The 115,343-nt window shown below is 69.0% G+C and carries 99 protein-coding genes and 2 tRNA genes (1 of these 101 running past the window's edge); 41 read left to right on the forward strand and 60 right to left on the reverse strand.

Annotated elements, in window-relative coordinates; translation table 11 throughout:
• Positions 1–151: 151 nt before the first annotated feature.
• Both RHM57_RS16690 and RHM57_RS16695 read left to right on the forward strand, forming a co-directional pair.
• The gene (locus RHM57_RS16690; protein WP_322188854.1) at positions 152–460 is read left to right on the forward strand and encodes a helix-turn-helix domain-containing protein; all 309 of its coding nucleotides are present in this window, start codon (positions 152–154) and stop codon (positions 458–460) included.
• Positions 460–1,110 (forward strand): hypothetical protein, encoded by a 651-nt coding sequence (locus RHM57_RS16695; RefSeq protein WP_322188856.1) that lies wholly within the window; start codon positions 460–462, stop codon positions 1,108–1,110. The genes RHM57_RS16690 and RHM57_RS16695 overlap by 1 nt, the downstream gene beginning before the upstream one ends.
• On the opposite strand, the gene RHM57_RS16700 is transcribed toward RHM57_RS16695, so the two are convergent.
• The 3 genes from RHM57_RS16700 to RHM57_RS16710 form a co-directional block, all read right to left on the reverse strand.
• Complete coding sequence (locus tag RHM57_RS16700) at positions 1,091–2,245, reverse strand: hypothetical protein (protein WP_322188858.1); 1,155 nt, start codon at positions 2,243–2,245, stop codon at positions 1,091–1,093. The two genes, RHM57_RS16695 and RHM57_RS16700, sit on opposite strands and share 20 nt — an antisense overlap.
• Positions 2,235–3,272: an ImmA/IrrE family metallo-endopeptidase gene (locus RHM57_RS16705; RefSeq protein ID WP_322188860.1), complete on the reverse strand. Its 1,038-nt coding sequence runs from the start codon at positions 3,270–3,272 to the stop codon at positions 2,235–2,237. Before RHM57_RS16705 ends, RHM57_RS16700 begins: the two co-directional genes overlap by 11 nt.
• Before the next feature lie 292 nt (positions 3,273–3,564).
• Positions 3,565–4,527 (reverse strand): hypothetical protein, encoded by a 963-nt coding sequence (locus RHM57_RS16710; protein WP_322188862.1) that lies wholly within the window; start codon positions 4,525–4,527, stop codon positions 3,565–3,567.
• Positions 4,528–6,003: 1,476 nt separating this feature from the next.
• Here RHM57_RS16710 and RHM57_RS16715 point away from each other — a divergent pair.
• The gene (locus RHM57_RS16715; protein ID WP_322188863.1) at positions 6,004–7,119 is read left to right on the forward strand and encodes a tyrosine-type recombinase/integrase; all 1,116 of its coding nucleotides are present in this window, start codon (positions 6,004–6,006) and stop codon (positions 7,117–7,119) included.
• A 53-nt stretch (positions 7,120–7,172) separates the two neighbouring features.
• Here the strand turns inward: RHM57_RS16715 and RHM57_RS16720 are convergent.
• From RHM57_RS16720 to serS, 5 genes are all read right to left on the reverse strand, one after another.
• Positions 7,173–7,263, reverse strand: a tRNA-Ser gene (locus tag RHM57_RS16720).
• Positions 7,264–7,357: 94 nt separating this feature from the next.
• Positions 7,358–8,641 (reverse strand): LCP family protein, encoded by a 1,284-nt coding sequence (locus RHM57_RS16725; RefSeq protein ID WP_241975523.1) that lies wholly within the window; start codon positions 8,639–8,641, stop codon positions 7,358–7,360.
• A gap of 41 nt (positions 8,642–8,682) precedes the next feature.
• Positions 8,683–8,767 (reverse strand) — tRNA-Ser (locus RHM57_RS16730).
• A gap of 141 nt (positions 8,768–8,908) precedes the next feature.
• Entirely contained in the window at positions 8,909–9,718 is an 810-nt protein-coding gene (locus RHM57_RS16735) for an HAD family hydrolase (RefSeq protein ID WP_134449151.1), read from the reverse strand.
• Entirely contained in the window at positions 9,715–10,980 is a 1,266-nt protein-coding gene (serS, locus tag RHM57_RS16740) for a serine--tRNA ligase (RefSeq protein ID WP_134449152.1), read from the reverse strand. Before serS ends, RHM57_RS16735 begins: the two co-directional genes overlap by 4 nt.
• A gap of 48 nt (positions 10,981–11,028) precedes the next feature.
• Here serS and RHM57_RS16745 point away from each other — a divergent pair, with 48 nt between their 5' ends.
• Positions 11,029–12,030, forward strand: coding sequence for a diacylglycerol/lipid kinase family protein (locus tag RHM57_RS16745; protein ID WP_322188864.1), 1,002 nt, complete (start codon positions 11,029–11,031; stop codon positions 12,028–12,030).
• Between the two features lie 155 nt (positions 12,031–12,185).
• Here the strand turns inward: RHM57_RS16745 and pheA are convergent, their stop codons facing one another.
• The gene (pheA, locus tag RHM57_RS16750; RefSeq protein ID WP_134449154.1) at positions 12,186–13,121 is read right to left on the reverse strand and encodes a prephenate dehydratase; all 936 of its coding nucleotides are present in this window, start codon (positions 13,119–13,121) and stop codon (positions 12,186–12,188) included.
• A 35-nt stretch (positions 13,122–13,156) separates the two neighbouring features.
• Here pheA and pgm point away from each other — a divergent pair, with 35 nt between their 5' ends.
• Positions 13,157–14,773 carry a phosphoglucomutase (alpha-D-glucose-1,6-bisphosphate-dependent) gene (pgm, locus tag RHM57_RS16755; RefSeq protein ID WP_134562115.1) on the forward strand — a complete coding sequence of 539 codons (1,617 nt, stop codon included), beginning with the start codon at positions 13,157–13,159 and terminating at the stop codon, positions 14,771–14,773.
• 85 nt (positions 14,774–14,858) lie between these two features.
• On the opposite strand, the gene RHM57_RS16760 is transcribed toward pgm, so the two are convergent.
• From RHM57_RS16760 to RHM57_RS16770, 3 genes are all read right to left on the reverse strand, one after another.
• Positions 14,859–15,623, reverse strand: a complete 765-nt coding sequence (locus RHM57_RS16760) for an amidase domain-containing protein (RefSeq protein ID WP_134449156.1) — start codon at positions 15,621–15,623, stop codon at positions 14,859–14,861.
• Between the two features lie 98 nt (positions 15,624–15,721).
• Positions 15,722–17,092, reverse strand: coding sequence for an amidase domain-containing protein (locus tag RHM57_RS16765; RefSeq protein ID WP_322188866.1), 1,371 nt, complete (start codon positions 17,090–17,092; stop codon positions 15,722–15,724).
• Between the two features lie 98 nt (positions 17,093–17,190).
• Positions 17,191–18,036, reverse strand: coding sequence for a M15 family metallopeptidase (locus RHM57_RS16770; RefSeq protein ID WP_134562113.1), 846 nt, complete (start codon positions 18,034–18,036; stop codon positions 17,191–17,193).
• Positions 18,037–18,191: 155 nt separating this feature from the next.
• Here RHM57_RS16770 and RHM57_RS16775 point away from each other — a divergent pair, with 155 nt between their 5' ends.
• Both RHM57_RS16775 and RHM57_RS16780 read left to right on the forward strand, forming a co-directional pair.
• Entirely contained in the window at positions 18,192–19,976 is a 1,785-nt protein-coding gene (locus RHM57_RS16775; RefSeq protein ID WP_322188868.1) for an MDR family MFS transporter, read from the forward strand.
• A gap of 80 nt (positions 19,977–20,056) precedes the next feature.
• On the forward strand, positions 20,057–20,737 hold the full coding sequence (locus tag RHM57_RS16780; RefSeq protein ID WP_134562112.1) for an NAD(P)-binding oxidoreductase: 681 nt from the start codon (positions 20,057–20,059) through the stop codon (positions 20,735–20,737).
• A 93-nt stretch (positions 20,738–20,830) separates the two neighbouring features.
• Here the strand turns inward: RHM57_RS16780 and RHM57_RS16785 are convergent, their stop codons facing one another.
• The 3 genes from RHM57_RS16785 to RHM57_RS16795 form a co-directional block, all read right to left on the reverse strand.
• The gene (locus RHM57_RS16785; RefSeq protein ID WP_174774658.1) at positions 20,831–21,760 is read right to left on the reverse strand and encodes a carbohydrate ABC transporter permease; all 930 of its coding nucleotides are present in this window, start codon (positions 21,758–21,760) and stop codon (positions 20,831–20,833) included.
• A complete protein-coding gene (locus RHM57_RS16790; protein WP_134449160.1) occupies positions 21,757–22,884 on the reverse strand; it encodes a carbohydrate ABC transporter permease in 1,128 nt (375 codons plus the stop codon). Before RHM57_RS16790 ends, RHM57_RS16785 begins: the two co-directional genes overlap by 4 nt.
• A gap of 84 nt (positions 22,885–22,968) precedes the next feature.
• Positions 22,969–24,300, reverse strand: a complete 1,332-nt coding sequence (locus tag RHM57_RS16795; protein ID WP_134560671.1) for an ABC transporter substrate-binding protein — start codon at positions 24,298–24,300, stop codon at positions 22,969–22,971.
• A gap of 306 nt (positions 24,301–24,606) precedes the next feature.
• Between RHM57_RS16795 and RHM57_RS16800 the strand changes: the two genes are divergently transcribed.
• Entirely contained in the window at positions 24,607–25,635 is a 1,029-nt protein-coding gene (locus RHM57_RS16800; RefSeq protein WP_134449162.1) for a LacI family DNA-binding transcriptional regulator, read from the forward strand.
• A 133-nt stretch (positions 25,636–25,768) separates the two neighbouring features.
• Here the strand turns inward: RHM57_RS16800 and RHM57_RS16805 are convergent, their stop codons facing one another.
• Positions 25,769–26,692, reverse strand: coding sequence for an LLM class F420-dependent oxidoreductase (locus RHM57_RS16805; protein WP_134449163.1), 924 nt, complete (start codon positions 26,690–26,692; stop codon positions 25,769–25,771).
• 27 nt (positions 26,693–26,719) lie between these two features.
• Positions 26,720–27,676, reverse strand: a complete 957-nt coding sequence (locus RHM57_RS16810; RefSeq protein WP_134562110.1) for a DNA-methyltransferase — start codon at positions 27,674–27,676, stop codon at positions 26,720–26,722.
• 34 nt (positions 27,677–27,710) lie between these two features.
• On the opposite strand from RHM57_RS16810, the gene RHM57_RS16815 reads away from it, so the two are divergent.
• Positions 27,711–28,064 (forward strand): GNAT family N-acetyltransferase, encoded by a 354-nt coding sequence (locus tag RHM57_RS16815; protein WP_134449165.1) that lies wholly within the window; start codon positions 27,711–27,713, stop codon positions 28,062–28,064.
• A 37-nt stretch (positions 28,065–28,101) separates the two neighbouring features.
• Here the strand turns inward: RHM57_RS16815 and RHM57_RS16820 are convergent, their stop codons facing one another.
• Entirely contained in the window at positions 28,102–29,151 is a 1,050-nt protein-coding gene (locus RHM57_RS16820; RefSeq protein ID WP_322188871.1) for a biotin/lipoate A/B protein ligase family protein, read from the reverse strand.
• 9 nt (positions 29,152–29,160) lie between these two features.
• A complete protein-coding gene (locus RHM57_RS16825; protein WP_322188873.1) occupies positions 29,161–30,024 on the reverse strand; it encodes an alpha/beta fold hydrolase in 864 nt (287 codons plus the stop codon).
• Positions 30,025–30,114: 90 nt separating this feature from the next.
• On the opposite strand from RHM57_RS16825, the gene RHM57_RS16830 reads away from it, so the two are divergent.
• Together RHM57_RS16830 and RHM57_RS16835 are read left to right on the forward strand one after the other, a co-directional pair.
• A complete protein-coding gene (locus RHM57_RS16830; RefSeq protein WP_322188875.1) occupies positions 30,115–30,591 on the forward strand; it encodes a MarR family winged helix-turn-helix transcriptional regulator in 477 nt (158 codons plus the stop codon).
• A complete protein-coding gene (locus tag RHM57_RS16835; RefSeq protein ID WP_322136938.1) occupies positions 30,588–31,919 on the forward strand; it encodes an MFS transporter in 1,332 nt (443 codons plus the stop codon). The genes RHM57_RS16830 and RHM57_RS16835 overlap by 4 nt, the downstream gene beginning before the upstream one ends.
• Positions 31,920–32,073: 154 nt before the next feature.
• Here the strand turns inward: RHM57_RS16835 and RHM57_RS16840 are convergent, their stop codons facing one another.
• Complete coding sequence (locus tag RHM57_RS16840; protein ID WP_322188877.1) at positions 32,074–33,540, reverse strand: peptide MFS transporter; 1,467 nt, start codon at positions 33,538–33,540, stop codon at positions 32,074–32,076.
• A 127-nt stretch (positions 33,541–33,667) separates the two neighbouring features.
• On the opposite strand from RHM57_RS16840, the gene RHM57_RS16845 reads away from it, so the two are divergent.
• Positions 33,668–34,063 carry a sortase gene (locus RHM57_RS16845; RefSeq protein WP_134449169.1) on the forward strand — a complete coding sequence of 132 codons (396 nt, stop codon included), beginning with the start codon at positions 33,668–33,670 and terminating at the stop codon, positions 34,061–34,063.
• Between the two features lie 153 nt (positions 34,064–34,216).
• Entirely contained in the window at positions 34,217–34,807 is a 591-nt protein-coding gene (locus RHM57_RS16850; protein ID WP_134562109.1) for a DJ-1/PfpI family protein, read from the forward strand.
• 6 nt (positions 34,808–34,813) lie between these two features.
• On the opposite strand, the gene RHM57_RS16855 is transcribed toward RHM57_RS16850, so the two are convergent.
• The gene (locus RHM57_RS16855; RefSeq protein WP_322188880.1) at positions 34,814–35,581 is read right to left on the reverse strand and encodes a dienelactone hydrolase family protein; all 768 of its coding nucleotides are present in this window, start codon (positions 35,579–35,581) and stop codon (positions 34,814–34,816) included.
• 262 nt (positions 35,582–35,843) lie between these two features.
• Between RHM57_RS16855 and RHM57_RS16860 the strand changes: the two genes are divergently transcribed.
• Together RHM57_RS16860 and RHM57_RS16865 are read left to right on the forward strand one after the other, a co-directional pair.
• The gene (locus tag RHM57_RS16860; protein WP_241985118.1) at positions 35,844–36,653 is read left to right on the forward strand and encodes a FadR/GntR family transcriptional regulator; all 810 of its coding nucleotides are present in this window, start codon (positions 35,844–35,846) and stop codon (positions 36,651–36,653) included.
• Positions 36,654–36,734: 81 nt separating this feature from the next.
• Positions 36,735–37,997, forward strand: a complete 1,263-nt coding sequence (locus RHM57_RS16865; RefSeq protein WP_134449173.1) for an alpha-hydroxy acid oxidase — start codon at positions 36,735–36,737, stop codon at positions 37,995–37,997.
• 66 nt (positions 37,998–38,063) lie between these two features.
• Here the strand turns inward: RHM57_RS16865 and rocD are convergent, their stop codons facing one another.
• Both rocD and ddaH read right to left on the reverse strand, forming a co-directional pair.
• A complete protein-coding gene (gene rocD, locus RHM57_RS16870; protein WP_322188882.1) occupies positions 38,064–39,362 on the reverse strand; it encodes an ornithine--oxo-acid transaminase in 1,299 nt (432 codons plus the stop codon).
• The gene (ddaH, locus tag RHM57_RS16875; RefSeq protein ID WP_134449175.1) at positions 39,359–40,216 is read right to left on the reverse strand and encodes a dimethylargininase; all 858 of its coding nucleotides are present in this window, start codon (positions 40,214–40,216) and stop codon (positions 39,359–39,361) included. The genes rocD and ddaH overlap by 4 nt, the downstream gene beginning before the upstream one ends.
• 275 nt (positions 40,217–40,491) lie before the next feature.
• On the opposite strand from ddaH, the gene RHM57_RS16880 reads away from it, so the two are divergent.
• Positions 40,492–40,929 (forward strand): Lrp/AsnC family transcriptional regulator, encoded by a 438-nt coding sequence (locus tag RHM57_RS16880; protein WP_134449176.1) that lies wholly within the window; start codon positions 40,492–40,494, stop codon positions 40,927–40,929.
• A gap of 40 nt (positions 40,930–40,969) precedes the next feature.
• On the opposite strand, the gene RHM57_RS16885 is transcribed toward RHM57_RS16880, so the two are convergent.
• Entirely contained in the window at positions 40,970–41,743 is a 774-nt protein-coding gene (locus RHM57_RS16885; RefSeq protein ID WP_198413731.1) for an ABC transporter permease, read from the reverse strand.
• Between the two features lie 108 nt (positions 41,744–41,851).
• Complete coding sequence (locus RHM57_RS16890) at positions 41,852–42,304, reverse strand: YdeI/OmpD-associated family protein (protein WP_134449177.1); 453 nt, start codon at positions 42,302–42,304, stop codon at positions 41,852–41,854.
• A 93-nt stretch (positions 42,305–42,397) separates the two neighbouring features.
• Between RHM57_RS16890 and RHM57_RS16895 the strand changes: the two genes are divergently transcribed.
• Complete coding sequence (locus RHM57_RS16895) at positions 42,398–42,760, forward strand: GntR family transcriptional regulator (RefSeq protein WP_322188884.1); 363 nt, start codon at positions 42,398–42,400, stop codon at positions 42,758–42,760.
• Between the two features lie 45 nt (positions 42,761–42,805).
• Here RHM57_RS16895 and RHM57_RS16900 read toward each other — a convergent pair whose 3' ends face one another.
• The 4 genes from RHM57_RS16900 to RHM57_RS16915 all read right to left on the reverse strand — a co-directional run bounded on the left by RHM57_RS16900 (position 42,806) and on the right by RHM57_RS16915 (position 51,512).
• A complete protein-coding gene (locus tag RHM57_RS16900; RefSeq protein ID WP_134449270.1) occupies positions 42,806–43,771 on the reverse strand; it encodes an NAD-dependent epimerase/dehydratase family protein in 966 nt (321 codons plus the stop codon).
• Positions 43,772–43,776: 5 nt separating this feature from the next.
• Positions 43,777–46,632, reverse strand: a complete 2,856-nt coding sequence (locus RHM57_RS16905) for an alpha/beta fold hydrolase (RefSeq protein WP_322189887.1) — start codon at positions 46,630–46,632, stop codon at positions 43,777–43,779.
• A gap of 11 nt (positions 46,633–46,643) precedes the next feature.
• Positions 46,644–47,666, reverse strand: coding sequence for a 3-oxoacyl-ACP synthase III (locus tag RHM57_RS16910; protein ID WP_134449179.1), 1,023 nt, complete (start codon positions 47,664–47,666; stop codon positions 46,644–46,646).
• A 219-nt stretch (positions 47,667–47,885) separates the two neighbouring features.
• Positions 47,886–51,512 carry a bifunctional proline dehydrogenase/L-glutamate gamma-semialdehyde dehydrogenase gene (locus tag RHM57_RS16915; RefSeq protein WP_322188886.1) on the reverse strand — a complete coding sequence of 1,209 codons (3,627 nt, stop codon included), beginning with the start codon at positions 51,510–51,512 and terminating at the stop codon, positions 47,886–47,888.
• 163 nt (positions 51,513–51,675) lie between these two features.
• Between RHM57_RS16915 and RHM57_RS16920 the strand changes: the two genes are divergently transcribed.
• From RHM57_RS16920 to RHM57_RS16940, 5 genes are all read left to right on the forward strand, one after another.
• Positions 51,676–52,557 (forward strand): LysR family transcriptional regulator, encoded by an 882-nt coding sequence (locus RHM57_RS16920; RefSeq protein WP_134449181.1) that lies wholly within the window; start codon positions 51,676–51,678, stop codon positions 52,555–52,557.
• 106 nt (positions 52,558–52,663) lie between these two features.
• Positions 52,664–53,068 (forward strand): META domain-containing protein, encoded by a 405-nt coding sequence (locus tag RHM57_RS16925; RefSeq protein ID WP_134562105.1) that lies wholly within the window; start codon positions 52,664–52,666, stop codon positions 53,066–53,068.
• A gap of 147 nt (positions 53,069–53,215) precedes the next feature.
• Positions 53,216–54,151 (forward strand): aldo/keto reductase, encoded by a 936-nt coding sequence (locus tag RHM57_RS16930; protein WP_322188888.1) that lies wholly within the window; start codon positions 53,216–53,218, stop codon positions 54,149–54,151.
• Positions 54,152–54,217: 66 nt separating this feature from the next.
• The gene (locus RHM57_RS16935) at positions 54,218–55,834 is read left to right on the forward strand and encodes an NAD(P)/FAD-dependent oxidoreductase (RefSeq protein ID WP_322188890.1); all 1,617 of its coding nucleotides are present in this window, start codon (positions 54,218–54,220) and stop codon (positions 55,832–55,834) included.
• A gap of 125 nt (positions 55,835–55,959) precedes the next feature.
• Entirely contained in the window at positions 55,960–56,493 is a 534-nt protein-coding gene (locus tag RHM57_RS16940) for an SRPBCC domain-containing protein (RefSeq protein ID WP_134560684.1), read from the forward strand.
• Between the two features lie 91 nt (positions 56,494–56,584).
• Here RHM57_RS16940 and RHM57_RS16945 read toward each other — a convergent pair whose 3' ends face one another.
• Positions 56,585–57,148 carry an acyl-CoA thioesterase gene (locus RHM57_RS16945; protein WP_134562101.1) on the reverse strand — a complete coding sequence of 188 codons (564 nt, stop codon included), beginning with the start codon at positions 57,146–57,148 and terminating at the stop codon, positions 56,585–56,587.
• A 42-nt stretch (positions 57,149–57,190) separates the two neighbouring features.
• On the opposite strand from RHM57_RS16945, the gene RHM57_RS16950 reads away from it, so the two are divergent.
• Positions 57,191–57,829, forward strand: coding sequence for a LysE family translocator (locus tag RHM57_RS16950; protein ID WP_134449187.1), 639 nt, complete (start codon positions 57,191–57,193; stop codon positions 57,827–57,829).
• Positions 57,830–57,839: 10 nt separating this feature from the next.
• Here RHM57_RS16950 and RHM57_RS16955 read toward each other — a convergent pair whose 3' ends face one another.
• Positions 57,840–58,820 (reverse strand): alpha/beta hydrolase, encoded by a 981-nt coding sequence (locus RHM57_RS16955; protein ID WP_241975507.1) that lies wholly within the window; start codon positions 58,818–58,820, stop codon positions 57,840–57,842.
• A gap of 96 nt (positions 58,821–58,916) precedes the next feature.
• Positions 58,917–59,462, reverse strand: a complete 546-nt coding sequence (locus RHM57_RS16960) for a YbhB/YbcL family Raf kinase inhibitor-like protein (RefSeq protein ID WP_134449188.1) — start codon at positions 59,460–59,462, stop codon at positions 58,917–58,919.
• 135 nt (positions 59,463–59,597) lie between these two features.
• Here RHM57_RS16960 and RHM57_RS16965 point away from each other — a divergent pair, with 135 nt between their 5' ends.
• Positions 59,598–61,298 (forward strand): sodium:proton antiporter, encoded by a 1,701-nt coding sequence (locus RHM57_RS16965; RefSeq protein WP_322188892.1) that lies wholly within the window; start codon positions 59,598–59,600, stop codon positions 61,296–61,298.
• A gap of 112 nt (positions 61,299–61,410) precedes the next feature.
• Positions 61,411–62,304 (forward strand): rhodanese-related sulfurtransferase, encoded by an 894-nt coding sequence (locus RHM57_RS16970; protein ID WP_322188894.1) that lies wholly within the window; start codon positions 61,411–61,413, stop codon positions 62,302–62,304.
• On the opposite strand, the gene RHM57_RS16975 is transcribed toward RHM57_RS16970, so the two are convergent.
• On the reverse strand, positions 62,273–63,709 hold the full coding sequence (locus RHM57_RS16975) for an LssY C-terminal domain-containing protein (RefSeq protein WP_322188896.1): 1,437 nt from the start codon (positions 63,707–63,709) through the stop codon (positions 62,273–62,275). The genes RHM57_RS16970 and RHM57_RS16975 overlap by 32 nt on opposite strands.
• Positions 63,710–63,768: 59 nt before the next feature.
• Between RHM57_RS16975 and RHM57_RS16980 the strand changes: the two genes are divergently transcribed.
• Both RHM57_RS16980 and RHM57_RS16985 read left to right on the forward strand, forming a co-directional pair.
• Positions 63,769–64,785: an MDR family oxidoreductase gene (locus tag RHM57_RS16980; protein ID WP_134449191.1), complete on the forward strand. Its 1,017-nt coding sequence runs from the start codon at positions 63,769–63,771 to the stop codon at positions 64,783–64,785.
• 366 nt (positions 64,786–65,151) lie between these two features.
• Positions 65,152–67,845, forward strand: coding sequence for a helix-turn-helix transcriptional regulator (locus tag RHM57_RS16985; RefSeq protein ID WP_134562097.1), 2,694 nt, complete (start codon positions 65,152–65,154; stop codon positions 67,843–67,845).
• Between the two features lie 41 nt (positions 67,846–67,886).
• Here RHM57_RS16985 and RHM57_RS16990 read toward each other — a convergent pair whose 3' ends face one another.
• Positions 67,887–69,224 carry a glycosyltransferase family 2 protein gene (locus RHM57_RS16990; protein WP_134449193.1) on the reverse strand — a complete coding sequence of 446 codons (1,338 nt, stop codon included), beginning with the start codon at positions 69,222–69,224 and terminating at the stop codon, positions 67,887–67,889.
• A 310-nt stretch (positions 69,225–69,534) separates the two neighbouring features.
• On the opposite strand from RHM57_RS16990, the gene RHM57_RS16995 reads away from it, so the two are divergent.
• From RHM57_RS16995 to RHM57_RS17010, 4 genes are all read left to right on the forward strand, one after another.
• Entirely contained in the window at positions 69,535–70,896 is a 1,362-nt protein-coding gene (locus RHM57_RS16995) for a nucleotide sugar dehydrogenase (RefSeq protein WP_134449194.1), read from the forward strand.
• An 84-nt stretch (positions 70,897–70,980) separates the two neighbouring features.
• Entirely contained in the window at positions 70,981–72,039 is a 1,059-nt protein-coding gene (locus RHM57_RS17000) for an NAD-dependent epimerase/dehydratase family protein (RefSeq protein ID WP_134562096.1), read from the forward strand.
• Positions 72,039–73,823, forward strand: coding sequence for a glutamine--fructose-6-phosphate transaminase (isomerizing) (gene glmS / locus RHM57_RS17005; RefSeq protein WP_134449196.1), 1,785 nt, complete (start codon positions 72,039–72,041; stop codon positions 73,821–73,823). The genes RHM57_RS17000 and glmS overlap by 1 nt, the downstream gene beginning before the upstream one ends.
• 155 nt (positions 73,824–73,978) lie before the next feature.
• Positions 73,979–74,881, forward strand: coding sequence for a hypothetical protein (locus RHM57_RS17010; RefSeq protein WP_322188898.1), 903 nt, complete (start codon positions 73,979–73,981; stop codon positions 74,879–74,881).
• Between the two features lie 32 nt (positions 74,882–74,913).
• Here the strand turns inward: RHM57_RS17010 and RHM57_RS17015 are convergent, their stop codons facing one another.
• From RHM57_RS17015 to hemE, 12 genes are all read right to left on the reverse strand, one after another.
• A complete protein-coding gene (locus RHM57_RS17015; protein ID WP_134449197.1) occupies positions 74,914–75,258 on the reverse strand; it encodes a hypothetical protein in 345 nt (114 codons plus the stop codon).
• A gap of 78 nt (positions 75,259–75,336) precedes the next feature.
• Positions 75,337–76,668 carry a glutamate-1-semialdehyde 2,1-aminomutase gene (gene hemL, locus RHM57_RS17020; protein ID WP_134562148.1) on the reverse strand — a complete coding sequence of 444 codons (1,332 nt, stop codon included), beginning with the start codon at positions 76,666–76,668 and terminating at the stop codon, positions 75,337–75,339.
• Complete coding sequence (gene hemB, locus RHM57_RS17025; protein ID WP_416173117.1) at positions 76,668–77,651, reverse strand: porphobilinogen synthase; 984 nt, start codon at positions 77,649–77,651, stop codon at positions 76,668–76,670. Before hemB ends, hemL begins: the two co-directional genes overlap by 1 nt.
• Before the next feature lie 129 nt (positions 77,652–77,780).
• Positions 77,781–78,572: a uroporphyrinogen-III synthase gene (locus RHM57_RS17030; RefSeq protein WP_134449199.1), complete on the reverse strand. Its 792-nt coding sequence runs from the start codon at positions 78,570–78,572 to the stop codon at positions 77,781–77,783.
• Positions 78,573–78,575: 3 nt separating this feature from the next.
• On the reverse strand, positions 78,576–79,529 hold the full coding sequence (hemC, locus tag RHM57_RS17035; protein WP_134449200.1) for a hydroxymethylbilane synthase: 954 nt from the start codon (positions 79,527–79,529) through the stop codon (positions 78,576–78,578).
• Positions 79,526–80,644 (reverse strand): ferrochelatase, encoded by a 1,119-nt coding sequence (locus RHM57_RS17040; RefSeq protein WP_134560691.1) that lies wholly within the window; start codon positions 80,642–80,644, stop codon positions 79,526–79,528. Before RHM57_RS17040 ends, hemC begins: the two co-directional genes overlap by 4 nt.
• Positions 80,644–81,408, reverse strand: coding sequence for a hydrogen peroxide-dependent heme synthase (gene hemQ, locus RHM57_RS17045; protein WP_134449202.1), 765 nt, complete (start codon positions 81,406–81,408; stop codon positions 80,644–80,646). The genes RHM57_RS17040 and hemQ overlap by 1 nt, the downstream gene beginning before the upstream one ends.
• Positions 81,409–81,487: 79 nt before the next feature.
• Complete coding sequence (locus RHM57_RS17050; protein ID WP_134449203.1) at positions 81,488–81,781, reverse strand: DUF3618 domain-containing protein; 294 nt, start codon at positions 81,779–81,781, stop codon at positions 81,488–81,490.
• Positions 81,771–82,229: a phage holin family protein gene (locus tag RHM57_RS17055; RefSeq protein WP_322136922.1), complete on the reverse strand. Its 459-nt coding sequence runs from the start codon at positions 82,227–82,229 to the stop codon at positions 81,771–81,773. The genes RHM57_RS17050 and RHM57_RS17055 overlap by 11 nt, the downstream gene beginning before the upstream one ends.
• Complete coding sequence (locus tag RHM57_RS17060) at positions 82,226–82,621, reverse strand: YtxH domain-containing protein (RefSeq protein WP_134449205.1); 396 nt, start codon at positions 82,619–82,621, stop codon at positions 82,226–82,228. The genes RHM57_RS17055 and RHM57_RS17060 overlap by 4 nt, the downstream gene beginning before the upstream one ends.
• Positions 82,622–82,716: 95 nt before the next feature.
• Complete coding sequence (locus RHM57_RS17065; RefSeq protein ID WP_322188903.1) at positions 82,717–84,294, reverse strand: protoporphyrinogen/coproporphyrinogen oxidase; 1,578 nt, start codon at positions 84,292–84,294, stop codon at positions 82,717–82,719.
• An 11-nt stretch (positions 84,295–84,305) separates the two neighbouring features.
• Positions 84,306–85,502 carry a uroporphyrinogen decarboxylase gene (gene hemE, locus RHM57_RS17070; RefSeq protein WP_322188905.1) on the reverse strand — a complete coding sequence of 399 codons (1,197 nt, stop codon included), beginning with the start codon at positions 85,500–85,502 and terminating at the stop codon, positions 84,306–84,308.
• A gap of 83 nt (positions 85,503–85,585) precedes the next feature.
• On the opposite strand from hemE, the gene RHM57_RS17075 reads away from it, so the two are divergent.
• Positions 85,586–86,938 (forward strand): glutamyl-tRNA reductase, encoded by a 1,353-nt coding sequence (locus RHM57_RS17075; RefSeq protein ID WP_322188907.1) that lies wholly within the window; start codon positions 85,586–85,588, stop codon positions 86,936–86,938.
• 103 nt (positions 86,939–87,041) lie between these two features.
• Here the strand turns inward: RHM57_RS17075 and RHM57_RS17080 are convergent, their stop codons facing one another.
• Complete coding sequence (locus RHM57_RS17080) at positions 87,042–88,427, reverse strand: glycine--tRNA ligase (RefSeq protein WP_134449209.1); 1,386 nt, start codon at positions 88,425–88,427, stop codon at positions 87,042–87,044.
• Positions 88,428–88,637: 210 nt separating this feature from the next.
• Between RHM57_RS17080 and RHM57_RS17085 the strand changes: the two genes are divergently transcribed.
• The 5 genes from RHM57_RS17085 to RHM57_RS17105 all read left to right on the forward strand — a co-directional run bounded on the left by RHM57_RS17085 (position 88,638) and on the right by RHM57_RS17105 (position 94,443).
• A complete protein-coding gene (locus RHM57_RS17085) occupies positions 88,638–90,947 on the forward strand; it encodes a carbon starvation CstA family protein (RefSeq protein ID WP_134449210.1) in 2,310 nt (769 codons plus the stop codon).
• 10 nt (positions 90,948–90,957) lie between these two features.
• Complete coding sequence (locus RHM57_RS17090) at positions 90,958–91,236, forward strand: YbdD/YjiX family protein (protein WP_416172962.1); 279 nt, start codon at positions 90,958–90,960, stop codon at positions 91,234–91,236.
• Between the two features lie 178 nt (positions 91,237–91,414).
• Entirely contained in the window at positions 91,415–92,422 is a 1,008-nt protein-coding gene (locus RHM57_RS17095; RefSeq protein WP_134560694.1) for an alpha/beta hydrolase, read from the forward strand.
• 2 nt (positions 92,423–92,424) lie between these two features.
• Positions 92,425–93,780 (forward strand): alpha/beta hydrolase, encoded by a 1,356-nt coding sequence (locus RHM57_RS17100; protein ID WP_134560695.1) that lies wholly within the window; start codon positions 92,425–92,427, stop codon positions 93,778–93,780.
• A 30-nt stretch (positions 93,781–93,810) separates the two neighbouring features.
• A complete protein-coding gene (locus RHM57_RS17105) occupies positions 93,811–94,443 on the forward strand; it encodes a YdeI/OmpD-associated family protein (RefSeq protein ID WP_322188910.1) in 633 nt (210 codons plus the stop codon).
• A gap of 51 nt (positions 94,444–94,494) precedes the next feature.
• Here RHM57_RS17105 and RHM57_RS17110 read toward each other — a convergent pair whose 3' ends face one another.
• The 3 genes from RHM57_RS17110 to RHM57_RS17120 form a co-directional block, all read right to left on the reverse strand.
• Entirely contained in the window at positions 94,495–95,994 is a 1,500-nt protein-coding gene (locus RHM57_RS17110; RefSeq protein WP_322188912.1) for a purine-cytosine permease family protein, read from the reverse strand.
• Between the two features lie 91 nt (positions 95,995–96,085).
• On the reverse strand, positions 96,086–96,994 hold the full coding sequence (locus RHM57_RS17115) for a serine hydrolase (RefSeq protein ID WP_134449215.1): 909 nt from the start codon (positions 96,992–96,994) through the stop codon (positions 96,086–96,088).
• 104 nt (positions 96,995–97,098) lie between these two features.
• The gene (locus RHM57_RS17120; RefSeq protein WP_322141063.1) at positions 97,099–99,063 is read right to left on the reverse strand and encodes a M13 family metallopeptidase; all 1,965 of its coding nucleotides are present in this window, start codon (positions 99,061–99,063) and stop codon (positions 97,099–97,101) included.
• 80 nt (positions 99,064–99,143) lie between these two features.
• Between RHM57_RS17120 and RHM57_RS17125 the strand changes: the two genes are divergently transcribed.
• Positions 99,144–100,505 (forward strand): MATE family efflux transporter, encoded by a 1,362-nt coding sequence (locus RHM57_RS17125; protein ID WP_322188914.1) that lies wholly within the window; start codon positions 99,144–99,146, stop codon positions 100,503–100,505.
• Positions 100,506–100,630: 125 nt separating this feature from the next.
• On the opposite strand, the gene RHM57_RS17130 is transcribed toward RHM57_RS17125, so the two are convergent.
• The 9 genes from RHM57_RS17130 to RHM57_RS17170 form a co-directional block, all read right to left on the reverse strand.
• Positions 100,631–102,190, reverse strand: a complete 1,560-nt coding sequence (locus RHM57_RS17130; protein WP_134449218.1) for an aldehyde dehydrogenase family protein — start codon at positions 102,188–102,190, stop codon at positions 100,631–100,633.
• Positions 102,190–102,834: an HD domain-containing protein gene (locus RHM57_RS17135; protein ID WP_322136912.1), complete on the reverse strand. Its 645-nt coding sequence runs from the start codon at positions 102,832–102,834 to the stop codon at positions 102,190–102,192. The genes RHM57_RS17130 and RHM57_RS17135 overlap by 1 nt, the downstream gene beginning before the upstream one ends.
• A 46-nt stretch (positions 102,835–102,880) precedes the next feature.
• Positions 102,881–104,257 carry an NAD(P)/FAD-dependent oxidoreductase gene (locus tag RHM57_RS17140; protein ID WP_134560510.1) on the reverse strand — a complete coding sequence of 459 codons (1,377 nt, stop codon included), beginning with the start codon at positions 104,255–104,257 and terminating at the stop codon, positions 102,881–102,883.
• A 5-nt stretch (positions 104,258–104,262) separates the two neighbouring features.
• Complete coding sequence (locus tag RHM57_RS17145; protein WP_134449221.1) at positions 104,263–104,583, reverse strand: 2Fe-2S iron-sulfur cluster-binding protein; 321 nt, start codon at positions 104,581–104,583, stop codon at positions 104,263–104,265.
• A 40-nt stretch (positions 104,584–104,623) separates the two neighbouring features.
• Positions 104,624–105,442 carry an SDR family NAD(P)-dependent oxidoreductase gene (locus RHM57_RS17150; protein ID WP_322188916.1) on the reverse strand — a complete coding sequence of 273 codons (819 nt, stop codon included), beginning with the start codon at positions 105,440–105,442 and terminating at the stop codon, positions 104,624–104,626.
• Positions 105,435–107,357 carry a PEP-utilizing enzyme gene (locus RHM57_RS17155; protein ID WP_134560506.1) on the reverse strand — a complete coding sequence of 641 codons (1,923 nt, stop codon included), beginning with the start codon at positions 107,355–107,357 and terminating at the stop codon, positions 105,435–105,437. The genes RHM57_RS17150 and RHM57_RS17155 overlap by 8 nt, the downstream gene beginning before the upstream one ends.
• A gap of 78 nt (positions 107,358–107,435) precedes the next feature.
• Positions 107,436–108,551, reverse strand: a complete 1,116-nt coding sequence (locus tag RHM57_RS17160) for a PEP/pyruvate-binding domain-containing protein (protein ID WP_134449224.1) — start codon at positions 108,549–108,551, stop codon at positions 107,436–107,438.
• Positions 108,551–109,942 carry a cytochrome P450 gene (locus RHM57_RS17165; protein ID WP_322188918.1) on the reverse strand — a complete coding sequence of 464 codons (1,392 nt, stop codon included), beginning with the start codon at positions 109,940–109,942 and terminating at the stop codon, positions 108,551–108,553. The genes RHM57_RS17160 and RHM57_RS17165 overlap by 1 nt, the downstream gene beginning before the upstream one ends.
• Positions 109,943–110,083: 141 nt before the next feature.
• On the reverse strand, positions 110,084–110,890 hold the full coding sequence (locus tag RHM57_RS17170) for an IclR family transcriptional regulator (protein ID WP_134449226.1): 807 nt from the start codon (positions 110,888–110,890) through the stop codon (positions 110,084–110,086).
• A 110-nt stretch (positions 110,891–111,000) separates the two neighbouring features.
• On the opposite strand from RHM57_RS17170, the gene RHM57_RS17175 reads away from it, so the two are divergent.
• The 3 genes from RHM57_RS17175 (at position 111,001) to RHM57_RS17185 (ending at position 113,804) form a co-directional block, all read left to right on the forward strand.
• Positions 111,001–112,251: an MFS transporter gene (locus RHM57_RS17175; RefSeq protein ID WP_322141065.1), complete on the forward strand. Its 1,251-nt coding sequence runs from the start codon at positions 111,001–111,003 to the stop codon at positions 112,249–112,251.
• Positions 112,252–112,295: 44 nt separating this feature from the next.
• A complete protein-coding gene (gene nucS, locus RHM57_RS17180) occupies positions 112,296–112,991 on the forward strand; it encodes an endonuclease NucS (RefSeq protein ID WP_134449228.1) in 696 nt (231 codons plus the stop codon).
• Positions 112,992–113,135: 144 nt separating this feature from the next.
• Positions 113,136–113,804, forward strand: a complete 669-nt coding sequence (locus tag RHM57_RS17185; RefSeq protein WP_241975487.1) for an HAD hydrolase-like protein — start codon at positions 113,136–113,138, stop codon at positions 113,802–113,804.
• Between the two features lie 221 nt (positions 113,805–114,025).
• On the opposite strand, the gene RHM57_RS17190 is transcribed toward RHM57_RS17185, so the two are convergent.
• On the reverse strand, positions 114,026–115,343 hold the 3' portion of the coding sequence (locus tag RHM57_RS17190) for a glycosyltransferase family 39 protein (protein WP_322188920.1). The gene runs 830 nt beyond the window's last position; 1,318 of the gene's 2,148 nt are visible here — the last part of the coding sequence; the start codon falls outside the window, past its right edge; the stop codon is at positions 114,026–114,028.

Below are 115,343 nucleotides of genomic sequence, written 5' to 3' on the forward strand. Positions count from 1 at the left end.
CGCCCACTGTCAGTTCGAGCTTCGTCAAAGGCACGAGCCCCAGTGTCCGACCCGTAATGTCGACACACGTCTCCAGCGGGTCAGTAGCCCGACGCGTGGAAAGCTTCAGGACTCAAAATACGTAAATCGTATTCTGTATTAGGGTAATGAGGTGAATAGTCTGGGTGCGACGGTGAGATGGTCAAAGACGCTCTTTAACGACGTTCATTTCCTGACCGTCGCCAATGCGATAGCAAAAGGACCCAATGAGACGAGCTCGACGGAGTTGCAGAAGCTACTCATGCTGAGTCAGCCCGCTGTCCACCGGGTGCTGCGGGACCTGGAAGACGTGCAATTATTGACGCGCTTGGACCGACAGGGCAGAACTGCCCCACAGCAGTATCGGAAAGCAGATCATCCGTTCTGGTCATCAGCGGAGATGCTGTTCTCCACCGCCAGGACAATGGAGGGATCAGCCTGATGCGTCTTGAGACCATTAGCCTGCAGTACGCAGGATCCCGAGTTCCGGGTGAGGACCTGTTCAGTCATTCCGGGAGAATCCGGTCGACCAACGTGACAATCACCTACGCGTTGGTGCGCGACGAACACGAACGACGGCTGCGCAGCGACTTCGTTTCGCTGACGGACGAGGCCTCGCTCGCTGGCCTTATGGAACTCCCGACAGACGACCTCGGTCCTGTCCCGCGGCGGTTCCGTCGAATGGTCGGACGAACGTGGATTGACGACGTGGTCGCTGTCGTAGTCGAAGACGTCGATGGGACGCCGTGGGCTACGCGTCTACTTGCCGTCCCGACCAGGCCGGTCGAAGTGGAAATCCACGCGAAACGATGGCGGGAGGGCGTAAATGCCGCCCACCATTGGAACGGTTTCGCCTCACGCGTATTGCAGTTCGACGCGCTCAGTGACGGCGAGCTGGCGATCGCAATGACGGAAGTTGGCTACTACGGGATCGGACTCAAAGTTGGTCCTGCCGGTGCGTCCCGCACGTTGGTCGGCCCCTCTCCGTTCCAGCCGAGACTATTCACCGCAGCGCGATGGAGTTTCGCCGAGACGGTGTACGACCAGTTCCGGCAGTTGACTGCCGGCTGGCTCAGTCCTCGTTCCAGATGACGACATCGGCCGGGACGGAGATAGGGCGATTGATGTACGTCTCCAGTTGCGGGTACGCGCCCAGAACTCCATTGATGAATTCGTGCCACCAGGCGTGGAGTTCGACTTGGGTCATCCCTACTGTGGCTGCGTGCATGCGCTCGAGCTCGTAGACGTTGTGCAGGTGCCCTTCGGCGCGGTCCTCGTCCATTTCGAAGAGCCTGTCGATCGAACGCCCATGGCACGCAGCACAAGAACAGGTAATTCCGGGGCGGTCGATGAACCAGACGTTGCGCATCATCTTCGACTTTGCAAAACGGCCGAGATCCGCAACGAGCATGTGAGGGGCCAAGTCGGTGGGATCCGACGCTCGTCCGCCTTTGCCTTTTGGGGTGACTCTACGGGCGCTGGGAAGGGCTCCGATCGCGGCCGCGATCGCTCCGTGGGCTCGCGCATCGAAGCCGGCCATGTCCGTGCGGTATGCAATCACGTCGTTGGTGCTTTCGATGAAGATGCTCCGGTACGCACGGAGACGTTTCCCGCTTTCAATCGGGTTCTTGCGGTCGATGAAAGCGAGCGCAACCGGGTGGCGGCTGCGGTTTATTACGGCCACGATCTGCTTGCGGAGGAAATCGTCGCTGAGCCATCCTGCGGACAAGTTCAGCAGGAAGACGACATCGTTCCGGTCGATCTCATTCGCTAGGGCCAGGGCCGCTTTAAGGGTGGCTGAGTCGCCTTTGTCAATCTGTCCGGTCGGGGTCATCGCGACGACGCTGCCATGGGCAATCGCGCTGTCTAGGATGGAGTCCAACGTCGGCGGGAACAGCTCATTCTCTTCCGCTTCGGGGATCTGAAACGGTGCGGCCACCGTAGCGACGTAGCCGCCGATTGAAGTCGGTTCGATGATCAGTGGAAGCCCGGGGTGCGTGTCGCGCAGAATCTTGGCCCGCCTGTGTCCATAGGCGCCAGAAACAACAACCGCAGACGTGTTCGGGTCGATATTCCCCGCGACCTCGAACACGTTTCCACCGGCGACATGGAATAGTCGGTCCTTGACGAACGCGCGGGCGTTTCCCCGTTCGATCGTTCGAGTCGCACGGACGAGGCCAAGACCCGTCAGGCTCGGGTTGACAATTGAACTGTAGTTATTCATCATGCACATCCAAAAAGGTTGTCGTGAATTCGGGTTCGAGCATGATGGCGCGTGTTGCAAGGGCGTCGATTGATGTGCCGGCCGCCATGAACTGGGCGATCGTCTTGCGTAGGAGCTGCGGCTGTTCGGGTTCGCGGGAGTCCGGCTCGCGGCGATGCATGCCGGATGTCGTGAGCTGGATGTTCATTGCGCGGTAGTCGTAGTCGGTCATTAGTCCCAAATCCCAGCCGCGGCGGATTAGCGCGGACAGCGAGATACCCCAACGCTTTTTGACCTCAATCAGCTCCGGGAGGGCATTGCCTTTCCACTCCGAGCGGAGGCGCTCCCCAGGGACAAGGAACTCGCTTGCGAATGCATCGGCCTGCTTCTCATGTTCGGCAGCTGCATCGCCATCGTGCATGGTGGCGTGGCCGAGCTCGTGTGCCATTGTGAATCGCTGGCGCTCGGCGGGCGCGTGGTCGGCGAGGAGGATCACCGGCGTGCCCCCGTCCGGCCATCCAGCGATTGCGTCGACTTGGAGGGATTCCAGTGGCTGGCGGATTACTACGACGCCGGCCTCTTCGAGCACTCGAGTCAGATCGGCGATCGGCTCATGCCCCAGTCCGAGGTCGGCGCGGACCAGCGCCGCGATTTCTCCAGGGGTAGTGAATCCGTCGTCGGGCAGCGGGCGCCGCTTGAGCCGCAAAGCCGGAGCGACGTCACCCAAAATTGATTCGACGCGAACATGAGAGAGCTCGAGCTCGGCGCGAACCCGGCTTAGGGCCGACTTGCTCGCGGATTTCTGACGTCGATGGAAGATACGCGCGGAAGGCACCCAAGCCGTGTCGCCGTTGAATGTGCCGATCGGCACCTGCAGGAGCGCTGCCACTGCTTCGCGGCGGTCGCGCGAAAGTTCAGCCTTGCCGCTCTCCACCTTGGAGAGAAGTGCTTGAGACATACCGGCGGCGTCCGCGAGCTCCACCTGCGTCAGCCCTCGGGCGAGGCGTAGTGTCTCCAGCAAGCTGGCGGCGGATGTATCTGCGGCGTTCATCCACCAAGAATATATCGAGATGCGGAATATGTGCAAGTACTAAATTATTCCGATCATTTTTTGGGCGGGCACGCTCGAGGATCGAGTCCAAGTCTCTGACTGTTCCGAGCTGCCGATTCTTAGATATGCATCATGGACTACCGGACCCACTTCGAATTGGACCCGTCATGGGATTAGGTACGATGTGATTGCGCCCAGTATTGCCGCACCGGCGGTTATCGTTGCGAGTACGGCCATCAGCCGAAGCGTGGTGCCCCATCCGCGGATGGCGTAGCGGATGGTCTTCCATCCCTCAGCGCTCACTTTCTGTGGCATCACTTCGAACTCCCTTCCGCCTCCGCCTCGGTTTCTTGACACCTTCTGCGGCATGATCCGCGACCTCTGTGGTGGATATAGCCGGCACGTCCTTCACTTGCTGTGCTGAAAGGCGGCGGCTGCGCTCCCCCTGAGCGGTCTTGCGAATCGCAGCCCGCGCGTCGTGCCCGAAATCACCGGTCAGCGAGTACCAGATCCGTGTCGATTTCCCTGTGGCCGATAGGGGTGCTTTGAAGGTCTCATACCTAACGTGAAGTAGTCCTTGGTTCTCGAGATCCTTGATACCGTTTTGGACGCTCTTTGGCGAGAGCCCGTACCACTGTGGTCCGTAGGCGTATGGGAGGTACATTTCATTCTTGTTGTTCGTCTCTTTTGAGATGATCAGCAACATCGCGAGCCCGGGAAGAGAGAGCTTCGCGAATACATCCTCATGCCAGAACGCGTCCGGGACGATGAAGTACATGTTGTACCGGTCACGTCGGCCTGCCGGAGCGTCGTAAGGCTCCTTCCCGTCCTCTCGCCTTGGGACGACACGGCGCGCTCGACCCTCTCGCTTGCGTTGGACTTCGACGAGTCCCATCTCAGCAAGGTCCGCCCAGGCCCGTGACAACGTCGACGGCGACCACGTCAGAGCTCCAGGTGCGGTCAACGCCCGGATCCACGCGGCCCCAGGCAACGGTCTGCGGTTCTCTGCCAACCACGGCCAAGCAGTGAGCACCAGCAGATAAAGAAGTAAAGCGCGGTGACGACGTGCGTGCACTGCCTGGCCGACGGTACTCCCGAGGTCTTCCTTGTTTTTCACATCCGCCCAGGGCTTCTGAACCAGCACGTGTCGAAGGGCGACGTAACCGCGTGCTGAAAGGCGCGTAATCTCCGCACGCGTCTCCTCGGGAGATATTTCTTCTGCTGCCGCTGTGGCTGCTTTCGTTTCAAGTTCCATGGCATCAGTATGACCACTCTTGGGAATACGGGTTGTGGGAGCATCCCCCCTCGACTTGCGGTCTCGCGCCACCCAATGCGACACGTCAATGCGATGCCAGGTGCGATGCACACTGCGACACATTGCAATGCGCATACGCGAGAAGTCGCCAGTGTGCGTCTCGGATGACGCCCTGAGCGCCCTCATCGCGAGATCAAGATTTGCTTGTGCCACCGTGCTCGTCCGCGTGTCGCCGGAAGCGGGGACACCTGGGGTTGCTCACTCCTCCCGCGCCCGACCCTGCGCCGGGTCTCTCGACCGACCGAGAAACCGGCTCACACCGCGACCCGGCGAGCTCGTGCCGTTGGTCTGCCGGAATAGGTTCGGAACCGGCGTGGCGATCGCCGCCTGCGTTGCCCACACGGTTGACGTGTCCGAGTAGGTCGACTGGCCCTGCTCGACTGGGCCCGAGTCCTCAGGCCAGACGACTCACTGCATAAGCTCCCGCACACTCACGGGGCCTCTGGCGTCGGGGAGCACCCAAGGCCCCACCAGATTGCATCCCTTCCAACACCCGCACAAACACCGGCTAGTCGACCATCGCGTCATCATGGATCGTCCAGTACGCCGTCTTCGCAGGCTCCGTCCGCTTCGAAAGCCGTGATCTTCTGGCCTAGCCCGTCCTGCTTTTCTCGTTCTTATCGTCGTCTTCTTGTACTTTGCTTCTGATCTAGCTTCTGTACTTTCCTTCTTGTTCTCTCTTTCTTACACTTCTTCCTCTTTCCCTGTCCCACCACTACCCCTTTACTTCCCAACCCCCCACACAAAGCCGTTGGGTGTGGGGGGTTGGGAAGCGAGCGCAGCGAGGGGGTCGCGGTGGGACAGGGAAAGAGGGCCCCTACCTATTCGTTTGGGTATTCGCTCTCAACGAATACCCAAACGAATACCCAAACGAATAGGCAGCCCCGAATTGGGCCTCCAAGAGAACGCGATTTCGGTTTCAAATTGGCGTGACGAAATCGGCGTCAAGCCATTGTCAAGCCAGCGCGCCATGCCCCCACTCGCACACTGATCGTCGTCCCATCGTCGGAAAACTGCATTCACGACAGGGCACGCAACCGGTCCTCCGCGGCGATGCCGGCGGCGACCCCGATATGCATCCCGTCACCGACGACGTGAGGCATATGTCGGTGGCCAGGTCCTTGCCACGGACGCATTGGATACCAAAGCGGATGCGTGTCGGGCGGACGCTACGATCCCTGAAGCTCCGTCAAGCCGCCGAGAGAGTTATCCACAGGGCACCTCTAACGGGCAGTCGGGCTTGGATGGTCCGTGGCGCTGGTCACTCTCCGATGACGGATGCAGTGTCGGTCGTCCTGGATAGCGTGAGCCTTGAGCGAAACCGCGAGCAGGTGCACCCTTGAGATCGAGATCGCCGCTGACGGGCACTGTCTCGGCGGTCGCACTCGTCCGACTGGAAGGCTGGGCTGATTACGCATGGCATCGATCACCTCGTACACGACCGCAGCCGGCAAGCGCTACCGGGTGCGGTACCGCCGACCCGACCACACGCAGACGGACAAGCGCGGGTTCAAGACGAAGAGGGAGGCCGAGCTCTTCACCGCGACCGTCGAGATTGCCATGGCGAGGGGCGAGTACGTCGAGGCCTCCGCCGCCAAGGTCACCATTGGCACTCTGGGAGCTGACTGGCTCGCTTCGCAGACGCACCTGAAGCCATCCTCCCTCCGTCCCATCGAGATCGCCTGGCGGCTCTACGTGGCGCCGCGCTGGGCGAGGATCTCCGTTAGCGGGGTCCGCCATAGCGACGTCCAGGCCTGGGTGTCGACGATGACGGGCACGCGGGGCGCCACGACGGTGATCCGGGCCTTCGGAGTCCTGGCATCGATTCTGGACGTCGCGGTCCGTGATAAGCGCATTTCCACGAATCCCGCCCGGGGCGTGAACCTCCCCCGGAAGCCCAAGAGGGAGCATCGGTATCTCACTCACGAGGAGGTGGTGCGCCTCGCCGACAATTCCGGCGACCACCGCACGCTACTGCTCGTGCTCGCGTACACGGGGCTCCGCTGGGGCGAAGCCATCGGCTTGCGCGTGCGAGACGTCGACCTGGTCCGGAACCGGATCTCCGTCAGCGTGAACGCCGTCGAAGTCGGCGGAATCATCGAGGTCGGGACGCCGAAATCCGACAAGCGCCGCACAGTCGTGTTTCCGGCATTCCTCACCAAGTCCCTGCTCGAGGACATCGCCGGTAAGGGCCCCAACGATCTGCTCTTCTCCGACAGCGCCGGGGAGCACCTCCGGCGAACACGCGTCAGCAGCGGCTCGAGGTCGTGGTTCAAGACCGCCCTCGTTGCCTCCGACCTGCCCGCGATGACCCTGCACGACCTACGCCACACGGCCGCCTCGTTGGCGATCGCGTCGGGAGCGAACGTGAAGGCGGTGCAGCGGATGCTCGGTCACGCGTCCGCGGCGATGACCCTGGACGTCTATGCCGACCTCTTCGATGACGATTTAGACGCCGTTGCGGTGGGCCTCAACCACGCCGCAGCTCCAGCAATTGTGGGCAAAATGTGGGCAAACCCACCCGGACCATGAAAAAGACCCCCGGACTTCCCCGTAATTACGCGGATCTCGGGGGCCTTACAGTGCGGAGACGGTGGGATTTGAACCCACGGTACCCCGTGAAGGGTACTCCACCTTAGCAGGGTGGTGCACTAAGCCGTACTATGCGACGTCTCCTTGGCGCCTGCGCAGAATTCACCGAGCAAACACACGAGTGTAATCATAACCGTACCGGCGGCATCCGTTTGCACGGGTGCCCGAAGGCCCGCGCCTACTGGTTGTTGAGGGTGCGGCCGACGGAGCAGGTCAGCTCCCCGGCGGTCTGGCCGGTCGCCGACTCCGACAGGGTCGTGGCGTCCGTCGGGGTGGGGATCGGGGTGGCACCGGCGGATGCCGTGGGATCGGGCGTCGCGGAAGCATCCGTCGTCGCGGCGGGCGTCGGAGTCGCGGTCGCGCTCGGGTCGAGCGTCGCGCCCCGCCCCGTTGTGCCGCCGAGCTTGAGGGCCTTGTCGGCCGCGACCGCGGTGAAGAGTTCCTTGAAGTCGGGCTGGAGCGGGAGCACTCCGCCGGTCGTGCCGCCGGTGGGCACCTGCACGAAGACGACCTGGTTCAGGTCGATGTCCTTGAGCGCGACCGCGATCGACGCGATCACGGAGACGTTGTTGAGGCTATCGGAGAGCTTCATGTTGGCGGTCACGGCCTTCGCGAGCGAATACACCTTGAGCGGGTCCGACAGCGTGCTCGCGCTCTTGATGGTGCGCACCAGGGCCGACATGAAGACCTGCTGGTTGTTGATCCGGGTGAGGTCGCTGCCGTCGCCCACACCGTGGCGGGTACGGAGGAACTGCAGGGCCGCAACACCCTCGAGGGTGTGCATGCCGGGCTTGAGGAAGGTGCCGGTGTACTCGTCCTGGATCTCCTCGGCGACACAGACCGGTACGCCGCCGACAGCGGTGGACATGGCCATCACGCCGCTGAACTGGACCTCGGCCGCGAAGGGGATGGTCAGGCCGGTGAGCTTCTCCACGGTGAGCACCGTGCAGGCGAGCCCGCCGTACGTGAGCGTGGTGTTGATCTTCTGGCGGCTCATCGAATTGAACGTGCCGCCGCTCGGGTCGGGGCAGGCCGGGATCGGCACGAACATGTCGCGCGGGAAGCTGATCACCGACGCGTTGGTGTGGTCCTGCGAGATGTGCAGGAGCATGGTGACGTCGTTGAGGTCGCCGGTGGAGTCCTCCGGGCCGAACGACGGGTCCTGGCCCTTGCGGCTGTCACTGCCGACGATGAGGAGGTTGACGCCGCCTGTGATGGCGCCGATCTGCGGGACGGGGCCGTTCGTCTCGTTGGCGAGGTGCACACCGGGCTGCGCGCTCGATGCGACGTCGAGGGTGGCGATCGCGGCGACGGAGACGCCGCTGACGAGCACGACGGCCATGGCCGCTGCGAGGAACTTGACGACGGTGACGACCGGGTTCGAGTGCTTCAACCGGCCGTGCCGCGCGATGGTGCTGAGCTTGTGGGATCGTGCGGAACGGAGTCTCGGTTGGTCGCTCACTCAGATCCCTTCTGTGGTGCCGGCCGGGTAACGGGTTCGTGCGGAGGGCGTGGGATTCGAACCCACGAGACATTTCTGTCCACCAGTTTTCAAGACTGGCTCCATCGGCCGCTCGGACAGCCCTCCCATTCGCGGCCCGGTCCGGCGAAGAACGCCCGGTCGACAACACACGAATACCGACCGATTCTAGCCGATCGCGCCTTCCTCACCCTGCCAGCAGGCTGGGACGCCCGCAGCGAGGCGGTTCGGAGGGGTGCCGGAGCGGCGTCAGAGTGACGCGAGAACCGTGGCGAGGCCGTCGTCGAGCACGGCTCCCGTGATCTCCCCGGCCGCCGCGAGCACCTCATGGGGGGACTGGCCCATGGCAACGCCGCGGCCCTCGAGCCCGGCCCACTCGAGCATCTCGATGTCGTTGCGTCCGTCACCGACGGCCATCACCCGGGCACGGGGGATGTCCAGCTCGGCTCGGACCCGCTCCATTGCGGTGGCCTTGTTGACGCCGTCGGGCGCGATGTCGAGCCACGCGGTCCAGCCGATCGAGTAGCTCACCCGGTTGAGGCCCATCTGCTCGACGACCTGCAGGAAGTCTTCCATCTCGTGGTCAGGCGAGATGACGACGACGCGGGTGGCCTCGTGGCGGAGCAGCTCGTCGAACTCGACGTGTTCACTGTCGAGGCCGATGGTGGCATCCGGGAAGGGTTCGGTGTACCGGTAGAAGCCGTGCTCGTCTTCGACGGCGTAGCGTGCGTCGCCGAGGTGCGAGCGGATCGAGAGCAGCACCTCGCTCGGGTCGAAGGTCTCGACCCATTCGCGGCGATACCCGGTCGGCGCGGTCAGGTCCCGGCGCAGGGTGATCGCACCATTAGAGCAGACCACGTAGCGGGGCGTGATGTCGAGGCGCTCGAGCACCGGCAGGGTGGCCGCCGTCGAACGACCGGTTGCGAGCATGATCTCGTGCCCGGAGCGGGTGAGCCGCTGTACCTCTTCGAGCACGGCGGGGCTGATCGAACCGTCTTCGTGCACGGTGGTTCCGTCGATGTCGAGGGCGACGAGCCAGGGCGAGACGGTCGCGGTCATCGGATCGGCTCGAGGACTTCGAGGCCGCCGAGCCAGGGCCGCAGCGCCTCGGGGACGAGCACCGAGCCATCCGCTCGCTGGTGCGTCTCGAGAATCGCGACGATCCAACGCGTGGTCGCGAGGGTGCCGTTGAGGGTGGCGACCGGCGCGGTCTTGCCCGATTCGGTGCGATAGCGGATGTCCAGACGTCGGGCCTGGTACGTGGTGCAGTTGCTCGTGCTGGTCAGCTCGCGGTAGGCGTTCTGGGTGGGCACCCACGCCTCGATGTCGAATTTGCGGGCCGCGCTCGACCCGAGGTCGCCCGCTGCGACGTCGATCACGCGGTAGCTGAGACCGAGGGACTGCAGCATGCCCTCCTGCAGGGCGACGAGGCGGTCGTGCTCTGCCTCGGCGTTCTCGGGGAGGACGTAGGTGAACATCTCGAGCTTGTTGAACTGGTGCACCCGGATGATGCCGCGAGTGTCCTTGCCGCCGGAGCCGGCCTCGCGGCGGTAACAGGTGGACCAGCCGGCGTAGCGCAGCGGGCCATCATTCAGGTCGAGGATCTCGTCGGAGTGGTACCCGGCGAGCGCAACCTCGCTCGTGCCGGTGAGGTAGAGGTCGTCTGCGGGAAGGTAGTAGATCTCGTCGGCGTGCTCGCCGAGGAAGCCGGTGCCGTCCATGATCTCCGGGCGGACGAGCGTGGGCGTGATCAGGGGGATGAACCCGGCCTGGAGCGCGCGGTCGAGGGCCATGTTCATCAGGGCGATCTCGAGCCGGGCTCCGATGCCGCGCATGAAGTAGAAGCGCGCTCCGGACACCTTCGCGCCGCGGGCCATGTCGATCGCGCCGAGCATTTCGCCCAGCTCGAGGTGATCGCGGGCCTCGAAGTCGAAGGTGGGGATCTCGCCGTGGGTGCGGAGCGTGGTGAAGTTCTCCTCGCCTCCGGCCGGGACGCCGTCGATGATGGGATTGGCGAGGGTGCGGACGATCCCGGTGAAGTCCGCCTCGGCATCCGTCGCGGTCGCCGCAGCGGCCTTGACCCGGGCGGCGAGGGCCTGGGCCTCGGCGACGAGGGCCTTCTTCTCGGCGGGGGGCGCGCTCGCGACCTGCTTGCCGAACTGGTTCTGGGCGGCGCGCAGGTCTTCGTAGGCCTTGATCGAGGTGCGCCTGGCCGTGTCCGCGGCGAGCGCGGCGTCGACAGCTTCGACCGAAGCGCCCCGCGCCTTCTGCGAACGCTTGATCAGATCGGGATTCTCTCGCAGCAGTACAGGATCAATCACCGTGCCAGTCTACAAGCGCCCGCCGGAGCGCCTTGCTAGCCTTACCCCGTGAATACTCCCGGTGAGACTCCGAGCGGCCGTCGAGCGGCCGTCGTGTACAACCCGATCAAGGTTGACGTGGTCAAGCTCCGCGCGAGCGTCGCAGCGGCGGAGTCCGCCGCCGGGTGGTCGGGCACGGTGTGGCTGTCGACGACCGAGACGGATGCCGGTCAGCGGGCGACCCGGACGGCGATCGAACAAGGGGCATCCGTGGTGCTCGCGGCGGGAGGGGACGGCACCGTGCGCGCGGTCGCCGAGGCCCTGCGCGACACGGGCGTTGCCCTCGCGATCGTGCCGGCCGGCACGGGGAACCTGTTGGCCCGAAACCTGGCGCTGCCGCTCGCGAGCCTCGATGCGGCGGTGGAGATCGCGTTCGGCGGCGTGGACCGGGCGATCGACCTCGGCGTCGCAGTGCTCACCGACACCGAGGGTAAGAAAGCCGAACACGTCTTCCTGGTGATGGCCGGCCTCGGGCTCGATGCCCAGATGATCGCCAACACGAGCGCCGATCTCAAGAAACAGGTCGGCTGGCTCGCGTATGTCGATGCCGGAATGCGGGTGATCCCGAAGTCGAAGCCATTCCGCATCCGTTATAGCCTCGAGGGTCGCACCGACCGGCCGGCGCACGTGAGCACGATCCTGGTCGCGAACTGCGGTGTCCTGCCGGGCAACATCCAGTTCCTGCCCGATGCCCAGGTGGACGACGGGATTCTCGACATCGCCGTGCTGCAGCCCAAGGGCGTCCTCGGCTGGCTGACCATCTGGCGCAGGGTGACGTGGGAGAACGGCGTGCTGCGCCGCTCCGCGGTCGGGCGCAGGATCATCGCCCAGAGCGAGTCGAGCAACGAACGGGTGATGACGACGCTTCGGGGTTCACGGATCAGGATCGTGCTCGAGCACCCGCAGGAGTTCGAGATCGACGGCGACGAGTTCGGCCCGGTGCGCGCCGTCTCCCTGCGTGCCGACCCCGGCGCGCTCACCGTGCGGATGCCCGCACCCGCTTCCGCGTAACGCCCCCCCGGCCCCGCCCTACTCCGCCTGCGTTCCTGCTCGCGAGAGTACACTTTTGGCCCTTAAACCACGCGGTTTGAGGGCCAAAAGTGTACTCTCGCGGACCGAAGGAGACCGGGGAGCGGCGCGGCGGGGCGCGGGGCGGGGGTGGCGGGTCAGGCGCCGCGGAGGAGGGCGTCGAGCCAGGCGCGCGCGCCGATGTAGACGTCGTCGTCGTAGCGCTTGGTGTACTCGTTCTGCTGCAGGTCGGCCCGGGGGTACGAGCCGAGGAAGATCACCTTCGGGCTGAACCGGCGCAGGCCGAGCAGGGCGTCGGCGACGCGTTCGTCGTGGATGTGCCCGTCGGCGTCGATCACGAACCGGTAGCGACCGAGCGCGTCGCCGATCGGACGCGACTGGATCAGCGAAAGGTTGACCCCGCGGGTCGCGAACTGCTCGAGCAATTCGAGGAGCGCCCCCGCGCGGTCCTCCGGCAGCTCGACGATGAGGCTCGTCTTGTCCGCACCGGTGCGTTCCGGGATCACGGTCGTGCGGCTGACCAGCACGAACCGGGTGACGGCGTTCGGGTTGTCACCGATGTCGGTGGCGAGAACCGTGAGGTCGAGATGGTTCTCGATCCCCGGAGGGGCGACCGCGGCATCCGCCTGTTCGGTCTCGAGCAGTGAGGCCGGCGCCGCCACATTGCTCGAGGCGGGGATGTGGCCGTGGTGCGGAACGTTCGTCTCGAGCCAGTTCCGGCACTGGGCGTATGCGACCGGATGCGCGGCGACGATCTTCACGTCGGCAAGCGTCGTGCCCGGCCTGGCCACGAGCACGAAGTTCACCGGCACGAGATACTCGCCGATGATCCGGAGGTCCGGCACCTTCGCGAGCGCGTCCTGGGTGGCGGACACGCCGCCGTCGACGGAATTCTCGATCGCGATCATCGCGGCGACGCTGCGACCGGAGACGACGTCGGCGAGCGCCTCGCCCACGTTGTTGACGGAGCGCCAGGCCTGGCCGCGCGCCTCGGGCACCTGGGCGAGTGCCGCCTCGGTGAAGGTGCCCGCCGGCCCCAGGAAGCTGTAGCTGGCTTTGCGCGTCTCGGACATGGCTCACAGCCTACTTGCAGTGCCAGACTGGGGACATGAATGAACGTGCGGGCACTCCGGCCCTGGAATCAGACCTGATCGATGTCGACGCGCTGATCAAGGCGTACTACGACCTGAAACCCGATGTGACCGTGCCCGCCCAACGGGTGGCATTCGGCACCTCCGGGCACCGTGGCAGTTCGCTGAACACGGCCTTCAACGAGAACCACATCATCGCGACGACGCAGGCCATCGTCGAGTACCGCACCAATCAGGGCATCACGGGCCCCCTTTTCATCGGGACGGACCCGCACGCGCTGAGCGCCCCGGCGTACACGACGGCGCTCGAAGTGCTCGTCGGCAACGGCGTGCGCGTGCTCGTCGACGAGTTCGACGACTACGTGCCCACCCCGTCGCTCTCGCACGCGATCCTCGCCTACAACCGGGCAGGGAACACCGATGAGGCCGACGGCATCGTCGTCACCCCCAGCCACAACCCCCCGACCGACGGCGGCTTCAAGTACAACCCCCCGCACGGTGGACCGGCCGACAGCGACGCCACCTCCTGGATCGCCGCGCGCGCCAACGAGCTCATCGCCGGCGGACTCGTCGACGTGAAGATGAGCGAACCGAGCGCGGTCGAGACCTACGACTTCCGCGGTGCGTACGTGAACGACCTCGAGAACATCATCGACATGGCCGCCATCAAGGCGAGCGGCATCCGCATCGGCGCAGACCCCCTCGGCGGCGCGAGCGTCGGCTACTGGGGAGCGATCCGCGACCGCTACGAGCTCAATCTCACCGTCACGAACCCCAAGGTCGACCCGACCTGGCGCTTCATGACCCTGGACTGGGACTCCAAGATCCGGATGGACCCGTCGAGCCCCTCCGCGATGGCCTCGGTCATCGCCCACAAGGACGACTTCGACATCCTCACCGGCAACGACGCCGACGCCGACCGGCACGGCATCGTCACGCCGGACGGCGGCCTGATGAACCCGAACCACTTCCTCGCCGTCGCGATCGACTACCTCTACAGCCACCGCGAGGGCTGGCGCGCTGACGCCGCGATCGGCAAGACGCTCGTCTCCTCGACGATGATCGACCGGGTCGCCGGCTTCCTCGGCCGCGACCTCTGGGAGGTGCCGGTCGGGTTCAAGTGGTTCGTGCCCGGGCTCATCGACGGTTCGGTCGCGTTCGGCGGCGAGGAGAGCGCCGGTGCGAGCTTCGTGCGCTTCGACGGCACGGTCTGGACGACGGACAAGGACGGTATCCTGCTGGCCCTGCTCGCCTCCGAGATCCTCGCCGTCACCGGCAAGAGCCCGAGCCAGCGCTACGCCGAACTCGTCGAGCACTTCGGCGACCCGGCGTACGCCCGGGTGGATGCCGCGGCGACGCCCGCGCAGAAGGCCCAGCTCGGCAAGCTCGACGGCGACGCGATCACCGCGACCGAACTCGCCGGCGAGAAGATCCTCGCGAAGCTCAGCCACGCCCCAGGCAACGGGGCCGCGATCGGCGGCCTCAAGGTCGTCACCGAGAACGCCTGGTTCGCCGCCCGGCCGAGCGGCACAGAGGACGTCTACAAGATCTACGCCGAGTCCTTCAAGGGCCCGGAGCACCTCCGCCAGGTGCAGCTCGAGGCGAAGGCGATCGTCGACGCCGCCATCGCGTAGACATTTTCGTAGACGGATGCCGTCGCGCACGTTCGCCGGTCGGCGGGCGCGGGCGGCGGCATCCGTCGTGTGACGCGGCCGGTGGTTAGGGGATGCTCCAGTAGTACGCGGTGGCGCCCGGGTGCTTCACGGTGATCGCGTAGTCGACGGAACGGTAGTCGGTGTCGTCGGTGTGGCCTGCGTAGTAGATGACGATGTCGTCGCCGCTGCCCTCGATGCGGGTCACGACGCCGGTGTGGTCGCGGTCGCCCGAGTTGTCCCAGTCGAACTGCACGACGTCGCCGACCTTGACCTGGTCGCGCTGCTGGTCGGTGAGCGCGGTCGCACGCCCAGAGCTCGCGAGGTAGTTGCGGAACGCGGTCGAGCTGACCCAGGCGTTCGAGTGGGTGAAGGACGAGCCGGTGCCCTTGGACCACCAGCTGCCGTCCATGGCCCAGCCGCGCTGGATCAGGGACTGGCTCGTGAAGTTGACGCAGTCGTTGTCGGTGACGACGCCGTAGTCCGCCGTGTTGTAGTTCGTCCAGTGCGCGATCATGTAGTCGACCTGGGCCTGCACTCCGCCGGTCGAAGCCGCCGCGACGGGGGCGGGCGCGGCGGTCGTCACGGGCGCCGGAGCGGGTGTCGGCGTTGCGGTCGCGACAGGCGCGGTGTCGACGGCGACGGGAGCACCGGCATCCGCCGGCGTCGCCCGAGGGGTCGCGGTGTCTGTGGGGGTCACCGATGTGGCGATCTCCGCTCGCGCCGAGTCTGAATCGTCGTCGCCCCAGGATGCGACGGCGGCGGTGCCGATCACGAGAGCAGCGAACGCGAGCGCGGCTGCGCTGATGCGAAAGCGTCGGGTGAACTGCACGAATTCCTCGTCTCATTTGGGGGGGGGATATATCCAGATAATCACACTTCAATGGGAAAACTGCCCGCCAAGCTATGAAGTGTCGCTGAATCGCCGGGCTAGGCGACGCTCCAGTAGCTCACCGTTCCCCCGGTGTTCGCGAGGGATTCCTCGACGGACTTGTCGAGGCTATCTTCGGTGTGACCTGCGTAATAGAGGTGCGTTCCCGAGGTGTCCTTGACGACGCGGGTGACGATTCCGGTGTGGTCTTTGTCGCCGGAGCGGTCCCAGTCGAATTGCACGATGTCGCCCACCTTGACCCGGCTGCTTTCGCCGGCGGTGAGCGGCGTGGCACGCTCGGGGTGGGCGGACAGGTACGCGGCGAACGCGGTCGAGCTCGACCAGGCGGAGCTGTATCCGGCGCCTGCAGCGCTATAGGACCACTCGGCGTCCATCGTCCACCCGCGCGCGATCAGCGACTGGCTCGTGAAGTTGACGCAGTCGTTGCCGCCGATGGCGCCGTAGACGGCGGAGTTGTATGAGTTCCAGTGGGCGCGCACGTAGCCGATCTGGGCCGTGATGCGCGGGTCGGGGACGTACTGGAAGGTGAGCGGGCTCACGCCGGCGGCGACGGCCACAGCGGGTGAGGTGTCGGCCGCGGCGCCGGTGCTCGCGAGGGCGCTCGCTGCGCCGCTCGGGGCCGGGGTCGGGGTCGCGGCGGCGAGGGGGGCCGCGGCATCCACGAGGGGCGTGATCGCCTGCGAGAGCGACGCGACCGAAGACGCCTTCGACGCGGCGACTGCTGTCGCGGCCGCTGCGGCGGCGTTCGCGGCATCCGCAGGGGTGCTCGCGACGGGAACGATCGCCCCGGTGCTGTCGACGAGCGAGACCGCCACGGAACCGGTGCCGTAGTCGGTCGACGCGGGCGTCGAGATGGTGACCGTCGTGTCGGTCGCCGAGAGCACGGTGCCGGCGTTGCCGCCGAAGCTCACGCCCGACACTCCCGCGAGCCCGGAGCCGGTGACGCTCACGACCGTTCCGCCGGTGACAGGTCCGGCAGAGCCGCCGTCGCCGGCGCTCACCGCGCTGTAGATGACGGGGCTGCCGGCCACGACGGGCACGGCGGCCACGACACTCGCCGGCACCGGGCGCGAGGCCGCGAGTGGGGCGGATGCCGCGGTGGCGACCCCGGGGGACGCCTGGCTCGAGAGCGGGACGAAGAGGCCGAAGCACAGGCTGGCGGCGGCGGCCGAGCCGGCCAGCCAGATCAGCGGGCGGTGGCCGGACGGCGCCTTCTCGAGGCGGTGCCGGGAACGGACGACGCCGAGGGAGTCGGAGGAGCGGGCGGCGGTCGCCAGGGAGCCTGTCGACAGGGAGTCCGAGGACGGCGAATCGGTCGGCCGTGGAGGGCTGATGGGGCGGAGGGGCAGTGGATCTTCCCGGCGATGGCGGGAGCGGGCGGGACCTTCAGGACGTGTATGGGGGCGCACGAAATCGTTTCTGGACGGCGGACGGGGACCCGACATGCGAACACGCGCACATGCCAGAACCCTGTGCGGAACCTCCGAAACCCATGCGTGAGCCGGACCTAGTGATAGGTCGGGGCCGCCGGGAGACCGAAGAATTCCTCGAGAGTGGTCACGCCATCCGTGTGCATTTCGGTCGCGAGGTCGACGCCGATGTAGCGGAAATGCCACGGTTCATACGCGTAGCCGGTCACGGCGACCTTGTCCTCCGGATAACGGAGCAGGAAACCGTATTTCCAGGCGTTGTGCGCGAGCCAGGTGCCCTGGGGAGTCGCCCCGAAGCAGGCGTCGAGGGAGCAACTCGCCGGCAGGGCGCTGATGTCGATCGCGAGGCCGGTCTGGTGTTCGCTCGTGCCCGGCCGGGCGGTGCTCGTGTCCGCGACGGCCTGCCCGTGGGCCGAGACGTCGTCGTTGTACACCGCGACCTGGGTGGGATAACTGCGGTAGGAACTCTGCGACTGCAGCTTCAGCCCGGTCTCGGCCGTGAAGGCGGCGAAAAGGGCCACGACGGCGTCGGATGCCTCCCGGCGGAGCTGCGGTTCCCAGACGTGCGGCACGGGCACGGTCACGAGATCCGGCGGGGTGTAATCGGCCGGCTGCAGGGGGCGGTCCTTGTCGACGACGACCCAGATGCTGGTCGGGTCATCGTGCGAACGCGCCGCCTTGTCGAAGCGCGGGACCAACGCTATCGGCGTCGGTGATGCGGTCGGGGCCGGGCGCGCGGCATCCGTGGGTGTCGGCCGGTCGCCGGGCGTGTGCGTCGCGGGAGACCCGGGGTCTGGCGTCGCGCCGGGCAGCGCCGTTGCGACGGATGCCGGGGCGTGAGTCGCGAAAAAACCGAGCGCGACGGCCCCGCCGGCCACGAGAACGGCAGCGAGGGAGATAGCCGTGATCCGTCGCCAACCCATCCTGTGTGAACCCCCCGTTTGACCTTCTGTACGCACGCTCATGAGCCTAGTCCCGGGACTCGCCCCACGAGCGTGCCGAAACACCCCCCAACGGCCGGGAACGGGGTCCGGGAATCTGTTGATGATTCCCTGCCCGTCGTGTAACTTTGCAGACGATGCAAACTCCTCCCGCTTCCGCCTCCTCGCCCGCCTCCGCTCCCCTGATGTCGCACCGGCAGATCCTGTTCGTCATCTTCGGCCTGATGGCCGGGATGTTCCTGTCGGCTCTCGACCAGACCATCGTCGGGACGTCGATGCGCACCATCGCCGACGACCTCGACGGAATGTCGCTGCAGGCCTGGGTGACGACCGCGTACCTGATCGTCTCGTGCATCAGCACGCCGATCTACGGCAAACTCAGTGACATCTTCGGGCGCCGGCCGCTGTTCCTGATCGCGATCACCGTGTTCCTGATCGGGTCCCTCCTGGCCGGGATGTCGCACTCGATGTATGAGCTTGCGGTATTCAGGGCGATCCAGGGCCTCGGCGCCGGCGGCCTGATGGCCCTTCCGCTCACGATCATGGGCGACATGCTCGCGCCGCGGGAGCGCGCCAAGTACCAGGGCTACTTCCTCGCCGTCTTCGGCATTTCGAGCGTCATCGGCCCGCTCATCGGCGGTGTCCTCTCCGGCGCGACGACGATCCTCGGCATCACCGGCTGGCGGTGGGTGTTCCTGATCAACATCCCGATCGGCATCGTCGCGCTCATCATCGTGATCCGCTTCCTGCACATCCCGCACTTCAAGCGTCCCGTACGGATCGACTGGTGGGGTGCCGTTACAGTCATCGTCGCCGCAGTGCCGCTGCTGCTCGTCGCCGAACAGGGCCGCACCTGGGGCTGGTGGTCGTTCACCTCGGTCGCCTGCTACGTGACCGGCGTGCTCGGCATCGTGCTGTTCATCGTGGCCGAGCGGCTGATGGGCGATGACGCGCTCATCCCGCTCAAGCTCTTCCGGTCGGCGACGTTCTCGATGGCGACCGTGCTCGGCGTCTTCGTCGGTTTCGGAATGTTCGGCGCGATGATGACCGTCCCGCTCTACCTGCAGCTCGTGAACGGCGCCACCCCGACCGAGAGCGGCTTCATGATGCTCCCGATGATCCTCGGCCTGATGATCTCCTCGATCGTGAGCGGCCAGATCATCGCCCGCACCGGCAAGTACCGCGTCTTCCCCACGGTCGGCACCGCGTTCATGGCCGGCGGGTTCTTGCTCTTCACCTTCGCGACCGCGGACAAGCCGGTCTGGTTCATGATGACGGGCATGCTCCTCGTGGGTCTCGGTCTCGGCCAGCTCATGCAGACGCTGACCATCGCGAGCCAGAACTCGGTGGGACCGCGGGACATCGGCGTCGCGACATCCGCTTCGACGTTCTTCCGTCAGATCGGTGGCACGCTCGGCACCGCCGTGCTGTTCTCGGTGCTCTTCACCCGCATCCCGGACACCCTCGGCGCGGCATTCGGCAATCCGACGATCGTCGCCGGCGTCAAGGCGGCCGCCTCAGATCCGGCCGTGCTCGCCGACCCAGCCAACGCCGGCATCCTGGCCCTGTTACAGAAACCGGCCGGGCTCGGGACGGCCCTCGACGGGGACACCTCGTTCCTGAACGCGGCGGACCCTCGGCTCTCGCAGCCTTTCCTCGTCGGCTTCAACGACGCCACGGTCACGGTGTTCTGGGTGAGCCTCGTCGTCGTGCTGATCGCCTTCGTACTGAGCCTCTTCCTCAAGGTCGATCCGCTCCGCAAGAAGAGCGCCATGCAGGAAGCGGCCGACGAGCACGCCGCGACACAGGCAACCGAGCGGGCCTCCGAGGCCATGATCGCGCAGCACGCCGCCGACACGATGGGAGCCCTCGTCGAGCCGGGGCTCGACACCGACGAATTCGAACGCCCGGGCCGCGCCTGACACGGGCGCCCGACACGGGCGGTTGGCGGGCGGATGCCGGGCGCGGGAATTCGGGAGCGCCCGGCGGCGTTGTCCTTGAGATGCGTATTGTAATTGCAGGTGGACACGGAAAGATCGCCCGGCTTCTGACCCGGGACCTCACGGCTGACGGCCACGAGGTGATCGGACTGATCCGGAACCCGAACCAGGCGGACGACCTCCGCACCGACGGCGCGACCCCGGTCGTGCTCGATCTCGAGGCAACGACTCCCGCCGAGCTCGCGGAGGTTCTGTCCGGGGCCGACGTGGCCGTCTTCGCCGCAGGCGCAGGCGGGGGCAGCGGCGACGCGCGCAAGACGAGCGTCGACCTGGGGGCATCCGTTCTACTCGCCGATGCGGCGGAGACCGCAGGCGTGCGCCGGTTCCTGCAGGTCTCGTCGACCGGGGCCGACCTCGTGCGCGACGACGCCGAACCGGCCGGAGTGCCCGCGGACTTCGTGGCCTACCTCCGCGCCAAGCTCGCCGCGGAGGAGGATCTCGTGCGCCGGGACCTCGCCTGGACGATCGTGCGCCCGGCCGGTCTCACCGACGAGCCGGCCGCCGGGCTCGTGACCCTCGAGCACACCGGTCCGGGTATCCCGGAGGTGCGCGGCACGATCCCGCGCGCGGACGTCGCGGCGGTGCTCGCCGCGCTCATCGTCTCGGGCTCCGGCGCCCTCGAGACGCTGTACCTGGTCTCCGGCCGCACGCCGGTCCAGGCCGCGGTCTCCGCCCTCGCCTGACCGGCGCTGTAGACCGCGAAAGCGGGTGAATCGTCGTTCTCACCATTCGAGAACGACGATTCACCCGCTTTCGCGTTTCTGATCGGACGGGAATCAGCCCTTGACGGCGCCCGCCATGATGCCGGAGATGAGCTGCTTGCCGGCGAGGACGAACAGGATCAGCAGGGGAAGCGTCGCGAGCACGGCGCCGGCGAGGACGACGGAATAGTCCACGTACTTGGCGGACTGGAGCTGGCTGAGCGCGACCTGGAGTGTCGGGTTCTGCGGGGACACGATCATCGGCCAGAGGAAGTCCGTCCAGGCCATCATGAAGGTGAACAGCGAGAGGATCGCCATCGCCGGTCGTGCCGCGGGCACCGCGACGTTCCAGAAGGTCGTGATCATGTTCGCGCCGTCGACACGGGCTGCCTCGATGAGCTCGTCGGGGATGACGTCGACGAGGTACTGCCGCATGAAGAACACGCCGAACGCGGTGACGAGGGTCGGGATGATGATGGCACCGACGGAACCGGTCCAGCCGAACTGACGCATCAGGATGAACAACGGGATGATCCCGAGCTGGGTGGGAATCGCCATGGTCCCGACGACGAAGACCATCAGCCCGTTGCTGCCTCGGAAGCGCAGCTTCGCAAAGGCGTAGCCGGCGAGCGTGGAGAACGAGACCACGGAGACCGTGATGATCGTCGACACCACGACGCTGTTGAGCAGCGCCTGCCAGAACGGGATCGTGTCGAAGACGGCGGCGACGTTGATCCAGAACTGTCCGCCCGGGAGGAGCGGCGGCCATTCCTGGCTCAATACGGATGATGAGCTCGAGCCGACGACGACCGACCACCAGAGCGGGTACGCACCACCGAGGAACAGGGCGAGCAGGATGCCGTACGTGAGGAAACCGGGTCGTCTGTCGATCCCCAGGCCCTTGTGGCCCTTCATCCGCCCGGCGGGGTTCTTCTCGGCGCGGGGCTTGACGGGCCGGGCCGGCCGAACCGGCTCGGTGGGAGTTGGGGTGAGTGTGCCGGTCATGATCTGGGCTCCTTCGCGCCGGTGGGGAGCGTGCTGGATGGAGGGGAATCAACGGGCTCGCCCGCTCCGGATGCCGCCAGTGCAGCCTCCCGGTCGGCCGCGGCCTTGCGCCGCAGCACCCGTTTCGCAGACTTGACGTCCGTGCGGGAATCCGTGGTGGCGATGCGCTGAGAAATCAGGAAGTTCAGGACGCCGAACGCCACGATGATGAGGAACAGGATGAAGGCGACGGCCGAGGCCTTGCCGAAGTTCTGCCGCTGGAACGCCATCTCCCAGAGATAGAGCACGGTGGTCTGGAATTGCCGGTGGGCGCCGCCCGGCGTCGGGGTCGTCGCATCGTACAGGCGAGGCTCCGTGAAGATCTGCAGGCCACCGATGGTGGCGGTGATGATCACGAAGATCATGGTGGGGCGGATGCTCGGCAGCGTGATCGAGAAGAACCGGCGGAAGAATCCGGCCCCGTCGAGGGCTGCCGATTCGTGGATGTCGCGCGGCACCGATTGCATGGCGGCGAGGAGGATGAGGGCGTTGTACCCGGTCCAGCGCCAGTTCACCATGCTGGCGATCGCGATGTGACTGGGGAAGACATCCGTCTTCCACATCACCGGATCGACGCCGACGAAGCTCAGGAGGTGGTTGATCATGCCGTTCTGCTCGCTGAACATGTTCGAGAAGATCAGCGCGACGGCGACCGGAGTCACCACGTACGGGATCAGGACGCTCATGCGCCAGAAGGTCTTGGCCCGCAGGTTCTGGTCGAGAACCGCGGCGATGAAGGTCGCGGCGATGAGCTGCGGGATGCTCGAGAGCAGGAAGATGCTCATCGTGTTGAACAGCGAGTTCCAGAACAGCGGGTCGTTCAGTTCGGCGGCGTAGTTGTCGAATCCGACCCACTCCCCCGGGCCGCTCAGCAGGTTCCAGTGGTTGAGCGACACCACGAAGGTGTACACCAGCGGGAACAGGCCGACGACGCCGAAGAGCACGAAGAACGGCGAGATGTACAGGTAGGGCGAGAGCTTCACGTCCAGGCGGCTGAGCCGGTGCTTGTAGGTGAGGGCGCTCTTGCGACCGGTACGGTCGGGCCGCGGCGGGCTGCTGGCTTCTGGTTCACGTGTGAGTGTCATGGTGGCTTTCTGCCTTCGAGCGGGAGTGCCCCGGCGCCTGCGGGCGCAGGTACCGGGGCACTCCCACCGAGCGGATGCTTGCTGCTACTTGTTGACGATGAGCTGGTTGAACAGCGTCATGGCGTCGGACCAGGCCTTGTCGCCTGACACGCCCTGATCGAGGGAGATCGTGGACGGTCCGAAGACCTTCTCCTGGATCGTGGAGTCATCCGGTCCCTTGTACTGGGCCTTCACGCCATCGGCGCGCTTGCTCAGGATGGATGCGATCGGTGCGTCGTTGAAGAAGGCCGAGATGCCGGTCCCCGCAGCGAGTGCAGGATCGGTCTGGGCGGCCGTGACGCTCGGGAACGCGCCTGCCGCCTGGAATTCGGCGACTTCCTGCTTGGCGTCGGTCAGCCAGGTGGCCAGTTCAGCGGCTTCCTTCGGGTGCTTCGACTGCGTCGGAACGGTCAGGAACGACCCGCCCCAGTTGGCGGCTCCTCCGGGGAAGACGTCGGCGAAGTCCCAGCCGGCCGTCGCGCCGACGGCGTCGCCGCCGGCGGTCTTGACCTGGCCCTGGACCACTCCGAGCATCCAGCCCGGGCACATGAAGGTTGCGAAGGTGCCGTCGGTGAACGACGTGCCCTTGTTCCAGTCCCACTGGGTCTGCTTGGCGGAGAGGCCGGCCGCGTTTGCGGCGGCGAGCTTCGTCCATGCGGACTTCAGGTCTGCGTTGTTCTCGACGTTGAGCTTGCCGTCCTTGGTGTAATAGCCCTCGGGGAGCTGGTTGACCATCGAGTTCCAGATGAAGCCGGACTGGTCGAACCACGCCTTGCCGGTTGCCTTCTGGTACTGCTCGCCCACCGCGAAGTACTTGTCCCAGGTGGAGCCGCTGCCCCCGAGCAGGGTGGCGACTGCGGCGCGGTCGGTCGGGAGACCGGCTGCTGCGAAGGCCTTGCTGTTGTAGCAGATGCCCTCCGGGCCGATGTCCGTGCCGTATCCGATGATGCGACCGTCCTTGTCGGTGGCCTGGTCGACCTTCCACGAAACCCAGCGGTCCTTGACCGAGTCTGCACCGTAAGCCTTGAGGTCGGTGAACTGGCTCGAGACGTTCTGAATCGCGCCCAGCCAGCCTTCCTCGACGGCGAGAACGTCGGAGAGGCCGCTGCCTGCCGCGATCTTGGTGAAGGCATCCGTCTGGGCATTGCCACCGGTGTCGATGTTGTTGGCCTTGATGGTGATGCCGGGGTGCGAGGCCTCGTACTGGGCGTAGAGAGCATCCATGCCCATGGTGCCGAACGTCGTGACGGTCAGTTCGACCGGTGCGGCACTGGCTGAGGTGCCGGTTCCTGCCGATGAACAGCCCGTCGCAATGAGGGCGAAGGATGCGGCGCAGGCTACTGCTGCCCCGACCTTGGTGCGTCGTGAGAACTTCACTGTCACTCCTTTGTGTGCGTGTTTGTGCGTGTGTGTAATGCGAGAAATGTGTGTTGCAAGCGACCGGCGCCTGGCGGGTGGCTCTCAGGGAGAGGCGCCCGTCCAACGGGGTTGTGAGAGCGCTCTCATTTTGGTATGAGAGCGCTCTCACTGATCAACGCAACACTAGGTCACCCACCGATCCCTTGTCAAGGCGACACGAAACCCATTCGGCCGCGACCCTGCGGAGTGCCCCGCGCCCGCCTCGGGACGGCGCTCCGGCTCCGGTGTGCCAGCGCGCTGCGCGCATCCAAATAGACTGACCCCATGACATCGGGAGTCCGCAACGCGCGTCCGCCGCAGCCGACGCTCGAAATGGTGGCGGCCGAGGCCGGCGTGTCCCGCGCCACCGTGAGCCGCGTCGTCAACGGGTCGCCCAAGGTGCGGCCGGAGGTCGTCGTGTCAGTCACGGCCGCGATCGAACGGCTCAATTACGTGCCCAACCGCGCTGCCCGCTCGCTTGCCAGCCGGCAGACCCAGTCTGTCGCCCTCGTCGTGCCGGAAGACATGACGAAGTTCTTCGGCGATCCCTACTTCGCCGCCGTCGTGCAGGGCATCACCCAGCGCCTCGACGAGAGCGACTACACGCTCAACCTTCTGGTCGCCTCGACTGACCCGCGTCACAAGACCATGCGTTACCTGCGCGCGGGAAACGTCGACGGGGCACTCGTCATCTCGCACCACACCGGGGACAACTTCGTCGCCGACCTCGAATCCACGATGCCGGTCGTCTTCGGTGGGCGCCCGACCAACGACTCCGGCGCGAACAACTACTTCGTCGACGTCGACAACATCGCGGGCTCCATGAGCGGCGTCCAGCACCTTGTCGACATCGGCAGGCGCCGGATCGGCACGATCACCGGGCCCGTCGACATGCCGGCAGGCATCGACCGCCTCACCGGGTTCCGCCGGGTGCTCGAGAACGCGGGCCTCGCGACGGATGCCGTCGAGCACGCCGACTTCACGGCCTCAGGGGCCGCGGCGGCCACCCGCCGCCTGCTCGAGCGCTGCCCGGACATCGACGCCCTCTTCGTGGCGAGCGACCTGATGGCGACCGGCGCGCTCGGCGTCCTCGCCGAGCTGGGCAGGGCCGTGCCGAGGGACATCGCGGTTGTCGCATACGACGACAGCCCGGCGGCCACCTCGGGGCCGATCGGGATGACCACCGTGAGCCAGCCCTCGAAGGAGATGGGCTTCGCAATGGCGGACCTGCTCCTGCGCCTGCTCGCGGACGACGAGACCGTGCCGCACCGCAACATCATGCCGACCAGCCTGGTGCTGCGCGAGTCCGCCTGACCCGCTCCGCAGCATCCGCCCCGCACCGCCCCCTGCTCGCGAGAGTGCACTTGTGGCCCTTAAACCCGCGGTTTAGGGGCCGAAAGTGTACTCTCGCGGAACCCCGCGCCCGGCCACAGCCGCGCTCGAACGCTCAGGGAAGCCGGGGTGCGACCTCGCGGGCGATGAAGTCGAGGTGGTCCAGGTCGGCGAGGTCCATGATCTGAAGGTAGACGGTGTCGACGCCGGCTTCTGCGAGGGCGCCGAGACGGTCGACGATCTCCGCGGCGGTACCGGCGAGGCCGTGCTCGCGCAGCTCGGCGGGCTCCCGGCCGACCGCGGCGGCCCGGCGTGCGAACTCGGACTCATCGCGCCCGGCGACCGCGATGAGCGCCACGGAATAGTGCAACTCCCCCGGGTCCCGCCCGATCGTCGCACACGCCGCCCGCACGCCGGCGAACTTGCCGGGGATATCGGCGAACTCGGGGAACGGCAGGTTGAACTCGGTCGCGAAGCGGGCCGCGAGGGCCGGGGTGCGCTTCGCCCCGCCGCCGCCGACGATCACGGGAACCCGCTGCTGGGCGGGTTTCGGGAGGGCGGGGGAATCGACGAGGGTGTAATGCTCACCGGTGAAGTCATATCGATCGCCGACAGGCGTCTCCCAGAGCCCGGTGACGATTTCGAGCTGCTCCTCGAGCATGCCGAAGCGTTTGGCCGGGAACGGGATGCCATAGGCGAGGTGCTCCTTCTCGAACCAGCCGGTGCCGAGCCCGAGCTCGACCCGGCCTCCCGACATCTGGTCGACCTGGGCGACCTGGATCGCGAGGATCCCCGGCGCCCGGTAGGTCACCGAGGAGACGAGGGTGCCCAGGCGGATGCGGCTGGTCTCGCGGGCGAGTCCGGCGAGGGTCGTCCAGGCATCCGTCGGTCCGGGCAGCCCGCCGCCGTCGCCCATGACCATGTAGTGGTCTGAGCGGAAGAACGCATCGAACCCGAGCGCCTCTGTGGCCTGCGCGACCGCGAGGATGTCGTCGTAGCTGGCGCCCTGCTGGGGTTCTGTGAAGATGCGGAGTCTCATCCGTCCAGTCTCCCAGACGGCCCGGAATCAGGACGCGTCGAGGAATTCGACCTCCGGAAGGGCCGCGAACCGGGTGCGCATCACCTGGATCGACTCCGGGTTCTGGTCGACGAGCAGGAAGCGGCGGCCGAGGGACTCGGCGACGGCACCCGTCGTGCCGCTGCCTGCGAAGAAGTCGAGCACCCAGTCGCCCTCGCGACTCGAGGCCTGGATCATCCGCCGCAGGATGCCGACCGGCTTCTGCGTGGGGTAACCGGTCTTCTCCTTGCCCGTCGGCGACACGATCGTGTGCCACCAGACATCCGTGGGCAGCTTGCCGCGCGCGACCTTCTCCGGCGTGACGAGGCCGGGGGCCATGTACGGCTCGCGGTCGACCGTCGTCGAGTCGAAGTAGTAGTGCTGCGGGTTCTTCACGTAGACGAGGATCGTGTCGTGCTTGGTCGGCCAGCGGTTCTTGGACTTCGCGCCGTAGTCGTAGGCCCAGATCAGTTCGTTGAGGAAGCAGTCGCGGCCGAAGAGCGCGTCGAGGAGGACCTTGGCGTAGTGCGCCTCGCGGTAGTCGAGGTGCAGGTAGAGGGTGCCGTCTTCGGCGAGGAGTCGCCAGGCCTCGATCAGCCTGGGTTCGAGGAAGGCCCAGTAGTCCTCGAACTGGTCGTCGTAGCCGAGCAGGTCGCCCTTGATCCGCTCGTAGAGCTGCCCCTTGAACCCCGTGATGGTGCCGGCGGCCGCCAAACCGCCCGCTCGCGGCGAAGACACAGCGACCCCAATCAGGGGGGCGTCCGCCGATGCCGGGTCAGGGACAGACCCGGTCACCGCAGCCACTCGCACCGAAGTGGTCGTGCGCCGATTCTGCTTGCGACCGGTATTAAAGGGCGGGTCGAGATAGATCAGCGTGAACGCCCCGTCGGGAAGGGCAGGCAGGATTTCGAGGTTGTCTGCATGGACGACACGGTTGGGGGAGGACGGGGACCACGCGGTTGGCATTCCCTCATTGTGTCAGTCGGCTTACTCTATGGGGATGACTACAGACTCCCCGACGACCGAATCAACGACTCCGGCGGATGCGACGACGCAGGATACCGCGCGGCCCACCTTCCGGCATGAGCCGGCCCTCTCCCGGTACAGCCTGCTCTTCGGGGACACGACCGCGGGTTTCGCCGACTATGAGATCGACGGCTCCCGGGTGCTCTTCACCCACGTCGAAGTCGACCCCCGGCACCGGGGCGAAGGACTCGCGAGCATCCTCGTCGAGCAGGCCCTCGACGACATGCGCGAGCGCACTGACCTGACGGTCGTCGCCGTCTGCCCCTATGTCGTCGCGTGGATCGACAAGCACGCCGAATACCAGGACCTGCTGACCCGCGGCCGGTAGCCGCCGTCCCCCCCCTCGAGCAGGCCTCGACCGTCGGTCAGGGGACGCGGGCGATCCACTCGTCGGTGCCGAACTTGCTCGCCACGAGCGCCTCGGCGGCGGCGTATTCCGCCTCGGTGATGTCCCCGTCTACCGCGCCGTACAGGGTTGTGAAGGTCTGCTTCATCCTGTCGATGATCTCGGCACGGCTGAGGCCGGTCTGGCTGCGGAGCGGGTCGACCCGTTTGACGGCGCTCGTGATGCCCTTGTCGCTGAGCTTTTCGCGACCGATGCGCAGTACCTGCACCATCTTCTCGCCGTCCATGTCGTAGCTCATAGTCACGTGGTGCAGCACGGCACCGCTGCCGAGACGCTTCTGCGCGGCGCCGCCGATCTTGCCGGTCGGGCTCGTGATGTCGTTGAGCGGCTGGTAGTGCGCGTCGATGCCCAGCGAGCGCAGCGCGGTGAGCACCCATTCGTCGAGGAAGGCGTAGGAGTCGGCGAAGGTCATTCCCTGCACGAGCGCGGTGGGAGCGTAGATCGAGTATGTGATGACCGAGCCTGCCTCCATGAACATGGCGCCGCCGCCGCTGATCCGGCGGACGACGGTGAAGCCGTGGGCCTCCGCCTGCTCGGCGTCGACCTCGTTCCGGAGCGACTGGAAGCTTCCGATGACGACGGCGGGCTCCGTCCACTCCCAGATCCGCAGCGTGGGCTTACGCCTGCCCTCGCCGACCTCGATCGCGAGCACCTCGTCGAGCGCCATCTGCATCACCGGGGGCACGGCCTTGGAGTGCACGAGCTGCCAGTCGTAGTCCCGCCAGCCACTCGCCTGCACGAGGGACCTGCGGATCGCGACCGCCACGGCCTCGGGGGAGAACCCGAGCAGGGTGGCCTGGGGTGGCAGGGCCGCGCGCACCGCGGCGGCGAGCCCTGCAGCATCTGTGCCGGCCGGCAGGCCGGTCACGGCCGCATTGATCGCCCCGAGGGCATCGTCTGGCTCGAGGAAGAAGTCCCCAGCCAGCCGGAAATTGACGATCGTGTCGTCGACGACGTCCAGGTCGACGACCACGAGCTTGCCACCAGGGACCTTGTATTCACCATGCATGAGGCCAGCCTAACCGTCGATCCCGCCGACCCCCGGGGGTAACTGCCTGTCGAGCCAGCCGATCAGCTCGTCGAAGACCTCGGCGCGGTTCGTTTCGTTGAAGACTTCATGCCGGGCACCGGGATATACCACCAGGCGAATGTCCCGCAACCCTGAGCGCCGCGCGTATGCGTTCTTGAGCATGGTTGCGCTGCGCTCCCCGCCAACGGTGTCGTCCCCGCCGACGAGGATCAGGAGCGGGAGGTCGGCCGGCAGTCCGCGCGCCGGACGTCCGAAGAGCCGCGCGGCCTCCCGGAGGCCGAAGAGCTTCGCGAGCGGCGTCATGGTCGTCAGCGGATCGGCGACAAAGGCGTCCGCGACCGCGGGATCACGGCTGAGCCATTCGACGCCCGTCGTTCCGAGGTGCTTGTGCCGCGCATTGAGGTCCCCGCCGTTGAGGTAGCCCGGCCAGCGATAGGCGGTACCGGTCAGGACCACCGCGGCATAGGCATCCGTGTGCTCGTTGAGGATCATCTGCGCCATGAACGAGCCCCAGCTGTGCCCCAGCAGAACGAGCGGCAGGTGCGGGTGCGCCGAGCGGATGATGCCGCTCAGCTGATACACGCCGGCGACCGCGGCCCGCAACCCGCCGGGGCCGAGCCGTCCGAGCCTGGTCGTGTCGCCCGCATACTGTCGCAGCCCGGTCTGCCCGTGGCCGCGGTGGTCGTCCGCGTACACGGTGTAGCCGGCCTCGTTCAGCCGGCCGACGAGCTCGGTATAGCGGTTGGCGTGTTCACCGACGCCGTGCACCACCTGAACGACCGCCCGCGGGCGCGGCACCGGCCACACGTAGTACTCGAAGGTGACGCCATAGTCATCCGTATAGGTAGGCACGCGGCCAGTCTGACAGAACGGGAGAAGTCTGTCAGAACGGGAGAATTCACGGGAATACTTAGCCTCGCTAAACGGTTACAGTTATGAGTTATGGAATCCATGCTCGAACCGGCCGTGACCCCGCCGGACACCCACGCCGGACACCGGCCGAGCGTTGCAGAGCTCAGCCATGACTTCCGCGTCGCAAACGGTCGCCTCGCCCGTCGCCTGCGCCAGGAGAAGGCCGACAACGAGCTGAGCGCGAGCCAGTTCTCCGCCCTCGGCTCCCTCTTCTTCAACGGTCCATTCACCCTGCGCGAACTCAGCGAGCATGAGCGGGTCACTCCGCCCTCGATGAGCCGCACCGTCGGGGTGCTCGTATCGGCCGGCCTCGTCCACCGGGCGGGCTCCACGGACGACGGCCGCAAGATCATCCTCACCGTGACCGACTCCGGTCGCACCCTCATGCACGAGACCCGCAACCGACGGGATGCCTGGCTCGCCCTCCGCATCGCCAAGCTCAGCCCCGAACAGCGCAGCGTGCTCACCGAGGCCATCACCGTCATGAAGGAGCTCACCGACAGTTGAGTACCATGTTCCGCTCCCTGAGCGTCCCGAACTACCGAATCTGGTTCGCAGGCGCCCTCGTGTCGAACATCGGAACGTGGATGCAGCGCACCGCCCAGGACTGGATCGTCCTGACGATGCTCACCGACCACAACGCAACGGCGGTCGGGATCGTGATGGCCCTGCAGTTCGGGCCGCAACTCCTGCTGATGCCGTGGTCCGGCCTGATCGCGGACCGGTTCAATCGGCGCAAGCTCTTGATCATGACCCAGAGCCTGATGGGCGTCCTGGCCCTCGGACTCGGGCTGATCGTCGTGACCGGCGTCGCCCAGCTCTGGCATGTCTACCTCTTTGCGCTCGGACTCGGGATCGTCGCCGCGATCGACTCTCCCGCACGGCAGACCTTCGTCTCCGAGCTCGTCCCCGACAGCAACCTGTCCAACGCGGTCGCACTGAATTCGGCCTCGTTCAACGGCGCCCGCCTGATCGGCCCGGCCGTCGCCGGCCTGCTGACGGTCGCGGTCGGCGCGGGCTGGGTGTTCCTGATCAACGCCGTCACCTTCGCCGCGACGGTCGTCGCGATGACCCTGCTGCACACGAGCGAACTGCGCCCCCAGCCGCGGGCACCGCGGAAGCGGGGCCAGCTGATGGCCGGGTTCCGCTACGTCGCGCATCGGCCAGACATCATCGTCGTGCTGATCGCGGTCTTCCTGATCGGAACCTTCGGGCTCAACTTCGCGATCTTCACCGCAACCATGGCGACGGTCGAATTCCACATGGGCGCCGGCGAATTCGGGCTGCTGAGTTCCATCATGGCCGTCGGCTCGGTCGCGGGCGCGCTGCTGTCGGCCCGTCGAAGCCGCCCGCGACTGCGCCTCGTCGTCGCCGGCGCCGCGCTCTTCGGCGTGGCGTGCGGAATCGCCGCGGTGATGCCCACGTATCTCAGTTTCGCGGTCTCGCTCGTCTTCGTCGGGCTGTTCTCGCTCACGCTCATGACGACCGCGAACGCCTATGTGCAGACCACCACGAAGCCCGCGATGCGTGGCCGGGTGATGGCGCTCTACATGGCCATTTTCGCCGGCGGCACCCCGCTCGGCGCCCCGTTCGTCGGGTGGGTCGCCGACCGCTTCGGCCCGCGCTGGGCGCTGGGCGTCGCGGCTCTTTCGGGCATCCTGGCCGCGGGGGCCATGCTGTTCTGGCTGATCAGGTACCGCAGCCTGCGCGTTCGGTACCGCAGAGGGGTCGTGCCCCACATGCAGGTGCACCACGACGGCGACGGACGCGACCACGACCCCATCGACGTGGAGACCGCCACCCGCGAGATCGCGATCATCGAGGCGACCCGCTAGGTCGCGCCCGCGCCGGTTTCGGCAGGCCGCGCCCGCCGTTTCGGGAGCGGGCTGACGAAAGCGGCGCGGCGGCGACCGCACCGGCGGGGCGACGGATGCCGGAGGACCGGCCGGCGGCATCCGCTCGCCGATACGCAGGGCGGCAGGGACCCCGCTAGCGCACGCCGCCCATGAGGCGGAGCACCGGACGGGCGAAGACCGCGAGCCCGATGCCGAACAGGATCGCGACGCCGCCGATCACGCTGAAGTAGAGCGTCTCGGGGACCTCGGTGTACCACTGGGCAAGCGAACCGGACACGGCAGTGCCCAGGGCGATCGACAAAAAGAACAGGGCGACCATCTGGGTTCGGAACGGCGCGGGCGCGAGCTTCGTGGTGAGCGCGAGGCCGACAGGGCCGATCAGGAGCTCGGCGACCGTGAGCACGAAGAGAATGCCGATCATCGCGAGCATCGGCGTCGAGTTGGCACCGCCGCCCACGAACGGCAGGAAGCCGAGGAAGGCCACGCCCATCACCGCGGTGCCGAGCGCGAACTTGACCGGAGTCGACGGCTGGCGGCTACCCCAGCGGGTCCAGAGCGCGGCGAAGACGCCGGAGAGCAGGATGATGAAGACCGGGTTGAAGGACTGGATCCAGGACACCGGGATTTCCCATCCGAACAAGTGTCGGTCGAGGCGCTCGTCCGTGTAGATCGTGACGACGGTGAACTGCTGCTGGGAGAGCGACCAGAACACGGCGCTCGCGAGGAAGAGCGGGATGAAGGCGTAGACCCGCTTGCGCTCGACGATGCTGATCCGTCGGTTGCGCAGGATGACGACGAAGTAGCTGATCGTCGCGATGACCGTCAGGGCGATCACGAGGGTGACGAGGCCGTCCGCTGTGATCACGCCGACAAACACGAGCACCACGACGAGCGCCGCGGCGGCAACCGCGCCGACGAGGTAGGGGGTCCAGCGCGAGCGCGGGAGCGGGTTCGGAACCTGGTGCACGATCTCGGGCAGGCTCCTGCGTCCGAAGGAATACTGGGTGAGCCCGATCGCCATACCGACGGCGGCGAGGCCGAAGCCGAAGTGGAAGCCGGCCGTCGTCTGCAGGAGCCCGGTCAGGATCGGGCCGAAGAACGCGCCGAGGTTGATCCCGAGGTAGAAGAGCGAGAAGCCTGCGTCGAGGCGAGGGTCGTCCCGTGTGTACAGCGAACCGACGACGCTCGTCGCATTGGCCTTCAGGCCACCGCTGCCGAGCGCGATCAGCAAGAGTCCGACGGTCACGCCTGCGACGCCGGGCACGAGGGCGAGGGCGAGATGCCCGAGCATGATCACGATGGCACTGTAGAACAGCACCCTCTCGCTGCCGAGCACCCGGTCGGCGATCCAGGCGCCCAGGATCGTCGAGAGATAGACCCCTCCGCCGTACGCGCCGACGATGCCGGCGGCCGTCGCCTGCTCGATCCCCAGGCCGCCCTCGGCGGCGGAGTAGTACAGGTACAGGAGCAGGATGCCCTGCATCCCATAGAAGGAGAACCGCTCCCACATTTCCACGCCGAAGATATTGGCGAGAGCTCGCGGCTGCCCGAAGAAGCTGCGGTCTTTGTGGGCGGGGACGGGTTTTTCGACCGTGGTCATCTCTCGACTGTATCCGCTGGCCCCCGGATCAGGGGCATCGGGGACCCTCACGGCGCCGCGCCGGGGCACGATACGATCGTGGTCACAGGGCGAACGAGCACGAGACGTGCGGGCGAGAGGGGGGCGAATGGACGCGCACGACCTCATCGGGCTCATCAGCGAGGTCCTGACCCTCGTCGGGTTCGTCGGAGGCGCCGTCCTCTATGTCCTCGGGCTTGCGATCCGCGGTGTCAAGGGCGGCTGGGTCGCCACGGATGGCGTGATCGCGTCCTCGGGATCGCACACGGTCATCCGCTGGTTCGACCGCTCGGGGGACGTGCACGAGCGGGCCGCGAACACGCACGAGAGCCACCGGCTCGCGCCGGGCGACGACGTGCAGGTCTGGTACCACTCCCGTGACGCATCCCGCGGGGTGACGCATGCCCCGGAATCGGAGGGCAAGGCCCTGCGCCTGACCGGGCTGATCCTGCTCGGCACCGGGCTCGCATCGGCGGTCCTCGGCGTCGTGCTGATGTTCGTCTGAGCCGGCCTGGACCCTTTCCCAGCTGTTCCGCACCGGCCTGCGCCGGTGGCACTTGCCCGGCGCGCCGGTCGGGGGAACACTGAAGGCGTCAACGGACGACCCGTCCGCTGAGTTCAGCAACGTTCAGATTCACACCGTTCAGAGAGGAACGTCATGACCAAGATCCTCATTCTCACCGGCGACGCCGCCGAGACCCTCGAGGTGTTCTACCCTTACCAGCGGCTGCTCGAGGAGGGCTTCGAGGTGCATATCGGCGCCCCGGAGAAGAGGAAGCTCCAGTTCGTCGTCCATGACTTCGTGGACGGCTTCGACACCTACACCGAGAAGCTCGGCCACACTTGGGACGCCGACGTTGCGTTCAAGGACGTCGACCCGGCCGACTACGCGGCCATCGTCGTCCCCGGCGGCCGCGCACCGGAGTACATCCGCAACGACGAGGACGCGAAGCGGATCGTCCGGCACTTCTTCGAACGGAACGCTCCCGTCGCCGCACTGTGCCACGGCCCGATGCTGCTCGCCGCCGCCGGGGTGCTCCACGGCCGCACGAGCTCTGCGTACCCGGCCCTGCAGATCGACGTCGAACTCGGCGGGGGCGTGTTCGAGAACGGCGCGGGCGTCGTCGACGGCAACCTCGTCTCCGGCAGGGCCTGGCCGGACCACCCCAGCTGGATGCGCGAATTCATGAAGCTGCTCGCGGCATCCGGTGTCACTCCCACCGAACCCGCCCTCGCATCGGCTCGCTGAGACCGGTCAGTCGGCGGGCGTGGGGTCCGCGGCCGAGGCGAGGTGCTCGGCGAAGAACGCCTCGATGCGGATCCAGGCGTCAGCGGCGGCCTCCGGGTCGGGGCCGGCGCCGAGGATACGCTGCGTGAGGAAGCGCACCGCGGCCGGGCCTGTTTCGGCATCGTTGAGGAAGGAGTGCCCGGCCGTGGGGTATTCCTTGACGTCGTGCGGCACGCCGGCATCCTCGAGCGCGCCCTCGAGCCGGGCAGCGGCGCCGACGAGAGAGCGGTCCCTGCCGCCATAGCTGCCGACGATCGGGCACGCACCCGCCAGGGCTGCGTCGAGGTCTTTCGGCAGCCGGCCGTAGTTGACGGATGCCGCGGCGAACCCCCGCGTGGCGGCCGCGAGCGCGAAGCCGCCGCCCATGCAGAAGCCGAGCACACCCACCTCACCCGTGCAGTCCGCCCGGGCGATGAGCGCGTGCCGCGCGTTCTCGATGTCGACGAACGCGCGTCCATCGCCCGCGGTCAGGGCGCGGAAGGTCGCGACGAGGCACTTCCGGGCGCCGCCCTCCGTGAAGAGGTCGGGCATCAGTGCGAGGTAGCCGGCCGCCGCCAGTCGTTCGACCTGCCGGCGCATCACGTCACTGATGCCGAAGGCCTCGTGCACGAGCACAACCCCGGGCCAGGGACCGGAGCCGGCAGGCACTCCGAGCACCGCGCGGAGTCCGGCGCTTCCGCCGTTCGCGGCCGGAAGTTCGAGGTCGATCAGCTGGGGAGCTGGGTTCGCGGTCATGGGGCCTCCTGGCCTGGACGTGCTCGGGTTGGAGGAACCCTATCGCAATGGTTCGCGCCTTCGACTCCGCGAGAGTACGAAAATGGCCCCTCCTCACGACGTGAAGGGGCCATTTTCGTACTCTCGCGGTTGGAGGGGCGGGTTGGGGAGAGGGCTGGACCCGGGCAGGCGTCGCCGTGTAGTGTGTGGTCAGACCACAGCGGCTTCGTCTCACGGCCGCCGCCGCAACGACCGACACCACCCCATTGCCGAGGAGGAGCCCGTGACCGTTGACGCCGTGCCCGCGCAGGGCGCACTCCCCGACGAACGCAGGGCCTGGCAACTCGTGCTCGAATCGATCGAGGGCGAGTTGCTCTCGGGTCGGCTGCGACCCGGGGATCGCCTCGCACCCGAACGCTCCCTCGCCGCCTCCCTCGGCGTCGGCCGGTCGAGCGTGCGCGAGGCCATCCGGGTGCTCGAGGTGCTCGGACTCATCCGTACCGCGACGGGCTCCGGGCCGACATCGGGGGCGATCATCGTGGCGCTTCCCGGCGGCGGGATGTCCGCGCTGATGCGACTGCAGGTCGCGGCCCAGGGCTTCCCGGTCGAGGACGTCGTGAAGACCAGGCTCGTGCTCGAGGCCGCCGTCGTCACCGAACTCGCCGAGGCGCACGACCCTGCGTCGCTCGAACCGGCGTCGCTCGAACCGGCTGAACAGCTCCTCGACGCGATGGATGCGCCGGGCCGGACCGAGTCCGAGTTCCTCGCGCTCGACGCCCAGTTCCACCTCGCCCTCGCCGAGGCAACCGGGAACCAGGTCATCACCGCGACCATGGCCGGACTCCGCAGTGCGATCGAAGCGTACGCACGTGCGGGCGTTGCCGCGCTCGGGTCGTGGGCGGAGACATCCGCCCGCCTCAGGCTCGAACACCGCGAGATCGTCGCGTGCATTCGCGCGGCCGACCCCGCCGCGGCCCGCCGCGCCGTCCAGGCCCACATCGCCGGGTACTACGCCGAGACCCGGCTCACGGCGGGACCGCGCGATCCCGACCCCGTCCGGGCGCCGCTCCCCTCCCGAGCCGACCTGACCTGACCTGACCCACCGATCACCCGATCTCCCGACCGCCGCAGCCCCCGACCCGCCCTGCCCAACCCCAGAACGGAAATCCTGACCATGGTCCAACGACGCATCCCCAAGATCAAAGACCTCGCCCCACTCATGCAGTTCAAGGTGCCGGAGCTCAACGCGAAGAAGCGCCGCCTCGAGAGCGCCCTCACCATCTATGACCTGCGCGCGATCGCCAAGCGGCGCACTCCCAAGGCTGCCTTCGACTACACCGAGGGGGCAGCGGAGGCGGAGATCTCGCTCGCGCGCGCCCGCCAGGCCTTCGAGGACATCGAGTTCCACCCCGCCATCCTCCGCGACGTCTCGACGGTCTCGACGGGCTGGGACGTGCTCGGGGCTCCGGTCGCTTTCCCGTTCGGGATCGCACCGACCGGGTTCACCCGGATGATGCAGACCGAGGGCGAGATCGCCGGCGCGCACGCGGCAGCGAAGGCCGGCATCCCGTTCTCGCTCTCCACGATGGGCACGACCGCTATCGAGGACGTCAAGGCCGCCAACCCCACAGGACGCAACTGGTTCCAGCTCTACATGTGGAAGGACAGGGACCGTTCGATGGCGCTCGTCGACCGGGCCGCCAAGGCCGGTTTCGACACGCTGCTCGTGACGGTCGACGTGCCCGTTGCCGGAGCGCGCCTCCGCGACAAGCGCAACGGCTTTTCCATCCCGCCGCAGCTCACCGTGGGCACCGTGGTCAACGCGTTGCCGCGCCCGGAGTGGTGGATCAACTTCCTCACGACCGAGCCGCTCGCCTTCGCCTCCCTCGACCGCTGGAGCGGCACCGTCGGCGAACTGCTCGACACCATGTTCGACCCGACCGTCACCTTCGAAGACCTCGCCTGGATCAAGGCGCAGTGGCCGGGCAAGGTCGTCGTCAAGGGCGTTCAGAACGTGGCGGATGCCGCCAGGCTCGCCGAAATGGGCATCGACGCGATCATCCTCTCCAACCACGGCGGTCGCCAGCTCGACCGCGCGCCGATCCCGTTCCATTTGCTGCCCGAGGTGGCCCGCGAGGTGGGCAACGACCTCGAGGTGCACCTCGACACCGGCATCATGAGCGGCGCGGACATCGTCGCGGCCGTGGCCCTCGGCGCACGGTTCACCCTCGTCGGCCGGGCCTACCTCTACGGGCTGATGGCCGGCGGCGAGGCCGGCGTCGACCGGGCGATCGCGATCCTGTCGGAGCAGATCACCCGCACGATGCGACTGCTCGGCGTGAAGTCCCTCGAGGAGCTCGAGCCCGGGCACGTCACCCAGCTGGCCCGGCTGAGCCGTATCGCCCGGCCGGAGGGCGTGACCGCGACGCGAAGCTAGCGAGGCCGATACTGCCCGTTTCAGCCGAGCCGACTCGTTGAAGTTCGCGCCGACCTGACGCGGACGCTAGGCGACGGCGAACCCGTCGAGGACGGCCGCGAGCTGGGCGACGGCCCAGTCGAGGTCGGCCTCGGACACGCAGAGCGGCGGGGCGAGCCGGATCGTGGAGCCGTGGGTGTCCTTGGCCAGGACGCCGCGGACCATGAGTGCCTCGCACACGGCGCGGCCGCTCGCGAGCGACGGGTCGATGTCGATTCCGGCCCAGAGCCCGGCGCCACGGACCGCGACGACTCCTCGCCCGACGAGGCCATTGAGGGCTTCGTGCAAGTGCGCACCGAGCACGCGGGCGCGCTCCTGGTACTCGCCCTCGGCCAGCATCCGCACGACGGCGAGGCCGACGGCCGCGGCGAGCGGGTTGCCACCGAAGGTCGAGCCGTGCTCGCCGGGCTGCAGGACGCCGAGGACGTCCCGGTTGCCGACGACCGCAGAGACGGGCACGATCCCGCCGCCGAGGGCCTTGCCCAGGAGGTACAGGTCGGGCACGACGCCGACGAGGTCGCACGCGAAGGTCGCTCCGGTGCGGCCGAGACCGGACTGGATCTCATCGGCGATGAAGAGCACGTTGCGGCGCGTGGTGATCTCGCGCACAGAGGGAAGGTACCCGGCGGGCGGCACGACGATGCCGGCCTCGCCCTGGATGGGTTCGAGCAGCACGGCGACAGTGTTCTCATCGATCGCGGCCTCGAGGGCCGCGGCGTCGCCGAACGGGACGGTGCGGAACCCGGGCGTGAACGGGCCGAAGCCGGCGCGGGCCGACTCGTCGTCGGAGAAGCTGATGATGGTGGTGGTGCGGCCGTGGAAGTTGCCCCCGGCGACGATGATGTTCGCCTGGTCCGGCGCGACGCCCTTCACGCGGTAACCCCAGGCGCGGGCGACCTTGATCCCGGACTCGACGGCCTCGGCGCCCGTGTTCATCGGGAGCACCATGTCCTTGTGGGCGAGCTCGGCGAGAGCCGTGACGAACGGGCCGAGCTGGTCGTTGTGGAACGCGCGGCTCGTGAGCGTGATCCGGCCCAGCTGGGCTCGGGCGGCATCGAGAAGCACGGGGTTCGAGTGGCCGAAGTTGACCGCGGAGTACGCCGCGAGGCAGTCCAGGTAGCGCTTGCCGTCGACATCCGTCACCCAGGCGCCGTCGCCGGTCGCGACGACGACGGGAAGCGGGTGGTAGTTGTGGGCCGCATGCTCCTCTTCGAGGGCGATGAAGGCGGCGGGCGTTGCGGATGCCTGTCCCGGCGTGCCGAGTGCGGCATCCTTCGTCTGGTCGGCCCGGTTCGCGTCCGGACGGATGTTCGTGTCGGTGCTCATCGGCGCAGCTCCAGGGTGCAGCACTTGACGCCGCCGCCGCCGAGCAGGAGCTCGGAGAGGTCGACGCCGATCGGGTTGTAGCCGCGTTCGCGGAGCTGGCGCTCGAAGTCCTTCGCGCGGGCGGCGATGACGACGTTGTAGCCGTCGGAGTAGGAGTTGAGGCCGAGGATCGCCGCGTCCTCCTCGGTGACGATGATGGCGTCGGGGTAGCGTTCGCGCAGCACGGCGAGGCTCTGCTCGTCGAAGGCGCTCGGCAGGTAGGCGATGTTGGTGTCGTCGAGCACGGCGACCGCGGTGTCGAGGTGGTAGAAGCTCGGGTTGACGAGGTTGAGCGTGATCACCGGGCGGCCGTAGATCGCCGACACCTCTTCGTGGCTGTTCGAGGCGCTGCGGAAGCCGGTGCCGGCGAGGATGACGTCTCCGACGAGCAGGAAGTCGCCCTCGCCCTCGTTGATCTCGACGGGCACGCGGACGTCGAAGCCGTTGTCGCGGAACCAGTCCATGTAGGCGGGGCCCTCCGGCTGGCGCTCCGGGTAGGTGAACGCGGCGCCGTAGGCGATGTTGTCGATGACGAAACCGCCGTTGGCGGCGTAGACCATGTCGGGCAGGCCGTCGATCGGGTCGACCAGGTGCACGTCGAAGCCGAGGCCGATGTAGGTGTCGTAGAGGGTCTGCCACTGGGCGACGGCGAGGCTCGTGTCGGTCGGGATGGCCGGGTCCATCCACGGGTTGATCCGGTAGACGACGGTGAAGTAGTCGGGCTTGCACATCAGCACCGTGCGCTTGACGGCCGTGCGCACCGGGGCCGTGGCCGCGGTCTCCGGCGTCGTTGTGGGGTCGAGATCGATGGTCATGAGGTCTCCTTCGGCTGCGCTCCGTCTGCTACTGACGGAATCGGAACGCGGGGTGGATGGCGGACCAGGTCACTCATGAGAGCTCCGCGCGGTCGAACGTGAACGTCGAACAGTGAACAACGAACGGGTGAACGGCACCGCGCAAAGACGCCGTCCTCATTCTCACACAGCGTGAATCAACGTTGCACGCCAATATGCGCGCATAATCGGCGTGATCGTCGGCATATGCGCAGGAATTCCACGCCAGTGCGCGGAATTCCCCCTAGACTCTCGGAATGGACAACCTCGACCGCGGCATACTCGACCTTCTGAGACAGAATGCGCGCGCGGGCTACGGGGACATCGGCTCGGTCGTCGGGCTGTCCGCCTCCGCGGTCAAGCGCCGGGTCGACCGGCTCGTCGCCGACGGGATCATCCGCGGGTTCACGATCCAGGTCGACCCCGCGATCGATGGCATGAGCACCGAGGCATATGTCGAGCTCTTCTGCCGAGGGACCGTCGCCCCCGACGAACTCCTGCGCATCCTCTCCGGCGTACCGGAGGTCGTCGACGCAGGCACCGTCACGGGAAGCGCCGACGCGATCGTGCACATCAGGGCGCGGGACATTCCCGGGCTCGAGGCCGCACTCGAGAAGGTGCGCCTCGCACCCAACGTCGACCACACCCGCAGCGCGATCGTGCTCTCCCGGCTCATCCACCGCGCCGCCGAGTAGCCGCGCCGCTGCCCGCGAGAGCGGTCTTCGTCGGTGGTGACTAGGTGGGGATCGTGGCGGGCTTCATGCGGATCGGCGCGAGGAACTGGATCAGGGTGACGGCCGTGATCGCACCGGCGCAGAGGATGCCGGCGAGCACGACGATCTGGAAGCGCCCGGCCTCGAGGGGCGAGGCTCCGCCGAAGATCGCGCCGACGAACGCTCCGGGCAGGGTGACGAGGCCCGTGGTCTTGGTCTGGTCGGTCGTGGGGATGATCGCGAAATAGACGGCGCGGCGCGCCAGGTCGAGCGTCGACTGCCGCGGGGTCGCCCCGAGCGCCATCCAGCCCTCGACCTCGTCCCAGTGCTCGGTGACGGCCTCGCCGAAGCGCCGGCCGGTCAGGGTCGCAATCGACATCGCGTTGCCGATGATGATTCCGCCGTAGGAGAGCACATACCGCGGCGAGAATTCGATGGCGCCGACCGAGAACACCACGATGAGTGTCGCAAGGATGCCGAGGCCCATCGCTGCGGCGATCCAGCCGAAGTGCTGCCGGGTCGCCCCGAGACGCCGGTTGACCGTGCTCACGGCGGCGATGAACATCACGCTGAGCCCGACTCCGACCCAGAGCGGATCGGAGATGATGCCGCTCAGGATGAGGCTGATCGCCGCGAGCTGGAGGGTGCCCCGGAGGATCGCGAGGGCGGGTGCGTACGGGCGGGGCACGTGGAAGCCGCGAAGCAGGGCGGTCACGACCGCGATCAGCAGCAGCACCCCGATGAGGCTGGGCAGGAGTCCGCCCAGTTCGGCGGGGAGGTCGGCGGGCCAGGTCACCTTCTGAGCCTAGCGAGCCATCCGGTTCGACCTCGCTCCACACGGGGTCAGTCATGCCCTCTGAGTGGAAAGCACTTCCCGAACCGGGAATCGACGGCGGGCCGGAGGCTAGGGAGTCGGTGCGGCCGGCGTGAGTGCGGACCGGGCCGCCTCGATCCGGCGCAGGCGGGTCTCCGGCGTCTTCGCGCTCTCGATCGCGAGGACGTGGGCGCGCTGGTTGCTGTACGACAGCGCCGTGAAGGCGGCCCGGGCATCCGGTTGCTCGTCGAGCGCTGCGGCGAAGTCTGCGGGCACCTCGACCACCCGGGGTTCGGTGTCGAGCTCGACGTCGACCTCGATCTCGTCCCCTGCGGCGACGCCTGCCTGTTCACGGTTCTCGGCGCTGAGCGCGATCATGAATGCGCCGCGGTAGGGGGCGACGGAGCTGCGGTAGGTATGACCGCCGATCGTGACCGTGATGGCGTGGCGCTTGCCGGGGCCGAGGCCCGCGACGACCTCCTCGGGAACGCGGATGCCCGTTGCCGATTTGCCGGAAAGCTCGAGGACGGTCGTGAATCTCATGGAACCGAGTATGCCGCAGCGAGCGGTTCCGCGCACGGGTCCCTGCGGGCTAGCTTGGTACATAACCAACACAAGGAAACCGGGTGCGGCACCATGAAGCTGACCATCGACGAGCATTCCCCCACGCCGCCGTTCGAGCAACTGCGGCTTCAGGTGCTCGAGGCCGTTCGGACCGGTGCCGTGGCGCCCGGAGACAAGCTGCCGACCGTGCGCCGGCTCGCCGACGAACTCGGACTCGCCCCGAACACGGTGGCCAGGGCCTACCGCGAGCTCGAGCGGGGCGAGGTGATCGAGACCCGCGGCCGCCAGGGTTCCTTCATCGCCGCAACGGGCGACCCGACCCAGCGCCAGGCGCAACGCGCCGCTGCCGACTTCGCCGAACGGATGCGCGTGCTCGGCCTCGGCGCGGACGACGCGCTCGCGCTCGTCTCGGCCGCGCTCGGCATCCGCCCCTGATCACTCCGCACGCGCCCCGCCCAGCCCAGCCGCGAAAGCGGGGAGCTAGGTGTATGCGGCGGCGAGGCGGCGGAAGCCCTCGTCGAGGGTCACCTGGGGGGTCCAGTGCAGGTCGGCGCGCGTGCGGCGTTGGTCGAACCAGTGCGCGGTCGAGAGCTGTTCGGCGAGGAAGCGGGTCATCGGGGGCTCGTCGGCTCCCGGGCGCACTCGCCAGGCGGCCTCGATCACGGAGCCGCCGCCGCGTGCGAGCGCGGCGGGAACCGACCAGGCCGGTGGGCGGACCCCGGCCGCCCGGCACATGCCGGCGAGCAGCTCGGCGACGGGCCGGGGCTCGCCATTGGTGATCACGTAGGCGTTGCCGTGCACCTCGCGCGCCCGGTCGAGGGCTGCACTGATCGCCGTGGCCGCATTGTCCACGTAGGTCGTGTCGATGAGAGCTGCGCCGTGCCCGAGCAGGGGAAGGCGCCCCGCCCTGGCCCGCTCGACGATCCGGGCGACGAGCTGGGTGTCCCCGGGGCCCCAGACCAGGTGCGGCCGCACGGCCACGACCCGCATGAGTGGAGAGTCGGCGTCGAGCGCGAGCAATTCCGCGCGGGCCTTGGTCCGGGCGTAGTCGCCGCGGGCACGAGCGGGATCCGCCGGGCCGGCATCGCTGCCGACGATGGATGTCCCGGCGTGGGCCACAGAGGGAGACGACACGAAGACGAAGCGCGAGACCCCGGCATCCGCGGCCGCGGCGAGCAGGGAGCGGGTGCCCCCGACGTTGACGGCCTCGAAATCGCGCGGGTCGCCCGCGAGGGAGACCTTGGCCGCGAGGTGAACGACGGCGTCCATGCCGATGACGGCATGATCCACGTCCCGGGCCGAGGTCACGGAACCGAGCAGGTCCCTGGCCCCTGCGACGCCGGACGGCCGCCGCTGGAAGCAGCTCACCTCGTGTCCGGCCGCGACCAGCTCTGCCGCGACCGCGCGACCGAGGAAACCGCTCGCCCCGGTGACGAGCACCCGCAACGGGGTCACGGTCGCGTCATCCGCCCGCCGGAGAGGATGCCGCCCGCCCACCGGGCGAGCCGGCTGCGGTCGATCTTGGAATTGTGCCGGATGTCCGTCGGCAGCTGGGGAACCACGAGCACCGCAGCGAGAGGTGCCGGCGATGCCGTTCGGATCGCGGCAGCGAGTGCCTCCGTCGCGAGTCCGACCCGCCGGGCGGGCGGGCTCGTCTCGACGACGGCGACCAGCTGTTGGGTGCCCACCGGTCCGACCCCGACGAGGGCCGCACGGGCGACACCGGGGTGTCCGGGGTTCGGCCTGCCGGACATACCCGCGGTGACCGCATCGCGCGGGGTCAGACGAACGCGTTCGATGGCCTGCTCGGGGCCGACCGGCGTGACGACGCCCTCCGCGGTGACGATGACGTGCGGCAGCCGGCCCTCGACCCAGAGCCGGCCGTCGGCGTCGAGGTGGCCGACGTCGCCGGTGCGGTGCCAGCGTTCGCCCGCGATCGCGCCGCGCCTGGCGGCCCGGTCGGTGAGCCAGAGCCGGTCGTAGTGGTCTTCGACGTGGGGCGCGGAGACGACGATCTCACCGGTGACACCGGTCTCCTCGGACAGTGCGCCTGTGGCCGCACCCCGGTCGTCGAGAGCGCTGATCCGGATCCGGGTGGTCCCGGTCGGGCATCCCACGCAGACGCCGCCAGCGGAGGCCGCGGTCGCGACCCGGATGCCCTCGAGGGTGATATCCGTCATCAGGAGGCCCTCGGTCATGCCGTACGGGGTATGCGCTGTCGCGTCCGGCATCAACCGCGCTGCGGCCGCGAGGAGCGGCTCTGCGACCGGCGCGCCTGCGGACAGGAAGCTGCGCACCGCGGCGAGGGACGCCCGGTCGGCGGGGGTGAGGCGTGCCGCGGTCGCGACGACGTTCGTGAGGGCTGCCGGAGACAGGAACACGACGGATGCGTCGATCGCGGCGACAGCGGCGGCCACCGCGGTCGCGGTGAGCGTCTTCGGCGACGTGACGTCCATGTCGGGGGTCACCGAGCGTGCGCCGAGGGCGGGGCCGAGGAGGGCGAACGGCGCGAAGCCGGCGACGAGGCCCGTCCCTGGGCCCACGCCGTACTGCTCGCGAAGCGCCCGGCTGACGGCGGCGAGCTGGCCGTTCGTGTAGACGACGCCCTTGGCCGGCCCTGTCGACCCGGACGTGAAGAGCACGGCTGCCGTGTCTGCCGCGGTGGGCTCTGGTGGCAGGCCCTCATCCGTGCCGAGCGACTCCAGCTCGGCGACGGTGAAGGAGACGTCGAGGAGCCTGGCAAGCGGCCTGGCGAGGGTGACCGCGGCGATCTTCTGGCCGGGCCAGCCGAGCGCCCGGGCGGCGACCAACCCGGGGGTCGCTCCAATGACGTGGTCTGGGCGCGCGCCCCGGACGGCCCGGGTCAGGCCGCGGAGGCCGAGACCGGCATCCGCGACCACGACGACGGCGCCGATGCGCACGCAGGCATACAACACGGCCGTGAGGTCGGCGCCCGGAGGAACGAGAAGCGAGACCCGGTCGCCCTTGCGGACGCCGATCTGGTAGAGCCCTGCGGCCAGCCGGCGCACGCGCGCGGACAGCTCGCGCCAGCTGACGCTGAGCTGGGCGGCACCGTGACCGGGCGCCATGTCGACGAGTGCGATGTCGTCGCTCTCCCGGAATTCATCGAGGTAGTGCCAGAGCGGCCGGTAGTCGCCGCGGCCGGATTCGGGCGCGGGTTCCCCGTCCGAAACGTCCTGTTCCGGTCGAGAGTGACCGGCTGATCGGGCGCTCTCGACCGGAACGGGCCCGGCGGCGGTGAGGGCGGCGGTGAGGGCGGCAGGCACGGCGGCGAGCGGGGCGCGGTCGGCGAGCCAGGTCAGTGCGGCCGCGGCGTAGTCGACGTCCTCGGCCACCAGGTGCCCGGCCCCCTCGAAGCGGTGAACGTCGGCGTCGGGCAGTCGGTCGAGGAGATCGTCGAGATACCGGTCGCTGAAGATCGGATCGGTGGGACCCCAGAGCAGCAGGGCCGGCACCTCGAGGCCGTGAAGGCCAGAGGCGATGCGGTCGAGTTCCGGCGTGCTGACGGATCCGGGACCGACCGGGATGTCGGCGACGAACGCGCCGATCCCGCCCCGGCGGGCCGCTCCCCGGTACGGCGCCCGGTAGGCGCGTTTGACGGCGGCGGACAGCGGCGGATGCGCGAGCGCGAGCGTCGTGTCGAGGAACGCGGGCGTCGTGACGGTCGCCGTGCCGAGCACGCCGCCCTGAAGGGCCAGCCGCAGGGGCGCCGGGATCGCGGCGTCCTCCGGCTGGTGCACGGCGGTATTGAGCAGCAGCACGCCCGCGAGCAGGTCCGGGTGGTCGATCGCCCAGCCGAGCGAGACGACTCCGCCCCAGTCGTGGCCGAAGGTGACGACCGGGCCGGTGAGTCCCAGCGGTTCCGCGCCGAGCGCGTCCGTGAGGTCGCCCAGGTCTGCGACCCGGCGGGCGAGCAGGCGCACCGTCCCGGTGCGCTCGGAGAAGCCCATCTCGAGCTGGTCGACGGCGATCACGCGCCAGGCCTCTTCGCCGCGCGTGGCGGCATCCGTCGCCTGCGTCACGAGCGACCGCCACAGGTACGACCAGGTCGGGTTCCCGTGCACGCACAGCACCGTGCCGACCGGGGTGATGCCGCGGGACGCGAGCACGGGCCCGTTGTCGAGCAGGTGCCAGGTGCGGATGCCGGCGCCCGGCTCCCCTGCCTCGACCAGCCTCGAGAACGCGGGGTCGAGTCCCGGCAGCCCCTCGGGCGGCAGGGACGCCGGCGCGGGCGTCGCAGCGGCGCGCGGCAGGCGGTACTGGTGCTGTTGCCGGGGGTGGGTCATGGTGCGGCCGGTCACCAGGCCAGTTCCATCATGGCGGTGTTGAGGCCGGAGCCGACCCCCATGAGCAGCACCCGGTCGCCGCGACGCAGGGTCTTGGCCTCTTCGGCCAGGGTGATCGGGATCGACGCCGGCCCGACGTTGCCGAACAGCGGGTAGGTGAGGGGCACCCTCGCCCGGTCGAGCCCGGTGGCCTTCACGATCGCGTTGGTGTGCACGTCAGAGACCTGGTGCAGGATGTAGCGGTCCATGCTCGACCAGTTCCAGTCGCGCTTCGCCTCCGTCCAGGCCGACACGACCAGTTCCATGCCGCCCTTGAGCAACGCCTTGGCGTCGGTGAACATGCCGTCGACGCTGCCGACGCAGAGCCCGTTGAACTGGGTAGCGGCGCGGGTGACGCCGCCGAGCATGCGATGGCCTTCCGGATGCCGGTCTGCACGTCCGAGGACGGCCGCGGCCGCCCCTGACCCGAGGGTCAGGCTCGCGAATTCGCTCATGAAGTCCTTGCGGCCGATGTCGGGCCGCCCGAGCCGGTCGATCGTGTTGGACTGGATTTCGTCGGCGTCTTCGCCGTCGATCACCACGGCGTAGTCGACCTGGCCGGAGTCGATCAGCTGCGCGGCGAGGGTCATCCCGTTCACGAACCCGAGGCACGCGTTCGCGATGTCGAAGTTGGTGGCGGACGACGGCAGGCCGAGGCCGTGGTGGATGCGCACGGCGACGGAGGGCTCGAGGTGCTTGCGGGTGACCGAGGTGTTGATCAGGAGACCGACCTGGCCCGGCTCGACGCCCGCGTCGCTCAGGGCACGCTTGCCCGCTGACACGGCCGCGTCGTCGAAGGCGAGGTCGCTGCCCCAGTTGCGGCGTTCGTAGACGCCGGCGACGCGCTGGAGCAGGCCGCTCGGGAGACGCAGGCGTTTCAGGGCCGGCTGCAGTCGACGGTCGATCTCGATCGAGGTAGTGACGATCGGTGCGAGGGTGCTCGCGACCGCCAAGAGCGCGACGTTTGTGTGCGACGTCGTTGCGTTTCCGTCCAAGTGCTGTTCCCCTGTCGAATTGTGGCGCCGCTGGCACGCCACGGTCCCCGGTATTATCCCCCACTCAACTGATCGTTCCTCGTATGCAGGCTGTGTGCCGCTCCCCCCTGACCGCCCACCCCGTCCGCGAGAGCGGAGTTTTGGCCCTTAACATCGTGGTTTAAGGGCCAAAACTCCGCTCTCGCGGTTCGGGTGAGCGCGCGGGGCGGGGCGGGGCGGTCAGATGATGCCGGCGGAGAGGGTGCTCGGGTTGCCGAAGCGGTGCGCCGTGATCGAGATCGCCTGCTCACGGAGGAACGGCAACAACTCGACCCTGCCTGCCTGGGTGACCGGGTGGGCGTAGACGGCCACGTCGGGGCTGCCGCGGAGGGCGTGCGCGAGCTGGGCCGCCGCATCCGTCGCCCCGGTCAGCGGGTCGCCGCCGATCAGCCGAACCCGGCTCGTCGTGATGCCGCCGGCTGCGGCGCGGGCGAGCCATTCGGCGTCGCTCTCGACCGTGACCGGGATCTCACGCTCGGCGAGGGCGCCCCGCACGATCGGCGGCATCGGCAGCGCGCTCGACACCGTGAAACGCGACTTCGAGAGGGTCGCGGCGATGAGCACCCGCAGCAGGTTCGACAGGGTGCCGTCCTCGGCGAGGCGCACCGTGACGGGCAACGTCCGGTAGCGGAACAGGTTGCGTTCGACGCCGAGCGCGGAGACGTCCCTGACCGCCGCGAACTCCTCGCGCCAGGCGAGCGCGTCGCTGAGGGCCGAGCGGCGCAGTACGTCGAAGTCGGCATAGTCGAGCACGGGCTGCGACCCCTCGATGAGCTGCGTGACGCTCGGTTCGAGGCCGCGCAGGTGCAGGGTCGAACTGTTCCTGCCCGGGTTGGTCACCCAGCTGCCTAGGCCGTAGAGATAGTTCGGGCCGCCGGCCTTCGTGCCTGCTCCCACCGACGAGCGCTTCCAGCCGCCGAACGGCTGGCGCTGCACGATCGCGCCCGTGATCCCCCGGTTGACGTACAGGTTGCCCGCCTCGATCGTCTCGAGCCAGGTCGCGAGTTCCTCGGGATCGAGCGAGTGCAGTCCGGAGGTGAGCCCGTAGTCGACCGCGTTCTGAAAGCGGATGGCTTCCTCGAGTGTGCGCGCATGCATCACTCCCAGCACGGGCCCGAAGAACTCGGTGAGGTGGAAGTAGGAACCGGGAGCGACTCCCGTGCGGATGCCCGGCGACCACAGCGCGCCGTCCTCGCCCTGCTGTTTCGGTTCGACGAGCCAGCTCTCGCCGACGCCGAGTTCGGTGAGGGCGTGCAGGAGCTTGCCGTTGGCAGGTTCGATGAGCGGGCCCATCTGGGTGACCGGGTCGGAGGGTCGTCCGACCCGCAGGCTCGTCGCGGCATCGACGAGCTGGCCGAGGAAACGCTCGGACCTGGCGACGGAACCGACGAGGATGACGAGGCTCGCTGCGGAACACTTCTGTCCGGCGTGCCCGAACGCGCTCTTGACGACGTCGGCGGCGGCGAGGTCGAGGTCGGCGGACGGGGTCACAATGATCGCGTTCTTGCCGCTCGTCTCTGCGAGCAGCGGCAGGTCCTCGCGGAAGCTCCGGAACAGCTGCGCGGTTTCGTATGCTCCGGTGAGGATGACCCGGTCGACCGCGGGGTGCCCGATCAGCCGGGTGCCGAGCTCCCGGTCGGCGAGGTCGACGAGCGCGAGGAGGTCGCGGGGCACTCCGGCCTCCCAGAGCGCCTCGACCATGACCGCTCCGGAGCGCTGGGCGAGCTTCGCGGGCTTCACGATGACGCCGGAGCCTGCCGCGAGTGCGGCGAGCACCCCGCCGGCGGAGATCGCGACGGGGAAGTTCCACGGCGGGGTCACGACGGTGAGGCGTGGGGGCACGAAGATGGCGCCCTGCACGGCGTCGAGCGCCCGGGCGCTCTCGGCGTAGTAGTGCGCGAAGTCGATGGCCTCGCTCACCTCGGGGTCGCCCTCTGCGATGGTCTTGCCGGTCTCTGCGGCCATCACCTCGATCAGGCGGTCGCGGTTCGCGGCGAGCGCGAGGCCGGCGCGGTGCAGGATCGCGGCCCGCTCCCCGCCGGGGCGCTGGCCCCATTCGTTGCCGCTCGCGGCGACGGTGTCGATGATGGCGTCGAGCTGTTCCTCTGTATCGACGCGGGCGGCGAGGATCGTGTCGATGCCGAGGCGTGACCCCTCGACCTGGGCGAGGATCCGGCGCCCCCACGCGCGGTTCGCCGGAAGCGAGGGGTCGGTGTCCGGCTCGTTGTGGAAACGGCGGATGCCGGCGGCCACGTCGCCCGCGCCCGCGTGGGTCAGGACCGCGGCCGTGTCGCTGAGCGAGCCGCGGGTGAAGCCGAGCACGGCATTGGTGAGGCCGAGGTCATCGTCGGTGTGCTGCGCCGCTTCGGCCGCAGACTCTGTCGCCTCGAGCTGGGTGACCGCAGAACGGTCCTGGCTTCGGTTCGGCGCTGGCACGAAGGCCTCGGGGCCGACCGATGATTCGAGTGCCCGGAGTGAGGCGAGGAAGCGCTCCTTCTCGCGTTCGAAGAGCGGGGGCGAGGTCGTGAGTTCGAACACGGCGGACATGAAGTTGTCCTGGCTCGCGTTCTCCTCGAGGCGGCGGATCAGGTAGCTGATCGCCACGTCGAACTCGGCCGGGTTGACGACGGGCGTGTAGAGCAGCAGCCTGCCGACGTCCCGGCTCACGGCCTCGGCCTGGCTCGTCGCCATGCCCAGCAGCATCTCGAACTCGACCCGGTCGTCGACGCCGCGCCGCTTGGCGAGGAGGTGGGCCCACGCCACGTCGAAGAGGTTGTGCCCGGCGACGCCGATGCGGACGGCATCCGTGTTCTGCGGGGTCAGCGCCCAGTTGAGCACCCGCTTGTAGTTCGTGTCCGCGTCCTGCTTGGTGCCGTAGGTCGCGAGCGGCCAGTCGTGCACGATCGCGTCGACGTGTTCCATGGCGAGGTTGGCGCCCTTGACGACGCGCACCTTGATCGGGGCTCCCCCGGCCGCGCGCCGGTTCTGCGCCCAGTGGGTCAGGCCCTGGAGGGCGCCGAGCGCGTCGGGCAGGTACGCCTGCAGCACGATGCCGGCCTCGAGGCCGAGCAGGCGGGGCTGGTCCAGGATGCGTTCGAAGACCGCGATCGTGAGGTCGAGGTCGCGGTACTCCTCCATGTCGAGGTTGATGAACTTCGGCACAGCGGATGCCGCGGCGAGCTCGTAGAGCGGGGTCAGCCTCTCGACGACCCGGGTCACGGCCTCGTCGAACGACCACATCGAGAGCTGGCTCGCGATCGAAGACACCTTGATCGAGACGTAGTCGACGTCGGGGCGGGCGAGCAGTTCCCTCGTGCCCTCGAGCCTGCGCAGGGCTTCCTTCTCTCCGAGCACGGCCTCGCCGAGCAGGTTGATGTTGAGCCGGTTGCCGGATTCGCGCAGGCTCGCGATCGCGGGACCGAGTTTGTCCGGCGTCGCGTCGACGACGAGGTGGCCGACCATCTGTCGCAGCACCTTGCGGGCGGCCGGGATGACGACCCACGGCAGCACGGGGCCGAGCACGCCGCCGAGGCCGATGGCGCCGCGCAGGTACCCTGGCAGGAAGCCGGGGGCCTTCTTCGCGACGGCCTGCAGGTTGTAGCCGGCGACCATGAGGTCCTGGGGGCGCATGACGCCGTCGACGAAGCCGACCGTGAAGTCGAGGCCGTTCGGGTCCTTGAGCACGCCGGCGAGGCGTTCTGCGGAGACGTCCGCCGGAATGGCGGTGCTCTCCGCGAGCCACTTCCTGACGAGCGTGACAACCTCCGCGCTCTGGGCCTGGTGCACGACGGACGGTGAGTTGCTCATGGTCACGAGGGTAGTCTTTCGCTCGCGCAACGGCCGGGAGCCGTTCCGGGGGGACGGAATCTGAGTCCAGTGTCGCGGGAACTTCCGATAAGTAAAAGCGACCGTTTGTGCAGAGTAGTGGTTAGGATTTGTGTGCAATGGAGCCGAGCGGAAGGTGCACGGGATGCTGGACGTCCGGAGGTTGCGCCTGCTGCGTGAACTGAAGATCCGCGGGACCCTCGCCGGGGTCGCCGAGGCGCTTTCGTACAGCCCGTCCGCGGTCTCCCAGCAACTCGCCCTGCTCGAGAAGGAGGCGGGCGTCGAGCTCCTGCACAAGGTGGGTCGCCGCGTGCAGCTCACCGCGCAGGCCGAGATCCTCGTCGACCACACCACCCACCTGCTCGAACGGCTCGAGATCGCCGAGGCCGAGATGATGGCTTCGCTCACGACCGTCTCGGGCACCGTGCGGGTGGCGGTCTTCCAGTCCGCGTCCCACGCCGTGATCCCCCGGGCGTTGACCCTCCTGGCCGCCGAATTCCCCCAGCTGCGTGTCGAGGTGACCGAGCGCGAGCCGGAGCGCGGCCTGTTCGAAGTGAGTGCCAGGGACTTCGACCTCGTCCTCGCCGAGCAGTACCCGGGGCACGGGCGTGCCCACAGGGCGGACCTCGACAGGGTCAACCTGGCGACGGATGCGCTGCGACTCGCGCTGCCGTCCGCGAGCGCGAGCGCTGATCTCGCAGGCCTGGCGCGGATGCCGTGGGTCATGGAACCGGAAGGAACCGTCTCCCGGTCGTGGGCGAGCCAGCTCTGCCGCGAAGCCGGGTTCGAACCCGATGTCCGGTTCGAGACCGCGGACCTGATCGCGCACATCCGCCTGATCGAATCGGGGAACGCCGTCGGCATCCTGCCCGACCTGGTCTGGGCCGGCGCCGAACCCACGGTGCGCCTCGTCGACCTGCCCGGCCACCCGCGCCGCACCCTCTTCTCGGCGGCACGCCGCTCGAGCACGAAGCGGCCGGGCGTCGTCGCCGTGCGCGACGCGCTCGCCCGCGCGGTCACGCCGTGACGACGGTCGCGCCTTGACGGCGGTCGCGCCGTGACGATGCTCACGCCTTGACGATGGTCACGGGCGGGCCTTCAATGGGGTGAGCACGCCCGCGACAGCGTGCGGAATGGGAGCATCCGTGATCACCATCCTCGCCCGCCGAATTCTCGTGGGCGCGGCGGCGGCAAGCGTCGCCGTCGCGCTGTCCGGGTGCGGGGCATCCGCCGAAAGCGCCGCGACAGGCGTCTGGGGCGACCCCAACGCCACGCGGATGCCGAGCCTCGAGCTCCACGAGGACCGTTCGCTCTCGGGCACCGACGGCTGCAACCGGCTCGTGGGCACCTGGAAGACGAGCGGGGACCGGATCGAGTTCGGGCCCATCGCCTCGACCCTGATGGCCTGCGAGGGTGTCGATACCTGGCTGGGATCCGCGACGTCCGCGACCATCGACGGCTCCACGATGACCCTCACGGACCAGGGCGGGAAAGAGATCGGCACCCTCGAACGCCAGCCGACGAGCAACCCGACCTGATCGGCGACGCCAGCGAGGAGCGGCGACCGCGGTGAGCGGCGCTGGCGACCGCGCCGCCCCGGCCGATACATTGATCGTTCGCCCTTCTCAATCGCATCACCGTCAGTTGTTTTACTTCTGTACCCGCCTCGCCTAGCGTGAATCCACATGAAGACTTTCACCCTGCCCGGCACCGATATCGTCGCTCCGAACGTCATCCTCGGCCTGATGCGCATCCAGGAGAAGAGCGACGACGAGGTCCGCGAACTCGTGCGCACCGCCCGCGACGCCGGGATCGACTTCCTCGACCACGCCGACATCTACGGCTCCGAACTGCACGGCTGCGAACGCCGCTTCGGGGAGGCGCTGCAGCTCACCCCCTCCCAGCGTGACGAGATCACGATCCAGACCAAGACGGGAATCGTCGGGGACGGGCCGTACTTCGATTTCTCCTACGAGCACATCATCGAATCCGTCGAGGGGTCCCTCGCAGCCCTGCGGACCGACCACATCGACATCCTGCTGCTGCACCGCCCCGACGCCCTCGTCGAACCCGAGGAGGTCGCCCGCGCGTTCGACGAACTCGAAGCCACGGGCAAGGTCCGGGCATTCGGCGTCTCGAACCACACACCGCGCCAGATCGACCTGCTCCGGAAGCACGTGCGCCAGCCGATCGTCGTCAACCAGCTGCAGCTCTCGCTCACGCATGCGCCGATCATCGCGCAGGGGGTCGCCGCGAACATGAGCGGGCAGGAGCAGGCCGTGACCCGCGACGGGGGCGGAATCGTCGATTACTGTCGCCTGAACGACATCACCATCCAGACATGGTCGCCGTTCCAGGCCGGCTTCTTCTCGGGGGTGTTCCTCGGCTCTCCCGAGTACCCCGAACTCAACGCCGTCATCGACAGGCTCTCCGCCCACTACGGCGTCCCGCCGATCGCTATCGCGACCGCCTGGATCCTCCGGCACCCCGCCAGGATGCAGGTCGTTCTCGGCACCACCACCCCCGGACGCGTCACCGGGGCGGCCCAGGGGTCCGACGTGACCCTCACCAGGGCCGAGTGGTACGAGCTGTTCCGCGCTGCCGGGCACATCGTTCCCTGATCGCCGTCCGGGCCGGATGTCCCGCGCCGGCCCGCACGCGGCGGCACCCGTTGCTAGTCTCGAGGCGTGACGGAACCCACTCATGACGTTGTCATCGTCGGCGGCGGCCACAACGGATTGACCGCCGCCGCGTACCTCGCCCTCGCCGGCCGCAGCGTGATCGTTCTCGAGCGCGCGGAACACGTCGGCGGTGCCGCGGTCTCCGCCGAGGCGTTCGCGGGCGTCGACGCCCGCCTCTCGCGCTATTCCTACCTCGTCAGCCTGCTGCCGCAACGGATCATCGAGGAACTCGGCCTCGAGATCGGCCTCGCCCGCAGGCGTTTCTCCTCATACACGCCGAACCCGGCCGACCCGGCCGGCGGCCTCCTCGTCGACAACGGCGACGCCGAAGCCACCAGGGCGAGCTTCGACCGGATCGGCGCCGGAGCCGATTCCGATGCCTGGGCCGCCTTCTACGCCGACACCGGGCGGCTCGCCCTGGCGCTCTTCCCCACGGTCTGCGAACCCCTGCCGACCCGCTCAGAGGCCAGGCTCCTGCTCGGCGACGACTCCCTGTGGGAGCGCTTCGTCGAACATCCGCTCGGCCGGACCATCACCGAGGCATTCACGAACGACCTCGTGCGCGGCGTCGTCGCGACCGACGGCCTGATCGGCACCTTCACGTCGGCGGAGGCGGGCGACTTTGCCGCGAATCGCTGCTTCCTCTACCACGTGATCGGCAACGGGACCGGGGACTGGGACGTTCCGATCGGCGGGATGGGCGCCGTGACGGGCGAACTCGAGAAGGCGGCGCGGCAGGCGGGCGCCCGGATCGTGACCGACGCCGAGGTGACGAGCGTCAGCCCGGACGGAACCGTGCGCTACCGGCGCGGCGGCAGCATCCGCGAGGTCGCCGGGACGGTCGTGCTCTCGGGGGTCGCCCCCTGGGTGCTCGAGCAGCTCCTCGAAGCGGATGCCGGCGGCCGGGGCACGACAGGGGCCGCGCGTGCGGACGCGCCAGGGGCCCTCCCGAAGCCGGAGGGCGCCCAGGTCAAGGTCAACCTGCTGCTGCGCCGGCTGCCGCGGCTCCGCGACACGACGGTCTCCCCCGAGGCTGCGTTCGGCGGAACCTTCCACATCAACGAGACGTACACCCAGCTCGAAGGCGCGTACGACGAGGCCGTCCGCGGGATCATCCCGGACCGGCTGCCGTGCGAGATCTACTGCCACTCCCTGAGCGACCCGAGCATCCTCTCGCCGGAACTCGCGGCATCCGGCGCACACACCCTCACCGTCTTCGGCCTGCACGCGCCGAACCGCTGGCTGAGCGACGAGAACAACGACGCCACCCGGACGAGGCTGCAGGAGGCCGTGCTCGCCTCGCTCAACTCGGTTCTCGCCGAGCCGATCGAGGACCTGATGCTGACCGATGCCGCCGGCAGGCCCTGCATCGAGACGAAGACGACCCTCGACCTCGAACACGCCCTCGCAATGCCGGGCGGGAACATCTTCCACGGTCCCCTCGAGTGGCCGTTCCTCGACGACGACGCCCCGAGGGACACCGCGGCGGAGCGCTGGGGCGTCGCGACCCGGCACCCGCGCATCCTGGTCTGCGGCGCGGGCGCCCGGCGCGGCGGCGGGGTCAGCGGCATCGGCGGGCACAACGCCGCAATGGCGGTCCTCGAGGCAGAGCTCGACGACTGAAACGACGGCCGAACCCGCGGCCGGGGGCTCGCTGACGGAGCCGTCGGGCGATGCTGTGGCACGGGAACGCCCAACGGGTTTAGCCTGAAGGCACGGCTCGTGTTTCACTCATCGCGGAGGTCCCCATGTCAGCCAAACCCACCGGTCGCCTTGCCCATCGCGAGGACGGGCTGTACCTCATGCTCGATCGGCTCTTCACCGCCCCCATCGACGACGTCTGGGCGAGCGTCAGCCGGCCAGGCGGCCTCGCCGGGTGGATCGGCACGTACACCGGTGCGCCGGAGACAGGCGCCGTGCGCTTCAAGCTCTCCGAAACGGATGCCGAGTGGACGTACGTGACGATCCTCAAGTGCATCCCGCCGAAGCGGTTCACCGTCAACCTCGGCGAAGGGGACGCGGCGAGGCACCTGATCCTGCACCTCGTCGAAGGCGCGGGCATGACCACGCTCACCCTCGGGCAGCGCCTGCACTCCGCTGCGGATGCGGCACGCGTCGGGCCGTTCTGGGACTACTACCTGGATCGCCTCGTCGCGATGCGCACGGGGCACCCCGTGCCCGGCCACGAGCACTACGCGGGCGCGCACGAGCTCTACTACTCCGAGCTCATCGTCCCGGACAAGCCCCCGGTCGTTCCCGTCCCCGCACCGCCGCGCGCATAGTCCTGCCGACCGTCCCCGAGGGTGCGAGCCCTCCCGGACGTCGGCGCGCCAAAGCGGCTGTGCCCGCTGCCGAAACGGCCGCTGCCGCCGGCTACTCCCAGAGACTCGGCGCGGCCGCGCGGGTCGCGGGCAGGGCGACGTCGGCGCTCCACTCGAGCAGCCACGCCGGGACGGTGAGGCCGGCGGGCGCCGGTCCGACGGCGGCGAGCAGTTCCTCGATTCCGACGACGCCCCCGCTGCGCTTGAGGAAGCGGCCCCGGATGAAGCCGAGCGCGAGGATCTCGGGGTTACCGTCGGCATCCGGTCGCACGAAGCGCTGCTCCACGTAGACGGCCTTCTCGTCGAAACCGAGGATGCGCGACTCGACGGTGAACCGCTGGCCGACGGTGAGCGATTTACGGAAGCTGATGGTCTCGCTCACGACGACGGGGTACCAGCCGCGTGCGGTGAAGATCGGCCAGATGCCGGTACGGTGCAGCAGGTCGAGCCTGGCGATGTCCATGATCGACAGGTACACCCCGTTGTTCATGTGCCGCAGGATGTCCTGGTCGGTCGGGAGGGTCACGAACCGGGTTCTGACGACGTCGTAGGACCCGACGCGGGGGCCCCGCTTCGACAGCCAGCCGTGGAAGAGGGTGCGGATCAGCATATGCATCCTGCGATGTTAACGCCTCGGGCGATTGGGTAGCATTCCGGTATGGTCCCGATCGATCACCTGCTCACCTTCGCGCTCGCTTCCGTCGCCCTCATCGCGCTTCCGGGGCCGACCGTGCTGTTCGTGATCGGACGCTCCCTGGCGCTCGGGCGCCTCGGCGGATTCCTGAGCGTGCTCGGGAACGCCCTCGGGATGCTGCCCCTCATCGCGGCCGTCGCGCTCGGCCTCGGCGCGATCGTGACCCAGTCGATCGTGGTGTTCACGATCGTCAAGGTCGTCGGGGCCGCATACATCGTCTACCTCGGCATCCACGCGATCCGGTACCGCGGCGCGGTCACGCGGACCCGCGGCGTCACGCTCGTCGCCCGGCCGTGGTGGCGGCTGCTCGCCGAAGGGTCGGTCGTCGGCGCCACAAACCCCAAGTCCATCGTGTTCTTCGTCGCCGTGCTTCCCCAGTTCGTCGACTACCGTGCGGGCGCGGTGCCGCTGCAACTCCTCACCCTCGGCACGGTCTTCGTGGTGCTCGCCCTCGCCGGAGACAGCGTCTGGGCCATCGCCGCCGGCTCGGCGCGGGACTGGTTCGCGAAGTCGCCGAAACGGCTGGAGAAGCTTTCAGCGGGCGGCGGGGTCATGATGATCGGCCTCGGCGGCGTCCTCGCCGCGACCGGCGCCCAGAGCTGACCCGCCGTCCCTAGACGGCGACGGGGACCGGGACGGGCAGGGCCGCGACGCGACGGACGAACGCGCCGAGACGGCGGTACACCTCCTGCGATTCCGGATGCCGCGCGTCCTGCTGCCAGGTGTGATGGGTGTTCGCCTGTCGCCGGTCGTAGATCAGGCTGTCCACCTGAATCGACCTGCGCTTGAGCGCCGCGATGAAGTTCAGGTTCGCCCGGTAGAAGTAGTCCCGTTCGCTCGTCGTGACGAAGACCGGAGGGAACCCGCTGTCGAGCCATTCGATCGGGTTCATGAACCGCGCCGCGGCCCGCAGCACGACTCCGCGCCCCCGCTCGGGCAGCAGCATGCGCAGGAAGTTGAGGCTCAGCACGAAGCCGCGCTCGAACATCACCGAGAGGTCGGCGATGCTGCAGTGCTGCACGAGGCCGCGGAGGTTGCCCGGATCCACGTGGGGTTCGATGCCGTAGTGGGCCGCGAGCTCCGGCTCGAAAGCGGATGCCGCCAGGAGCGCCGCGATGTGACCGCCGGCCGAATCCCCACCGAGCACGATCCGGGTGGGGTCCCCGCCGAAGTCGGCAATGTTGCGGGCCACCCAGTCGAGCACCGCATTGCCGTCCTCGAGCATGTGCCTGAGCTGGAACCGGGTGGCCATCCGGTAGTTGGCGTTGACGACGACCATGCCGTCTGCGGCCTGGCTCGCACAGTACTTGGTGAGCGGCGCCTTGTCGCCGGAGGTCCAGCCGCCCCCGTGGAAGTACACGTAGACCGGAAGCGGCCCGGCAGGGTCGTGCGGCACCATCACGTCGAGCCGGTGGTCACGGCTCTCATCCCCGACGTAGTCGACGTCGATGTGGTAGTCCACAGTATCGATCGGCTGGAGGTTGAACTTGTGCAGTTCGCCGGGTGAGAGCCGGATCATCAAGGCCCGCCAGACCCATACGGGCACACGGCGGAGGCTGGTTTCTCGGGGTTTCAGGGTGGTTCCTGCGGTCATGCGAGGGTGCTGCGGATCTGGTTCACAGCACGAACCTAGGTCCCGCGCGTGTGAGCGACCTGAGAAGCCCTCATGTTCCTGTCGGGGACAGGCCTTCTAGGGGTGCAGCGCCGCCCCGCCGAATGCTCCGGTCGCCTCGATGACCGCGCGGCCGAGGGTGTGGAACCGGAGGGTGAAGCCGAGCACGGCGGGAGTCGACCCGGGGTCGAGGTCGAGAGTGGGGACATCCACTGCGTGCACGATGAACTGATAGCGGTGGGTGCCGGTTCCGGGCGGCGGGCCGGCACCAATGAAGGAGGTGAGCCGCAGCTCGTTGGGCAGGGTGACCGCGCCGGCGGGCAACTGGGCACCGCCGGGGGCGCCGGCTCCGGCGGGAAGGGACGTGACGGCGGCCGGGAGGTTGAAGACCGCCCAGTGCCAGAAGCCAGAGCCGGTCGGGGCATCCGGGTCGTAGAGAGTGACCGCAAAACTCTTCGTGTCGGCGGGGAACCCGCTCCAGGACAGCTGCGGCGACCGGTCGAGGCCACCGGCTTCCTCGCCGAACTGCGCGGCCGAAAGCGGTGCCCCGTCGGTCACATCCGTGCTCGAGAGCGTGAAGAGCGGCACCTCGCCGTAGACGGCGAGCGGATCGGCGGTGGTCATGGGTCCGCCTGGCGGCGGGGGTTCTTGTGCGGGCTGCCCCCAGTTTAGGCGCCAGGCGCCCTCGCTTCGAAGATCCTCAGGCGCCGCCAAGGTCGCACAGCGGTCGGGTCCAGCCCGGCTCGCTACGGTCCAGCAATGGACTATCCCCTTCTCGGCGTCTTCGGCATCCTGACCATCGTGTCGGTTGCCGTCATCGCGCCGCGGCTCGGAGTCGCCGCCCCGCTCCTCCTCGTGCTCATCGGGATCGCGGCGAGCCTCGTCCCCGGCGTACCGGCCTTCGATTTCCCGCCCGAGCTCATCCTCGCGGTCGTCCTCCCTCCACTCCTCTATTCGGCGGCGGTCAACGTGCCGCTGCACGACTTCCGCCGCAACGCGACGGCGATCACCGGGCTCTCTGTGCTGCTCGTGATCGTGAGCGCCGTCGCGAGCGGAGCACTGTTCCACTGGCTACTGCCCGGACTCAGCGTTCCCGCCGCCCTCGCGCTCGGTGCGGTCGTGAGTCCGACGGATGCGGTCGCCGCGACCTCGATGGGGCGCCGGCTGGGGCTGCCACCCCGGGTGGTGACCCTGCTGGAGGGTGAGGGACTGCTCAACGACGCCTCGGCCCTCGTGCTGCTCCGCTGTGCGATCGCGGCGACGGCAGGCGGGGTGTCCCTGATCGGCGTGGCCGGGGACTTCGCGTTCGCGGTCGGAGTCGCGATCGGGATCGGTCTCGTCGTGGGGCACCTGACCGTGTGGCTGAGGTCGCGCCTGGGGAACGTCGTACTCAACACGACGATCTCATTCGCGGTGCCGTTCCTCGCGTTCATCCCGACCGACCACGTCCACGCGTCCGGGGTGCTCGCCGTCGTCGTCGCCGGGCTCGTGACCGGGCATCGGGGGCCGCTGGTCTTCACGGCGGAGGTGCGGATCAGCGAACGGGTGAACTGGCGGACGATCCAGTTCGTGCTCGAGAACGGCGTCTTCCTCCTGATGGGCTTCGAACTGAAATACCTGGTCAGCGAGGTGCACGAGGACCATGTCAGCGTCATCGAGGCCGTCGGCATCGGGCTTCTCGCGACCGTCGTCCTCGTCGTCGTCCGGGGCGCCTTCGTCGTCCCCCTTATCGCCCAGCTCAAACGACAAGAGCGGAGCGCCCGCGCCGGCGGCCGGGAGGTCGACTCCGCACTGCGGCGGTTGCGCACGGCCAGCCACGAGGACGTCGCCCAGGCCAGGGCCCACAGGAGGCTGACCAGGAAGCGGGCGGACCTCGACTTCCAGACGGTCGAGAGCCTCGGCTGGCGGGACGGCGCTGTGCTCGGCTGGTCGGGGATGCGAGGCGTCGTCGCACTCGCCGCCGCGCAGTCGCTGCCGACCGGCATCCCCTACCGGCCGCAGCTGATCTTCATCGCGTTCACCGTTGCCCTCGTGACCCTGCTCGTGCAGGGCGGCACCCTGCCTCTGCTGATCCGCAGGCTCGGGCTCACCGGAAGCGCCGAGGCGGATGACCAGCGTGACTTCGCAGCCCTCGTCGGCCAGATCAGCGCGGCCGGTCTCGAGAGCCTCGGCAACCCTGCGCTCGCGCAGGACGGTGGTGAACCGTTCACCGCGGAGGCGCTGTCCCGGGTGCGTGCGGACAGCATCCGCCGTGCACAGGCGCTCGACGAGACGGCGGCCCCGGCCACCGGCGCCCCGCACCACCAGCACCGTGCGCTGCGGCTGCACGTGCTCGCACGTGAGCGCGCCGCACTGCTCGACGCCCGTGAGACCGGGGCATACGGCTCGCACCTCATCGAGAGGGCCCAGCGCATGCTCGACCTCGAGGAAACCCGGCTGTCCTCCAACCCCTGGGCATGACTCCTGCACATTCCCCGGCGGTGGAATTCCTGCCGCGTGATTCCGGGGCGCCGGCCGTCAACCGCGGGAATCTGCAGGAGTTATGCCGAACCAGGACGGGTAACATGGCGCGGTGGCCATTCCGAAGATCCTGCTCTACTACGTCTTCACGCCGCTCGCCGACCCCGAGGCCCTACGGCTCTGGCAGCGCGACCTGTGCGAAGCCCTCGGCCTCCGCGGCCGCATCCTGATCTCGAAGGACGGGCTCAACGGCACGATCGGCGGCGACCTCCCGGCCGTGAAACGCTACGTGCGGAAGACGCGCGAGTACCCGGCGTTCCACGACATCGACTTCCGGTGGAGCGAAGGCACCGGGCTCGACGAGGCCGGCCTGAGCCTCGACTTCCCGCGCCTCGTGGTGAAGGTGCGCGAGGAGATCGTGAGCTTCGGCGCTCCCGGCGACCTCACGGTCACCGCGGCAGGAGTGCAGGGCGGCGGCACCCGGCTCTCCCCCGCCGCGCTGCACGAACTCGCCGCCGAGCGCGGCGACGACCTGGTCTTCTTCGACGGCCGCAACTCCTTCGAAGCGGAGATCGGACGCTTCCGGGGCGCCGTCGTTCCCGACGTCGCGACGACCCGCGACTTCGCCGCAGAGCTCGACAGCGGCCGGTACGACCACCTCAAGAACCGGCCGGTCGTGACGTACTGCACCGGCGGCATCCGCTGCGAGGTGCTCAGCTCACTGATGAAGGACCGCGGCTTCGGCGAGGTCTACCAGCTCGATGGCGGCATCGTGGGGTACGGCGAGGCCTACGGGAATGCCGGTCTCTGGGACGGTTCGCTCTATGTCTTCGACCAGCGGATGTCCGTCGACTTCGCAGGGGACACCGCGGTCCTCGGCCGCTGCGCCTGCTGCGCGGCAGCGACCAACCGGATGCAGAACTGCCGCGAGCCGTCCTGCCGCGCACAGCTCGTCGTCTGCCCCGACTGCGCCGCTACGGCGCCCGCCTGCCCCGCGCATTCCTGACCGGCCGCGCGCGGGCGAACTCCCTCGCGTCCCTGGCCGAGAGGGCGAGCAGGATCAGGATGTCGAAGGTGACGCTCACGAGCGAGGTCCGCAGGGTGATCGCGGCCCCGTTGACGGCATAGTCGACGAAGCTCGTGACGATGCTCACCGTCGCGAAGGACATCGCGACGATCCGTGCCCAGTTCCGGCCGAAGTACACGAATGCGGCGAAGCCGATGTTGAGGGCGAGGACGACCCCGTAGCCGGCCAGCAGGATCCCGAGGGCGACCCCGGCCGTCGCGGGGTCGACGGTGCCCGCCGGCGTGCCGTCGAGGGCGACGGCCGAGACGAACTCCGGCCAGTCGAGCGCCGCGAGGACGATGACACCGAGACCGGACAGGACCCGCGCGCCGAGCATCAGCGCTCCGACGCTGATCGATGCCGGCCGCCGCCGGTGGGCGCCGGGCTCGGACGGCACCGCGTTCCCGGTCGGTGCCGCCGTCGATGCCACCGTCGACGCCGATGCCACTGCCGCGGTCGGTGCCGGTTCCGGCGCGGCAGACCCCGCACGTGCAGCCGCAGCGCCGGAGACCGCGATGCCGGATACATCGACGACGGGCAGGTCGCCGTCCGTCTGGATCGTGTCGCCGCCGCCGTTGCGTGCGTGGTATCCGCTCGAGAAGTCCCGGATCAGGTGCACCCGAGCCCCCGAGCCGGCGTGCAGAAGCGAGTCGACGATGTGGTCCCGCTCGATGTCGGTGTTCTCGTCGATCTTGTGCGTGATCTGCAGGGTGAACAGCGAGAAGCCGACGGCACGATCGAAGGTCCCCGCCGCGAGCCAGTCGACCCTCGTCCCACCGGGGAGCAGCCAGCCGTCGGGGCAGCGCCAGAACCGCACGTGGTGCCGCTTGGCCGGATTCTCGGCGACCTCCTGCTGGTAGGCGAAGTCCTGCATCCGGTCGAACAGGAACAGCGGACTGACCGGCGCCTCGTCATAGCTGCGCCTCGCGAGCGTCGCCGAGACCATCCTCCAGGTCGTGCCTGGCGTGATGTCGTCCGCCCGCGTCCACCCTGCCGCGGCGAGCGCCTGCTGCAGCTGCTCCGCCGTGCCGGTGATAGCGAGGTTGACCGGGTCGCCGAGGAGGCCGTCGCTCGTGCGGGTCCTGCCGATGAAGTAGTGGGGAACGTACACCTGGGTCAGGATCCGGTGCAGCCGCGGAAGCACAAGGTAGGCCAGAAGCACCCAGAAGAGCACAGCGAACCAGAGCGCACCCCAGCCGAGCTGAAAACTCTCGTTCACGAGCAGAACGGCGAGCCAGACCGCGGCGAACCCCGCGAAGACGAAGAAGAAGGCGTCGATTCCCGCGCTCACCGAGAGCCGGCGCGGCACGACCCGCACCTTCTCTGGCACGACGGCGGCGGTCATAGCGCTCATGCTACCGACTAGGCCGAACGCGGGCGAGGGGCGGGAAGTAGGCTCGGAGCATGACTCCTGAGACTCAGTTCCGCGCCATCGTCGTCGAACGAACCGTTGCGGAGGACGGCGCCACGTCGCAGCACGCGGCGCTCACGCTCGTCGACGATTCCTTCCTGATGCCGGGTGACGTGACCATCACCGTCGACTACTCGAGCCTCAACTACAAGGACGGGCTCGCGCTCGCCGGTCGCCCCGGGGTCATTCGCTCCTGGCCCCTCATCGCCGGGATCGACCTCGTCGGCACCGTCGAGTCGAGCGAGGACCCGCGCTGGGCGCCAGGAGACCGGGTCATCCTGAACGGCTCAGGCCTGGGCGAGACCCACCACGGCGGCCTCGCCGAACGCGCGAGGGTCTCCGGCGCGTCCCTGGTACGCCTGCCCGCCGGAATCAGCGCCCTCAGGGCCGCCGCGATCGGCACGGCCGGATTCACCGCCATGCTCGCCGTGCTCGCGCTCGAACGCGCCGGGACAACGCCGGACTCCGGCCCTGTGCTCGTCACCGGCGCCGCAGGCGGAGTCGGTTCGATCGCGGTGGCCCTGCTCTCGGCCAGGGGCTACCGGGTGACGGCATCGACCGGTCGCGTCGACGAACTCGGCGACTACCTCCGCGGCCTCGGGGCCGAGGCGATCCTGGACCGGAGCACCCTCTCCGAGCCCGGAAAACCGCTCCAGGCCCAGCGCTGGGCCGCGGCCGTCGACTCCGTCGGAAGCGCCACCCTCGCCAATGTCCTCGCCCAGGCGAACTACGGGGCCGTGATCACCGCGTGCGGCCTCGCCCAGGGCGCCGACCTCCCGACGACGGTGATGCCCTTCATCCTGCGCGGGGTCAGCCTTGTCGGCATCAATTCCGTCGAGGCTCCATTGGCCCTCCGGGAACAGGCATGGTCGCGGCTCGAATCCGACCTCGACCTGGCGCTCCTCGACGGCCTGACGTCGAGCATCACGCTCGAGGAAGCGATCCCGGCGGCCGATGACATCCTCGCGGGTCGGCTGCACGGGCGCACGGTCGTCGCGATCCACGAATAGCGCGGTCAAACACGATTTAGTCGTGGCAGAACCGCCCAGTACCGCTATCACAGCGGATGCCCCTCCGCGCACCCCCAGGCTTTCGGCGCGCCGTAATCCCCCACTAGTGGGGGATACCTTGGAAGAAAATGAGCGTACCTTGCATAACAGGAACCCCCTTCACCGGGGGTGACAGGTCCCGGACCACCCATTCCGGGACGGCACACAGGTAGTAATGCAGAGCACCGACTCATCCCCGAGGCGGCTGCTGTACTCCCCCAACAGAGTGATCCGCACGCACTCGTTACCCGAAACGAAGCGCCGTCTCATGAATGAACTCCTTCACCGACCCCCGGAATGGCCCGGAATGATTCCTGGGGTCGTCGCATGAAGTCCAGCATCCACCGCGACACGCTGGGCGCGATCCTCGAACTCGCAACCGCCCCTCATGAGTCAGCCATGCTGGTCGTCGGGGAGCCCGGATCCGGCAAATCGCGCCTGCTCGCCTCCGTCGAACCGATCCCCGGGATCGAGATCTTCCGAGTCAGGATCAATCCTGCGGAAGCCGGCTTCCCGCTCTCCGGCCTCTCGGCCTTCGTCGCCTCGTTCCAGACCCCGGCCGCCGCAGCGCTCTCGAGCGAACTCCTCATCCCCGGCGAAGCGGATGCCCAGCTCGCCGCCCGCGCGGCGGAACTCCTCGCCCTGATCCGCGACTTCACCCCCGAGACAACCCTCCTCCTGATCGACGACCTCGACCTGATGGACCTCCCGAGCCAGACCGTCTTCGCGATGGTCGCGGCGCGCCTCGGCGGCACGGGGCTGCGCCTCGTGGGCACCGTGTGCGCGGAGCCCCCCGTCGGCCCGCTCGCCTCGCTCCCGCGCATCACCCTCGACCGCCTCACCTTCGCCGAATCGATGCTCCTCGCCACCGAGCTTCTCGGGCCCCAGTCCGACGAGGCACTCCGGCGGATGCTGGCATCCTCCTCATCGGGAAGTCCGTCCGAAATCGCCAGGAACGCCCGGCTCCTGACCAGCAGGCACCTCGGGAACGCCGCCCCCGTCGCCCTGCCGTTCCGCGCCTCCCGCGCTCCCTCGACCCGGACCTCACAAGAACCGGACGACCAGCACCTCCTCCTGGCGATGCTGTCCTGCTCCTACCTCAGCAGCCAGGATCCGATCCGCCAGAGCGGCGACCCCATCCGCGGCGCCCTGGAAGAACTCCTGTCGGCGGGAACCGTCATCCGCGACGGCCGGTACCTCCGGATTTCGGACTCAGCGCTGCGTTCCCACCTCTATTGGTCCATCGACGCCGGTACCCGCGCCGAATTCCATGCCCGTGCCGCCCGCAGCGAGGACGCACCCGGAGGGGATCCCGGCCTCGCCGCGTGGCACCGCAGCTGGGCGGATGCCGGCAGCCTCTCCTCGGACGAACTGCTCGCCTCCGCTGCCGAATTCGGCCGCAGGGGCCTGATCTGGCAGTCCGTCGAACTCGCCGAACGCGCCCTCGCCCTCGCGCTCGACGCCACCGGAAGCCCCGAGGCCCTGCTCGAGGTCGCGGAGGCGCTGTACCTGCAGGGCGAACTCTCCTATGCGGCCCGCTATGCCAGGCTCGGCCAGCGCAGGCCCGGCTCGATCGCCACGGTCACAAAGCTCGCGACCCTCCGCAGCGGGATCGAATTCATGTCGACCCACCAGCTGCTCACGACCGACCTCGACGACTGGGTCGGACCGCGCGGCGCGAGCGGCAGGGCGGAAGACCTCGCGCGCCTGCTCGGCATGAGCGCCCTCAGTCACGCCGAGCGCTGGGAGGTCGACGCCGCGCGGGAAGCCCTCGCCAGGGGCCGTCACCTCCTCGAAAGCGCGACCCCGGAGTCCATCGAACTCCACGAGCTGTCCGCACTGCTGCTGTCTGCTCTCGAGGGTGACCCCGGCCCTTCGACCCGGATGTTCGAGCGGCTGTCCCGGCACGGCTGGACCGAGGAGACGAGCGCCAGGGCACTGTCCGTCCTCGGCCGCAGCCTCACGTTCATCGACCGATACGGCGACGCCAGGCGCGTGCTGCGCACCGTCGTCGGCCTCGAGCCCCCGCCGGACCCGATCGTCCTGCAGACGGCCAGGTACTACCTCGCAGAGAACGAGATCCTCGCCGGCAACCAATTCGAGGCCATGGCCATCATCGAATCGCTCACAGGATCCGGGACGGAACAGGTGCATCGCCGCCCGCTCCAGCTGCTGACGGCCTGGTACTGGCAGGCCCGCGGAGACCGAGCGCGCGCGGACGCGGCGATCGAACTCTGCAACCGCAGCTTCGCGACGAGCGACCATCCGGCTCTCGCCGCCCGGCTCGTGGCAGACCAGGGCCGGTTCGCCCTCATGGAGGGCAGGTTCGACGATGCGATCGCATTCCTGCACCGGGCCGGAGCAATAGGGTCAGCATTCCGCAACCCCTCGCTGCTCCGGAGCCAGGTCGACCTGATCGAGGCATACGTGCTGTCCGGCCGGCTGCGGGAGGCCGTGATCCAGTTCCGTGAGTTCCGGGCCAGGGCCCGGCCCTTCCACACCCGGTGGACGGTGCTCGCCACGGCACGGGCCGAGGCCCTGCTGACACCCGGCGAGGCATCCATCGCCGTCTTCGAACAGGCCGCGGGCCTCTGGCAGCCTGGCGATTCGCAATTCGAGCAGGGCCGCACCCTCCTGAGCTTCGCCGACCGGCTCGTGAGCCTCGGGCACGGCAGGGAAGGCGCAGACCAGTACCTGGCCGCGCGGATGATCTTCACCCAGCTCGGCGCCATCCCGTGGGCCAGAAAAGCGGATGCCGTCCGTCTCGGCACCCACGCCCCGAGCGTCAATCCCCTCCTCGCGACCCTTGCCCCCGACGAACGGCTCGTCGCCGAACTCGTGCAACAGGGCAAGCGCAACAAGGAGATCGCCGCCGAGCTCTTCGTCTCCCTGCGCACCGTGGAGGTACGCCTCACCCGCACATACAACAAGCTCGGTGCCAAGTCCCGGTCGCACCTGATCGCGCTGCTCTCCGGCACCGGCACGGTGCTGTCAGACGGTGCGGCAAGCGGGATGGTCTGATATACGGGATGGTCTGATCGAAAGGGACCGGTCAGGTCGCGCTACCCCGGCAGGGCGTCGCCGACCGCGATCCCGGGCGTCGCCGCCGTGTTGCTCCGTCGTTCCGGACTCTTCCAGGTGCCGCTCGACCGGCCGAAGAACGCCTGCGGGATGGTCCGGAGGCAGATGAACGCGTCGACGATGCGCACGAGCGGGAAGCCGATCCCGAGCACCAGGTAGTGCACCCGCCCGGTCACGATCACGACCAGGATCGTGAGCAGGTAGTCCGGCACCAGCACCCCGATGACGATGGACGCCGGAGGGACGGCCTGCGCGACCGCGATCGACACCGGGTCTGCCGAGACCTCGCCCCAGGCCGCGGCCGCAAGCGACATCAGGAGCAGCGGCAGGAAGATCAGCATCATGATGCTGCTCGTCACGAGTTCGAAGACGTAGAGGGCGAGGGCTCCCCAGAAGGTCCCGAACCGGAAACCGTGCCGGCGGACCGTCTGCCAGAAGCCGAGCGTCCACCGGCGCAGCTGTTTCGTGTAGTCCCGGAAGGTGTCGGGGTCCTGGGTGTACGCGATCGCCGCGAGGGGGTGGAAGGCGATGCGGCCGAGCCTCTTGGCATGCACCTCGAATGTCATGTTGAAGTCCTCGATCGCGAGCCCCGGGGCGGAAATGTCGATGTCGGCGAGGATCCGGCTGCGATACATGCTCGCGAAGCCGGGGACGATCGACACCACGTTCGCGAAGCGGGCGGCCTGGCCGTACTTGAGGAGGAACTGCACGACCACATAGAAGCGTTCGCGGTACGCCACGAGAAAACGGCCGAGCCGGGTCGGCGATGGCGGGTCCGTCACCGTCGCGGCGCGGCCGGCGACGGCGACGACCCCGGGATCATCGAAGTACGGCAGGCCCGTCTCCATGTAGTCGTCCGCGAGCTGCGTGTCCGCGTCGAGCAGCATCACGATCTCAAAGCGTTCGGCAAGCCGGAAGTGCGTGATCGCGGCGACGAGCGCACCGGCCTTGCCGCGGTTGGGCAGGAGCTCGACGACGTTCGCCCCGCTCTCCTCCGCGATCACCGCCGTCGTGTCTTTAGACGCGTCCGAGGCGATGAAGATATTGCCGACGGGCACGAGCCTGGCGGCCGAGCGGATCGTGTTGCGGATCACGAGTTCTTCATTGTGCGCCGCGATCAGCACGGCGACGTCCTTCGGGGTGACGCGGCCGCCTGCTCCGGAGGCCGCCCCGCCAGCGGCCTGCTGTGCGAGCCGGTGGCGCGCACTCCGCGGCCGCTTCCGGAACGCCTGCGCGACAACACGGCCCAGACCGACCGTGCCCCACAGGGCGGTGTTCACCCCGACCACGAGGACGAGCACCACGACCAGGCTCAGCATGTGATTCTCCGTCGACCGGCCGGACGCGGGGTCGCTCCGGTGGTCCGACCGTACACGCGGGACGGGGCGCCCGCGACGGTAGACAGGTGCGGTTAACCACATCCGGGTGCGGGATGCCCACACGATCCCGCAGAGTCCCGGCCATGGCTTGCCCGGATCGCAACATCTGCAGAGACTGGCCGCGGGAACACCACACGCCGCACCTCGCCGAGTCCCGAAACTCCTCGACTGACGGCGGCGCATCCGCGAACCGCACCTAACCACCGAACCGCACCTAACCACACAGACTTACCCGAACAAAGGACCTGGAATGTCAATCGAAATCGTCGACGACTCTTCCCTGCCGCTCACGCACCAGGGCCGCCAGCGCACGAACGCGGACGCCCTGCTCATCCCGGTCATCCCCCGCACCCAGTTCGACTTCGACGTCGCCATCGTGGGCCTCGGATACGTCGGGCTGCCGACGGCGCTGTCCCTGCACGCCGCAGGTCTCCGCGTACTCGGCGTCGACGTGAGCGAACGTCGGCTCGCCGTGATCCGCAGCGGTGAAGCCGACCTCCTCGAGTCAGACCGGGAGCGCCTCGAGACGGCGATGTCGGGCGACGACTTCCAGATCACGGGTGACACCTACCTCCTCGGCGACGCGGCAGCGGTCATCATCTGCGTCCCCACGCCGATCGACGAACACCTCACGCCCGACCTCGAGATCCTCGCGAGCGCGTGCACGATGGTCGTCGACGCCGCCGTTCCCGGCCAGCTCCTGATGCTCACTTCCACGACGTACCCCGGCTGCACCAGGGACCTCCTCGTCACCCCGCTGCTCGTTCGCGGCCTGACCGCAGGCAAGGACATCTTCGTGTCCTTCAGCCCGGAACGCATCGACCCCGGCAACGACCGCTACGCCCACGAGGACGTGCCGCGGGTGGTCGGCGGCGCGACCCCGGCCTGCCAGGCCGCAGGAGCCGCCCTCCTCGGCCGCTATGCCCGCAACATCCACGGTGTCAGCTCCCTCGAGGTCGCCGAGATGAGCAAGCTCCTCGAGAACACCTTCCGGGCGGTGAACATCGCCCTCGCGAACGAATTCGCCGAGGCGTGCCTCGCCCTCGGGCTGTCGGTCATCGAGGTCATCAACGCCGCAGCGACCAAGCCCTACGGTTTCATGCCCTTCTTCCCCGGCGCCGGCGTCGGCGGGCACTGCATCCCGTGCGACCCGCACTACCTGCTCTGGCAGCTCCGCAAGGCTCACGTCGACGCGCCGGTCATCGAACACGCGATGAGCGAGATCGCCGGCCGCCCGCGCCGGGTCCTCGAGCGGGTGCGCGAAACCCTCGCCGACCAGGGCAAGCCTCTCCGCGGCGCACGCGTGCTCGTTGTCGGAGTCTCCTACAAGCCCAACGTCGCCGACCTCCGTGAGTCGCCTGCGCTGGATATCCTCAGCATGCTGGCCGACCAGGGCGCGGACGTCGGGTTCCACGACCCGTTCTTCGGGTCCGTCCGGCTCAGGAACGGCAGGGAGCTCACCGCGACGGTCGACCCGGACGCATTCGGCGCCGACCTCGTGGTCCTGCACACCGACCACGACAACGTCGACTGGGAATGGCTGTCCCCGGAGGTCCTCGTGCTCGACACGACCTACCGTCGCACCGACCTGCCCCGCCGCGTGCAGCTCTGACCCCTTCTTTCCCGGGCGGATGCCGGGGGCCGCTCGGCCCCCGGCATCCGTTGCCCTGCCCACCCCTTCGATCGGAGAACCACCGTGAAATCATTGATCACCGGCGGCGCCGGCTTCATCGGCAGCCACCTCACCGAATACCTGCTGGAGCAGGGTGACGACGTCATCGTGCTCGACAACCTCTCGACGGGTTCGCTCCGCAACCTCGCCAGGGTCAGTGACAACCCCCGGTTGCGGTTCGTCCAGGGCAGCATCCTCGACAGGGCACTCGTCACCGACCTCATCTCCGGGCGTGACCGGGTCTTCCACCTCGCCGCGGCCGTCGGCGTCAAGCTCATCGTCGAGGAGCCCCTGACGAGCCTGCGCACCAACATCCACGGCACCGAGAACGTCCTCGACGCGTGCGTCGCCGCGGGGGCGACCCTGTTGCTCGCGTCGACCAGCGAGGTCTACGGGAAGAACACCGCTGACAGCCTCGACGAGGAGTCCGACCGCATCCTCGGCTCCGCCCTCAAGTCCCGGTGGACGTACGCCGCCGCGAAGGGGATCGATGAGGCGTTCGCGCACGCCTACTGGAGTGAGTTCGGACTCTCGGTTGCCATCGTGCGCCTGTTCAATACGGTCGGGCCGCGGCAGACCGGGCGTTACGGCATGGTCTTTCCCAACCTCGTCGGCCAGGCGCAGCGAGGGGAACCACTCACGGTCTTCGGCGACGGACGACAGACCCGCTGCTTCTCCTACGTCGGCGACATCGTGCCCGCCCTCGTCCGGCTCGCAGAGACTCCGGCCGCGTACGGCCTGGCCGTCAACATGGGCGGCGCCCAGGAGATCTCGATCCTCGGCCTCGCGGAGCGCGTGATCGACGTCCTCGGCTCGACGAGCGACATCAGCCTGATTCCCTACGAGCAGGCGTACGCCCCCGGCTACGAGGACATGCGTCGCCGGGTCCCCAACAACGGCCTCGCGCGGAAGCTCGTCGACTTCGAACCGAGTACCCCGCTCGACGACGTGATCCGGAACGTGGCCGGTGCCGCGGCGGGCGGCGGAAACGCCAACGAGGCCATGGCCCTCGCGGGTTCGCCGCTGCATCCGCACGCCCCCGGCCTCGTCGCCGCCGGCAGCCAGATCCCCGGGCTGCTCTGATGTGCGGGATCATCGCCTGTCGCGCCATCGAACCTGCGCCCGGCTATCTCGTCGCGGGACTCAAACGCCTCGAGTACCGCGGCTACGACTCTGCGGGCATCGCCGTGTCCGCTGAAGACGGCACGACGGCCGTGTTCCGCACGATCTCGCGCGTCGACTCCCTCACCGGGCTTGTCGAGGAGTGGGGCGGCCCCCTGCTCGCAGGCACCGGCATCGGCCACACCCGCTGGGCCACCCACGGCGGCGTGAGCGTTCAGAACGCGCACCCTCACCAGGACTGCGAGGGCCGCCTGAGCGTCGTGCACAACGGCATCCTCGACAACGCGGACCGGCTGCGCGCCGAGCTCGTGCATGCCGGGCACCGGTTCTCTTCCGAGGTCGACAGTGAGGTCATCTGCCACCTCGTCGAGGACCGCCTGCTCGACTCCGACGACCTGCTCGGAGCGGTGAGCGCCGCGGTCGCCCAGCTGACCGGCTCGTGGGCCCTCGTCGTCCTCGACGCACGGACAGGGCGCATGGTCGCCGCCGCACACCGCTCGCCGTTGCTCGCTGCCCGTTCCGCGGCGGGGATCTTCCTCGCGAGCGACATCTCTGCGATCGGCGACTGGGTCGACGAATTCCACATCCTCGCGGACGGCGACGTCGTCGAGGTCACGAACGACCTGGTCTGGACCAACTCCGGGATCCCGGCCGCCGTTCCCCCGGCCATCCCGCGGCCGCCGCGGCCGCAGTTCTCGCTGACCGTCGAGGCCGACGACCACATGGCCGCCGAGATCCGGGAGCAGCCGGAGGCCGCAGCCCGCCTGCTCGACGAGGTCGGCGGCCGGATCGCGACCGGCGAGCTCTGGAACGACCTCGGCCTGCCCCGGTTCGACCGGATGCGGGTGGTCGCGTGCGGGACCTCCCTCAACGCCGGAGAGGTCATCGGTTCCGCACTCAGCCGGCTCGGCGGGCTCGGCCACTCCTCCGTCGTCGCGAGCGAAGCGGCGGGCTCCGTCGTCGAACCGGGAACGCTCACGGTGATGATCAGCCAGTCTGGCGAGACCGCGGACGTGCTCCGGGCCCTCGAGGAGGGACCGGAGGGTTCCCCGGTGCTTGCCCTCGTCAACAACGTGCACTCGACGCTCGGCCGCAAGGTCGACGCCGTCGTGAGTTGCGCGGCCGGGCCGGAAATCGGTGTCGCCGCGACGAAGACGTTCGTCTGCCAGGTCATCGTCGGCACCGGGCTCGTGATCTCGTCGCTCGTCGCGAGCGGCAGGATGGATGTGGCCAGGGCCCACCGGCTCGTCAACGACCTGTACCTGATTCCGGAACAACTCGCGGAGGCCGCAGCCGCCGCGCGGGCGCTGCTTCCTCCCCTCGTCGAGGAGGTGCGGGGCGCCAAGGGGTTCCTGTTCCTCGGGCGGGGCGCCGGTGTCGCATACGCCGCGGAGGGCGCACTCAAGCTCAAGGAGATCACGTATCGCTGGGCGGAGGCCTACCCGGCCGGCGAACTCAAGCACGGTCCGCTCGCGCTCGTCGAGGAGGGCACCCCTGTCGTCGTGATCGACGACGACGATCCCCGGCTGGCCGGGAATATCGCCGAGGTGCGCGCGCGCGGCGGGCGCATCATCACGATCGGCCGGCCGGGCAGCAGCGTCGAAGTCCCGTTGTCGCTCGGAGCACCGTGCGGGCCGCTCGCGGCCGTCGTTCCGCTGCAGATGCTCGCACTCGGCCTCGCCGTCGAGCTCGGCTTCGACGCGGACAAGCCCCGCAACCTCGCCAAGTCGGTCACCGTCGACTGAGCGGGGCGGTGGCGGCCGGCGGCCGGTGCGAGCCGGCCGACGGTCCGCTGGGAAGGTGGTGAAGATGAACCGTGAGCGCGCGAGAGGCCGGGTAGCATCTCAACGCCATCGGCTGCCGAACCGATGTGGACGTTCTGTGTGCTGGAGGAGGGCGAATGCCGGAAGACGATGAGCCAGCGGGCGGGACCCCTCGCCGGCGCGCACTCCTGATCAGTCTCCTCGCGATCGGCCTGACGGTTCTGGCCGTGCTGACGATCGTGGTGTCGACCGCTCCGCGACCCGGCCAGAGCACAGCTCCCCCCTCGGCCAGCCGGTCCCCCGGCACTCCGACACCCAGCGGGAGCCCCGCACCATCCGTGACCCCCGCGCCGTCCGCGAGCGCGGCCCCGACGGCTCCCACGGTCGGGGCGTACCCCTGGCACACCGGGATCGTCTCGACGACGTTCTGGGTCGGCGAGATCTTCGACCCGAACGCCGCGGACGGCAGCCAGGTCTATTCGACGTATGACTCGGGGTGGATGGCGAGCTATGGCGGTTGCGACGGCGTCCGCACGGCGGACGACTGCCAGACCGAGGTGCGGACGGCGGCCAACGACTACTTCCCGACCCAGCTGGCTCCGAAGGAGAACCCGTTCTACCTCGATCTCCCGTTCGACGACCTCAACGACGCCCAGGCGTTCGCGACCCGCGAGAAGGTCGTGCCGTGGGCCGGCCAGTCTGCGTACGCGGGCTCGGCGGGCGATGACACCGTGAGCCTGATGAAGAACAGGTGGGTCCGCATCCGCTCGAACGGCCAGACCTGTTACGGCCAGATCGAGGACGCCGGGCCCGGCCAGTACCACGATGCCGCATACGTGTTCGGTGCGGACGATGCCCGGCCGGCCAACAAGAAGTTCAACGGAGCGGGCATGGACGTCTCCCCGGCCCTGAACGGCTGCCTGCGATTCAGCGACACCAACGGGGAGAACGACACGGTCGACTGGCAGTTCGTCGAGGCGGCCGACGTCCCGCCGGGGCCCTGGACGAAGATCGTCACCACGAGCGGAGTGCGCCCGTAGCACGCGACCCGCGACCCGCGACCGGCGACCGGCTACAGCTTGAGCGAGGCGATCAGGTCTGGAGCGTGGTTGGTGGTGAGGATCACGCGCGAGAAGTCCTCGTCGATGAGGTCGATCACGACGGCCTGGCGGCGGCGCTTGATCGCGAGGAAGTCCTTGCCCCCGTGGAACTTCCAGGTGCCGACCGCGAGCACGAGTGGAACCTCGAGGCCGGGGGCGCGGATCCCGCGGATCCAGATCCACGGGTCGTCCGTGATCGTCACCGAGCGGATGTTGTCCCGTGCGACGACGATGTCCTCGCGGCGGAAGGCGAGCGTCTTCTCGGCCTTCGTCAGGTGTACCTCGAGCCGATCGGGATGAACGCGCAAGGAAGCCATAGGCCTAGTCTGCCCCGTTCGGCCGGTATTCCCGCTGTCGAAACCTCACAATGCAGTAACGCGGAACTGTGCGCTCCGTCAGTCGGGCACGACGGCCGCCGCTGCCGCCTTCGCCGCCGCGGGCAACGCGTCGAGAATCCACTCGATCGCCTGCTCGTCGTGGGCCGCAGAGACGAACCAGGCCTCGAACACCGACGGCGGCAGTGACACCCCGGCGTCGAGCATCGCGTGGAAGAACGGGCCGTACCGGAAGGCCTCCTGGCGCTGCACGGCGGCGTAGTCCCGTGGGGGGTGCGCTGCGGCATCCGCCCCGAACGCGAAGCTGAACAGGTTGCCCGCCCGCTGCACGCTGTGCGCGACACCCTCTGCTGAGAAGGCGGCGGAGACCGCGTTCGAGAGCAGCAGCGCCGTCGCATCGAGCCGCGGATAGACGGTGTCGTCGAGGGCGCGCAGGGTCGCGATGCCCGCTGCGACGGCGACCGGGTTCCCGGACAGGGTTCCGGCCTGGTAGACCGGGCCTGCGGGGGCGAGGTAGTCCATGACGTCGGCACGTCCGCCGAGGGCCGCGACGGGCAGGCCGCCACCGATGACCTTGCCGAACGTGAAGAGGTCGGGGCTGTACGGCTTCGCGGGGGTCTCTCCCGCGTTGTCGAGGCCCCAGTACCCGGCCGGCCCGACCCGGAAGCCGGTGAGCACCTCGTCGATGATGAGCAGCGCACCGTAGTAGTGCGCGAGCTCGGTCAGGGCTGCGTTGAAGCCGGGGTCTGGCGCGACCACGCCCATGTTCGCGGCGGCGGCCTCGGTGATGACGGCGGCGATCCTCCCCGGGTGGGCTTCGAACGCGGCGCGCACGGCCTCGAGGTCGTTGTACGGGAGCACGAGGGTCTGCGCCGCAGTCGCAGCGGTCACACCGGCGGAACCGGGCAGGGCGAGGGTCGCGAGCCCGGAGCCGGCCTGGGCCAGGAGTCCGTCGGAGTGGCCGTGGTAGTGGCCGGCGAACTTGATCAGGAGCTCGCGACCGGTGAAGCCGCGGGCGAGGCGAATGGCGGTCATCGTCGCCTCCGTGCCCGTCGAGACGAGGCGAAGCTTGTCGACGGCCGAGACGCGGCCCTCGATCAGCTCGGCGAGTTCGGTCTCGCCCGGAGTGGACGCACCGAACGACAAGCCGAGTGCTGCAGCGGCCTGGACCGCGTGGACGACCTCGGGGTGCGCGTGGCCGAGGATCGCGGGCCCCCAGGAGCTGACGAGGTCGACGTAGTCGCGGCCGTCTGAGTCGGTGACGTAGGCTCCTGAGGCCTTCACGAGGAACAGCGGGGTGCCGCCGACCGAGCGGAAGGCCCGGACCGGCGAGTTCACGCCGCCGGGGATGGCGCGCTGGGCGCGGGCGAACAGCTCGTCGTTGCGGGTCATCACGGGCGGTTTCCTTCGGTAAGCCAGGCGGCGAGTTCGACGGCCCAGTATGTGAGCACGGCGTCTGCGCCTGCCCGGCGGATGCTGAGCACCGATTCCTCGATCGAACGGCGGCGGTCGATCCAGCCGTGGGCGGCGGCCGCCTCGATCATCGCGTACTCACCGGACACCTGGTATGCCCAGACCGGGACATCACTCACGGCCGCGACGTCTGCGAGCACATCGAGGTAGCTGCCTGCCGGCTTGACCATCACGACGTCCGCGCCCTGTTCGATGTCGAGCAGGGCCTCGCGCACGCCCTCCCTGCGGTTGGCCGGGTCGAGCTGGTAGCTGCGCCGGTCGCCCGTGAGCGTCGACTGCACGGCCTCGCGGAAGGGGCCGTAGAACGCGGAGGCGTACTTCGCCGAATATGCGAGGACGGCGGTGTCCTGGAATCCCGAACCGTCGAGGGCCTCGCGAACGGAGGCGACCTGGCCGTCCATCATGCCGCTGAGCCCGAGCAGCCGGGAACCGGAGGCCGCCTGGATCAGTGCCATCTCGTTGTACCGCTCGAGGGTCGCGTCGTTGTCGACACTGCCGTCGAGCGCGAGCACCCCGCAGTGGCCGTGGTCGGTGAATTCGTCGAGGCACAGGTCGGTCTGCACGACGAGCGCGTCGCCGACCTCGTCTGCGATGGCCCGGGTCGCGACATTGAGGATCCCGAGCGGGTCGGTCGCGCCGGAGCCGATGGCGTCGCGCACATCCGGCACTCCGAAGAGCATCACGCCGCCGATACCTGCTGCGGCGGCCTCGGCTGCGGCCCGGCGCGCACTGTCGATCGAGTGCTGCACCACGCCGGGCATGGAGGTGATGTCCACCGACTCCCGCCCTTCGCGGACGAACATCGGCAACACGAGTTCGGCGGGGTGGATGCGGGTCTCACGGGCGAGCCGGCGGAGCGAGGAACTCGAACGCATCCGTCGAGGCCGAATAACTGGAGTAATCACCCATCCACCCTACCCACGCCAGACGAGACACCACTCGAGCCGCCGCGAAAGCGGGTGAATCGTCGTTCACGCGCGCCCAAACCGACGATTCACCCGCTTTCGCGGGAGGGCGGGAAGGTTGAGGCGCTAGCGGAGTTCGGCGAAGTGCGAGAGGGCCTCGATGAGCGCCTCGGCGCTGGGGGCTTCCGCAACGAGGTCGACGCGGAGTCCGAGGGCCGCGGCGTCCTTGGCGGTGCGCGGACCGATGCAGGCGACGAGGGTCGTCTCGGGGACAGGTCCGAACTGCTCCTGCACCTGTTCTGCGACGCTCCCCGAGGTGACCAGGAGCGCTTGCACCTTGCCGGCCGCGACATCCGCAACGACCCGCGGGTCCACGGGAACGCCGATCGTGCGATAGGCGACGACGGACTCGACCTCGTGGCCGATCCGGCGCAGACCCTCGGTGAGCAGGGGCTTGGCGATCTCGGAGCGCAGGGTGAGGATGCGCAGGGGCACGACACCCTGGGTGGCGGCTTCCCACTCGGCGAGCAGGCCACGGGCGGAGTTGTCCTCGGCGGGGACGAGATCGACGCGATAGCCGGCGGCGATGAGAGCCGCCGCGGTGGTCTCGCCGACGGCGGCGATCCGGGTGCCGGGAGCCACGACGGCGCGGTGCGAGGAGAGCACATCGACGGTCGTCGCGCTCGTGATCGTCATCCAGTCGAAGTCACCGTCCGCGAGGCGTGCGAGCGCCGCGTCGAGCGCGGGGGCGTTGTCGGTCGCGGCGAAGTTGATCATCGGGGCCACGATCGGCTGCGCACCGCGGGAGCGGAGGTCCGCGGCGACGTGGTCACCCCACGGGCCGCCGCGCGGGACGAGGACCCGCCAACCGGCAAGCGGCTTGGTGGGATTGGAGAGGGTCTTGTAGCGCCAGGTCATTTCTTAAGAAGTCACCTTCATGGGGGCAAAATCGGCAGCCCCGCCTTGGATCAGATCACGGGCCACACGCTCGGAGACGTCCTGGGCGGCCTCGACCAGGTGGGTGACGGAATGTGAATCGGGCGTCGCGGCGTGCGAACTCACGATACTTCGGGCACCATCAGGACTGTACACCGTGGCAGTCAGGAACAACAGGCCGTCGTCGATCGCCGCCATCGCGCCGATCGGGGCCGCGCAGCCGGCCTCGAGTCGCGCGAGCACGAGACGCTCCGCGGTCGTGGTGGCCTGGCTCGTCGCATGGTTGATCGCGGCGAGCGCGGTTCCGAGCGGGCGATCAAGCCTGCCCTCCCGCACCTCGATCGCGAGGGAACCCTGGCCGGGCGCGGTCGGCCAGTCGGAGAGCTCGAGGTACTCGCCCTCGACCGCGCTCAGGAGGCCGAGCCTGCTGAGGCCGGCCGCGGCGAGCACAACGGCGTCGAGGTCGCCTGCGGCGACCCTGCCGAGCCGGGTGTCCACGTTGCCGCGGATGTCGACGACGTGCAGGTCCGGCCGGGCCTTCAGAAGCTGGGCGACCCGGCGCGGGGAACCGGTGCCGACCCTGGCGCCCTCCGGAAGGGTCTCGAGGGTCAGTCCGTCCCGGGCGCAGAGCACGTCGCGGGCGTCTGCGCGGCGCGGCGTTGCGCCGACGACGAGGCCGGGGTACAGCGCGGTCGGCAGGTCCTTGAAGGAGTGCACGATCGCGTCGCAGTCGCCGTTCAGCAGGGACTCGCGGAGGGCGCTCGCGAACACGCCCGTCCCGCCGAGGCCGGACAGGGGTTCCTTCGAGGTGTCGCCGTGGGTCGTGATCACGACGAGCTCGACCTCGGTGCCCGCTGCTGCTGCGATCCGGTTGGCGACCGCCTGGGTCTGGGCGAGGGCGAGGGCGCTCCCCCGGGTGCCGATCCTGATCGTGCTCACGGCGCGATCCCGGCGAGAGCTGGCTTGAAGCCGAGGCGCACGTTCTCGCAGCAGCCCGGCCGGCAGACGTCGTACCAGGGTCCGAGCGGGGTCATCGCGGGGCGTTCGGCTGCCGGCGTGTCCTCGAGGCGCTCGACCACGAGGTCGATCAGCCCGCTCACGTATGCAGGGTCGACCCCGGGCGTGGGTACGCGCACCGAGAACAGTCCCTGCTCGTGCGCGGTCTCCGTCGCCTCGTTGTCGAGGTCCCACATGACCTCCATGTGGTCGCTCACGAAACCGAGCGGCACGATCACGACGGCACGGATGCCCCTGGCCGGGAGCAGCCGGATGGCGTCGTTGATGTCTGGCTCGAGCCATGGCATGCTCGGCGGCCCGCTCCGGGACTGGAAGACGAGCTGCCACGGGGTATCGCTCGCCGCGGCATCCGCTGCGGCGACAGCGGTCATCACCGTGTGCGCGACGGCGAGGTGCTGGGCCTCGTATGCGCCGCCCTCACCGAAGCCGCGCTCGGCGGGTCCGCTCTTCGCGGCGTCCGTCGACGGGATCGAGTGCGTCGAGAACAGGACCTCCACCTCGGTGGCGAGGTCGATGCCCGGGATCTGGGCGGCGACATCCGCGAGGCCCTTGCTCACGCCGGCGATGAAGGGGGTGACGAAGCCGGGGTGGTCGAAGAACTGGCGAACCTTGTCGATGTGCACCACGCCGGTCAGGCCCGTGACCTCGAGCGCGGCCGCGAGGTCTTCACGGTACTGGCGGCAGCCGGAGTACGAACTGTATGCGCTTGTGACGATCGCGAGCAGGCGGTCCTGGCCGTTGGCGTGCGCCTCGGCGACGACGTCGCGGAGGTAGGGGTCCCAGTTGCGGTTGCCCCAGAGCACGGGGATGTCGATGCCGCGGCGGTCGAGTTCTGCTTCGAGTGCGGCGCGGAGCACGCGGTTCTGGGCGTTGATCGGGCTGATGCCGCCGAAGTGGCGGTAGTGCGTCGCGACCTCTTCGAGGCGTTCCTCCGGGATGCCGCGGCCGCCCGTGACGTTGCGGAGGAAGGGGATCACGTCGGCCTGTCCCTCGGGTCCCCCGAAGCCGGCCAGGAGGATGGCGTCGTACGCGCTCACTACTGGAGCACCTCGACGAGTTCCGCGGTGGAGATGCGGCGCCCGGTGTAGAACGGGACCTCTTCGCGCACGTGGCGGCGGGCCTCTGTGTTGCGGAGCTCGCGCATGAGGTCGACGAGCTCGGTGAGCTCGTCGCTCTCGATCGGGAGGAGCCATTCGTAGTCGCCGAGGGCGAAGGCGGAGACGGTGTTCGCGATCGCACCGCGGAAGGCGGCACCCTTGCGGCCGTGGTCAGCGAGCATGGCGCTGCGCTCGGCCTCGGGGAGCAGGTACCACTCGTAGCTGCGGACGAACGGGTAGACGGTCAGCCAGGCCTTCGGTTCGACGCCGCGGAGGAAGCCGGGCACGTGGCTCTTGTTGAATTCGGCGTCGCGGTGCACGCCCATCGCGTTCCAGGTCGGCAGCAGGCTCTTGAGGAGCCGGCTGCGGCGCAGCTCCCGGTTCGCCCACTGCAGGGTCTCCGCCTCGGGGGCGTGGGTCCAGATCATCAGGTCGGCATCGGCGCGGAGGCCGGACACGTCGTAGAAGCCGCGGACGGTGACGCCCTCCGCCTCGACGAGTTCGACGATGTCGTCGAGCTCGAGGACCGCGTGCGGTACGTCGCGGCCGTCGAGGTCGTCCGGGTTCGTCGGGTCCTTGCGAAGCACCGCGAAAAGGGTGAAGCCCTGGGGCGATGCCGCACCCGTTGCGTCACCGGTGAGGGTGTCGGCGTCGGGGGCGGGGTGGGAAGAGGTTACTGCCTCTCCGGCAGCCGGCTGAGTCATGAGTACAGTCTCTACTTTTTTGTGACCAGAGCCAAAAGACTCAGCTGGCGCCCGGCTGGGCACGCCCGTCCGGCCGGCCTCAGTCGTCGAGGACGGCCCTGAGCGCGAACCAGACCGCGGCTCCGACCGCGAGGGCGCTGCCGAGGGCGACCCCGAGCAGTGCCGTGGGGTTCTCCTCGCCGAGCTTGTGCAGGCGGCGCCGGGCGAGGCGTTCCTGGTCACGCATCCGCTTCGGGACATTGAGCTTGTACTCGATAGCGTCGAGGGTCAGCGCGAGCTGGGCGCGCGCGGCTGTCGCCTCGGCGCGCAACGCGTGCGTGGACTTCGACGGAGTCGCTGCAGCACCGGTCGTTTTGTCCTGTTCAGTGCTCATAGTCTCCGACTCCCTTGATCGCGTCTGCGTCCCGGCGGATGCTTGCCGCGAGGCCGTCCGGGTCGGCGCGCGTACCGGCTTTCACCCGGTTGACGCCGATCAGCACGAGGATCGCGGCAATGAGGAGCAGGGCGACCGCGACGATGAGCGTCGCGAGCCAGAGCGGCAGCACGAGCGCGAGGGCGATCACGGCGAGCGCGACGAAGACGATGACCGCGAGGAATGCGAACACGCCGGCCACGACGAAGAGGCCGATGCCGACGCCGATGTTCTTCGCCTTGCCCGCCATCTCGGATTTGAAGGCCTCGATCTCGGCGTGGATGAGCGCGGCGATCTGCCCGGGCAGCTCGGAGACGAGGGTGATCAGGGTCTTGCGCGGGCGCGGGCCGAACCCTGCTGCGCGGGCGCTGTCGGTCTGGGTTCCGGTCGCGGCCGGCGATCCGGTCACAGTGAGGGTGCTTCCGATGTGGGCGCGCCCGGGTCGGGGGTGCCGTGGTCAGGGGTCGCCGTCGGGGTGGCCGACGGTGCTGACGCTGCCGGGCGTTTCGTGGGCCAGGACGTGCCGTACCGGGGGCCTGGGCCCGCGGCATCCGTGGCCTTCGCGGTCTTGTCCGTGAGGGTTCCGACGAGCTTCTTGCCGGCGTTGATGAGCGCGGCAGGCACGTCGCCGACCCGCTCGAGGGCGAAGTCGCGGACCTCGGTCACGCGGCGCTGCACGGGGTCGGCGTTCCAGAGGCTCTCGGCAGAGGCCACGATCTGGTCGTAGCGCTTACGTCCGGCACGGGAGCCCAGGACGTAACCGACGAGTCCACCGGTGATAAAAAGAAGCTTTCCCCGCATCTGTCACTCCATTCTTCGTCGTTCACGTACGTCTCAGAGTATCCCGCCTGCGGAAACGGTGGAGGGCAAACTGCCGGACTACTGGGGAGAACGGCTCAGAGAACCAGCGCATCGCGACGGGTCCGGCCGGCGGTCGCGAGGGCATCGGGGATGACGGAGGCGAGCCCGGTTCCGGAGAGCCAGGCCCCGGTGACCTCGAGCCCTTCGAGGGCCGCGACGGCCCGACGCACCTGGTCGACGCGGTCGCGGGCGCCGACGGTCGCCGGCGAGAGGGCGTCGCCCCACCGGGTGCGGTCGAAGCCGAGCACCTGGTCCGCGGAGAGCGGGGTACCGAGGATGGCGGAGGCATCCGCGAGGGCGAGGGAGAGGAGTTCGTCGTCGGTGAGGCGGGCGCTCGGGCTCTTCTGCCCCGCGCGGCCGTAGGACAACCGGAGCACGTGCACGCCGGGACCCGCGGTCTCGGCGACCCAGTCCCATTTCGCGGTGACGTGGGTCAGTGCCTTTGCGGTGATGCCGGGTGCGCCGGCGGCGACGAGGGCCCCGGTGCCGCGCGGATGCGCGTCGAGCTCAGGGGCGGCGAGCACGAGGGTGGCGAGTTCGATCGGGGTCGGTTTCGGCCAGTGCAGGGCGCCGAGCGCCTTCTGCTGAGGTCCGAGCGGCGCGATGAGGGCGAGGGCCTGGGCGCCGGGCGTCGCGAGGATGACGAACCGCGCCGACAGGGTCTCCGGCAGGGTCTCTGGCAGGTCGCCGGATTCGCGCCCCCCTGGCGCGGCGGTAGCTTCGGGGGTATCGGGGCTCTCGGGGCTTTCGGGGGCATCGGACTCTTCGGAGGCTTCCGGCCGGGGCGCGATCGTGACCTGCCAGGGTCCGGCCGTGACGGGGCGGATGTTGGTGACGGCGGCCTCCGTGAACACCTCGACGTCGAAGCGGTCGAGTTCGGCGCGGAGCGCGGTCACGAGGCCGGCCATGCCGCCGCGAAGCCCGGAGACCGCGGAGCCGGCGGGAGCGGCGCTGCGGAGGGAGAGCACGGCGCCGGACAGCGACCCGGTCACGGTGAGGGCGGCGTTGAGGCCGGGAGCGACGACGTCGACTTCGAGATCGTCTGCTGAGGAGGTGTAGACGCCCGCGGTGACCGGCTCGACGAGGCGTTCGAGGACGCGGCGGCCCATCCGCTTGCGGACGAGTTCGCCGAGGCTGTGCTCCCTGCCGATCGTGAGCACGGGCATGAGGCGGTCGAGCCAGGCTCGCAGGGCTCCCGGCCAGCCGATCACGCGGCGCACGTCCTCTGCGAGCGGGGAGCCGGGGATGCCGAGGACGCCAGCCCGGGGCATCGGAACGCTCACCGCGGGTCCGCCAGGACGATCGGATGGCAGGCAGAGCCACGCGCCGGCGGCGTTCGGCTGCACGACCCGGTCGGCGAGACCGAGTCCTTCGATGAATTCGGCCACGGCGTTGCGGCGCACCGCGAAGCTCTCCGCCCCGCTGTCGAGGGTGAGCCCGGCGACCTCGTGGCTCGCGAGCGCGCCGCCGAGGTCGCGTCCAGCCTCGAGCACGGTGACGCTCAGCCCGACCCTGGCGCACTCGCGGGCAGCCGAGAGGCCGGCCACCCCTCCGCCGACGACGACGACGTCACGCACGCCGCTCATCCGCCCGCCCCGCAGCGCTTCGCTCATCGCTCGCCGGCTCAGGACGCGGCCGGCGTGGACGCCGGCTCGCTCGGTGCGGTGGCGGATGCCCCGGGTGCTCCGGTCTCCCCGTGAGCGCCGGCAGTGGCCTCGTGCACGAATGCGACGAGGCGGGTGAGCACGGTCGGGTCGGTCAGCGGCGGGACGCCGTGGCCGAGGTTGAGCACGTGGGCAGGAGCTGTGCGCCCGCGCTCGAGCACGTCGAGGACGTGCGCCTCGAGGACGGGCCACGGCGCGGCGAGGAGCGCGGGGTCGAGGTTGCCCTGCAGGGGGACGTTCCCGCCGAGTCGGCGATTGGCCTCGTCGAGCGGCACCCGGTAGTCGACGCCGACGACGTCCGCGCCGACGGCGTGCATCTCGTGGAGAAGTTCGCCGGTGCCGACGCCGAAGTGCACGACGGGGACGTTGCGCCGGATCGGTGCGTCCGCACCGGGCGCGGTCTCGGCATAGCTGAGATCGCGTACGTGGGCGATCGCAGCAGCCGACGCCGGGGCGACGAACCGGCTGTAGTCGGCGAGGGAGAGCGCACCGGCCCAGGAATCGAAGAGCTGTGCAGCGCTCGCTCCTGCGAGCACCTGGGCGCGCAGGAAGCGGCCGGTCACCTCTGCGGTCCAGTCCATCAGGGAGGCCCAGGCCGCAGGGTCGGCGTGCATCAGGGTGCGCGCGTGGATGTGGTCCTTGGACGGGCCGCCCTCGACGAGGTAGGCCGCGAGGGTGAACGGCGCCCCGGCGAACCCGATCAGCGGGGTCCCGCCGAGCTGGGCGACCGTTCGGGCGACGGCCTTCCGGATCGGGTCGAGGGTGGTCTCGAGCACGGCGGGGTCGAGGGAGACGAGCTCGGCGACGTCGCGGGCGGTGCGGACGGCCTTGCCGAGCACCGGCCCCATCCCGGCGACGATCTCGACGTCGACACCGACGAGCTTGAGCGGGATCACGATGTCGCTGAACAGGATTCCCGCGTCCACCTGGTGCCGGAGCACGGGCTGGAGAGTGATCTCACTGGCCATTTCCGGGTCGAGGCACGCATCGAGCATCCGGGTGCCGACCCGCAGCGACCGGTACTCGGGAAGGGAACGCCCGGCCTGGCGCATGAACCACACGGGGGTGGCCTCCGGGCGGGTGCCCTGGTATGCGCGGATGAGGCGGGAATCGGCGGTGAGTCCGGAGGCGAGGGGGTGTTGAGCGTCGAGGTTCATTTGTGTCAATTCTGTCAAACTTTCAGGAGCCAAGCGCTTTCCGCAGATGATCCACGCCCAGATGGACAAAGTAGACTCACCGAGTGCTGATCTGCCTGTCCGCGAACCACAAGAACTCGAGTTTCGATGTACTCGAGAAGCTGTCCGTCGGCGCGCCCGGCACGGCAGGCGGCATCATCGAGCGTTACCCGAGCCTGTCCGGAGCGGTCATCGTCGCAACCTGCAACCGCTTCGAGGCCTACCTCGACCTCGACGAACCCGACGGCGCCTCCCCCCTCGAGGCCGTACAGGCCGCGATCGCGGGCGTCAGCGCCGGCACCGGCGTCACCGCTGAGGTCCTCCGCGAGACCCTCGACTTCGTGCACGGCAACGGCGTCGCCGAGCACCTGTTCGCGGTGACGAGCGGCCTGGAATCCGTCGTCGTCGGCGAGGGCGAGATCGCAGGCCAGGTGCGCCGCTCCCTCGAGCAGGCCCGCGAGCGCGGCACGACCACCCCCGAACTCGAGCGGCTGTTCCAGCGCGCGTCGCAGACCTCCCGCGGCATCAAGAACCGCACCGGAATCGGCGCGGCCGGGCGGTCACTCGTGCGCCTCGCCCTGCAGCTCGCCGAGACCCGCATCGTGAACTGGGCGAGCACCCGCGTGCTGCTCGTCGGAACCGGCCGTTACGCCGGCGCCGCCCTCGCAGCGCTCCGCGACCTCGGAGTCTCCGACGTGCGGGTCTACTCGCCCACCGGGCGCGCCGTCAAGTTCGCGGGCTCGCATGGCATCACCGCGATCACCGAGTCGGGATTCGCCGTCGAAGCCGATCGTGCCGACCTGATCCTGACCTGCACGACCGTCGAACACCACGTCGTCACGGCCGCACTGCTCCGGGAGGGCGCGGCAGCAACCACGGATGTCGACGCCGGAGCACAGCCGGTCGCTCCGGCCGGCCGACGGCTCATCATCGACCTCGGCCTGCCGCGCAACGTCGCTCCTGACGTCACCGAGGTCCCGGGAGTCGAACTGCTCGACCTCGAGACCATCCGCATCCACGCCCCGCTCGAAGAGCTCAATGCGACGAGCGAGGCCCGCCTGCTCGTCGACCGCGCCGCACGCAAGTTCTCTGCGGTCGCGGAAGAGCAGAGCCTCACCCCAGCGGTCGTCGCGTTGCGCAGCCACGTCTTCGACCTGCTCGATTCAGAGATCGAACGGGCGCGCGCGCACGGCGACGATACCGAACAGACCGAGCGGGCGTTGCGGCATCTCGCGAGCGTCCTGCTGCACACGCCGATGGTGCGCTCACGCGAACTCGCGAGGGCCGGTGAGCAGGCCGCGTTCACCGGCGGCCTCGACGCCCTCTTCGGCATCCGGGTCGAGTCCGGCGCCGGCTCCGTGGCCGAGTCCGCTCCGCCCCTGGATCCGTTCCCCGGATCGGCGCACCGGGCCTCCTGAGCGCTCGCGCGCGGCGTCTCGGCGTCTCTTCGGCGAGCGCGGGAGCTGCGCCGCTGCGCGGGTGGCGGACCGCACGCGCAGCGGCGAAAAGCCCGCGCTCGGGTCAGGCTCCGCGGAGGCGCTCGGCGAGGTAGGCGTCGAGCTTGTCGAGCGGCACCCGCTCCTGCTGCATGGTGTCGCGGTCGCGCACGGTGACGGCCTGGTCTTCGAGAGAGTCGAAGTCGACCGTGATGCAATACGGGGTGCCGATCTCGTCCTGGCGGCGGTAGCGGCGCCCGATCGCGCCGGCGTCGTCGAAGTCGACGTTCCACGACTCGCGCAAGCGGGAAGCGAGGGAGCGCGCCATCGGCGAGAGCGCCTCGTTGCGGGACAGCGGAAGCACGGCGGCCTTGATCGGCGCGAGGCGCGGGTCGAGCTTGAGCACGGTGCGCTTGTCGACGCCGCCCTTCGCGTTCGGCACTTCCTCCTCGTGGTACGCGTCGACGAGGAACGCCATCAGCGAGCGGGTGAGCCCGGCCGCCGGCTCGATTACGTAGGGCACCCAGCGCTCGTTCTTGGTCTGGTCGAAGTACGAGAGATCCTTGCCCGATGCCGCAGCGTGCGTCTTGAGGTCGAAGTCCGTGCGGTTCGCCACGCCTTCGAGCTCGCCGAACTCACTCCCGCTGAACCCGAAGCGGTACTCGATGTCGACGGTGCGCTTGGAGTAGTGCGAGAGCTTCTCGGCCGGGTGTTCGAAGAAGCGCAGGTTCTCCGGCTCGATGCCGAGGCCGGTGTACCAGCTCATGCGCTGCTCGAGCCAGTACTCGTGCCAGGTCTCATCTGTGCCGGGCTCGACGAAGAATTCCATTTCCATCTGCTCGAACTCGCGGGTGCGGAAGATGAAGTTGCCCGGTGTGATCTCGTTGCGGAAGCTCTTGCCGATCTGGCCGATGCCGAACGGGGGCTTCATCCTGGCAGCCTGGAGCACGTTGGCGAAGTTCACGAAGATGCCCTGCGCGGTCTCTGGACGCAGGTAGTGCATGCCCGCCTCGTCGTCGACGGGACCGAGATAGGTCTTGAGCAGGCCGGAGAAGGCGCGCGGCTCCGTCCAGATGTGCCGGTTGCCGCAGTTCGGGCAGGGGATGCCGTCGAGGCCGCCCTCTGCGGGGCGCCCCTTCTTCTCCTCGAACTCCTCCTCGAGGTGGTCGGCGCGGAAACGCTTGTGACAGCTCGTGCACTCGACGAGGGGGTCGCTGAAGACCTCGACGTGACCGGATGCCTCCCACACCTTCCTGGGCAGGATCACCGAGGAGTCGAGCCCGACGACGTCGTCGCGGCTCGTGACCATGAAGCGCCACCACTGCTTCTTGATGTTCTCCTTGAGCTCGACGCCGAGGGGCCCGTAGTCCCACGCGGACCGGGATCCGCCGTAGATTTCACCCGCCTGGAAGACGAACCCGCGGTGGCGGGCGAGGGCGATGACGGAATCGAGGCGGGAGGGTGCGGCCACGGTGGCTCCAATGGTCGAGGGTGGATGTGGGGCGTGCCGTGCAGAAAATCCCGGTCAGGCGTACCCATTTTAGGCTCTCGTCCCGGTGCGCCCCTCTGGCTGTTAGCCTTGCTAAGGAATCATCGCGAATTCAGCTTTTTCTCAGCTTGGATTCGGCACGGTCGTGAACCGCACCTCAGCACCATCTGCACCACCCTCAAAGGAGAGATCATGGGCACCAGGCCCCGCACGCCGCACGACGCTTTCACGGGGGCCGGTCCGCTCGATCGCGATCCGTCCCTGCTCCCTGTCGCACTCGACCAGACCGAGCACGACGCCCAGGAGCGACGCTGGACCCCGGCCAAGATCGCACTCTGGGCCGGCATCTCCCTCCTCGGCGGACTGAGCTGGGTCATGCTCGCGGTTGTCCGCGGCGAGACCGTGAACGCCATCTGGTTCGTCTTCGCCGCGGTGTGCACCTACCTGATCGGCTACCGCTTCTACTCGAACTACATCCAGAAGCACCTGCTGAAGCCCGATGACCGCAGGGCGACCCCCGCAGAGTACAAGGCGGACGGCAAGGACTTCGCGGCGACGGACCGCCGGGTGCTGTTCGGCCACCACTTCGCCGCGATCGCCGGGGCAGGCCCGCTCGTCGGCCCGGTGCTCGCCGCGCAGATGGGCTACCTGCCCGGCACGATCTGGATCATCGTCGGCGTCGTTCTCGCCGGTGCGGTGCAGGACTACATCGTGCTGTTCTACTCGATGCGCCGAGGCGGACGTTCGCTCGGCCAGATGGCCCGCGACGAGCTCGGCAAGATCGGCGGCACCGCCGCCCTGATCGCCACGATGGCGATCATGGTCATCATCGTCGCGATCCTCGCCCTCGTCGTGGTCAACGCCCTCGCGGCGAGCCCCTGGGGCGTCTTCTCGGTCGGCATGACCATCCCGATCGCGCTCTTCATGGGCTGCTACCTGCGCTTCTTCCGCCCGGGCAAGGTCAGCGAGGTGTCGATCATCGGGTTCGTGCTGCTCCTGGCCGCCATCATCGGCGGCGGCGCCATCTCGAACACGGCGTGGGGAGCATCGTTCTTCCACGTCGACCCGGTCCCGCTCGCGATCGGCATCATCATCTACGGCTTCGTCGCAGCGATCCTCCCGGTCTGGCTGCTGCTCGCCCCGCGCGACTACCTCTCGACCTTCATGAAGATCGGAACGATCGGGATGCTCGCGATCGCGATCATCATCGTGCGCCCGGAGATCACGGTCCCGGCATTCAGCGAGTTCGTCGCCAACGGCGGACCGGTCGTGAGCGGGTCGCTCTTCCCGTTCCTCTTCGTCACGATCGCCTGCGGCGCCCTTTCCGGCTTCCACGCCCTGATCGCCTCCGGCACGACCCCGAAGCTCATCGAGAAGGAACGCCAGACCCGCTTCATCGGTTATGGCGGCATGCTCATGGAGAGCTTCGTCGCGATCATGGCCCTCGTCGCCGCCGTCTCGATCGACCGCGGCATCTACTTCGCGATGAACTCCTCGGCGGCCCTCACCGGGGGCACCGTAGAAGGCGCTGTCGCGTTCGTGAACAGCCTCGGGCTCACCGGGGTCAACCTCACCCCCGACATGCTCACCCAGACGGCGAAGGACGTCGGAGAGGCCACGATCGTCTCCCGCTCCGGCGGCGCCCCGACGCTCTCGGTCGGGCTCGCGCACATCATGCAGCAGGTCGCAGGAGGCTCAGGCATGATGGCGTTCTGGTACCACTTCGCGATCATGTTCGAGGCGCTGTTCATCCTCACCGCCGTCGACGCGGGCACCCGCGTCGCGCGCTTCATGCTCCAGGACAGCCTCGGCAACTTCTTCCCGAAGTTCAAGAACACCTCCTGGCGCACGGGGGCCTGGCTCACCACGGGCATCATGGTTCTCCTCTGGGGCGCCGTGCTGATCATGGGCGTCACGGACCCGCTCGGCGGCATCAACACCCTGTTCCCGCTCTTCGGGATCGCGAACCAGCTGCTGGCCGCAATCGCACTCGCGGTGTGCATGGCGATCGTCGCGAAGCAGGGCAAATTCAAGTACATCTGGATCGTCGCCGTGCCCCTCGCGTTCGCCGCGATCATCACGATCTACGCCTCGATGCTGAAGATCTTCTCAACCGTCCCCGCGGTCGGTTACTTCGCCCAGAACAAGGCATTCTCCGACGCCCTCGCGGCGGGGAAGACCTCGTTCGGAACGGCGCCGAGCGTCGCGGCCATGGAGGCCGTGGTACGGAACACGATGGTGCAGGGTCTCCTGTCGATCCTCTTCGTCACCCTCGCGATCATCGTGATCGTCTCCTCGGTCGTTGCGACCTGGAAGTCCTGGAAGAGCCGCGATTTCGGCACCAACGAGGACCCTGCGCTCCCGTCGCAGATGTTCGCGCCCTCCGGCTTCCTGCCGACCCCGGCCGAAAAGGAGCTGCAGGGCCGCTGGGAAGCCCAGGCTGCCGCCGAGAAGAACGCCCGGACGGCGCGGAACGCCGGCGCGGGCACCCCTGGCCGGTGACGGTCCGGTGATGACAGCAGGGGCACGCCGGGGGCAGCGGATGCCCTCGGCAGGCGGGACCTCGCTCGCTGCGCTCCTCGGCGGCATCCGCCGGGCAGCGCGGAGCGTGGCCTGGTACGTCAAAGGGGTGATGGGAGAGGACGCCTGGGACAAGTACCGGGCGCACCACGAGGCCGCGCACGGGACCGCGGACCCTGCTCACCCCACCGAGCGGATGATGACCGAGCGCGAGTTCTGGCGGGACCAGACCGACCGCCAGGACGCCAACCCGCAGGGCCGCTGCTGCTGACCCACTCCTGAGGCTCGCGAAAGCGGGTGAGCCGTCGTCATGACTGGGGCAAACCGACGGCTCACCCGCTTTCGCGAGCCTGGAATCAGCCGCTCGCACCGAATGTCCAGCTTGTCTTCCTAACGTCGGCAATGACAGAGTGGCAGGGCTCGCGTCGGCTTCAGGAGAGGGTGGTCGGATGGGCAACGGGTTCACCCCGCGGCGCCGCTGGATCGCCGCAGGCGCCGCCGGCCTGGTGCTGCTCGTCGCCACCGTCGTCCTCACGGTCAGCGTCGCGACGGGACTCGCGCAGCCGGACCAGGCCGTCCCCGCGCTGTCTCTCCCCGACAGGCCGGCACCGCCCGCGCCGGGGGTGGATGACTCGTCCCCCCTCTCCGCGACCTGGCGGCCACCGGCCGGCCTGCCCGCCCAGGGCACCATCGGCAGCGTCCGGATCCCGGCGACCGCTTCGGGTTTCAGCGCGCGCGACGCCGAGGTCTACCTCCCGCCGGCCGCGCTCGTCCCCGACGCCCCAGCCCTGCCGTTCGTGCTGATGATGATGGGACAGCCGGGCGACCCGGACGCCGGCCCGATCGCATCCGTGCTCGACGCCTTCGCCGCAGCCCACAACGGCCTCGCCCCGATCGTGCTCGTCGCCGACCAGCTGGGCGACCCGGACGTCGACTCGCTGTGCCTCGACACGGCGGAATACGGCCGGGTCGAGACGTACCTCGAGGAGGACGTTCTCGCCTGGGCGCGGGGCAACCTCAACATCGAGGCCGGCCGCGAATCGTGGACCGTCGCCGGGTTCTCGAACGGCGGCCAGTGCGCCTTGTCGCTCGCGCTCCGGTACCCGGAGGTCTGGGGCAGCCTCATCGACGCCTCCGGCACGGTGTATGCGGGACTCGAGACGGAGCCGGAGGTCCTGGCTGACGTGTTCGGGGGTGACCAGGCTGCCTACGACGCGACAAAACCGGCCACGCTGCTGGGCAGGAGCCGCTACCCTGACACCACGGCCGTGTTCACGGTCGGCTCGGAGGACTCGGTGATGGAACCGGGGCTGAAGGATCTGAGCGGAACGGCCAGGGCTGCGGGGGTGGCGGTGACGTACTACGAGGTGCCCGGCGAGGGCCACTCCTTCGAGGCGCTGGGCGGTGGACTCACCGAGGCGTTCGGCGTGCTCGCCAGCCGACTCGGGCTCGGCTAGGCGTGGACGCCCTCCAGGCGCTCCTGCGCACGGATATCCTGCACGGCCCCGTCATCGTCGGCGCGTACACCCTGTCCGGCGCGGCCGTGGTCTTCCTGCTCGCCCGACGACCGACCCCGCGCTGGCTCATGACCGTCGCGGTCGCGGTCGCCTCCGGAGGCGTTGTCGCGGTGCTCCTCTGGTTCTTCCTGGTGCGGGTCTTCAACGTGTTCGGGATGGGCCTCGTACCCGTGGCGTACGCGTGGCTCGGCGCGGCCTGCGCCGCCGTCGGGATCGCACTCGTGAACCTGTGGAAGACGCGGCCGGCACGCCGGAGCCTCGCCGCCGCATCGGTGCTGCTCTTCGTCGCGACGGGGGCGCTCGGGATCAATGCGGGCTATGGCCTTGACCGCACCCTCGGCGCGCTTCTCGGGGTGAACGTGCTGCCGCCGATCGCACTGAATCCGGCAGCGCCACGCTCGACCCCGGTCGCAGGCACCGGCTCCCACCCTGGCTCGAGAGTCGACCCCAACCCTGACCGGACGGGCCGCGCCCTCTGGCAGACGTGGAATCCACCCGCCGACATCCCCGCCGCGGGAAACACCGGGAGCCAGGTGATCCCGAACACCGTCTCCGGATTCCGCTCCCGGCCGGCCGGAATCTACCTGCCCCCTGCGGCGCTCGTCCCGGACGCGCCGGCATTGCCGCTCGTGATCATGCTGCTGGGCCAGCCCGGCAACCCCGACCCGGAATACGTCGCGGCGAGCCTCGACCGTGCGGCCTCCCAGCACGGGGGTCTCGCGCCGATCGTCGTCGTCGCCGACCAGCTGGGCGATCCCTCCGTCGACCCGCTGTGCCTCGACACCGCGAGGTACGGAAACGCGGAGACCTTCCTCACCAGGGACGTCGTCGGCTGGGCTGCCGCGAACCTCAACGTGACGCACGACCACCGGTACTGGACGATCGCCGGGTTCTCCAATGGCGGCCAGTGCGCGATCTCCCTCGCGGCCAAGCATCCCGACATCTGGTCGAACGTGATCGACATCTCCGGCGAGTCATTCCCCGGCTCCGAGATCCAGGACCAGACCCTGAACGACGTGTTCGGCGGCAGCCAGGCGGCCTATGACGCGCAGAAGCCGGTGAACCTTCTCGCCGGGCACCGCTACCCGGGGACATTCGCGATCTTCACTGCCGGCGCAGCGGACCCGGGCGTCGCCGCCGGGCAACGGATGCTCGTCGACGCAGCCCAGGCCGCGGGAATGACCGCGTCATACGCCGAGATCCCCGGCGTCGGGCACGAAGTGGGGGCGCTGAACGGAGGCCTCGACGCCGGCTTCGCCGCGCTCTACCCGCGCCTCGGCCTCGCTCCGCCCTCCTGACCCCTCCCCCGACCCGGGTATGGTCGTCGCATGACTGAACGGGACGCGGGCGGTGACCAGGTACCGCGCATCCACCCTGAGTCGGTCGAGGAGTGGCGGACCTGGCTCGTGGAGAACCACGCGGTGTCGACCGCGGTCTGGCTCGTCTTCTGGCGGAAGGCCGCCGGCCGGCCGATCCTCGCCTACGAGGACGCCGTTCTCGAGGCGCTCTCCGTCGGCTGGATCGACAGCAAACCGGCCCGGCTGGACGAGCACCGGACGATGCTCTACTTCTCACCGCGGAAGCGCGGCAGCGCCTGGGCGAGGCCGAACAAGCTGCGCATCGAACTGCTCAGGCGCGAGGGGCGGATGCTGCCGGCCGGGGAGGCCGTCGTCGCGGCCGCAGAGGCGGACGGTTCCTGGACCCGGCTCGACGAGGTCGAGAACCTCACGGTTCCCGCGGACCTCGGCGCAGCTCTCGACGGGATCGGGGGTGCCCGCGCGCAGTGGGACGCGTTCCCGCCCTCGGCTCGCCGCGGCATCCTCGAATGGATCGTGCAGGCGAAGACGCCGGCGACCCGCCAAAAACGTATCGATGAGACGGCTGTGCTCGCCGGCCGGCGCGAACGGGCCAACCAGTGGAAGCCGAAACCCCCGGCCGACCCCGCACCGGCGCCCGACTGAGCGCGGCCCCGTCCGCGCCCCCGCGCCGCGCTGCCTGCCGACGCGGGCCGATCAGACGGGCTGCCGCTCCTGGGCGCGGACGGCGCCGCGGCCGACGAGGAGCATGCCGCAGAAGCCGATCACGAGGGCGACGAGCACGCCGAGGTTCGCGAACGCCCAGTCGCCCGTCCGGCCGCCGAGGCCGAGGGGATCGAGCAGGTACCCCTGCCAGGCGAGCCAGTCCGCGAAGCCGTTGGTGACGAGGCCCCAGCCCACGACGGACCCGAGCCCGAGGAGTGCGAGCGCGCCGACCCGCACGCTCCCGTAGCGCCCGCGCGGGTCGAGGAGGCCCGCGGCGTCGTAGCCGGAGCGGCGGAGCGCGAAATCGGCGAGGAAGATGCCGCACCAGGCCGCGACGGGCACGCCGAGGGTGATCAGGAAGCCCTGGAACGGACCGAGGAAGCTCCCGGCGAAGAACACGACGTAGATCGCGCCGAGCACCATGATCACCCCGTCGATCCCGGCGGCCGCGAAGCGCGGCACCCGAAGCCCCGCCGCGAGGAGCGCCAGCCCGGAGGAGTAGATGTCGAGGACGGCGCCGCCGATCAGGCCGAGAACCGCGACGAGGGCGAACGGAACCAGGAACCAGACCGGCAGGATCGTCGTGAGCGCCCCGATCGGGTCGACGGCGATGGCGGCGCTGAGGTCGCTCGATGACCCGGCGAGCAGGATCCCGAAGAGGAGCAGCACGACGGGGGCGAGCGAGGCGCCCGCCGTCGTCCAGCCGACGACGCCGCGGCTCGAGGCCGAGCGGGGCAGGTACCGGGAATAGTCGGCGGCGGCCTGCACCCAGCCGAGGCCGAAGCCCGTCATCATGAAGACGAGCGCGCCGATCACGTGGGGGGTGTCCCCTGCGGGGATCGCCGCGATGGCCGGGAAGTCGATGTGATCGACGACGAGGAACACGTAGACGACCGTGAGCAGGCCCGTGACGATCGTGATCCATTTCTGCAGCCGCATGATCAGGTCGAAGCCGAAGACGCCACCGAGCACGATCAGGCCGGCCACGACGACGAGGGCCACCACCTGGGTGAGCGCCCCGCCGTCCCAGCCGAGCTCGGTGAAGACCGTCGCCGTCGCGAGCACGGCGAGCGAGGCGAGCACGGTCTCCCAGCCGACGGTGAGCAGCCACGACAACGCGGACGGCACCCGGTTGCCGTCGACTCCGAAGACCGCCCTGCTCAGGGTCATCGTCGGCGCGTGGCCGCGCTTGCCCGCGAGCGCCACGAACCCGCAGAGCGCGAAGGAGAGCACGATCCCGACGAGGCCGACGATCGTCGCCTGCCAGAAGGAGATGCCGAAACCGAGCAGGAACGAGCCGTAGCTGATGCCGAGCACCGAGACGTTCGCCGCGAACCACGGCCAGAACAACTCGCTCGGGCGGCCGCGGTGCTCCGTGCGGTCGACGGCGTTGATGCCATTGAGCTCCACCTCGAAGACCGGGCGGATGCCGGGACTCGCCCCCGACAGGCCGGTGTCCGTTTCGGTGTGCTTCCGGTCGTTGGCGGACATCCGCTGCCCCTCTCGTCGGCGGGTCTCTTGGGGTGTTCAGGCGGTTCGGGTGGTCAGGAACTCAGGAACTCAGGTACTCAGGAACTCAGGTTCAGTGCACGTACTCGAGCAGGTCGAGGCCGACGGCCCGCATCCCGTCGAGGACAGCGAGGCGCAGGGGCAGGCGGGTGTCGGCGAAGGACATCGAGACGGCATAGGCGACGCCGGCCCGCGGGCCGCGGAGCACGCCGGCCTCGCTCCGGACGCCGGGTCCCGTTCCGGTCTTGTTGACGAGGAGCAGCCCGTGGTCGCCGCCGCGGTGCGCGAAGGGATCGAGCCCGAAGGCGCTCGCGACGAGGGAGAGGTCTGCGCCGAGGGACAGCCAGCCGATCACGCGTTCGCTCGTCGCGGCATCCACGACCTCCCCGCGGGCGAGGGACATGAAGAGTCCCGTGAGTTCCTGGGCGCTGCCGACGGAGAGCTGGGGTGCGTGATCGGGGCCGCGTTCGTCGCGGACGAGGTCGAGCAGAGCGGTGTGGGAGATGCCGAGCTGTTCGGTACGCGCCTGGACGGCCGCGAGGCCGACCGCGCGCAGCAGCACGTTCGCTGCGAGGTTGTCGCCGAGACCCCCGACCAGGGCCGCGAGGTCAGCGACGGGAAGCGACGGGGCCTGCAGGTGCTGCCAGACGCCTGACCCTCCGACGGAGTCCGCCGGGGTGCGGTCGAGGATGGTGAGGGCGCCGAATTCGGCGTTCGGGAGCCGGGCGGCGACCTCGATGAGGAGGAGGACGGTTCCGATCCCCGCTGTCGGCATCACGACGTGGTCGTCAACGGAGAAGAGGACCTTGCCGGTCGCGAGGTCGGTGGCGCGGGCCGAGACCTGCACGCCGTCGACGGCGAGGGTGCCGAGGGCCTGGAACCCGCGGCCGAAGTTCGCCATCGACTCCGAAACGCCGTGCCGCGCCCTGCTCGGGGCACCGCGACGCGACCGTCGCTCCGATTCCCGCGCTGGCGTGGACACTTTTTCGGGTCCCTCCGTGTTCCGGCTCCGATTTCCGGCTCCGTGTTCCCCTCAGCACCATAGCCCAGACACCCGACATACGCCGGGGCCGGACGCCGGCGGGGCTACCAGATGGTGACGCGTTTGTCCGGGTCGAGCCAGAGTTCGTCGCCTGCCGCAACGCCGAAGGCCGCGTAGAACTCGTCGATGTTCCGCACGATCTGGTTGCAGCGGAACTCATTCGGCGAGTGCGGGTCGATCGAGATCAGGCGGATGGCCTCCTCGTCGCGCATCTTCAGCTGCCAGGCCTGGGCCCAGGACAGGAAGAAGCGCTGGGCGCCGGTGAGACCGTCGATCACGGGCGGCTCTGCGCCGTCGAGCGAGATCAGGTAGGCCTTCCAGGCGATCGAGAGGCCGCCGAGGTCGCCGATGTTCTCGCCGATCGTGAGCGCGCCGTTCACGTGGTGCTCGGGGATCTGCTTCGGCGCCAGGGCGTTGAACTGCTCGATGAGCGAGCTCGTGCGCTCTTCGAAGGCCGCACGGTCGTCAGCGGTCCACCAGTCGGTCAGGAGCCCGTCGCCGTCGTACTTCGAACCCTGGTCGTCGAAGCCGTGCCCGATTTCGTGCCCGATGACGGCACCGATGGCGCCGTAATTCGCCGCGGCATCCCGCTCGTCTGAGAAGAACGGGAACTGCAGGATGGCCGCTGGGAAGACGATCTCGTTGAAGCCGGGGTTGTAATAGGCGTTGATTGTCTGCGGGGTCATGAACCACTCGTCGCGGTCGAGGGGCTTGCCGATCTTGCCCAGTTCGCGCTGGAACTCGAACTCGTTCGCGGCACGCACGTTCTTGATCAGGTCGCCCGCCTCCATCCACAGGGTCGAGTAGTCACGCCATTTGTCGGGGTAGCCGATCTTGGGCGTGAACTTCTCGAGCTTGTCCTGGGCACGCGCCCGCGTCTCCGGGGTCATCCAGTCAAGCTCGGCGACGCTCTGGCGGTATGCCTCGACGAGGTGGCCGACGAGCACGTCCATGCTCGCCTTCGCGCTCGGCTTGAAGTGCCGTTCGACGTAGATCCGGCCGACGGCCTCGCCGAGGGATCCCTCGACGAGGGAGACGCCGCGCTTCCAGCGGTCCCGCAGCTGAGGTGTCCCGGTGAGGGTGCGGCCATAGAAGTCGAAGCTCGCCTCGACGAAGTCGTCGGAGAGGTACGAGGCGCTCGAGCGGATGATCTGCCAGCGCAGCCAGTCCTTCCATCCGACGATCCCGTCCTCGGTCAGCATCTCGGCCAGGCCGGTCACGAAGCTCGGCTGGCGGACGACGATCTCCTCGAGGGCTCCCGCCGGGGCATCGAGGCCCGCGAGCCAGAGGTGCAGGTCCGCTCCGGCGGCGAGGGCCGTGACCTGGCCCCAGGTCTTGAGGTTGTAGGTCTTCTCGCTGTCGCGGGAGCGCACGTTGTCCCAGTGGTGCCCGGCGAGTTCGGTTTCGAGGTCGAAGACGCGCTGCGCCCTGGCCGCGGCGTCGTCGACGCCGGCGAGGCCGAACATCCGCTCGAGGAAGGAGCGGTACGCCTCGCGGACGGCCGCGAACTTCTCCTCGCGATAGTAGGACTCGTCCGGCAGGCCGAGCCCGCCCTGCTCCAGGAAGACGAGGTAGCGCTCCGGGTTGCCCGGGTCATTGTCGACATAGAGCTGGAAAGCGCCGGCGACGCCGGCGCGCTCGAGGCGGCCGAGGGTGCCGAGCAGGGAGGCGACGGAGTCGATCCGGTCGACGGTCGCGAGGTCGGCCGCGAGCGGCGTTGCGCCGAGCGCATTCACCCGCGCCTCGTCCATGAAACTCGAGTAGAGGTCGCCGAACTTGCGGGCTTCTGTTCCGGGTTCAGCGGTCTGCGCCTCGAGGATGATCTCGCGCACGGCCTTCTCTGACTCCTCGGCGAGGAGGTAGAACGATCCCCAGCGGGCCTTGTCCGCCGGAATCTCGGTGCGGTCGATCCATTTCCCGTTCACGTGGCGGAAGAGATCGTCCTGTGGGCGGATGCCCGGGTCGAGTTCGTCGCGGTCGATTCCGGATGCGGTCCCCAGCTCAGTCATGCGTCCATGCTATTCGCTGTGCCCGGGAATTCGAGCCGGGGTGCGACGCCGGGCGAGGCCGGACGGCGCCGGACCGTGCGGTGTCGGCGAGCGACGCTAGAGTCGGGAGCATCGCCATCTTCCGCCAGCGGCCCATCGACCGTGAGATCCTGCGCCTCGCCCTCCCTGCGTTCGGCGCCCTCGTCGCCGAACCCTTGTTCCTGCTCGCCGACTCGGCGATGGTCGGGCATCTCGGCGCGGTCGACCTGGCCGGACTCGGCCTCGCGAGCGCGGTGTTGCAGACCATCGTCGGGCTGATGGTGTTCCTCGCGTACAGCACGACCCCTGCCGTCGCCCGCTGGCTCGGTGCGGGCGACCGCAGCAGGGCCGTGTCCGTCGGGATCGACGGCCTCTGGCTCGCGCTCGGCCTCGGTCTGGTGCTCGCGCTGCTCGGCGCGGCGCTGAGCCCGCAGCTCGTGGGAGCGTTCGGCGCGGAGCCTGCCGTGGCCGCGGCATCCGCCCGGTACCTCACCGTGTCGATGCTGGGACTTCCGGCGATGCTGCTCGTGTTCGCGGCGACAGGACTCCTCCGCGGACTGCAGGACACCCGCACGCCGCTCTGGGTGGCGGGGCTCGGCTTCACGGCCAACATCGTGCTCAACCTGTGGTTCATCTACGGTCTCGGGCTCGGCCTGGTCGGCTCGGCGCTCGGCACGGTCGTCGCGCAGTGGGCGATGGTCGCGGTGTATCTCGTCGTGGTCGTTCGGCACGCCCGGCGTGAGGGTGCCCGGCTGCGGCCGCACCGCGGCGGGATGCTGCGGGGGGCGTCGAGCGGCGGCTGGCTGTTCCTGCGCACGGTGAGCCTGCGTGCGGCGATGCTGCTCGCGGTGTTCGTCGCCACGAGCCTCGGCTCGCCCCAGCTCGCGGCGTTCCAGATCGCGATGACCCTGTTCGCGGCGATGGCGTTCGCCCTCGACGCGCTCGCGATCGCCGCCCAGGCCCTCGTCGGGCGCGGCCTCGGGGCCGGCGATCTCCCCGGGGTGCGCGCGGTGCTGCGGCGCTGCCTCGAGTGGGGTGTGCTCGGGGGTGCCGCCATCGGCGCCCTCCTCGTCGTGACGAGCCCCCTGCTCGGCGGGCTGTTCACGACGGCGGAAGAGGTGAGCGCGCTCCTCCCCCTGACACTCGTGGTCCTCGGCCTGTCCGGGCCGCTCTGCGGCCTCGTCTTCGTGCTCGACGGCGTGCTGATCGGCGCCGGCGATGCCCGCTACCTCGCCGTGACAGGGCTGGTGAACCTGCTCGTCTTCGTGCCGCTGGCCTGGGCGGTGCTCGCCTGGGCACCGCAGGGCGCCGTCGGGCTCGCCTGGCTCATGGCGGCGTTCGCCTTCGGCTACCTCGGCGCGCGCGGCCTCACCCTCGGCCTGCGCGCCCGCGCCGCGCGCTGGATGGTCGTCGGCGCCCGCTGACGCGCCCCGCCCCCAATACCACCGCTCCAGATTCACCCGTCGCGCCCCTGTGCGCCCCCGCGCGCCAGGCACACCGGGCGCGCACCGGCGCACGTGGCGTGCCAGGCGGTGCCGGAGAGTCCCGGCTAGCGGATGCGGCGGTGCACGGACTGCGGGCGCAGGTAGGCGTGCAGGCCCTCGCGTCCGAACTCGGCGCCGAGGCCGGAATCGTGCCGCCCGGCGAAGGGCGCGTTGTGGTTGGAGGCGAAGAAGCCGAGGCCGACGGAACCGGTGTCCATCCGGGCGGCCGCATCGAACGCGGCGTCGGCATCCGCTGAGAACACCGTGCCGCCGAGGCCGAACGCGGTGTTGTTCGCGATGCCGATCGCCTCGTCGAGCGTGTCGTAGCGCAGGATCGACAGGACCGGCCCGAAGATCTCCTCGCGCGCGATCCGCATCCCCGGCGTCACGTCGGCGAACACGGTCGGCTTCACGAAGAAGCCGCGGTCGAAGCCGCTCGGCACGTCACCGCCCGTGGTCGCCCTGGCGCCCTCTGCGATGCCGGAGCGGATGTACCCGCGCACCGTGTCGCGCTGCGCCCGTGTCGCGGCGGGTCCGAAGACGGTGTCCGGGTCCATCGGGTCGCCCTGCCGCGCGGCCTGGATCGTCGCCGTGACCATGTCGACGAGTTCGTCGTAGCGCCCGGCCGGCGCGAGGATACGCGTGGAAATGTAACAGGTCTGCCCGGTGTTGCGCATGCAGCTGCGGATCAGCACCTGCTGCATGGCCGTGAGGTCGACGTCCGGCAGAACGAGCGCGGACGACTTGCCGCCGAGCTCGAGGGTGACCGGCCTCAGCAGCTCGCCGCACGCCGCGGCGATTCTTCGGCCGACCGGGGTCGAGCCGGTGAAGGCGACTTTGTCGACTCCGGGGTGCCGCACGAGGGCGTCGCCGACGGCGCTGTCCCCCGTGACGATGTTCACGACGCCCGCCGGGATGCCTGCCGCTGCCGCGGCATCCGCAAGGAAGCGGATCGAGAGCGGCGTCGGCGATGCCGGCTTGATCACGACGGTGCACCCGGCCATGAGCGCGGGCGCGAGCTTCGCCACGACGAGGTTGATCGGGAAGTTCCACGGCGCGATGAGCGCGCAGACGCCGACCGGGTCCTGCCGCACGACGGTTTCGGCGGATCCGTCGGGGAACGGGCGCACGTCTGCGGTCTCCAGGTACCCGGCCAGTCCGGCGAAGTAACGGAAGATCGCTGCGGCATTCGAGGCCGCGCGCCCGGTTTCGGCGACCGGGGAGCCGTTCTCCCACGTGTTGGTGTGCGAGATCGCCGCCGCCCGCTTCTCGATCTCGCCGGCCAGGCGTTCCAGGTACCCGGCGCGCACGGACGGGGCCAGCCCGCGCCACCCGTCAGCGCCGGCGCCGGCACGCGCGAACGCGCGGCGGGCGGCCGCGACGGCGAGGTCGACGTCGGCGGCGGATGCCACCGGCACACTGCCCCACTCCGCTTCCGTCGCGGGGTTGGTCACCATGGTCCGACCGGTTCCGCTCGCCGCACGCCAGGCGCCGTCGATGAAGAGGTCGTCGGTGTGCCGATAGGGCAGCGTGGCCGGGAACCTCGTGGGCTGGACGGGCTGGCCGGCCGCAGCCGTGGCCGTGGCCGCCGCTGTCGGTGCCGCGTCGATCGACTGCCCCGTCATCAGAGCACCGCGATCTTCAGCAGCGCCTCTGCCCTGTCGAGTTCGATCGTCGCCATCTCGAGGCCGGCAGCGGTGATGAGCTCCGGCAGGATCTCGGCCCGCAGGCGCCGGCAGTAGAACGACGGCGTCTGGCCGAACCAGCTCGAGGCGAGGGCGATGCCGGCCGGGGTGAAGCGCCAGAGCCGGTCAGCGTCGCGCACGAGCGAGTCCTCGATCGAGTACGACTCGACGCGGGTGTCATGGCCGTCGATGATGTCGGTGACCCGGGTGATGAAGGCCTCGTCGTAGCCGAGGCCCGGCAGCACCTCCCTGGCGATCATGCAGCCCTTGAGCTCGTGCTCGTAGCGGATCTGGGCCTGGCGCCAGTTCGCGCCGAAGCCCTCCGAGATGATCTTGGTCTCGTCCACCCTGGCCCAGCCGCTGTCGTGCAGCAGGATGGCCACCCGCACGACGAGGGCGTCGGCCTCCGGGTAGGCCTCGCAGAGCCGCTCGGCGAAAGCGAAGGAGATCGGCACGTGGATGTCGTTGCTGCGCGTGCGCATCTCGGTCTCGACGGCGCGCCAGAGCGGGTCGAGGTCGCTCGGGCCGTCCGCGGCGACGGCGATGGGCGAGGTGTCGATGGACTGGTCGGTCTGCAGTGTCATGGCGTTCTCACTTCGAGGTTGGGGCGCCGGAGCGCGGAGGCTGGGGCTAAGCGGCCGGACTGCCGGCGGGAACGGGGACTGCAGGAGGAGCGAGATCAACGGCGGCCGGCGCAGGCACCGCACGCCCGGCATCCGCCGTCTCGACGGCCGCGAAGAGTTTCTTGAGCGGAACGGTGGTGTCGGTCGCAACATCCGCCGGCACAGAGAGGCCCTTGTGGAGGGCGTTCTTCACGGCCATGAAGTCGAGCGGGCTGTTGATGCAGTCAGCGGCGATGAGCCGGCCACCCCGGTAGTAGAGCACCGAGAACTTCTCGGAGTCCGGCTCGCCGCGCAGAACGACCCGGTCGTGCCCGCCGCTCAGCCCGGCGATCTGCAGTTTGAGGTCGGCCTGGTCCGACCAGAACCACGGCACCGTGCGGTGCTCTGCCGGGAGTCCGAGCAGGGTGGCCGCGGCCACCTTGGCCTGCTCGACCGCGTTCTGCACGCTTTCGAGGCGGATGCGGCCGACACCGAAGTCCCCGATCGACGGGTTCGGCATGTTCGCGCAGTCCCCGGCGGCCACGGTGAGTCCGTCGGAGGCGAGGGCCCTTGCGTCCACCACGATCCCGTTGTCGACCTCGAGGCCCAGCTGCACGGCGAGCTCGGTGCGCGGGACGACCCCGACGCCGATCAGCACGACATCCGCCGCCACGATCTCGCCTGAGCCGTCGCCGTCACGCGGACCGAGCTCGACGCCGGTGACCCGGTCGTGCTCGCCGACGAACCGCACGACCTGCGCGTTCAGCACCACGCGGATGCCGCGGCGCCGGTGCGCCTGCAGGTAGAACTCGCTGGTCTGCTCGGAGACCGCCCTCCCGACGAGGCGGGGAGCCGCCTCGAGCACAGTGACGTTCTTACCGGCGGCCCTGGCCCCCGCTGCGACCTCGAGGCCGATGAAGCCGCCGCCGACGACCACGACGTTCCGCGCCTCACGCAGTTGCTGCTCGAGCACGGTCGCCTCCGTCGCGGTCCGCAGGTAGCTGACGCCCTCGAGCTCGGAGCCCTCGAACGGGATCGTGCGCGGTGCGGCTCCGGTGGTGAGAGCGAGCCGGGCGAATGCGAAGGTGCGCCCGGACTCCGCCGTCGCGACGCCGCCGTCCGCGTTCCGGACGATGCGGAAGATCCGCTCCCGCGGCACGAGGTCGATGGAATGCTCGCGGTAGAAATCGTGGGTGCGGAAGGCCAGGGAGTCAGCGGTCGCCTCGCCCTTGAGGAACGCCTTGGAGAGCGGCGGCCGCTGGTACGGGGCGTGCGGCTCCTCGCCGACGAGGGTGATCGGGTCGGTGTCGCCGAGTTCGCGCAGTGTCGAGGCGAGTTGCACCCCGGCCTGGCAGTTGCCGATGATGAGGGTGCCCAGCCGGGGTGCTGCGGTCGTGTCGCCCATGCCGGTCACACCTGCGTTTCGGGGGTCTGCACGTGCACGGACACGTCGTCGGTCAGTTTCAGCTGGCAGGAGAGCCGGGAATTGTCCTCCCGGTCGACGGCCGTTCCGTCGAGCATGTCGTCCTCGAGGTCGAGCTTCGGCGGGAACAGCCCCGCGCTCTCTGCGCACAGGAAGACGTGGCAGGTGGCGCAGGACAGGCTGCCGCCGCACTCGGCGACGATCCCGGGAACGCCGTTGCGCACCGCGGTCTCCATCACGGAATCGCCCGCGAATCCGGTGACGATGGTCTCTGTGCCGTCGAAGGCGACGTAGCTCACGGTTGGCATTTCTCGGTCTCCTGGTTCGGTTCTCTGGGTTACGGGTGGGTCAGAGGAACTGCCGGCCGCCGTCGACCACGAGGGTCTGGCCGGTGATGTAGTCGCTGCCGGGTGCGGCGAGGAACAGGGCCGCCCCGACGATGTCCTCCGGTTCGCAGGCCCGCTTGAGCGAGCCGCGGTCGACGCCGTAGCTCTCGGCGCCCGCGATGAGCCCGTAGCTGGCCTCGGTCAGGGTGAAGCCGGGAGCGATCGCGTTGACGGTCACGTTGCGGTCACCGAGTTCCTTGGCGAGCACCCGGGTCAGCGCGATGACGCCGCCCTTCGAGGCCACGTAGTGGGCCCACTGGGCCGATCCGCTCATCACCGTGGCGGAGGAGAGGTTGATCACCTTTCCGCCGTCCGGCAGGTAGGGCGTGCAGGCCCGGGTGACGAGCCACGGCCCCTTGAGGTTGACGGCCATCACCCGGTCCCACTCGTCGGGGTCGAGGTCGGTGAAGGGGGCACGGGTCACGGTCGCGTAGATCGCGGCGTTGTTGATGACGACGTCGATCACGCCGGCCTGGGCCGGGGGCACCGTACCGGGGGCGGATGCGCCGGGCCGGGCCTCGGGGACCCAGCCGGCGGCATCCGCGGCCAGCCGGGTGACCGAGGCGAGGTCGGTGACGTCGACCGGGAGGGCGAGGGCGGTTCCGCCGGCCTCTTCCACGAGAACGACGGTCTCCCGCGCGCCCTCGAGGTTGACGTCGGCGACGACCACCCGGTCGCCCTGGGCCGCGAAGCCCAGGGCGAAGGCACGGCCCAGGCCGCCGGCGGCGCCGGTGATCAGCACCGTCCTCTGCGAGACCCCGGCCGCGCCGCGCTCAGGCATGGCTGCTCTCGGCGAGGACGGCGTCGAGCTGGGCGGCCGCGGCAGGGGCCAGGGCGAGGTCGTGCTCGTGGGCCAGGCCGGCAACGTCCTGCTCGGCGCCGTGATCTTCGACGATCGTCACGGTCCCGTTGTTGCCGTCGACCCGCAGCCACTGTCCCGTCCTGATCTGGGCGGAAGCGGTTCCGGTTCCGGTGACCGCCGGCATCCCGTACTCACGGCAGACGATGGCCGCGTGGCTCATCATGCCGCCGATGTCGGTGACGGTCGCGCGGATCTTCCCGAAGATCGGGCCCCACGACGGCGCCGTGACGGGAGCGACCAGGATGTCGCCCTCCTGCACCTCGGAGAGCTGGTCGGAACTGCTGATGACCCGGGCCGGACCCTCCGCGACGCCGCTCGAGGCGGCCATTCCGCGGAACTCGCCCTCCGGCGCGTCGGAGTCGCCGAGCCAGTTCTTGATCTGGTCGCTCGTGATGCCCCAGAGCATCAGGGTGAAGGGCTCGGTGATCACAACGGGCGGCGTGTTGAGCGCCGGCTGCGGGCGCTCCTCGGAGAGCGCGTCGACGATGACCTTGCGCCGGGCGACCTCGGCCGGCCAGTAGTCCGGGCCGATCGCGGGGGCGCCGACGGCCCAGCCGGTGACGTAGTCGAAGAGCGTCTCGCGCACCTCGTCGCGGCGGAGGTAGAACATTCCGTTCGCCTCCGGCCAGAACCCGGCCTCGGAGAGCATCTTCGAGAGCTGGCGGGCCTTCCGCCAGAAGACGCCCATGGTCCAGTGCTCGATGTAGAAGTTGTGGTTCTCCACGTAGGGGTAGACCTGCCGCGCGAGACCGAGCTTGCCCTGGAACGCGGCGAGCTGTTCTGGGCTGAGCAGTTCGGAGTATTCCTCGGTGATGCGGTCGCGCTCGGCGACGAGCTCTGCGACGGGACGGTCGATGCCGACACCGTTCTGCACGCGAACGATGTAGTCGGCGATGTAGCCGAGCGGCAGCTCGAGGTGGTCCATCCAGTACTTGTCGTGGGCGTAGAAGCCGTTGCCGACGGTGAAGTTGAACCAGGGATCCTGTGCCTCGGTCCAGGCCGCGAGCCACTCCGCTCCGCCCGCGGCCGCGCCGATCGCGGCGAGGGTTTCCTCCGGGTTCTCGGTGTTGCCGAAGTGACCGTCGACGCCGAGTTCGACGGCGAGCTTGGCGAGCTTCTTGAGCTCGTCATCCGGTCGGAAGAGCTCCATGTCGACGCCCTGCACCATCTTCGCGACGGCCTGGTCCGGGATGCCGGGGAAGACCTCCTTGCAGAAGCTGAAGAAGTCGAGGTAGGCCACGTAGCCGAGGTTGAGGAACTCGAAGTGGTACTGCCAGGCCCGGTAGGTGAGGGACACGAGCTTGTCGAAGTTGCCGAGGAGCTCGTCGTTCGGGCCGAGACCCTTGCCGCTCGTGACGTCCTCGAGCGGGACCGCGTTCGGCAGCGCCTCGAAGGACAGGGCGTTGAGCTCGTCGATCGTGCCGCGGATCTTGCCCTGCCATTTTTCGAGCAGGCCGTCCCAGTTCTGGAAGTAGTGGCCGGCGCGGGCCATGAACTCGGGAACGCGGGCGGCGATCTCGGTCTCGGGAACACCGACGGGCGACATGAACACGTAGCCGTTGTGGATGCGGAACTCGATGCCGTTGGCCGGCGGGATCAGCAGGTGGCGGGAGTTGTACTGGCCGAGGCAGGAGACGGCGAACTCGAAGCCGATGGTCTCGAAGGGCTTGGTCACCGTCGGCCAGTGCTGGCTGTCGCAGAACCAGAACTTGGCCTCTTCGACCTCACGCCGGTTCTCCTGGAAGACCAGGTTGTAGGCGTAGAGGTCCTTCCAGCCCTCTGCGGCGGCCGCGGGCTTCTGGTCGTACGGGCTGGGGAATGACTTCTCTGTCATGGTTCAACCGTTCTGTGTGGGTAAACGCGGGTGGAGGGGACGAGCGGGGAAGATGAGGCGCAGCGGATGCGCGGGAGATCAGGCCTTGCCGGCCTGCGTCATCAGCGAGCGGGTGATGCTCTCGATGCCGAACCCGGCGGACTGCGTCGGAATCGAACCCGACGCCGTCGAGGAGAACACCGTCTCGGGTCGGGACTGCAGCAACAAGAGGTTCTCCCCGTCCGGCAGGTCGCGGTCGAGGGCCCATTCGATGTCCTGGGGGCACTTGAAGTGCTTCTCGGCGCGCTTGGCGATCGCGGCGATCGCGGTGATCTCCGTGTCGCTGATGCAGAGGCGCCCGCGGCGGTCGGCAGGGACCTCGCGTTCGACGAGGGACTTGCTCGCGGGGTCGGGCACGAGTTCGGCGTGCTTGTCGCCGATCGAGTGCTTCACGACCATGAGCATGACCTTGTCGACGGTGATGTTGTCCGGCGTCACCTGCCCGGAGACGACGAGCTCGCCGAGCCCGTACGAGGCCTCCATCACGATCTTGGAGCGGTCGCCATTGGTCGGGTCCATGGTGATCGCGACGCCGGCGACCCGGGCGTTCACCATCTTCTGCACCGCGACGGCCATCGAGAGGCCTTCGTTGGGGATCTTGTTCTTCAGCCGGTAGATGATGGCGCGGGAGGTGTAGAGCGAGGCCCAGCACGCGCGGATGTGCTCGGTGACGTCTTTGACGCCGAGGAGCCAGAGGTAGGTGTCCTGCTGGCCGGCGAAGCTCGCATCCGGCAGGTCCTCTGCCGTCGCCGAGGACCGCACGGCGACAGGGACAGGGGACTCGAAGCGCGACTGCAGTGCCTCGTATGCCTCGATGGTCGTGGCGTGCAACTCGGCGGGCACCGGCCGCGAGGTGATCTCGAGGCGCAGCTGGGCCGAGACCCGGTCGACGGCGGTCACGTCGTCGGGATCGAGGTTCGCGAGCATCTCGTGGATGTCCTTCTCGATGCCGGCCTCGCGGATGAAGGCGTCGTATGCTGCCGTCGTGATGGCGAAGCCGGGGGGAACCGGCATCCCGGCCGCGGTGAGTGCGACGAGGGACGCGCACTTGCCGCCGAGCTGCTCGTGCAGCGGCGGAAGCCCGCCGTCGAAGAACTGGATGTAGGCGGCGTGGGATGCCGGTGTTGCGGTGACAGCGGGGGTTGCGGTTTCCATCAGGCGTTGGCCTCCCAGGTGACGGGAACCGACGTCGGCGCCCTGAACGACAGGTTTTCTCCGAAGACGATCGCTTCGGAATCGACGATCCTCAGGCCGGGGACGGCCCGGATGGTCTCTTCGACGACGATCTTGTCCTGCAGCTTGGCGAGCATGTTGCCGAGGCAGTAGTGGATGCCGAAGCCGAAGGAGAGGTGGGTGCGGGCGTTGGCCCGTTCGATGTCGAAGACCTCGGGCTCCTCGAAGACGCTCGGGTCCCGGTTGGCCGATCCCATCAGCAGCAGGATGTTCGCGCCCTTCGGGATCGGGGTGCCGGCGATCTCGGTGTCGACGAGGGCCTTGCGCCGCCAGCCGACGATCGAGGGGCTGTAGCGCAACGTCTCGTCGATCGCCCCGGGAATCCGCTTGGGGTCCTCGACGAGCTTCTGCCACTCGCCGGGGTTGCTGAGCAGCATCCGGATCGTGTTGGAGATGAGCGTCGTCGTGGTCTCGTGGCCAGCGAAGAGCAGGCTGTAGCAGACCGACGCGATCTCGTGGTCGGAGATCTCTCCGCCGGCCAGCTGGGCGCGCACGAGGTCGGTGACGAGGTCGGTTCCGGCAGTTCCGGCGTTGATGGCCCCGTGGGCGGCGGAGACCAGGCGCCGGCATTCGGTCCAGTAGTCGACGAGGTTGTGCGCGTGCGGGATCTGCTCCTCGTCGCTCAGGTCACCCCAGGTCATCGCGGCCCGCGAGTCCGACCATTTCTTGTAGGTCGGGACCATTTCCGGCCCGACGCCGAGCAGGCCGAGGATCGTGATCGTGGGGATGTCGACGGCGACGTCCTTCAGGAAATCGCCCCGGGCATCCGGATGCGCGAGCATCTGGGTGAGGAGCCGCGCGGTGTTCTCGCGGATGGTGGGCTCGAGGGCCTTGTACCGGCGTGGGCTGAACTCCTGCTGCACGATCGTGCGCATCCGGGTGTGCTCTGGGGGAACGCGGGCCGAGAGGCCGGAGTATGCGGTGAAGCCGCCATCGTTCATGATCTTCGTCGCGGCGGCTCCGCGCGGCCGCACGGGGGCCTGGGCGTTCTCGCTGCTGAAGGTGACCCAGTTGTCGAAGACGGCCTTGACGTCCGCGTAGCGGGAGACGACGTAGTAGCCGATGCGCTCGTCGAACATGACGGGCTGCTCGTTGCGCAGCTCGGCGTATGCAGGGAACGGGTCGTTCATGTCGAACGGGGAATAGCCGTGGTGGCCGCCGGCGGCCGCGGCGAGCGCGCGGTGATCGACCGGGCACTGGGCTGCTGCGGGCTGGGCTGCTGCGGGCTGGGCTGCTGCGGGCTGGCCGGGGGCCGGCTGGGCTGCGGCCGGGTGCGTGGTGGCGGGCTGTGCCGTCACGGGCTGAGCGTTCACGAGTGCTCCTTCTGTCCACTTCTGCGGGGACTGTCCACTTCTGCGGGGATCTGGCTCCATCTAATGCTCCCGGAGCTGGGAAGCGCCGGGCTTGTCCCACTGGGCGGAAGTGGAGTTGGGGAGGCGCCCGTTCAGGCCGGTTCAGGACTGCTGCGGTTTGCGGGCACGCGCCGACGGTTGCAGGGCAGCCTTCGGCAGGTGCGCGATCCCCGCCTGGATGCGCTCGGCCGTGCCGAGCAGGATGGGCAGGTTGCGTTCGAGCTGGTGCGCCCGCGAGGTGGGCAGCACGATCCCGAGTCCGCCGAAGATACTTCCGTCGGCCTGGAACACCGGGACGGCGAGCGAGCACGATCCGAGCCGCACCTCCTCTGAGGCGACGGCGAAGCCCTGGCCGCGTACCTTGTCGAGTTCCCGGCGGAGCTGCTCCGGGTCGGCCTTGGTGAACGGGGTGCGCTGCACGAGCGCCGCGCCGAGCACGGCGTCACGCACCCAGCCCGCCTCGAAGGCGAGGATCGCCCGGCCGACAGCGGTCGCGTGCATCGGCAGCCGCCCGCCCACCCGGGAGGCCTGCGGGACTCTCCTGCTCCCGTAGACCCGGTCGATGTAGAGCACGTCCGCGCCGTCGCGGATGGCGAAGTGGGCGGTCTCCTGCGTGAGGCCGAACAGGTCCTGCAGGTACGGGCGCACGACGTCGCGCAGCTGCCGTCCGGCATGCTGGCCGAGTTCCCAGAGCCGGAGGCCGATCTGGTACCGGCCGCGGGCATCCCGCTGCACGGCGCCCCATTCCTCCAGCTCGCCGAGCAGGCGGTGCACGGTGCTCTGGGGAAGGCCGCTCTCGGTGCAGATCTCGGAGAGGGTCCGCGCGGAGGGGCTGGACTCGAAGACGGCCAGGATGCTGAGCACGCGCGAGGTCACCGTCTGCCCCGGTGAGGTGGTGCGTCCTGCCACAATTCCCCCCTCGCGCCCCGCTGCGCTCGACTCCAGCCCCATCGTACGTCGCCGGAGATCGGATAGCGTTGACGGGATACCCCCCGACCGAGCCTGTTAAGGAAACGACCATGACCGCGCCCTCCGAACCGACGGATGCGTCCGCTCCGAGCCCCGGATCACCGAACGGCCGTGGCACCCTCGCCTGGCGCAACGCCGTCTTCGCGGTCTTCTTCATCAGCGGACTCGGCCTCGCCAGCTGGGTCGCACGCATCCCCGCGGTTCGCGACAGCCTGCGGCTCGACACCGCGCTCGTCGGCGTGCTCATCTTCGGCCTCTCGGCAGGCTCTGTGCTCGGCCTGGTCGTCGCGGTGCGGCTCCTCGCCCGTTTCGGCGCCCCCCGGGCCATGACGATCAGCGTCGCGACGTCCTCGATCGGACTGGTCGTGGTCGGCGCCGGCGCGACCCTGCTCGGATCCGCCCCGGTCGTCTTCGCGGGCCTTGCCGCCGTCGGCCTCGGGATGGGTTCTCTCGACGTGATGATGAACGTCGAGGGCGCTGCGGCCGAACGGGCGATTCGCAAGACGTTGATGCCGCTGATGCACGCCTGCTTCAGCCTCGGAACCGTCGTCGGGGCGCTGCTCGGTGCCGCGGCATCCGCACTCTCCGTCTCGGTGTTCTGGCACCTGACGGCGATTGCGGTGCTCGTGTTCCTGATCGCGGTCCTGGCCGTTCGGTCCATTCCTGAGCTCGAGAACGCTGCCGAGACGAGTGCGCCTGGCGAGCCGGCCAGCACCTGGCGCAGCCGGCTGCGAGCGAGCCTGTCGGTGTGGGCAGACCCGGGCGTCCTGTTGATCGGTGCGATCGTGCTCGGGATGACGTTCGCGGAGGGCTCGGCGAACGACTGGATCGCGCTCGCTTCCGTCGACGGCCACGGTTTCAGCAATACCGCCGGCGCGATCGTCTTCGGCGTGTTCGTCGCAGCGATGACCGTCGGCCGGGTGATCGGCGGGCCGGTGATCGACCGGTTCGGCCGTGTTCCCGTGCTGCGGGCCTGCGCCGTCATCGGGGTGCTCGGGCTGCTCCTGTTCATCCTCGCGCCGAACGACTTTGCACTCTACGCGGGCACCGTGCTGTGGGGCGTCGGAGCCTCACTCGGCTTCCCTGTTGGCATGTCGGCCGCCGCGGACGACACGAGGAATTCCGCGGCCCGGGTCAGCGCCGTCGCCATGATCGGCTACTTCGCCTTCCTCGTCGGGCCGCCCGTTCTCGGCCTTCTCGGCCAGAACTGGGGCATCCTGAACGCCCTGTACCTCATCGTCGCCCTGATGGCCCTCGCCGGCCTCGCCGCTCCGGCCGCCCGCGAGCGCCACCGCCGCTGACCCCTCCTGTCGAGCGGTTGCTTCAGACCGGTTAAGCTCGATGCGTGCGCCTCGTAATTGCCAACTGCTCCGTCGACTATGCCGGAAGGCTGAACGCACACCTGCCGCTCGCCACCCGCCTCCTCCTGCTCAAGTCGGACGGCAGCGTGCTCGTGCACTCCGACGGCGGCTCCTACAAGCCGCTCAACTGGATGAGCCCGCCGTGCTCCCTCGTCGAGCAGGTCCCCGATGACGAACAGACGGATGCCGGCATCACCCAGGTCTGGACCGTCACCCACGCGAAGACCGCAGACCAGCTCATCGTCAGCATCCACGAGGTCCTGCACGACTCCGCCCACGAACTCGGCATCGACCCCGGCCTGATCAAGGACGGCGTCGAGGCGCACCTGCAGAAGCTGCTGGCCGAGCACATCCATCTTCTCGGGGACGGCCACACCCTCGTCCGCCGCGAGTACATGACAGCGATCGGCCCTGTCGACATCCTCGCCAGGGACGCCGCCGGCCACTCGGTCGCGGTCGAGCTCAAGCGCCGCGGCGACATCGACGGGGTCGAGCAGCTCACCAGGTACCTCGAGCTGATGAACCGCGACCCGCACCTGGCCCCGGTGGCCGGGGTTTTCGCCGCACAGGTCATCAAGCCGCAGGCCCGGATGCTCGCAGAGGATCGCGGCATCCGCTGCCTCGTGCTCGACTACGACGCGATGCGCGGCCTCGACGACACGCAATCCCGCCTGTTCTGACCTGCCCGGGAGGGCCCTGACGGGCGTTTTCTTTCGAGGGAGCGCTCTCATGAAGGCAGGAGTAGCAGCCCATCGGATTCCGGCATAAAGGAGAAAATTACCCATTTCGTGGGAAATCGGGCCTCTGGCCTCTAGGATTAGCGAGTGAATTCGACTTTGACTCGCACCTGGAGTGCAATACTTTTTGACCTCGACGGAACCATCACCGATTCCGCCCCGGCCATCACCAACTCCCTCGCCCGGACCTTCGCCCTTCTCGGCCGACCGGTTCCGACCGACGCCGAGTTGCTCGCCTATGTCGGCCCGCCCCTCTTCGCCGCCTTCCGTGAGTACGCCGGCATGACGGCAGAGGAGGCCACTGAGGCCGTCGCGGTCTACCGCGCCGACTATCACGGCGAAGCCATGCTCGACACCGCCGTCTACCCGGGCGTCGCCGGCCTGCTCCAGCGCGTGCACGAGGCCGGAATCCCCCTCGCCCTCGCCACGAGCAAGCCGGAGCACGCCGCGATCACGATCCTCGAGCACTTCGACCTGGCCCGGTTCTTCACGGTCATCGTCGGGGCGAGTGACGCGGAGACCCGCAGCGCCAAGGCCGACATCGTCGAAGAGGCCCTGAACCGCCTCGCCGCCGTCGGCACGAGCCTCAGCACCCCCGTCATGGTCGGCGACCGCAGCTACGACGCGGAGGGCGCCGCAGCCCACGGTGTGCCGACGATCCTCGTCGAGTGGGGCTACGGCTCTCCCGCAGAGGCCGCCGCAGCGACCGCGACCGTCTACTCCGTCGACCAGCTCGCCAAGCTCCTCCTCGGCTGACCCGCAGCGGATGCCGCGGCGCGCGCCCGACGCTCCGCTCCGGCATCCGCAGCGATCGTGTTCTCCGACCGAATGTCGGTGGTCCCTGCGACCCTGTCGCCATGAATACGACTCAGCCACGGATGCAGCAGATCATCCCTGGAGTGGAGCCGTGGCGCTGACGGGACCCACTGCAGCGGCCCGGTCCCTTCCGTAGCTGCGGGCGTTCGCCCGTCCGCCCGCTACGAGCTCGCCGCCGTTGCACCCGCAGACAGGTCGTAGAGCGTGACGCTGTCGACGGTCTGGGCGGTGAAGTTCTCCGCGACCCAGGCGGCGATCTCGCTCGAGGCACTCGATCCGCCGTTGGCCTGGCCGGTCGTTCCACTGATGAAGTAGTGGATCTTCCCCGCTGCCACATCGGCCTGGAACTCGGCGAGGGTGGGGGCGGGGTCGCTCCCGTTGAAGCCGCCGATCGCCATCACCGGCAGTTGGGTCGCGAGCTGGTAGCCGGCGGCCGAGTCCGACCCGATCGCCGCGGCGACCCAGGTGTAGCTGCCGGAATCCACAGAGAGCAGCGCGGCGAGGCTTGCACTGACGCTCGCTGATCCCATGAATCCTCCGGCACCGCCGGGGCGCCCTCCGGTCGGCAGCGTCCCTGTCGTGCCGTTCGGGACGGTGCCGTTCGGGACGGTGCCGTTCGGGACGGTGCCGTTCCCGACAGTCGGGCCAGCCGGCGGAGTGCCGCCCCCGGCGAATCCGCCGGCGTTGCCGCCGGGGAACCCGGCCCGGCCGCCGGGCATTCCACCGCCGCCCATCCCGCCCATGCCGCCGGAAACGGTCGGGCCGGCCGTGACGATCGACCCGGTGTGGGCCGTCGACACGGTCTCGAGCGTGTAGGCAACGGGTGCCAGCAGTGCGCCGGTGAGGGCGATCGCGACCGTGGCCCTGCCCCACCACTTCCCCGGCAGCCTCCTGAGCCAGGCCGCCCGCGGCGGCGCCATCAGCAGTCCGGCGGCGACCAGGCCGAGCGCGGCGACGACGAACTTCAGCCACGGCAGCCAGTCGGTGGCGCGGTCGAGCAGCACCCACGCCCAGGCGCTCGTCGCGAGCATCGCGACGGCCGCCGTGATCCGGGCCCAGAGCGCCGTGCGTTTCATCCAGACGAGGCTCGCACCGATCGCGAAAGTTCCGGCGAGCGCGGGCGCGAGGGCGACCGTGTAATAGGCGTGGAAGATCCCGGCCATGAAGCTGAAGGCCAGCGCGGTCAGGATCAGGTACCCGGCGAAGAGGAGAAGGGTGGCCCGGCGGAGCGAGATCCGCGGGGCGCGGCGGAGCACGACGAGCGCCGCGACGCACAACACCAGCGCGGCGGGCAACAGCCAGGTGATCTGGCCGCCGAATTCGCCGAGGAAGAGCCGGAAGATCCCGGTCTCACCCCACATGCCGCCCGTCAACGCACCCGTGCCGCCGGCGCCTCCCGTGACGCTCCCGGTCTCGCTCCCGGTGAGCCGGCCGAATCCGTTGTACCCGAACGTCAGCTCGAGGAAGCTGTTCGTCTGC

Origin of the sequence: Cryobacterium sp. 10S3, assembly GCF_034344045.1 — a bacterium.
Classification (GTDB): Bacteria; Actinomycetota; Actinomycetes; order Actinomycetales; family Microbacteriaceae; genus Cryobacterium; species Cryobacterium glucosi.

Coding starts and splice junctions, on each gene's coding strand:
- RHM57_RS16695 (WP_322188856.1), top strand. CDS start 460: ATGCGTCTTGAGACCATTAGCCTGCAGTACGCAGGATCCCGAGTTCCG.
- RHM57_RS16700 (WP_322188858.1), bottom strand. CDS start 2,245: ATGATGAATAACTACAGTTCAATTGTCAACCCGAGCCTGACGGGTCTT.
- RHM57_RS16705 (WP_322188860.1), bottom strand. CDS start 3,272: ATGAACGCCGCAGATACATCCGCCGCCAGCTTGCTGGAGACACTACGC.
- RHM57_RS16710 (WP_322188862.1), bottom strand. CDS start 4,527: ATGGAACTTGAAACGAAAGCAGCCACAGCGGCAGCAGAAGAAATATCT.
- RHM57_RS16715 (WP_322188863.1), top strand. CDS start 6,004: ATGGCATCGATCACCTCGTACACGACCGCAGCCGGCAAGCGCTACCGG.
- RHM57_RS16735 (WP_134449151.1), bottom strand. CDS start 9,718: ATGACCGCGACCGTCTCGCCCTGGCTCGTCGCCCTCGACATCGACGGA.
- pheA (WP_134449154.1), bottom strand. CDS start 13,121: ATGTCCGAGACGCGCAAAGCCAGCTACAGCTTCCTGGGGCCGGCGGGC.
- pgm (WP_134562115.1), top strand. CDS start 13,157: ATGAATGAACGTGCGGGCACTCCGGCCCTGGAATCAGACCTGATCGAT.
- RHM57_RS16770 (WP_134562113.1), bottom strand. CDS start 18,036: ATGGGTTGGCGACGGATCACGGCTATCTCCCTCGCTGCCGTTCTCGTG.
- RHM57_RS16775 (WP_322188868.1), top strand. CDS start 18,192: ATGCAAACTCCTCCCGCTTCCGCCTCCTCGCCCGCCTCCGCTCCCCTG.
- RHM57_RS16780 (WP_134562112.1), top strand. CDS start 20,057: ATGCGTATTGTAATTGCAGGTGGACACGGAAAGATCGCCCGGCTTCTG.
- RHM57_RS16785 (WP_174774658.1), bottom strand. CDS start 21,760: ATGACCGGCACACTCACCCCAACTCCCACCGAGCCGGTTCGGCCGGCC.
- RHM57_RS16790 (WP_134449160.1), bottom strand. CDS start 22,884: ATGACACTCACACGTGAACCAGAAGCCAGCAGCCCGCCGCGGCCCGAC.
- RHM57_RS16800 (WP_134449162.1), top strand. CDS start 24,607: ATGACATCGGGAGTCCGCAACGCGCGTCCGCCGCAGCCGACGCTCGAA.
- RHM57_RS16805 (WP_134449163.1), bottom strand. CDS start 26,692: ATGAGACTCCGCATCTTCACAGAACCCCAGCAGGGCGCCAGCTACGAC.
- RHM57_RS16810 (WP_134562110.1), bottom strand. CDS start 27,676: ATGCCAACCGCGTGGTCCCCGTCCTCCCCCAACCGTGTCGTCCATGCA.
- RHM57_RS16815 (WP_134449165.1), top strand. CDS start 27,711: ATGACTACAGACTCCCCGACGACCGAATCAACGACTCCGGCGGATGCG.
- RHM57_RS16820 (WP_322188871.1), bottom strand. CDS start 29,151: ATGCATGGTGAATACAAGGTCCCTGGTGGCAAGCTCGTGGTCGTCGAC.
- RHM57_RS16830 (WP_322188875.1), top strand. CDS start 30,115: ATGGAATCCATGCTCGAACCGGCCGTGACCCCGCCGGACACCCACGCC.
- RHM57_RS16840 (WP_322188877.1), bottom strand. CDS start 33,540: ATGACCACGGTCGAAAAACCCGTCCCCGCCCACAAAGACCGCAGCTTC.
- RHM57_RS16845 (WP_134449169.1), top strand. CDS start 33,668: ATGGACGCGCACGACCTCATCGGGCTCATCAGCGAGGTCCTGACCCTC.
- RHM57_RS16850 (WP_134562109.1), top strand. CDS start 34,217: ATGACCAAGATCCTCATTCTCACCGGCGACGCCGCCGAGACCCTCGAG.
- RHM57_RS16855 (WP_322188880.1), bottom strand. CDS start 35,581: ATGACCGCGAACCCAGCTCCCCAGCTGATCGACCTCGAACTTCCGGCC.
- RHM57_RS16865 (WP_134449173.1), top strand. CDS start 36,735: ATGGTCCAACGACGCATCCCCAAGATCAAAGACCTCGCCCCACTCATG.
- rocD (WP_322188882.1), bottom strand. CDS start 39,362: ATGAGCACCGACACGAACATCCGTCCGGACGCGAACCGGGCCGACCAG.
- ddaH (WP_134449175.1), bottom strand. CDS start 40,216: ATGACCATCGATCTCGACCCCACAACGACGCCGGAGACCGCGGCCACG.
- RHM57_RS16880 (WP_134449176.1), top strand. CDS start 40,492: ATGGACAACCTCGACCGCGGCATACTCGACCTTCTGAGACAGAATGCG.
- RHM57_RS16890 (WP_134449177.1), bottom strand. CDS start 42,304: ATGAGATTCACGACCGTCCTCGAGCTTTCCGGCAAATCGGCAACGGGC.
- RHM57_RS16895 (WP_322188884.1), top strand. CDS start 42,398: ATGAAGCTGACCATCGACGAGCATTCCCCCACGCCGCCGTTCGAGCAA.
- RHM57_RS16905 (WP_322189887.1), bottom strand. CDS start 46,632: ATGACCCACCCCCGGCAACAGCACCAGTACCGCCTGCCGCGCGCCGCT.
- RHM57_RS16915 (WP_322188886.1), bottom strand. CDS start 51,512: ATGAGCAACTCACCGTCCGTCGTGCACCAGGCCCAGAGCGCGGAGGTT.
- RHM57_RS16920 (WP_134449181.1), top strand. CDS start 51,676: ATGCTGGACGTCCGGAGGTTGCGCCTGCTGCGTGAACTGAAGATCCGC.
- RHM57_RS16925 (WP_134562105.1), top strand. CDS start 52,664: ATGGGAGCATCCGTGATCACCATCCTCGCCCGCCGAATTCTCGTGGGC.
- RHM57_RS16930 (WP_322188888.1), top strand. CDS start 53,216: ATGAAGACTTTCACCCTGCCCGGCACCGATATCGTCGCTCCGAACGTC.
- RHM57_RS16940 (WP_134560684.1), top strand. CDS start 55,960: ATGTCAGCCAAACCCACCGGTCGCCTTGCCCATCGCGAGGACGGGCTG.
- RHM57_RS16945 (WP_134562101.1), bottom strand. CDS start 57,148: ATGCATATGCTGATCCGCACCCTCTTCCACGGCTGGCTGTCGAAGCGG.
- RHM57_RS16950 (WP_134449187.1), top strand. CDS start 57,191: ATGGTCCCGATCGATCACCTGCTCACCTTCGCGCTCGCTTCCGTCGCC.
- RHM57_RS16955 (WP_241975507.1), bottom strand. CDS start 58,820: ATGACCGCAGGAACCACCCTGAAACCCCGAGAAACCAGCCTCCGCCGT.
- RHM57_RS16960 (WP_134449188.1), bottom strand. CDS start 59,462: ATGACCACCGCCGATCCGCTCGCCGTCTACGGCGAGGTGCCGCTCTTC.
- RHM57_RS16965 (WP_322188892.1), top strand. CDS start 59,598: ATGGACTATCCCCTTCTCGGCGTCTTCGGCATCCTGACCATCGTGTCG.
- RHM57_RS16975 (WP_322188896.1), bottom strand. CDS start 63,709: ATGACCGCCGCCGTCGTGCCAGAGAAGGTGCGGGTCGTGCCGCGCCGG.
- RHM57_RS16980 (WP_134449191.1), top strand. CDS start 63,769: ATGACTCCTGAGACTCAGTTCCGCGCCATCGTCGTCGAACGAACCGTT.
- RHM57_RS16985 (WP_134562097.1), top strand. CDS start 65,152: ATGAAGTCCAGCATCCACCGCGACACGCTGGGCGCGATCCTCGAACTC.
- RHM57_RS16990 (WP_134449193.1), bottom strand. CDS start 69,224: ATGCTGAGCCTGGTCGTGGTGCTCGTCCTCGTGGTCGGGGTGAACACC.
- RHM57_RS16995 (WP_134449194.1), top strand. CDS start 69,535: ATGTCAATCGAAATCGTCGACGACTCTTCCCTGCCGCTCACGCACCAG.
- glmS (WP_134449196.1), top strand. CDS start 72,039: ATGTGCGGGATCATCGCCTGTCGCGCCATCGAACCTGCGCCCGGCTAT.
- RHM57_RS17010 (WP_322188898.1), top strand. CDS start 73,979: ATGCCGGAAGACGATGAGCCAGCGGGCGGGACCCCTCGCCGGCGCGCA.
- RHM57_RS17015 (WP_134449197.1), bottom strand. CDS start 75,258: ATGGCTTCCTTGCGCGTTCATCCCGATCGGCTCGAGGTACACCTGACG.
- hemL (WP_134562148.1), bottom strand. CDS start 76,668: ATGACCCGCAACGACGAGCTGTTCGCCCGCGCCCAGCGCGCCATCCCC.
- RHM57_RS17030 (WP_134449199.1), bottom strand. CDS start 78,572: ATGACCTGGCGCTACAAGACCCTCTCCAATCCCACCAAGCCGCTTGCC.
- hemQ (WP_134449202.1), bottom strand. CDS start 81,408: ATGACTCAGCCGGCTGCCGGAGAGGCAGTAACCTCTTCCCACCCCGCC.
- RHM57_RS17050 (WP_134449203.1), bottom strand. CDS start 81,781: ATGAGCACTGAACAGGACAAAACGACCGGTGCTGCAGCGACTCCGTCG.
- RHM57_RS17060 (WP_134449205.1), bottom strand. CDS start 82,621: ATGCGGGGAAAGCTTCTTTTTATCACCGGTGGACTCGTCGGTTACGTC.
- RHM57_RS17065 (WP_322188903.1), bottom strand. CDS start 84,294: ATGAGCGAAGCGCTGCGGGGCGGGCGGATGAGCGGCGTGCGTGACGTC.
- hemE (WP_322188905.1), bottom strand. CDS start 85,502: ATGAACCTCGACGCTCAACACCCCCTCGCCTCCGGACTCACCGCCGAT.
- RHM57_RS17085 (WP_134449210.1), top strand. CDS start 88,638: ATGGGCACCAGGCCCCGCACGCCGCACGACGCTTTCACGGGGGCCGGT.
- RHM57_RS17090 (WP_416172962.1), top strand. CDS start 90,958: ATGACAGCAGGGGCACGCCGGGGGCAGCGGATGCCCTCGGCAGGCGGG.
- RHM57_RS17095 (WP_134560694.1), top strand. CDS start 91,415: ATGGGCAACGGGTTCACCCCGCGGCGCCGCTGGATCGCCGCAGGCGCC.
- RHM57_RS17105 (WP_322188910.1), top strand. CDS start 93,811: ATGACTGAACGGGACGCGGGCGGTGACCAGGTACCGCGCATCCACCCT.
- RHM57_RS17110 (WP_322188912.1), bottom strand. CDS start 95,994: ATGTCCGCCAACGACCGGAAGCACACCGAAACGGACACCGGCCTGTCG.
- RHM57_RS17120 (WP_322141063.1), bottom strand. CDS start 99,063: ATGACTGAGCTGGGGACCGCATCCGGAATCGACCGCGACGAACTCGAC.
- RHM57_RS17130 (WP_134449218.1), bottom strand. CDS start 102,190: ATGACGGGGCAGTCGATCGACGCGGCACCGACAGCGGCGGCCACGGCC.
- RHM57_RS17135 (WP_322136912.1), bottom strand. CDS start 102,834: ATGACACTGCAGACCGACCAGTCCATCGACACCTCGCCCATCGCCGTC.
- RHM57_RS17140 (WP_134560510.1), bottom strand. CDS start 104,257: ATGGGCGACACGACCGCAGCACCCCGGCTGGGCACCCTCATCATCGGC.
- RHM57_RS17145 (WP_134449221.1), bottom strand. CDS start 104,583: ATGCCAACCGTGAGCTACGTCGCCTTCGACGGCACAGAGACCATCGTC.
- RHM57_RS17150 (WP_322188916.1), bottom strand. CDS start 105,442: ATGCCTGAGCGCGGCGCGGCCGGGGTCTCGCAGAGGACGGTGCTGATC.
- RHM57_RS17155 (WP_134560506.1), bottom strand. CDS start 107,357: ATGACAGAGAAGTCATTCCCCAGCCCGTACGACCAGAAGCCCGCGGCC.
- RHM57_RS17160 (WP_134449224.1), bottom strand. CDS start 108,551: ATGGAAACCGCAACCCCCGCTGTCACCGCAACACCGGCATCCCACGCC.
- RHM57_RS17175 (WP_322141065.1), top strand. CDS start 111,001: ATGACCGCGCCCTCCGAACCGACGGATGCGTCCGCTCCGAGCCCCGGA.